The following is a 105,301-nucleotide window of genomic DNA, read 5'->3' on the forward strand; positions in this document are numbered from 1 at the left end:
GCGCCCGAGGTGATCGCGGCGTGGCTCGTCTTCTACGTGCAGGCGCGCGAGCGGCCGGCCTTCCGCCGCCTCCTGCGCGTCTATCACGCCCGCCTGCGCTCGAACCTGCTGGCCGGCCTGCGCCCGCTCGCGGGGGAGGGCGCCGAGGCGGCGGCCGACATGCTCGGCGCCATGATCGACGGGCAATACCTGCGCGCGGCCCTGTCCGACCGTCCCGCGACCGGGGCCGAGGCCGAGGCCGCCCTGCGCGCCCATCTCGACCTGATGCTGGGAGCCGCCCGATGACCGACCTGCCCGACGCCCGGCCGACCGCCAGCCATTTCGTGAACGGCGCTCCGCGCGAGGACCGCGCCGGCGCTGCCATGCCGGTCTTCTACCCCGCGACCGGTGAAGAGGTCGCGCAGCTCCACGAGGCGACGGCGGCGGTGCTGGAGGAGGCGCTGTCGGGCGCTGCCGCGGCGCAGGCCGAGTGGGCCGCCCGGCCCGGCATCGAGCGGGGCAGGGTGCTGATGCGGGCGGCCGAACTGGTGCGCGCCCGCAACCGCGAGCTGTCGGTGCTCGAGACGCTCGACACCGGCAAGCCGCTGTCGGAGACGCTGGTGGCCGACGCCGCCTCGGGCGCCGACGCGCTCGAATGGTTCGCGGGGCTCGCGGCCGGGCTGGGCGGCGACCATGTCTCGCTGGGGGGCGATTTCTTCTACACGCGCCGCGAGGCCCTGGGCGTCTGCGCCGGGATCGGGGCGTGGAACTATCCCATCCAGATCGCGGCGTGGAAATCGGCGCCGGCGCTCGCCTGCGGCAACGCGATGGTCTTCAAACCCTCCGAGGTGACGCCGCTCTCGGCGTTGAAGCTCGCCGAGATCTACGCCGAGGCGGGCCTGCCCGCGGGGCTCTTCCAGGTGGTGCAGGGTGGCGGCGCGGTGGGGGCGGCGCTGGTGGAGGACGCGCGCGTGGCCAAGGTCTCGCTCACCGGCTCGGTGCCCACGGGGCGGCGCGTCTACGAGGCGGCGGCGCGGGGCATGAAGCAGGCGACGATGGAGCTGGGCGGCAAGTCGCCCCTGATCGTCTTTGCCGATGCCGATCTCGAGAACGCGGTCTCGGCCGCGATCAACGGCAACTTCTACTCCACCGGGCAGGTCTGCTCGAACGGCACGCGCGTCTTCGTGGAGCGCAGCGTCTACGAGCCGTTCCTCGCGCGGCTGGCGGAGCGCACCGCGGGGGCGCGCGCGGGCGATCCGCTCGACGAGGCGACGACGCTGGGGCCGATGACCTCGGCGGCGCAGCTGGAGAAGGTGCTGGGCTACATCGCGGCAGGCCGCGCCGAGGGCGCGCGGCTGGTCTGCGGCGGCGAGCGGCTCGACCGCCCCGGATGGTGGGTGGCGCCCACCGTCTTCGCGGACGTGACCGACGAGATGACCATCGCGCGGGAGGAGATCTTCGGCCCGGTCATGTGCGTGATGCCCTTCGAGGCGGAGGACGAGGCGGTGGCGCGCGCCAACGCCACGCCGTTCGGCTTGGCGGCGGGCGTCTTCACCCGTGACCTCGCCCGAGCGCACCGGGTGGTCGCCCGGCTCGAGGCGGGCACCTGCTGGATCAACGAATACAACCTCACTCCCGTCGAGATGCCCTTCGGGGGCGTGAAGGCGAGCGGTTTCGGCCGCGAGAACGGCCACGCCGCCATCGAGCACTACACGCGTCTCAAGTCCGTCTACGTGGGGACCGGCGATGTCGCCGCGCCGTTCTGAACCCTGCGCCGGGTCGACCCGGCCGGGGGCGCTCCCGCCTCCGCTCGGCGCGCGCGCGCCTCGCGCCGTTGGGCCCGGCGCCGCGCGCCGGCGCGCGGCGCGGGTGCACGGGTTGGGCCGTGGACCGAGCAAGCCGCATCGGTGAGGGGGCTCGGGCTCACCAGGGAACAGGGGCGGGCCTGCCCCCCGGAGCCGCCATCGCTTCCGGGCGCCTGACCGATCCGCCCCGGCCGGTCAAGGGCGCGCGGCCTGCGGCCGTCCTGCGGACCCTTGACCGGCCGGGGCGGATCGCTCCGCACGCCTCCAGCGACGGCGGCTCCGGGGAACAGGCCCTTGGCGCGCCGCTCCGGGCGGGGCGCGGTCGGCCGGCGCGGGGGGCGGCGTGATGGAGGCGGATGTCGTGGTCGTGGGCGCGGGCTCGGCCGGCTGCGCGCTGGCGTTCCGGCTCGGCGAGGCGGGGCTGCGGGTGATCGTGGTCGAGGCGGGCGGCAGCGACCGGGGGCCGCTCGTCAACATGCCGGGCGCGCTGTCCTACCCGATGAACATGGCGCGCTACGACTGGGGCTACCGGACGGAGCCCGAGCCGCATCTGGGGGGGCGGCGGCTGGCCGCGCCGCGGGGGCGGTTGATCGGCGGCTCGTCGTCGATCAACGGCATGATCTACGTGCGCGGCCACCCGCTGGACTACGAGCACTGGGCCGAGCAGGGCGCCACCGGCTGGGGCTGGGCCGACGTCGCCCCCTATTTCCGGCGCCTGGAGTGCTGGCACGACGGCGGCCACGGCGGCGACCCGGCGCGGCGGGGGCGCGAGGGGCCGCTGCACGTCACGCGGGGGGCGCGCGACAACCCGCTCGTGCGCGCCTTCGTCGAGGCGGGCGTGCAGGCGGGCTACGGCGCGACGGGCGACTACAACGGCTGGCGGCAGGAGGGCTTCGGCCCCTTCGACGCGACGATCTGGCAGGGGCGGCGCTGGTCGGCGGCCTCGGCCTACCTGCGGCCGGCGCTCGCGGGCGGCAACGTGGCGCTCATGCGCGGCGAGGTGGCGCGCGTGGCGATCCGGGAGGGGCGGGCGCGCGGCGTCGTGCTGGCCGATGGGCGCGAGATCCCGGCGGCGCGCGAGGTGGTGCTGGCGGCCTCGGCCTTCAACACGCCGAAGCTGCTCATGCTGTCGGGGATCGGGCCGGGCGCGCAGCTGGCCGGGCACGGGATCGGCGTCGTCGCCGACCGCCCCGGCGTGGGCGCAAACCTGCAGGACCACCTAGAGCTCTACGTCCAGTATGCCGCGACGCGGCCGGTCTCTCTCTACCGATACTGGTCGCTGGCGGGGAAGGCCTGGGTGGGCCTGCGCTGGCTGCTGGGCCGCGCTGGCCCGGGCGCGTCGAACCAGTTCGAGAGCGCGGGTTTCATCCGCTCCCGGGCCGGCGTGCGCTATCCCGACATCCAGTTCCACTTCCTGCCGCTCGCGGTGCGCTACGACGGGCGGGCGGCGCCGGAGGGGCACGGCTTCCAGGTGCATGTGGGGCCGATGCGCTCGCCCGCACGCGGCCGCGTCCGGCTGACCTCGCCCGACCCGGCGGCACCGCCCTCGATCCTGTTCAACTACATGTCGACCGAGGCGGACTGGCGCGACTTTCGCGCGGCGATCCGGCTGGCGCGAGAGGTGGTGGCGCAGCCGGCCTTCGACGCCTTCCGGGGGGCGGAGCTTCTGCCGGGGCCGGCGGCGCAATCTGATGCGGCGCTCGACGCGGCGATCCGCGCGCATGCCGAGAGCGCCTATCACCCCTGCGGCACCGCAAGGATGGGCGCGGCCGACGACCCGCTAGCGGTGGTCGATCCGCAGGCGCGGGTGATCGGGGTGGCGGGCTTGCGCGTTGCCGACAGCTCGATCTTTCCCCGCATCACCAACGGCAATCTCAATGCGCCCTCGATCATGGTGGGAGAGAAGGTGGCCGACCTGATCCTCGGCCGCCCGCCCCTGCCGCGCGAGCAGGACGGCTGGTGGGAGGCGCCCGACTGGGAGACCGCCCAGCGCGAGGCGCAGGCGGGCCGCGAAGGCGCCGAGCGCGCGGTCGAGCCGCAGGAGCGGCGGGAGCTGGCGCAGGCCGGAAGGCGGTGACAGGTGACCTGCGCGCCCCCGGCGCCTGACCCGGCAGCAGCCCGTCGCCGGAGACCCACGCCACGTTAACCTTTTCATTGACGCGGGATTGAAGCGCGGGCGCGGATTTCCGACATTTCGCGCATGGTGCGAGGAAATCCGGTGGTCGCCGCCCTGGCGGCCGCTTTCATCTTTGTGGCGTCCGCCCAGTCGGGCGGGGCGCAGGTGTTGTCGGGTGCCGTGCGCGTGATCGACGGCGACACGCTGGAGATCGCGGGCGAGACGGTGCGCCTGCACGCCGTCGATGCGCCCGAGGCCGGGCAGCGCTGCGCCGACGATGCGGGGCAGCGATGGGCATGCGGGCAGGCGGCGACTCGGGCGCTGCGGGGCCTCGCCGAGGGGGGCCTGCGCTGCGAGGGGCGCGAGCGCGACCGCTATGGCCGGCTTGTCGCCAAGTGCTTCGCCGGGGGCCGCGACGTGGCCGAGACGCTGGTGCGCTCGGGCGCGGCCTTCGCCTATCCGCGCTACGGGCGCGACTACGTTGCCGCCGAGCGCGCGGCGGCGTTTGCCGGCCGGGGTGTCTGGCAGGGCGGCGCGACGCGGCCCGAGGTGCTGCGGGCCGCTCCCGACCCGCAGGCGCCAGAGGGGTGCGCGATCAAGGGCAACATCTCGGACAACGGGCGCATCTACCACATGCCGGGCCAGCAGCATTACGACCGCACGCGCATCTCGCAGGGGCGCGGCGAGCGCTGGTTCTGCTCGGAGGCCGAGGCGCGGGCGGCCGGCTGGCGGAGGGCGCGGCGCCGAGCCGCGGCGCTTGACCTGCGTCAAGGCGCAACCGACTGGCGCCGGCGCAGGCTGTGCGGCAGGCAGCCCGGCCGGATGGCCGGATGCAGGAACAGGAGAAAGGCCCGAGACATGTCCCACGTGCCCCACGAATTGAGCGACGACTTTCCCGAGGCGGCCGAGACCATCGCCCGCCTCAAGAGGGAGAACGCGCATTTCGCGCGTCTCGCCGAGGAATATCACGAAGTGAACCGGCAGGTGCACCGTGCCGAGACCGACGTCGAGCCGACCGACGACTTCACCCAGCAGGAGCTGCGCAAGCGCCGGATGGCCCTGAAGGACCAGATCGCGGCCATGCTCAGCGAGAACGCCTGACCGCCTGAACGCCTGAACGCACGGGGCGCGCCCGCATGGCGCGCCGCGGCGCCGTTCAGCGCTCGCGCGCCTCGCCCTGCCCGAAGAGGCCCGTCAGAGCGCGGCGCACGATGCCGCTGACCGAGGGGCGCGGCGTGCGCACGAAGGGCAGCGGGCGGCAGACCTCGAGCGCGGCGACGCCCACCCGCGCGGTGAGCGCGCCGTTCACGACCCCCTCTCCGAAACGGCGCGAGACGCGGCTCAGCAGGCTGCCGCCCGCGACCGAGTGGATCAGGTCGTCGCCCACCGCCACGGCGCCGGTGGCGACGAGGTGGGTCAGCACCGCGCGGGTGAGGCGCCAGGCGCCCAGCGTTCCCGACCGGCCGCCGTAGATCTCGGCGATGCGGCGGATCATCCGCAGGTTGGACGTCAGCGCCGCCACGACATCGGCGAGCGCCAGCGGCACGAGTGCGGTCACCGTCGCCACCTGCCGCGCCGCCGCCTCGACCTCGCGCACCGCGGCACGGTCGAGCGGCGCCAGCAATTCCGCCTCGGCGATGCCGAGCAGCGTGTCGGCGTCGAGCACCTCGGCGCGGCGCTCGGCCAGCCGCTGGCGGCCCCAGTCGGTGTCGGGGCGGTGGGCGTAGAGGCCCTCGAGCCGCTCCACCGCCGCGCGCGCAGCGTTCCGGTCAGCGCCGGCATGGGCGGCAGCGGCAGCGCGGTGGATCGCGTCGAGCCGGCCCAGCCGCGCGATCGCCGCCGCCTCGCGCAGGGCGAGGGCGATCAGCGCCAGCAGGACCGCGGCCACGAGGGCCAGCGCGATCCAGCCGAGCAGCGCGTTGCGCACGATCAGGCCGGTGACGAAATCCCACGCCGCGACCGAGACGACGAAGCCGATCAGCGCCGCCAGCGCCCCCCAGAAGAAGCGGCCGAGCGCCGTGCCCCGGCGCGCGCCGAGGGCGGCGACCGCCTGCATCGCCGCGCCCTGCGGCGGCTCGGTGTCGGGCAGGGGCGGGGCGTCAGCCGGGTCGGGCGCGCTCTCGTCGCCGAGTTCGATCAGGACGGGGCCGCCCCTTCTGTCGTCACGCTCGCGCATCGCTCACCTCAGCCGGTCGCCGATCAGGAATTCCGCCGCCCGGTCGAGGCGGATATGCGGCGGCCCCTCGCCGGCGCGCGGCGGCGTGCCGGGCGGGCGGAAGCGCATCACCGAGTAGTCGCCGTCGAGCCAGCTCTCGGCGCCCGACGTCGCCGCGTTGAGCAGGCGGGCGGGGTCGTCGGGCAGCGCGCCGGGATAGAGCGCGGCCTGCCTGCCGTCGTCCAGCGTGCCGCGCACCATCGGCAGGCGGTGGCCGCGATGCTCGCGCTCCTCCTCCACCGTGGCGCGCAGGGCGGCGATGGCCATGGCCCGCGTCTCGGCGCCCGCGAAGGCGGCGCGGTCCTTCGCCTGCCGCAGCATCGCCTCGAGGATCGCGGTCAGCGCCCCGTGCTGGGAATGGTGCAGGTGGTCGGCCTTTGTCGCGGCGAAAAGGATGCGCCCCACCCGGCGCTGTCCGAGCAACTGGCCGAGCCACGACGTGCGCCCGGGCCGGAAGGCGCGCAGCGTCCGGTCGAGGCCGGTCGACAGGTCGGCCAGCGCGCGGGGGCCGGAATGGATCGCGTCGAGCAGGTCGACCAGCACCACCTGCCGGTCGATCCGGGCGAAGTGATCGCGGAAGAAGGGGCGCACGATGCCGCTCTTGTAGGCCTCGAACCGCCGCGCCATCTCTAGCGCGAGCGAGCCGCGCGGGGCCTCGCCGGGCGGGAGGGGCGCGAAGGTGAGGGCCGGCGAGCCCTCGAGCTCGCCCGGCATCAGGAAACGGCCCGGCGTGCAGTCGGAATAGCCGGCCTCTCGCGCCGCGCGCAGGTAGGCGGTGTAGGCGCCCGCCAGCCGCTCGGCATCGGGCTCGGCGAGCGGCGCGGCGGGGTCGGTCGCGGCCAGCGCCGCGCGGAAGGGGGCGGCCTCGGGGCGCCGCTCGGCGGCCGCCAGCACCTCCTCCGACCACTGGGCGAAGCTGCGGTCCATCAGGCCGAGATCGAGCAGCCACTCGCCGGGGTAGTCGACGATGTCGAGATGCAGCGTGCGCGGCCCCGACACCGCGCCGAGCAGCCCCGACGGCTGGATGCGGAACGACAGCCGCAACTGCGAGACGGCGCGGGTGCTCTCTGGCCAGGCCGGCGGCTGGCCGGTCATCGCGGCGAGGTGCCGCTCGTAGGCGAAGCGCGGCACCGTGTCGTCGGGCTGGGGCTGGAGCCATGCGGCCCGGATCGCGCCCGAGGCGGCGGCGTGCAGGCCCGGCATGCGGCCCCGGTCCATCAGGTTGGCGACGAGCGAGGTGATGAACACCGTCTTGCCCGCGCGGGCGAGGCCGGTCACGCCGAGGCGGATCACGGGTTCGGAGAAGAGCGACGTCACGCCGCCGGCGACGCTCTCGACGCCGCCCATCACCCCGTCCGCGATGCGCCCGATCACCATGCCAGCCTCTCGTCCACCGCGCCTAGGTAACGATGGCGGCCGCCGGTGCCTAGATGCGTGCCGCCGGGGAACGCGGGCGCAGCAGTTGCGTCACGGCAGAGGTCGGGCGAGATGCTGGCCGGGGCGGCGCCCCGCCCGGGCGGGGCGGGGGGCTGGGTTGCGCGCGGCGCGGGGCAGGTCCGGCGCGGCGGGCGCCCTGCGCCTGGCGGTGCGTCTCAGGCGGTGGCGGCGAGCTGGTTATGCTTGCGCGCGACGAAGCTCTTGGCCGTCTCGACCGCAACGGCGGCGTCGCGGCAATAGGCGTCGGCACCGATGGCGCGGCCGAACTCCTCGTTGAGGGGCGCGCCGCCGACGAGCACGATGTAGTCGTCGCGCAGGCCCTTCTCGACCATCGCGTCGATGACAACCTTCATGTAGGGCATGGTCGTCGTCAGCAGGGCCGACATGCCGAGGATGTCGGGCTGCTCGGCCTCGAGCGCGTCGAGGTAGGTCTCAAAGGGGTTGTTGATGCCGAGGTCGACCACCTCGAAGCCGGCGCCCTCCATCATCATCGACACGAGGTTCTTGCCGATGTCGTGGATGTCGCCCTTCACCGTGCCGATCACCATCTTGCCCTGCTTGGGCGCGCCGGTCTCGGCCAGCAGCGGCTTGAGGATCGCCATGCCGGCCTTCATCGCGTTGGCGGCGAGCAGCACCTCGGGCACGAAGAGGATGCCGTCGCGAAAGTCCTTGCCGACGATGGTCATGCCGCCCACCAGCGCCTCGGTCAGGATCGTGTAGGGCTGCCAGCCGCGTTCGAGCAGGATGTTCACCCCCTCGACGATCTCGTCCTTGAGACCGTCGTAAAGGTCGTCGTGCATCTGCTGGACGAGCTCGTCGTCGTCGAGTTCCGCGAGGATGATGTCGTCGTCTTCGTCGGCCATGGTCGTCTCCTGCCCGGGGCGCGTGCGCCTGGACCTGGCGCCCCTCTGGTGGTGGTCTGCCCAGCAAGCGCCCGAACGCGACCTGGCGCGCTCCTGATTGCGACATTCACGGGGGCGCCACCGACCTCTCCCTTCGAATTCGCGCCATCGCCGGGCGCCGGGCAGACATACCGCGTCGGGACTTGCGGATGTTCTCTTTGTGTTCTAGTCCATGTTCATGGCGTCCGCCCCTTCCTCCCCGCAGGCGCCGCGCACCGCGCGTGCGGTGGGGCGCGGCACCTGCAGCAACGCAGCGGGGCGATTCGAGCGTCACGCGCGCGAAGCGGTCCACGACGGATGGGACATCGCGGAGGAGTTGCCGCCGCTCCGCACCGAGCTGACCGAAGAGCGCGCCGGCCGGATCATCACGCGCAACGCCTCGCCCGACCTGTCGTTCGACCGCTCGGTCAATCCCTATCGCGGCTGCGAGCACGGATGCGTCTATTGCTTCGCGCGGCCCTCGCACGCCTATCTCGGGCTGTCGCCTGGCCTCGACTTCGAGACGAAGCTGACGGTCAAGCCCGGCGCGGCCGAGGTGTTGCGGCGCGAATTGTCGGTGAAGGGCTACGCGCCCGCGCCGATCGCCATCGGCACCAATACCGACCCCTATCAGCCGGTCGAGCGCGAGCGGCGCGTCATGCGGGCTTGCCTCGAGGTCCTGTCGGAGTTCCGCCACCCCGTGGCCATCGTCACCAAGGGCACGCTCGTTGCGCGCGATCTCGACATTCTGGGCGAAGTGGGCCGCGCGGGTCTGGCGCGCGTGGGCGTGTCGATCACGACGCTCGACGCGGGCCTCGCACGCTCGATGGAGCCGCGGGTGCCATCGCCGGCCCATCGGCTGCGCGCGGTCGAACGTCTGGCGCGGGCCGGCGTGCCGGTGCGGGTCTGCCTCGCGCCGGTGATCCCCGGCCTCACCGACCACGAGGTCGAGTCGATCCTCTCGGCGGCGGCGTCGGCCGGCGCCACCTCGGCCAGCCTCGCGCTGCTGCGCCTGCCGCGCGAGGTGTCGGCGCTGTTCCGGGAGTGGCTCGCGCAGGCGCGGCCCGACCGCGCGGCGCGCGTCATGGCGCGGGTGCGCGAGACGCATGGCGGCCAGGACACCGATTCGGCCTTCGGGCGGCGGCTGACGGGGCAGGGCGAGGTGGCCGGCCTGATCCGCCGCCGCTTCCGCCTCGCCTGCGGCCGGCTGGGCCTTGCAGATCGCGTGCCGCCGCTGCGTACCGACCTGTTCCGCGTGCCGCCCGGGGCGGGCGACCAGCTCTCGCTCTTCTGACCGGCCTCCGTCTCCGAGCGGCCCCGGATCCGGGGGTCAGGAAAGCGCGGCTCGTCGCCGTGCCGTTGCGCCCGGGGCGTCGCGTGACTGCCACAGGGCCGCGGCCGCGAGCACGGCGAGGGCGAGCGCCGCGAAGCCTGCCCCGGTGACGGGGGCGACCAGCCCCACTTCGGCGCCGCGGGCGTTCTGCAACAGCCCCGTGCCGCCGGCGACCCACGCCAGGGCGCCGGCGGGCAGCACCAGCGCGCGCCGCCCCGCCCGGTCGAGCTCGGGCAGCAGCAGCGCGAGCGCCGGGCCGTGGAGCGCGAGATCGTAGTCGTAGAGATACGGGCTGAAGAGCGGCGTGGCGAGGAGCGCCACCGCAAGCGCGCGGCGCGGGGCGAGCCGGCGGGCGGCGAGGGCCACGGCGGCCGCGGCGGCCAGCCCCACACCCGCCTGCAGCGTGATGGCCGTCCCGTGCGGCAGGCCGAGGCTCGTGAGCGCGACGTGGAGCGATGCCATGCGGTGGGCGGGATAGGCCCCGGCGGCGAGTTGCGCGCCGGCCTCGCCGGCGGCGGCGAGGAACACGCCCCAGAGCTCGGCGCCGAAGGCGGCGACGGATGCGGCGCAGGCGAGTGCCGCCACGGCAGCCGCGGCGGCGAGCATGCGCCACCGGCCGGCCGCCAGGCACCACAGCCCGAGCCCCAGACCCAGATGCGGCTTGAGCACGAGCAGGCCGAGCACGGCACCCGCCCGCCCCTCGCGGCCGCGCAGGGCCGCGTCGCAGGCCAGCGCGGCGATCCCCGCCATCAGCAGGCCGTTCTGCCCGCTGCCGATCGACATGACGGCGGCCGGCAGCGCCGCGAAGAGCGCGACGCCGGCATGTCTGCCGGCCAGCCGGGCGACGCCGACGAGGTAGAGGGCGAGACTCGTGCCGGCGAAGACGGCATAGGCGGCGTCGCGCCCCAGTGCGCCGAGCGGGGCGAGCGCGAGGTCGAAGGGCGGCGGGTAGGTCCAGGTCATCGGGCGTGGCACGCCGCCCATCGCGATCTGGGCGGCGAGCATCGCGTCGAGATCGTAGGCTTCCTCGATCCGGCCCGCGAGGGCGAGTCGGGCCACGACGTGGAACATGTCGAAATCGGAGGCGGACACGCCGGAGAGCGCGGCGAGGCCGGTGGCGCCCGCAAGGTTTAGCGCCGCGCCGCCCAGCAGCGCGACGACCGCGAGCCCGCCCAGCAGGCGCAGGGTGAGGGCGCTCGCTCCGAGAGGGGTGTCGGTCACGGGGGACTCTTCCGGTCGTTTCACCGCCGCCACCCTGGCCGGGCAGCGTGGCCGGAAGATGGCGTCGGGCGGGCCCGAGGGGGGCGGCGGAGCCCGCCCGCCCCTCGGTGCACCTCAGCCGCGACGGCGCCGGCGCGGCCGATCCGGGGCGGCGCCCGGGGCGGTGCCGTCGGTCGCCGACGAGAAGGGGCCGAGCGCGGCGGCGATCCCCTCGAGCGTCGGGGCCGGGCCGCGGGGGCGCTCCTCGAGCGCGGCGCGCATCGCGCGCAGGTGGTCGGGCGTGGTGCCGCAGCAGCCGCCGATGATCCGCGCGCCCGCGTCGCGGGCCATCACGGCGTAATCGGCCATCAGCGCGGGCGTGCCGTCGTAGTGGATGTGGCCATGCACGTATTTCGGGATGCCGGCATTTCCCTTGGCGATCACCGGCCGGTCGGCGCCGGCGGCGGCGAAGCCGAGAACGGTGCGCAGGAGGTCCGACGCGCCGACGCCGCAATTGGCGCCGAAGGCGAGAGGGCCGTGATCCATGCAGGCGACGGCGCGGGCGAGGTCGGCCGAGGTGAGGCCCATCATCGTGCGTCCCGCGGTGTCGAAGCTCATCGTGCCGCACCAGGGCATGCCTGCACGTCGGGCGGCCTCGGCGGCCGCCTCGTATTCCTCGAGCGCCGAGATCGTCTCGACCCACAGCAGATCGGCACCGCCCGCCTTCAGCCCCTCGGCCTGCTCGTGGAAGATCTCCACCGCTGCCGCGCGCGACAGCGTGCCGGTGGGCTCGAGGATCTCGCCGGTGGGCCCCATCGAGCCGGCGACGAGCACCCGCCGCCCCGCACTGTCGGCCACCTCGCGGCCGATCTCCGCCCCGAGGCGGTTGAGCTCGCCCACGCGAGTCTCGGCGTCGTGCAGCTTGAGCCGGGCGGCGTTGGCGCCGAAGGTGTTGGTGAGGAAGATGTCGGAGCCGGCATCGACCGCGCCCGCATGGAGCCGCGCGATCCGGTCGGGGTGGTCGGCATTCCACAGCTCCGGCGCGTCGCCCGCCTCGAGGCCCATGGCGAACAGCGTGGTGCCGGTCGCCCCGTCGGCCATGAGCCAGTCGCGCTCGGCGAGCAGGGGGCCCAGGGGGTCGGGGATCGGGGCGGCGCTCGGGTCGGTCATGGCGGGGTCTCGCAAGGGGTGGGCAGCGGCAGCGCCCTTACCCGAGCCGACGGGGCGGAGGCAAAGGGTTTCGCGCGCGCCCCTGCGGCGGGATGCGCGCGCGCCTGCGGCAGGACGGGCCGCCGGCCCCGGCCCGGAGCCGGGCTGCGGCGGACCTCGCCTTCGGCATCGGCCCGCCCACCCCGGCAGCCCTCGCCTGCGCGCGCCCCACCGTCGCGCGGACGGGCGGTGGTGCGCCAGGGGGCCCGAATGCAGGCGGGCAGGTGGCGATATCGGCCACCGGATTCCGGGCTGTGGCCGCCGCGCCGGTCGGAGCGGCCTCCCGCTGCGGCCTGTGCCGCGAGGCGGCAGGGGGCGGGGCGATGGACAGGGGGGTGTCTTCCCCTCGCCACGCCCCTCCCGGTGGCAAGGGGCTCGGCCGGACGGGAGGCCGCGCCGGAGAGACGTGGAGAGACGCGCCGGGGCGCGCCCCTGTCGCACGATGCCGGGCGCTCAGCTGCCCTCGCGGACCTTGCGGCGGGCCTCCTCGAGAAACTCGGCCATCTTGGCGCGGATCGTCGCCTCGTCGGCGAGGTTGCCGAGGTCGGCGACCAGCTTCTGCACCACCTCGTCGTGTCCGGGCGCGATGAAGTCGGCGCGGATCACCTCCTTGGCGTAGCCGGCGGCGTCTTCGGCCGAGCGGCCCATCAGCTCGCAGGCCCAGTAGGCGATCAGCTTGTTGCGCAGGCTCTCCGCCTTGAACTCCATCTCGGCGTCGTGGGCGAACTTGTTCTCGAAGGCGGATTCGCGGTCGTCGAAGGTGGTCATGGGCGCTGGCCTCCCCGTGGGAACTTGGATCGTGGCGCGCCCCGGCTGCCCGGGCGCCGCGCGTCGGCTCCTCTCTAGGCCAGCCGTCCGGGTTTGCAAAGACGGCGTCGGGTCGGAGACATGTGCCCCATGGTCACTCGCCGGCGTCGTATTTGTCGCAGCCGGTGTCAGAGGGCGCGGGAGGCCGTTCAGCGGGCGTGCCCGTGAAGGCCCCGATGCCGGGGAACGGGGCTCTCAGCCGCGGTCGACGCCGAACAGCGCGTCGAGGCGGGCCGCGTCGGCGGCGCGCTCTGCCTCGGGGCGATCGCCGCGGGCGATGAGCGCGCGGGCCTCGTCGAGCGCGTCGGCGACGTCGCCGGCCTCGAGCCGCGCGGTGAGGGCGGTCAGCCAGGGCACCTGCTCCTGCTCGGGCAGCGCATGGGCCACGGCGGCGACGAGGATGGCCGTCACCTCGGCCTCCCAGGACGTGCCCGGATCTCCCTCTGACCCGGCGCCGGATGCGCTCGGAGGGGCAGGGGGAGTGCCCGGAGAAGCGGCAGAGGCGGCGGGAGGCTCGCGGCCCGGCGAGCGGGAGCCGGGGTCGCCGGGGGCGGTGCCGGCTGCCCCGGCTGCGCGCGAGGCGCCCGGTCCGGAATCGGTCGTCGGCTCCGGCCGGCCCGCCGCCGGCGGCGGCGACGGGGCGGCCCTCTCCGCGGCGGGGGCGGGGGGCATGCCGGGTGCCATGCCGGGCGGCGCTCCCGGCGATCCGCCGTCGGGCGCGCCATCCGGGCGGGCGGCGCGGAACAGGCGTGCGGCAGAGGAGAGCGGACGCCCCCCCTCGGCCGGTGACAGCACGAGCGCCACGCGCCCGGGCAACGGGTCGAACAGGGTGTCGGGCTCCACGCCCATCGACGTGAGGATCGCGCCCTGCCGGGCGGGCGTCATCACCTCCCAGGCGCGGGCGCGGGCATGGGGCAGGCTGTCGGCCTCGACCGGGTGCGGGATGCCGGTGTCGACCACGCGCCACGGTGCCTCGGGCGCGGTGCCCTCGGTGCTGATCGAGGCGGTGCGGCGCACGGCGTGCCCGTCGAGATATACGTGGAAGGCCGTCTCCGCACCGGGATGGCGCGCGCCCGACAGGCGGAACCGGAAAACCTCGGTGCCGGGCAGCTCCGCCGACAGGGCGGCGCAGACCGGCGAGTGCTCGGCGTCGGCCTCGCGGAACTCCACGAGCGCCAGCTCGGCCTCGCCCACCGGCGCGGTAATGCGGAACGGGGTCGCCCCCGCGCCGAAGCCGAGGCCGTCGAGCATCAGGCGCGCGAGCGGCGGCGGCGGCAAGTGCCCCTCTGGCTGGAGAAGCAGCGGCGCGGGCGCTGCGCCGCCGCCGGCGGCCCCTCCGCCCCGGCGCAGAAGCCGCGAGAGCAGACCCGGCCGGCCCCCTGTCGCGCCGGGCTGCCCGCGCGCCGCGGCAGCCGCTGCACCGGCGCGGGCCTGCAGCGCGTGCACCTGGCCGAGCGCCTGAACGACGCGCTCCGGCGCCGCGGCGACGAGCGCGAAATCGACCAGCGCGAAATCCTCTCTCATCCGCCCTCCGTTCTGCGCGGCCCGGCGTCCGCCGGGCTCGCGCCGCTCCTCCCCGTCGCGGGGGAGAGTCGGCGCGGCAAGCGTCTCCTTGCTGTCACATACGCGCCCGGGCGGCGGGTGCAATGCGGGACGGACAGGAGCGGTGCAGGCGCGCGCGCCGGCGCATGACGCGCTCGCGTGTGGAGGGGACGGGGTCGGCCCGCGTGCGGCTTCGGCACGGCGGGCCGGCAGGCGGCGCCGCGAGGGAGAGCGCATTCGGAATGGGCGCGGCCGGGAGAGGGCGACCATGCGCGGCAGGGCAAAGAGGAAGGCCCGGCTCGGGGGCCACGGGGGGGCGATGCGCTCGCCGCCGGCCGCGGCCGCTTCTGTCTCGACCCGCCGGGGCGCGCACGGGGCCGAGGGCGAGGACGCGGCGGGGACGGCAAGGGCGACGCGGCCGGCACGGTCCGGCACAACTCGGCGGCTCGTGCCGGCGCCGCCCCGCCCGCGCCGCGCGCCCGCAGGCCGCCGCCGGGCGGGGGCCGTCCCGCTTGCTCCGTTCCCGCCATTGCCCTATATGCTGACGGTCGCAGGGGGTGCGGCTATCGGCGCGGCGCCCCCTGATCTCATGTTCGGAGTCTTCATGGCCAGACGGAAGAAAGTGTACGAGGGCAAGGGGAAGGTCCTCTACGAAGGCCCCGAGCCCGGCACCTTCGTGCAGTACTTCAAGGACGATGCCACCGCCTTCAACGCCGAGAAGCACGACGTGATCGAGGGCAAGGGCGTGCTCAACAACCGCCTGTCGGAATTCTTCATGTCGGGGCTGAACGCGATCGGCGTGCCGACACACTTCATCAAGCGGATCAACATGCGCGAGCAGCTGATCCGGCAGGTCGAGATCATCCCGCTCGAGGTCGTGGTGCGCAACGTCGCGGCCGGCTCGTTCTCGAAGCGGCTGGGCATCGACGAGGGCGAGCCGCTGCCCCGCCCGATCGTGGAATTCTACTACAAGGACGACGCGCTGGGCGACCCGCTGGTGACGGAGGAACATATTCTGGCCTTCGGCTGGGCCGGTCAGCAGGATCTCGACGACATGGTGGCGCTGGCCCTGAGGGTGAACGACTTCCTCTCGGGCGCGCTGCTGGGGGTCGGCATCCGCCTCATCGATTTCAAGATCGAGATCGGCCGGATCTGGGAGGGCGACTACATGCGCCTCGTCGTGGCCGACGAGATCAGCCCCGACTCGTGCCGCCTGTGGGACATCAAGACCGGCAAGCGCCTCGACAAGGACGTCTTTCGCCGCGACCTTGGCGATCTTGCCGATGCCTATACCGAGGTGGCGCGCCGGCTGGGCGTTCTGCCACAGACCTCGGCGCCTCTGGGCAAGCCCACGCTGATCAACTGAACCGGCCCGCGCCGCGGCCACGGGGCGATCCCGGCTGCATGCCGGCGGCGAGCGACGCCACGGCGCCGGGCGGCGCGCCGTGCGGGGGCGCTGCCCCCGTCGCCCGTTCCGGGCGACTCCCCCGGAGTATTTGGACCAAGATGATGGGCAGACGACCCGAGAGGCGGCACACGCTGCGACGCGTGGCGCAGCGCCCGTGCGGGCGGGGTGACAGGGAAGTTTGGCGCGTCTCCCGGGCCGTTCGGGGGAGGGGAAGGTCATTGCAGGAGAGCAGCGGGCAGAGCCTCGGGACAGCAGCATGGCGGGTTCGCACCTCGCGCGGGGTGTCGGGCCGGACGGGCCGTGAGCGGGGGAGCGCGGCGCGCGGGCCCGACGCGCTCATGCCCGGTGCGGGTATGGGTACGCGCATGGCCCCACTGTCTCGCGGCTTGGGTTTCGGCAGCGCCTCGCGTATCCTCGCGCCATGATGCGGCCGATTTCCGCCACGCCCGATCAGGCGCCTCGCACCTGGCCGGCGCGCGCGCGCCCTCGGGCGTCGGGCGCCCATGACGACCGGCCGCCCTGGCTGCTGCGGGCGATCCTTCTCGGAATCGTCGGGCTCGCAGGCGTGGTGCTCTACTATACCAACGCCTATCTCACCGAGCGGTTCACCGAGACCACGCGCAACCGTGCCGAGCTGCGGCTCGCGCTCTACTCGGGCAACGTCGTCTCGGAACTGCAGCGCAACTCGGTCGTGCCGCTGCTGCTCGCGCAGGACCCGGCCCTGATCGGCGCGCTCAACTCGGGCGATTTCAGCCAGTCCTCGCAGCGGCTGATATCGTTCCGCGAAGAGATCGGGGCGGCCCAGCTGATGCTGCTCGACGGGTCGGGGCGCACGGTGGCCTCGACCGACCGGAACCTGATCGGCTCGCAGCACCGCTCGGCGCCCTATTTCGTAGATGCGCAGCGCTCGTCGGACACGGTGTTCTCGGTGACCGAGCGCGAGACGGGCGCGCGCGAGTTCACCTATTCGCGCAAGGTGACCTCCGACCGGGAGCTCGTCGGCGTGATCGTCGTGTCGGTCGACCTGCAGAAGTTCGAGCAGAGCTGGGCGGGCATCGCCGACGCGGTGCTGGTGACCGACAGCGAGGGTCAGATCATCCTCGCCACCGAGCCCCTGTGGCGCGGCAAGACGGTGGAGGAGGCCCTCGCCGCGCAGGACCCGCCCTCGGCCATCGAGCGCGCGCTCAAGGCCACCGCCGACTGGTCTTTCCTGCCGCCCGACGCCTACATTCTCGGCGAGGCGGTGATGCGGTCCGAGGCGCGCATCCCCTTCCGCGGCTGGCGGATCGTGTCGTTCACGACCTACTCGTCGGTCCGCGAGCGGGTGAACGGGGTGCTCGCCCTGGAGATCATGGGCTTCGCCCTCGTTCTGGCGGGCACCTTCTTCGTGCTGTCGCGGCGCGCGCAGTCGCGCTCGCGCCTCTTCCAGCGGGAATCGGCGGAGCTCCGCCTGCTGAACGAGCGGCTGCAGCAGGAAATCGCCGAGCGCGAGAAGGCCGAGAAGACGCTCGAAGTGGCCGAGCAGACGCTGGCGCAATCCTCCAAGCTGGCGGCGCTCGGCGAGATGTCTGCGGCTGTCAGCCACGAGCTCAACCAGCCGCTCGCCGCGATGAAGACCTACCTCGCCGGCGCGCGCCTGCTGCTGCGCCGCAACCGCGTCGACGAGGCGCTGTCGTCCTTCGCGCGGATCGACGACCTGATCGCCCGGATGGGGGCGATCACGCGGCAGCTCAAGAGCTATGCGCGCAAGGGCGAGACGGCCTTCGAAACCCTTGACATGCGGGACGTGGTGAGCTCGGCCCTGTCGATGATGGAGCCGCAGCTCAAGCGCCGGCACGTCGCGATCACCCGTTCGCTGCCGCAGCGCCCGGTGCTGGTGCGCGCCGACCGGCTCCGGATGGAGCAGGTGCTGATCAACCTCTTCCGCAACGCGCTCGATGCGACCAAGGAGACGCCGGAGCCGCGCATCGACCTTATCCTGTCGCTCGGCCAGACCGCGACGCTGACGGTGCGCGACAACGGCCACGGCATCGCCGACCTCGACGCCCTGTTCGAGCCATTCTACACGACCAAGGGACCGGGCGACGGGGTGGGGCTGGGGCTTGCCATTTCCTCCGGCATCGTCAACGACCACGGCGGGCGGCTGACCGCTCGCAACGCCCGCGCGGGCGGCGCCGTCTTCGAGGTGATGCTGCCCCTCGACGCGGCATCCCATGGGGCTCAGGTCCGCGCGGCGGAGTGACGGGGTGCGCGCGGCGGAGTGACGGGGCGCGCGCCGAGGGTGCAGGGCGGCGGGCCATCGCGGCGGGCCATCGCGGCCCCGGCGCGGCCCGGCAGACGGAGCACGGCGCGAGGCCGGAGGGAGACAGCCATGGCGAAGGCCATGAAGATCGCGATCATCGACGACGAGATGGACATGCGGCAGTCGATCAGCCAGTGGCTGGCGCTGTCGGGCTACGACACCGAGACCTTCGCGAGCGCGGAGGACGCGCTCAAGGGCATCGGACCGGACTATCCCGGCGTCGTGGTTTCCGACATCCGGATGCCGGGCATGGACGGGATGGCCTTCCTCAAGCGCCTGATGAGCCAGGATTCGGCGCTGCCCGTCATCATGATCACAGGCCACGGCGACGTGCCGATGGCGGTCGAGGCGATGCGGGTGGGGGCCTTCGACTTCCTCGAGAAGCCCTTCGACCCCGAGCGGATGACCGACCTCGCCAAGCGCGCCACCCAGCGCCGGCGGCTGGTGCTCGACGCCCGCCTTTTGCGGCGCGAGCTGTCGGACGGCGGCCAGATCATGCAGAAGTTCATCGGCGCGAGCCAGCCGATGGAGCGCCTGCGCGAGGACATCCTCGATCTCGGCCAGGCCGACGGTCACGTGCTGATCGACGGCGAGACGGGCACCGGCAAGACGCTCGCCGCCCACGCGCTGCACGCGGTGGGCGCGCGCGCAGCCAAGCCCTTCGTCGTGGTGGCCTGCGCGGCCTTCGCCGAGGAGGAACTCGGCCGCAGGCTGTTCGACGGCGATGCGGAGGCGGGCCTTCTGCCCGCGGTGGAGCAGGCGCGCGGCGGTACCCTGTGCCTCGAGGACGTCGAGGCGCTGTCGCCGCAATTGCAGGCGCGGCTGCTGACCGTCATCAACGACCAGGGCACGCCGGCCGAGACGCGGATCGTGGCGGTGTCGAACCTGCAGGAGCAGGGCAAGACCAGTGAGGACGCGCTGCGCCCCGACCTGTTCTACCGCCTCGCGGCCATGCGCATCACGGTGCCGCCGCTGCGCGCCCGCGGCGAGGACATCCTGCAGCTGTTCACGCGCCTCAGCCAGCAATTCGCCGAGGAATACGGCTGCGAGGCGCCCGAGGTGACGGCGCAGGAGGCGGCGCAGCTCCTTCAGGCGCCGTGGCCCGGCAATGTGCGCCAGCTCATCAACGTGGCCGAGCGCGCCGTGCTGCAGAACCGGCGCGGCTCGGGCACGATCGCCTCGCTGCTGATGGCCGAGAGCGACGCGGCCGAGCCGGTGATGACGACGGAAGGCAAGCCGCTGAAGGAATATGTCGAGGCCTTCGAGCGGATGCTGATCGACAACACGATGCGCCGCCACAAGGGCGCGATATCGGCGGTGATGGATGAGCTCTGCCTGCCGCGCCGGACGCTGAACGAGAAGATGGCGAAATACGGCCTGCAGCGCGCCGACTACCTCTGAGCGAGCGGCAAATCCCTTGAAAAAGGGATTTGCGAAAAGTCTTGGGAAGACTTTTCGGCCGCTTGGTGGGAGCGGCAGCGCCGACATTCCGTGGCCGGGCTCGGCCAGGGCAGGGCACGCCTGGCGCGCTGACCATGCTTTCGGGATTGTGTTCCGCCCCTGTTCCCCGTTAGGGTCGCGGGCGTGTGCGTGACCAGCCCCGAGCGGCCCGTCGCGCCCGACACCAGATTTCTCCGGCGCGCCGGCGCGGGATCCGCGCGGTGCCCGGCGTCATCGACCCATTGACGGGTCAAACCGCCTGCCGGCACCCATGCCCCGGGCGACCACCGAACGGATGCGGCGGCCCGTCCGCGCGCATCGGAGACGAACCGCGATGAAGAGCGCGACAGGCTCACAGCAGGCAGAGGCAGAGGCCCCAGCGGCCCGCGCCGGCGCCGCGCCGTCCGCCGCCATCGCCCCAGCGACAAGTCCGCGCCGTGCCCCGCCTCCCCATGCGAGACGGGCGCCGCCGGGCCGTGAAAGCCCTACATGCCCAAGAAGATGCTTATCGACGCCACCCACGCGGAAGAGACCCGCGTCGTGGTGGTCGACGGAAACAAGGTCGAGGAATTCGACTTCGAGACGGTCAACAAGCGCCAGCTCGCCGGCAACATCTACCTCGCCAAGGTCACGCGGGTAGAGCCGTCGCTGCAGGCGGCCTTCGTCGATTACGGCGGCAACCGCCACGGCTTCCTCGCCTTCTCGGAAATCCATCCCGATTACTACCAGATCCCGGTCGCCGACCGGCAGGCGCTGCTGGAAGAGGAGCGCGCCTACGCCGAGGCGCAGGCCGCCGAGGAGGGCGAGGCCAAGCCCAGGCGCCGCCGTCGCCCCGCCGCCAAGTCGGCCAGGGCCGCGGAGGGCGACGCGGTAGAGACGCGCGAGGCTCCGGAGGCGGGCGGCGTCGCAGGGATGGACGTGGTCGAGCCCGGCACGACCGGCGCGGGTGACGCGCTGCCCGTGTCCGAGCCCGAGGCGGCCGAGCACGAGAGCGACGGCGCTTCCGCCGACGCGCCGGACACGGCGACGGCCTCCGAGGGCCCCGGTGACGGTGCTTCCCATGAAGGGGCGCCCGAGGCCGGCACGCCGCATGCCGAGGCGAGCGATGCCGACGAGAACGGCGACAAGCCCTATGCCGCTGTCGACCACGCCACCGAACTCGACAGCGAGATCGAGTCGGTCGCCGACGAGGACGTGACCGAGGAGATCCGGCATACGCGCAAGCCGCGTCCGCGCCGCTACAAGATCCAGGAGGTCGTCAAGGTCCGCCAGATCATGCTGGTGCAGGTCGTCAAGGAGGAGCGCGGCAACAAGGGGGCGGCGCTGACCACCTACCTGTCGCTCGCCGGCCGCTACTGCGTGCTGATGCCCAATACCGCCCGCGGCGGCGGCATCAGCCGCAAGATCACCAACGCGGCCGACCGCAAGAAACTCAAGGAGATCGCGGGCGAGATCGAGGTGCCCGAGGGTGCGGGCCTGATCATCCGCACCGCCGGCGCCAAGCGCACCAAGACCGAGATCAAGCGCGATTACGAGTATCTCAAGCGGCTGTGGGAGCAGATCCGCGACCTGACGCTCAAATCCGTGGCGCCCGCCCCGATCTACGAGGAGGGCAACCTGATCAAGCGCTCGATCCGCGATCTCTACTCGCGCGAGATCGACGAGGTGCTGGTCGAGGGCGAGGGCGGATACCGCGTCGCCAAGGACTTCATGAAGATGATCATGCCGTCGCACGCCAAGAACGTGCGGCACTACGCCGACCCGATGCCGCTCTTCGCGCGCTACCAGGTCGAGAGCTATCTCGCCTCGATGTTCAACCCCACGGTGCAGCTGAAATCGGGCGGATACATCGTGATCGGGGTGACCGAGGCGCTCGTGGCGATCGACGTCAACTCGGGCCGGGCGACCAAGAAGGGCTCGGTCGAGGAGACGGCGCTCGAGACCAATCTCGAGGCGGCGGAAGAGATCGCGCGCCAGCTGCGCCTGCGCGACCTCGCCGGCCTCATCGTGATCGACTTCATCGACATGGAAGAGCGCAAGAACAACGCCGCCGTCGAGAAGCGCTTCAAGGACAAGCTCAAGACCGATCGCGCGCGCATCCAGGTGGGCCGCATCTCGGGCTTCGGCCTGCTGGAGATGTCGCGCCAGCGCCTGCGCCCGGGCATGCTCGAGGCCACCACGCAGCCGTGCCCGGCCTGCCACGGCACCGGCCTTCTGCGCTCCAACGACAGCCTCGGCCTGCAGATCCTGCGCCAGATCGAGGAGGAGGGCGTACGCGGCAAGTCGCGCGAGGTGACGGTGCGCTGCCCCGTGGCCATCGCCAACTTCCTGATGAACCAGAAGCGCGAGCACATCGCCCAGATCGAGGCGCGCTACGGTCTGTCGGTGCGGATCGAGGGCGACGCGATGATGATCAGCCCCGATTTCACCATCGACCGGTCCAAGACGGCGACGCGGGCGGTTCCCGAGCCGTCGGCGCCGGTCATCTCCGTCGATACCTCCGACATGCCGGAGATGCCCGAGGAGGACGAGGCCGACGAGGCGCGGCAGGACGAGGCGACGGCGCCCCCGCAGGAGGGGGCCGGCGACGAGAGCGGGCCGAAGAAGAAGCGCCGCCGCCGCCGCCGCCGCGGGCGCGGCTCCGGCTCCGGCTCGGGCGAGCAGCCCTCTGCCGAGGGCCGGGGTGACGAGGCCGACGGTGGCGCGGCGCTGGAGGGCGACCACCAGGGCGCGGCAAGCGCCGGCGCGGAGGCCGGGCCGGCCGTTGCGGGAGACGACTCCGCTCCCGCGACCGCGGACGCCGCGCCGGCTCCGGAGACGGCCGCGGGGGCGGACGAGGCCGAGGTGGCTGGCACCGCCGAGCCGCAGGACGAGGCGCCCGCGGAGGAGAAGCCCAAGCGCACGCGCGTGCGGCGCACCTCGCGGGGCCGCAAGAGCAAGGCTGCCGAGGGGGAGGCGCCGGCCGAGAGCGGGGCCGCCCAGGCGCCTGCCGCGGCTGCGCCCGAGCCGCAGCCCGAGCCTGCACCCGATGCAGCGGCGCAAGAGCCTGAAGCCGCGTCCGCGTTCGCGCCCGAAAGCATGCCCGAGCCTGCGCCGCAGCCCGAGCCTGCACCCGCCGCCGAGCAGTCCGCGGCCGGCGAAGCCGCCGACGCGCCGCCGGAGCCTGCCCCCGCCGAGCCCGCCCCCGCCGAGTCCGCTACCGGCGACGAGCCGGCCGGGACGGAGCCCGCGGAAGATGCCTCGCGCGAGCGCGAACTCGCCACGGCGGGCGACGCCCCCGAGGCGCGCGGCGAAGACGAGCCGAAGCCCAAGAAGCGCGGCTGGTGGTCGTTCGGCCGCTGAGGCTCGATCAGCCCTTGACGATCGTGAACAGGAGGCGGCCCCCGGCCGCCTCCTGCGTGTCGGCCAGGTGGTGCCCGGCCTCGGCGCAGAAATGCGGCACGTCGATCATCGCCGCCCGGTCGGTCGCCTCGAGCACCACGGTCGCGCCCATCGGCAGCTCGGCCAGCCGCTTGCGCAGTCGCAGGACGGGCAGGGGGCAGATCAGCCCGACCGCGTCGATCGTCTCGTGCGTCTCCATGCGCGCGAGGTAGCCGCCCTGCGGCCCTGCGTCCACCTGCTACGGGCTTGTGATGAGTGCGCCCCGTGACCGGAGCATCAGGCTCGGCTAGGGTGCCCGCATGTTCGGGATCGACATCATCGACGCCTCGTTGCTGCCCGCGGCCACGGTGGCTCTGCTGGCCGGCGTGATCAGCTTCCTGTCGCCTTGCGTGCTGCCGATCGTGCCGCCCTATCTCGCCTACATGTCGGGCATCTCCATGAAGGAGCTGTCGGGCGAGATCGAGGTGGGCCCCGACGGGCAGGCGCTCGCCGTCGACACGGGCCGCCGCCAGGTGATGCTGGCGGCGCTGTTCTTCGTGCTCGGCCTGTCGACCGTCTTTCTCTTCCTGGGCTTCACCGCCTCGGCCTTCGGGGCGTTCTTCCTGCAGAACCAGCAGGTGTTCAACGCCGTGGCGGGCGTGCTGGTGATGGCCTTCGGCGCCCATTTCATCGGCATCTACCGGATCGGCTTTCTCGACCGCGAGGCGCGGCTCGACGCGGGCGACAGGGGCGGCTCGGCCTTCGGCGCCTACGTGCTGGGGCTCGCCTTCGCCTTCGGCTGGACGCCCTGCATCGGCCCGCAGCTCGGCGCGATCCTGTCGCTCGCCGCCTCGGAGGCCGACCTTGCGCGCGGCACCACGCTGCTCGGCGTCTATGCCGCGGGCCTGGGTATCCCGTTCCTGCTGGTTGCGGCCTTCTTCCCGCGCATGACCGGGCTGATGGCCTGGATGAAGCGCCACATGGAGCAGATCGAGCGCGTCATGGGCCTGCTTCTGTGGACGATCGGCCTGATGATGCTGACGGGCGGATTCTCGCAGTTCTCCTTCTGGCTGCTCGAGACGTTCCCGGCGCTCGCCAAGCTCGGCTGAGGGCGCGGGGGCGCCATTAACCCAACTTTCGCCCGAATCCCGCGATAGCCTCGGCGCGTGAGACAGAGCGTCGAGACAGCCTCGCGCGCGGACAGGGGCAGCGTGCGCCGCCGCCGGGTGATCTACATCCCCGGATACGACCCCGTGCCCGCCCGCAAATACCGCGAGATGTATCGCGCCGAGGGGGCCGAGCAGGCCCGGCTGTCGGGCTACGCGCTCAGGCTGCGGCCTGCCCGGGCACCGGCGCGCGGCGCGGCGAGGGGCACCTTCGCCTGGGAGGTCGAGGCCGAGATCGAGGGCGCGCAGACGCAGGCGCGACTGGAGGTGCTCGTCTGGTCCGACATCGTCAAGCGCTCGATGGAGGGGGGTGTGGTCACCACCTACAGCCACCTCGTGCGGACGGCATGGGTCTATCTCTCGACCGGCGCGCTCCCGCGATTGGCGCGGCTGCGCAAGGGGCCGGTCATCGCCGCGCTCTACCCGGTCGCGGTGCTTCTGGGGCAACTCGGGGTCGCGCTGGTCGCGGCCAGGCTCGCCGGCGGGGCGCTCGCGCTGCTCCACCCGCTCGCGGCCTGGGGCGGGCTCGCGCTGGTGCCGCCGCTCTTGTGGTGGTTCCGCCTGCTCGACGGGCGGCTCTACGCGCATTACCTGATGCACGACTACGCGTTCGTGGCCCGTTTCCGCGGCGCCGACCCGCCGGAACTGTCGGCCCGGATCGACGCCTTCGCCGACCATGTGGCCGAGGCGCTGGAGGACGAGGCCGACGAGGTGCTCCTGGTCGGCCATTCCTCGGGCGCGCATATCGCGGTGTCGGTGCTGGCGCGGCTGATCCGGTCGGGGCGCCTGCCGGCCGGCGGCCCGGCCCTGTCTCTTCTGACGCTCGGGCAGGTCATCCCGATGGTGTCGTTCCTGCCCGAGGCGGGGGCGCTGCGCGCCGACCTGTCGCTGGTGTCGCGCTCGGACAGGCTGTCCTGGGTCGACGTGACCGCGCCGGGCGATGGCTGCGCCTTCGCGCTCTGCGACCCCGTGGCGGTGTCGGGGGCGGCGGGCCCCGGCAAGCGGTGGCCCCTGGTGCTCTCGGCCGCCTTCACGCGCACGCTCACGCCCGCGCGGTGGAGGGCGCTCAGGTGGCGCTTCTTCCGCCTGCATTTCCAGTATCTCTGCGCCTTCGACGCGCTGACGGGGCGCCGCGACGAGTACGACTACTTCCGCATCACGGCAGGGCCTCTGACGCTGGCCGAGCGCCTCGGCGCCCGGGCTCCGTCGCCCAGCCGGATCGAGCGGCCGCTGGCCGGCTACGGGGCGGCCGATCCGGCGGCGCCGGCGCCGCAGCCGGCATGAGGCCGAAGCCGTGCTCGCGCCCATGAGCCCGCGACCCGAGGCGCCCGCGCTGCCCGACCGGCCGCTGCCGCCCAAGCCGCCGGCCCGCGCCGACCGGGTGGGGCTGTGGCGCTACATGCGCCTGTTCCGGCAGGATATCCTGTCGGCCCAGCCCGCGCGCCTCTACCGCGCGTGGATGGCCGAGTTCCGCACGCCGTTCTTCCGCTCCTATCTGGTCAATCAGCCCGATCTCGTGCGGCTGGTGCTGGCCGAGCGGCCGCACGACTTCCCCAAGTCCCGCCGGGTGCGCGAGGGGCTCGCGCCGCTCCTCGGAGAGAGCGTGTTCGTGACCAACGGCGCGCAGTGGGAGCGGCAGCGCCGCATCATCGACCCGGCCTTCGAGGGCGGTCGCCTGCGCGAGACGTTTCCCGCGATGGTCGATGCGGCCGAGGCGGCTCTGGCCCGCCTGATGGCGCGCGCCGACGGCCGCGCGGTCGAGATCGAGGAAGAAGCGAGCTTCGCCGCGGCCGACGTGATCTTCCGCACCCTCTTCTCGGTGCCGATCGAGGACGAGATCGCGGGCCGGGTCTTCCACGCATTCCGCGCCTACCAGCGCCGCCAGCCGCTGGTGAACCTCGCCGCCTTCCTGCCCCTTCCACGCTGGCTGCCGCGCCCCCATCGGCGGGGCGTGCGGGCTTCGGCGCGCTCGATCCGCGGGCTGATCGCGCGGATGGTCGAGCGGCGGCTCGCCGAAATCGAGGCCGGCACGGCGCCGGACGATCTCGCCACCAAGATCATGACCACCGCCGACCCGGTGACGGGAGAGCGGTTCGACGTGGCCGAGATGGTCGACCAGGTGGCGATCTTCTTTCTCGCCGGGCACGAGACATCGGCCTCGGCGCTGGCCTGGGGGCTGCACCTGCTCGCCCTCTACCCCGATGCGCAGGAGCGGGTCGCGGCAGAAGCCGCGACGCTGCCCGCCCGCCCGGGCTTTTCCGACCTCTCGAAACTCGCCTTCACGCGCGACGTCTTCCGCGAGACGTTGCGCCTCTACCCGCCGGTGCCGATGATGGTGCGCGAGGCGGCCCGGCCCGAGCGCTTCCGCGACCGCGATGTGGCCCGGGGAGCGCAGGTCGTTCTCTCGCCGTGGCATCTTCACCGGCACGCGCGGCTCTGGGAGGCGCCCGATGCCTTCGCGCCCGAGCGCTGGGCGACGGAGAACGGCCGCGCGTGCGCGCGCGACGCCTTCATTCCCTTCTCGTCGGGGCCGCGCGTCTGCACCGGGGCAGGGTTCGCGATGGCCGAGGGAGTGCTGCTGCTGGCGCTGATCACGCGCGCGGTCCGGCTTTCGCCCGAGCCGTCGCGACCGCCGGTACCCGTCGCCCACCTCACGGTGCGCGCCCGCGACGGCATCTGGCTGCGACTCGCGCGCCGCGCGCGGCAAATTCCTTGAACAAGGAATTTGCAAAAGCCTTTTTTCAAGGCTTTTGCACGGCGTTCAGCACAGCCGGCGGATCGGAGCCGAGTTGCAGAAGATCGCGTACTGACCGGCATTCTCGTCCACCGGGAAACCCCTCCGCCGCATCTCTGCGACGAAGGCGGCCCGGCCCACGATGCGGTCGACGTCGGCCGCCTTGCGGCGGACGAAGCCGCCCTGCGCCGCCGCCCGGCAGGCGAAGATCTGCTTGCGCCAGCGCGCGGCGTCGGGGCCGGGCAGGCGGAGCAGGCTGCGGGCCGGCATCCATGACGGGACATCGACACGACAGAGTTAACCCTGCGCTACTCGAGACCCAGCCGATCCCGGTAGTCCCGCAGCACGAACAGGCGGATCGCGGTGGCGAGGCCCACCTCGAGGCCCCGGTCGCGATCGATCTCGGTGGCGAGACCGGCCGGCGAGAGGCCGCGCTCGCACGCGATCTCGCGGAAGGCCTGCCAGAACTCGTCTTCCAGCGAGACAGAGGTACTGTGCCCGGCGAGCGTCAGCGACCGCTTGACGGGGCGGCTCATTCGTCCTGCGGCGACTCCCGCCGCCCGGCCGCGTGGCGCTCGGCGGCGCGCGCGGCCTCGGCGCGCGCGGCCTGCTTCTGCGCCTTCGTCAGGCCGTGGAACGCGGCGTTGGCGTCAGCCCTGCGCTTTGCCTCGGCCTTCGCCCGCTCCTTCCGCACCCTGTTGAGATTCACCGGCTCTGTCATGAGGAGAAGTCTAGCGCGAGGCGGGCGCCGCCGGAAGCCCGGCGGCGGAGTTGACGCGCATGTCGGCCCGGTGCGAGTTTACCTTGCGTACAAGCCCGTCGTCCGAGGTTCTCCGCCATGCGTCTCGCCCCCCTTGCTGTCGCACTCGCCCTGTGCTGCGCCGCGGCGCCCGCTGCCCGGGCGGAGGTCTGGAAGTATGGCGCGGCCGAGTGCAACCAGCTTTGGTTCATGCGCAACCTGATCATGGACCGGGCCGGCTACTGTTTCGGCTCGCCGCTCGGGCAGGCGCTCTACGACAACGATGATTGCAGCGGCAAGGACATCACGCTGAGCCCGGAGCAGACGGTGCAGGCGAACCGCATCCGCGCGCTCGAGCAGGACATCGGGTGCCGCGTGGATACAGCCGCCACCACGCTCGACGTGACCGGGATGGCGCAGCTGCGCCGGCTCGTCGACATGCCGCTGCCCGACAACGGCGGCTCGGCCTGCACCTGGGCGGGGCCCGAGGCGGTGCTGCACGCGGGCAAGGGGCCGGGCACGGCCGCTCTGGGGAGACTGACCGCGGGTGACCGCGTCGGCTTCGGCTGGATCGGCGAGGGCGACTGGACCGTGATCTCGGCCTCGTCGGGCGGCCCGTCGATCCTGGGCTGGATCGACGTGCGCGCCCTCCATTTCGAGCGGAACTGTACCGACTGGGCCGGCTAGCGCCACTGCCCGAGGCGCGTCCGGCTCAGCCGCCGCTCGGCCCCACCATCTTCTCGGGGCGCACCACGCGCTCGAACGTCTCCTCGTCGACGAATCCGAGGCGGATCGCCTCTTCCTTGAGCGTCGTCTTGTTCCTGTGTGCGGTCTTGGCGACGGTGGTGGCGTTGTCGTAGCCGATCTCGGGGGCGAGCGCCGTCACCAGCATCAGCGACTCGCGCATCAGCTTGTCGATCCGCGCCTCGTCGGCCTGCAGGCCCGCCACGAGGTTGTCGGTGAAGGCCGAGGCCGCGTCGCCGATGAGCTGCATCGACTGCAAGACGTTGTAGGCCATCATCGGCTTCATCACGTTCAGCTCGAAATGGCCCTGGCTGCCGGCGAAGCCCACCGCGGCGTCGTTGCCCATCACGTGGGCGCAGACCTGGGTGAGCGCCTCGCACTGGGTGGGGTTGACCTTGCCGGGCATGATCGAGCTGCCCGGCTCGTTCTCGGGAAGGATCAACTCGCCCAGCCCGCAGCGCGGCCCCGAGCCGAGGAACCGGATGTCGTTGGCGATCTTGTAGAGCGAGGCGGCCACCGTCTTGAGCGCGCCCGACATCTCGACCAGCGCGTCGTGCGCGGCGAGCGCCTCGAACTTGTTGGGCGCGGTAACGAAGGGCAGGCCGGTGATCGCGGCCATGTTCGCCGCCACCTCCTCGGCCCAGCCGGTGCGGGTGTTCAGGCCGGTGCCGACCGCCGTGCCGCCCTGGGCGAGCTCGTGGATGTGGCAGAGCGCGGATTCCACCCGCCGGATGCCCATGGCGACCTGGTGGACATAGCCCGAGAACTCCTGCCCGAGCGTAAGCGGCGTCGCGTCCTGCGTGTGCGTGCGGCCGATCTTGATGATGTGCTCGAAGGCCTGCCGCTTGTCCTCCAGCGCCGCGTGCAGCTTCTTCAGCCCAGGCAACGTCACATCGCGGGCGGTCATCGCCACGGCGATGTGCATGGCGGTGGGGAAGGTGTCGTTCGATGACTGCCCCATGTTGCAATGGTCGTTGGGGTGAACGGGGCTCTTCGAGCCCATCTCGCCGCCGAGCATCTCGATGGCGCGGTTGGCGATCACCTCGTTGGCGTTCATGTTCGACTGCGTGCCAGAGCCCGTCTGCCACACGACCAGCGGAAAATGATCGTCGAGCGTCCCGTCGATCACCTCCTGCGCGGCGGCCTGTATCGCGTCGCCGATCTCGCCGGGCAGCTTGCCGGCGTCGGTGTTGGCCTGCGCGCAGGCCTTCTTGACGACGCCGAGGGCGCGCACGACAGCGACCGGCTGGCGCTCCCACCCGATGGGGAAGTTCAGGATCGAGCGCTGCGTCTGCGCGCCCCAGTATCGGTCGGCGGGAACCTCGAGCGGGCCGAAGCTGTCTGTCTCGGTGCGGGTAGCGGTCATCCGATCCTCCGGTATGCGGTCGCATGCCGGATAGCGGCTCGCGCCGGATTGGGCAACGGTCGGCGCCCGCATGGCGCCGCCGCGCGGGACGCGGCATAGTCGCCACAGCCGGCGCACAATGCTGCGTCGATGCTGCCGCGTGATCGATAGACCGGGTATCGTGTTCTGGATATGGTTTTCGAGGACGACCGATCTGGCACTTGCACGTTCCCTGCTCGCCCGTGCCGTCACCGCCCTGTGGCTGGGACTCGTGGCATTCGCCGGCCCCGTTGCGGCGGTCACCGTCTCGGCTGATACACGCCTTTTCGCGAGCGTCGCGTTCTCCAGCATCGACCCGGCTGTCCGGTTCCGCGGTCAGTCCGGCGGCGCCGAACTCTACGTTGGCACGAATCTCGGTAGTGGATCGAACCGGGACTCGACGAACTTCACCTATGTCGCCAGTCAATCCTTCAGCGCCACGTTCGACCCTGCGTCGAATGTCGTTTCGGCGATCTACGGAGCGTCCACCGCCAGCGAACCGGTTGCGGCGCCGTCGAGGGCCGTCAACGCCCTTCTCGTGGCCATCACGGGGCCGCGTTACAATGGCGGGTCTGGCGGCACTGCCAACACATTTGCCCTGAGCGGTCTGAGAGTGAACGGCAATCCGGTCTCGCCTTCAGGTGCTCTGGAGGGGCCGTTGCCGCCCGCGCCCCGCGGCACGAACACCTACTACATCTGGGGCTTCCAGGTCGCGTCGAGCTACACCCTCGAGGGCACGCTCACCTATTCCGGCCCCCTCGGCGCGAACGGCAGACAGGAAGCGGCCAAGGTCGACATCCAGTTCGGCAGCCTCACGCCGGTGCCGCTTCCGCCCGCCGCAACGCTGCTGATCGTCGGGATCGGCGGGCTGGCGGCGCTGCGCCGCCGCCCGGGGCGCGCGACAGCCTGAGGCGGCTGGCCGCCGTCGCCCGGCTACTTCCGGAAGCTGTCGAGCCTGACGACTTCGGCGTCGCCGCGCGCGCGCTCGCCGTCCTCGTCGGGCTCGGCGTCCTCCATCATCGGGGCGTCCTCGTCGTCGTCCTCGGCCTCGTGGCTCTCGAAGCGCAGGCCGAACTCGACCGAGGGATCGACGAAGGTGCGGATCGAATCGTAGGGCACCACCAGCGGCTCGGGATTGTCGCCGAAGTTGAGCGTGATCGAGAAGTCGTCGTCGCGCACCTCGAGCGCGTCGAACCAGTGCTGGATGACGATCGTCATCTCCTCGGGGTAGCGATCGTGCAGCCAGTCGGCCATCGCGACGTCGGGGTGGCCGGTATCGAACGTGATGAAAAAGTGATGTTCTCCCGGCAGCCCGTGTTCGGCGACGTCGGCCAGGACATCCTGGATGAGGCCGCGCATCGCGCGATGCATCAGCTTGCCGTAGTCGATCTTGCGCGGCATGGCGGGGAGCCCCTCGGAATGGTCGGGTCACCATAAGCGATTCACGGCCGAATGATAGCCCCGCAGAGCGGCCGCCGCGCGGCCCGTCCCGCCCGGGCCCCGCGGCCGCGCAACGTCAGGCGAGGGCGCCCGCGGCGAGGCCGAAACCAGACATCAGGGCGAGCGTGAGCGGCAGCGGCGTCTTGCGCCACACGAGCAGCGCTCCGGCGAGCAGGGCGAGCGCGGCGGCTGCGGGATCGAAGCTCGCAAGGCGGGGCGCGATCGTCTCGAACGGGCCGAGGGCCGCCTCGCCGACCTCGCCGAAGAAGACATGGGCCGCGAACCAGACCGAGAGGTTTGCGATCACGCCCACCACCGCCGCCGTGATTCCGTCGAGCGCCCCCTTGAGGCGGGGGTGGCCGGTGATCCACTCGATGTAGGGGGCGCCGGCGAAGATCCACAGGAAGCAGGGCACGAACGTCACCCAGAGCGTCATCGCGGCGCCCGCGATCGCGCCGGCCACCCCGCCCGAGGCCGCGCCGGCAAGGGCGCCCACGAACTCGGTGACGAGGATGAGCGGCCCCGGCGTGGTCTCGGCAAGGCCGAGCGCATCGATCATCTGCGAGGGGCCGAGCCAGCCGCGCTCGGCCACCACCTCCTGCGCCATGTAGGCGAGCACGGCGTAGGCGCCGCCGAAGGTGACGACTGCGAGCTTGGAGAAGAACAGGCCGATCTCGAGCATGAGCGTCGCGCCCACGGCCCAGGCAAGCAGCAGCGGCGCCGCCCAGAGCGCCCCGAGTGCGGCGATCACCGCGGCCGTGCGCCCCGCGCTGCGCGCGGGCACCGGGGAAGGACCGGCGCGCGCGCCCCGCGCGGCGAGCGCGCCCGCAAGGGCGGCGGCGGCGATGACCGCCGGGAAGGGCACCGAGAAGGCGAAGAGCGCCACGAAGGCCGCCGCGGCGAGGCCCCAGGCCAGCGCACCCGTCAACGCCTTGCCGGCAACCCGCAGAAGCGCCTGCACCACGATGACCACGACCGCCGCCTTGATCCCGAGAAAGACATCCTGCACGAAGGGTTGCGCGCCGTATTGAAGGTAGAGGAGCGCCAGCGCCAGGATCACGGCTGCGCCGGGCGCCACGAACAGCCCCCCCGCGATCAGGCCGCCCGTGACGCCCCGCAGGCGCCAGCCGGCATAGGTGCACAGCTGCATCGCCTCCGGCCCCGGCAGCAGCATGCAGAACGACAGCGCGCCGAGGAACTGCCGTTCGCTCAGCCAGCCGCGCTCGTCGACAAGGGTGCGGTGCATGAGGGCGATCTGCGCCGCCGGGCCGCCAAAGGACAGGGCCCCGATCCGGGCGAAGACGCGGGTCAGCTCGGCGAGGGACGGAGCGGCGTCGGTCTCGGTCGGTCGGGTCGGGGAGGTGGGCGCGTCGGTCACCCGGGATCGGTGGCAACGGGATGTGACAGGGGCATGACGCCCAGTCCCATGATCCGGCTGACCTCGCGGCGGATCTTGACGCAGATCGCGCGCGGGAAATCGGTGAAGCCCCTGGCCGTCTCGACGAAGCCGTCGGGCGTGACGAGGCGGCGCTCGTAATAGGTCGTGGTCGCCGCGCCGAGGCCGTCGATGGCCAGCCCGTTGACCGTGACGCCCGCCCGCGTCGCCTGCCAGCGCGCGTCGTCGATCTGCGTGCCGGCATTGTCCGGACCGTCGCCAGAGACGTCGAGGATGAGGCGCGCGCAATCCGGCTGCGTGAGCAACTGCGTCACTCCCCGCCGAACGGCCTCGCCGATGGCGGTGTTGGCGCCGATATAGGCGCGGCGCATCCCCTCGACCTCGGCCGCCAGCGCCTCCATCTCGGCGGCGCTGCCGATGCGCCGCCAGGGGATGGTCATCTCCTGCATTCCGGTGCCCGACCACTGCATCACGGCGATGGCGTTGCGCCCCTGAACCATGGCATCGACCACCACGGCGTCGCGCAGCGCGGCGGCCATGCCTCGGGTCTGGATGCGGTATTCGCCCGCGTCGATGGAATTGGACACGTCGACGGCGAGCAGCAGGGCCGTCTCGCAGGCCTGCGCGGTCTCGCCCCAGAGGGCTCCCGCAACGACGATCGCCCTCACCCGTCTTGCCCAGACACCCGACATTCGGGCGATGGTGGCCGCGCTCCGTGCCCGGATCAAACGCTTTGTCGGAGCGCGCCGCACCATCACGCAGGTGTGAGCACCGTCGGAGGATGCGGCGCAAAAGTCTTGCTCAAGACTTTTGCAAATTCCTTCCTTCAAGGAATTTGCGCCGCGCTCGCCCCGACGGCTGGGGCGCGCCTCAGGCGGGTGCGTGCTGGCGCGGCACCCAGTCCGCCCCCGCCCGGCCGCGGTAGAAGCCGTTGACGAACGGCGCCTCGATTCCCAGCGCGCGCAGTTCCGTCCCGCCCTCCTCGGCGTCGATCTCGCCGCGCAGCACCGCGTCGTAGAGGCAGGTGACGGCCACCATGTCGCAGGAGTGCGGCATGACGCGGAAATGGGTGACGCCGAGGGCGGCCATGTCGGCCATGTCCTCCATCAGGTCGAGATAGCCGTGGCTAAGGGTCTGGATCCCGTTGATGGCGAGGAAGGGCCGTCCCTCCATCGTCGACAGCGTCATTCCGTCGGCGTCCTCGCCGCAGACGAACTGGCAGTTGTCCTTTGTCCGGCCGTGGGCGCGGGCGTGGTAGCAGCGGGCCGAGAGCGCGAGCGAGGCGCGGCCGAAGACCTGCACCTCGAGGCCGACGTCAAGCCGCGTGGCCGTCTCGGCCAGCACGGCGACCACGTGGCGGGGCAATTCGGGCAAGAGGGCGAAATGGGTGGCGCCGCGGCGCGCGAGCCAGTCCATCGTCGCCTCGTTGTAGACGTTCATCAGCGCGCCGATCCGGTGCGGCGTGCCCGACAGCGCCATCAGCGCGGCGGTGTTGTTGACCTCCAGCTCGCGCCCCTCCTGCCGCGACCACGCCTCGAGCAGCTTGCGCTCGCGCCTGATCACCACCTCCGACAGCGAGCTCCAGACCACACGCTTGCCCGCGCGGGCCAGCCGGTCGGCCACCTTGTCGATGATGGGGATATCGTCGAAGAACGGCGTGCGCTTGGAGCAGACGACCTCGCCCAGGTAGACGTTCGTCACCGGGCTCTCGTCGGCGATGCGGAAGTAGAAGTCGCGCTTGTCCTCGGCGGGCCAGTGAAAGAGGTTCGGCCCCAGCGTCAGTTCGGGTTGCATCTTCACCTCCATGTCTTCGACTTGAGCGCGCCCTCGGTGTGCTTCTGCCCCTCGGTCAGCGCCACGAGGTCGGCAAGCTTCGGCTCGTCGCCTGCCATCACGGTGTCGACCGCCTCGCGGAAGGCGGCGACGACCTTCTTCACGTAGGCGCGCGAGCGCTGGCGCCCCTCGATCTTGAAGGCGTGGACGCCCGCGCGGATCAGCTCGGGCAGCATGGTCGCGGCGTTCAGGCTCACCGGTTCCTCGAAGGCATAGTAGCCGCCGTCGCGCGCCTCGGCGAGGTAGCGGCCCTTGCAGATCGTGGGATAGCCCGCCGTTTCCTGCGCGGCGAAACGGTCGATCATCACGCCGCTCAGGCGGGTGGCGAGGCTGCCGTCGTCCTGCTGCTCGTAGGCGACGCAGGCCGCCGGCGAGCATGCGCCGTCCATGTTGGTCGACTGCCCCGTGACGTAGGCGGTCAGCGAGCAGCGCCCCTCCACCATGAGGCCGTGATTGCCGAAGATGAAGGTCTCGACCTCGCAGGGAATCTCGTCGACCAGTCCCCTGATCTCGCTCACGGTCATGATGCGGGGCAGCACGACGCGCTTCACGTCGAACTCGCGCACATACCAGGCGATCGCCTCGGGCGAGGAGGCGGCGGCCTGCACCGACAGGTGGATGCGCATCTGCGGGTGGTGACGGCGGATGTGGTCGGCCACGGCGATGTCGGCGACGATGCAGGCGTCGGCGCCGAGCCGGGCCGAGAGGTCGGCCATGTCGGTCCAGAGGTCGACCTTTCCGGCCGGCGGGAACGTGTTGAGCGTGATCAGCACCTTCGAGCCGCGCTCGTGAGCGTAGCGGATGCTCTGGGCCATCTCGTCGGGGGTGAAGTTGAGGCCGGCGAAGTTCCGCGCGTTGGTGGCGTTCTGGTAGCCGCAATAGACGTTCTCCGCGCCGGCATCGACGGCGGCGCGCAGCGCGGCCGGCGTGCCGGCCGGGCAGACGAGCTCGGGCTTGATCGGGGCGGGCGTGGTCATGGCTGGGCCTCCTCTCGGCGGCGGCGGGTGTCGGCGGCGGAGCGCATCAGGTCGAGCGCGAGGCGCCCCGGCGGGCCGAACATCGCGGCGACGGTGTGGGCGATCGGCTCCTCCACGTCGTCGAGGGCGTTGCGCAGGCAGACCACCGCCTCGGTGTCGCCGGTGACGACCAGGTCGCGCGAAAAGAACAGCGCGTCGCCGTCCTGCTCCGAGTCCATCAGGGTGAAGAGGTTCAGGAAGGTGCCCGAGATGCGCGCAACATGCGGGGGCGCGGCGCCGCGGCGGCCGACCGCGCGAAAGTCGAGCGCATCGGGGTCGGGCCGCAGGTGGAGCATGAAGGGCATGTCCACCGGGTCGATCAGGAAGTGCTCGCCGGCATGCGGCCCGAGGCGGGCGAACATGCCGGGGTTCCGCGCGGCCACCTTGCGCACGATCCGCGCGAGCAGGGGCCTGAGCAGGAACAGCGGCGGCGGCGGCAGGAGGGGCAGGGGGCCGCGGGCGCCGTCGGCGGCGGGGTGGTCGGTCTGGCTGGTCGTCATGGCGTCTCCCCTGCGGTTTTCGACCGCGATAGAGCGGGAGGCGCGCGGCGCGACTTGACCGAGGTCAAACGGCTCGCAAAAAGTTCATCCTTGCATATATCTTTGTGTGCCGCCGTATACCGGAGCTTGGGGGACAGGCCGTCGGGGGGGGTCACGCCAGCCGGCCGCGGATCACGTCGAGGGGAAGATGCAGGCTTCTGTTGCCAGGTGCCTGCGAACCCCGCCTTGCGTTGCTAGACGCAAGGGCTTGAGATTTCGGTTTGGTCACTGCTTACGCAGCGACGGCCACCGCAGCACGGTTGTCATTGGCAACTATCATGCTTGGACCGATAACGGTGGTACCTCACCGGGCGAAAGCTAACCCCTTTAGACGTCCGTCGATCCTGTTTCGGCCCCATGATCCCCGCCAATGAAGGGTTTATGGTGGAGCCGCCGGGTACCGCCCCCGGGTCCGATCCGCTTATTACGGGCGCGTTTATCGCCATAGTCCCTGACGGGACAGTGGGAAGATACGCAGGGCGAAGCGCCGTTTCAAGGGCGCAGGTGGGCAGGTGGGGTGCCTCCACGGCGGGCCTGATCGAGCCGGCACAAGTCCCGCCCGGTTGGTGCCGCCCTCGTCGCCCCTCGTCCGACCGCTCGCGTCTCGCGGCGCCGAGCGTGCGCGAGGCTCCCGCGTCCGGTCTACCCGTCTCGCTGGGAGATTCCCCGGATGCCGACGGCGGTCCGGGGAGACGGTGGTCCGGGGCATGGCATCGACCGAGGACGCGGCCGCTCATCATCGCGGTGGCCCTCGCCACGGGGCGGCCCGGGCCACACGGCGCCCGCGGGCCTTGCGCCGCCGACCGGGCAGGGTGCCCCGCGAGGAAGGGCGTCGCGCCGGGGCCGAGTGGCAAGGGGCGCGGCGGCAGGGGGCCCGGAGGCAGTGGGGGGGCGGCAAGAGGTCGAGCGCCAACGGGCGCGGTGGCAGAGAGCGCGGCAGCAGGCGCCAGCCCCGCCGGCCCAAGCGTTGACACCCGTCCCGCGGGCGCCGACAAGGGCGCCGGCGGCTCAGGAGCGGACAGCGGCATGATCTCGACCGATTACGCGGCCACGATGGCGCGCTACAATGCGTGGCAGAACCGCTCCCTCATGGCAGCGCTGACGGGCATGGACGAGGTGGAGCTGCGCGCCGACCGCGGTGCCTTCTTCGGGTCGATCCTCGCCACGCTCAACCACGTGCTCTGGGCCGACCGCATGTGGATGTCGCGCCTCGCCGGCTGGCGCCGCCCCGAGGGCGGGCTGGCCGAGAGCGTGGCGCTCGCGCCCACCCATGCCGCCTGGCAGGCCGAGCGCGAACGTGTCGACGGCCGACTGGTCGTCTGGGCCGATGACCTGCGCCCGGCGCAGCTGCGCGGCGAGCTGACATGGCATTCGGGCGCGACGGGGGCCGAGGTGACGAAGCCCATTGCGCTGTGCGTCGTGCACATGTTCAACCATCAGGCCCATCATCGCGGCCAGGTCCACGCGATGCTGACGGCGGCGGGGCGCGACCTCGGCGTGACCGATCTCGCCCTGGCGCCGGACGACGCGCTCGCCTGATCCTCGCGCTCTGTGTGAGGAACGATCTGCAAGGCCATGAAGGAACGGGAGGAAAGAGGATGCGCGCACTGATCGTCGAGAAGGCGGAAGACGGCTCCACCAGCGCGTCGGTGCAGGAGATCGGCGAGGAAAGGCTGCCCGAGGGCGACGTGACGGTGGCCGTCGAATACTCCACCCTCAACTACAAGGACGGTCTGTGCGTCGGCCCCGGCGGCGGGCTGGTCAAGACCTATCCCCACGTGCCGGGCATCGACTTCGCCGGCACGGTCGAGGCGTCGGACGATCCGCGCTACAGCCCCGGCGACCAGGTGGTGCTGACCGGCTGGCACGTCGGCGAGCGGCACTGGGGCGGCTACGCCGAGAAGGCGCGCGTGAAGGCCGACTGGCTGGTGCCGCTGCCCGACGGGATCACCACCCGGCAGGCGATGGCGGTGGGCACGGCGGGCTTCACCGCGATGCTCGCGGTCATGGCGCTCGAGGATCACGGGCTGGCGCCCGGGAACGGCGAGGTGCTGGTCACGGGGGCGGCCGGCGGCGTCGGCTCGGTCGCGACGGCGATCCTCGGCCATCTGGGATACACGGTCGCGGCCGTGACCGGGCGACCGGAGCAGGAGGGCTATCTCAAGGGCCTCGGCGCCGCGCGGATCGTGCCGCGCGACGAGCTGTCGGAGCCGGTCAAGCGACCGCTCGAAACCGAGACATGGGCGGGCTGTGTCGACGCGGTGGGCGGCACCATGCTCGCCCGCGTGCTGGGGCAGATGAAGTATCGCGCCTCTGTCGCCGCGGTGGGCCTGGCAGGCGGCGCGCAGCTCAACGCGACGGTGATCCCGTTCCTGCTGCGGGGCGTGAACCTGCTCGGCATCGACAGCGTGCTGCGCCCCTACGAGGACCGGGTGCGCGCCTGGGGCCGGATCGCCACCGACCTGCCGATGGACAAGTTGGAGGCGATGATCGAGCCCGCAGGCCTCGCCGACCTGCCCGGCCTTGGCGCGGCGATCCTGAACGGGCAGGTGCGGGGCCGCGTGGTCGTCGACGTCACCGCCTGATCCGGGCCGAGGCGAACGCAGCCTGCGATTCCGGGCGCGGCGATGTCTCTCGCGGGAACCGGCCGGTGTGACCGGCGCCCTGCGCGGAACTGGCCCGGTGACACGGGCGCGCGGCGGGCCAGATCACAGGCCGGCGCCGCAGGCGGGGTCGCGCTGTGCGCGTGCGATCCAAGCGTATGCGGTTGCATACTTTTCAAGCGCCGCCACGGCGGCTACCAAACACCTGTCCCGGATACACCTTTGCGTGGCGCCCGGGGCATCGCTGAGGCAGGGGCCCGCGTGATCAGATTGTCGCCGGAATTCGTGCGAGGCCAGTTCCCGGCCTTCAGCGAGCCCTCGCTGCGCGACTGGGCCCATTTCGAGAATGCCGGCGGCTCGTTTGCCTGCCGTTACGTGATCTGGCGGCTCCACCGCTTCTACCGCGAGCGCAACGTGCAGCCGTGCGGCGATTATCCCGCCTCCGAGCGCGCGGGCGAAGAGATGGACGAGGCACGCCGCCGCCTGGCGCTCGTGCTGGGGGTCGAGGCCGAGGAGGTGAGCTTCGGCCCGTCGACCACGCAGAACGCGTTCATTCTCGCCGCTGCCTTCCGCGACTGGCTCAGGCCGGGCGAGGCCGTGGTGGTGACCGAGCAGGATCACGAGGCCAACTCGGCGCCGTGGCGGCGGCTTGCGCAGGCGGGCGTGGAGGTGCGCGAGTGGCGGATCGACCCCGAGACCGGCCATCTCGACGACGACGACCTCGCCGACCTGATGGACGACGGCAAGGTGCGGCTGGTCTGCTTTCCGCACTGTTCCAACGTGGTGGGCGAGATCAACGACGCGCGGCGCATCTGCGCGATGGTGCGGCGGGCGGGGGCCTACAGCTGCGTCGACGGGGTGTCCTACGCGCCGCACGGCCTGCCGGATATCGGCCGGATCGGGGCCGACATCTACCTGTTCTCGACCTACAAGACCTATGGGCCGCACCAGGGCATCATGGTCATCCGCCGCTCGCTGGGGATGCGGCTGCCCAACCAGGCGTTCGATTTCAACGGCGACGAACTGTGGAAGCGCTTCACGCCCGCGGGGCCGGACCACGCCCAGATCGCGGCCTGCGCCGGCATCGTCGACTATATCGATGCGCTCTATCATCACCATACCAAGGCGGGGCGCGACGTGGCGGGGCGCGCCGTCGCCATCGCCGAGGCGATGCGGTCGCGCGAGCTCGCGCTGATGGGGCCGCTCGTCGACTATCTCGCCGGGCGGGCGCGCGAGGTGCGGCTGCTGGGGCCGATGCGCGCGCGAGACCGGGCGCCGACCTTCGCGCTCGATCTCGGCCGGCCGGCCGAGCCGGTGGCGCGGCGGCTCGCGCGGCATGGCATCATGGCGGGGGCGGGCGAGTTCTACGCGCCCCGCCCCCTCGCCGCGATGGGGGTGCCGCCGGGGCAGGGCGTGCTGCGGCTGAGCTTTCTGCACTACACTCTGGAGCAGGACGTCGACCGCCTGATCGCCGCCCTCGACGCCGAGATCTGAGGGGGTGACCGCCGTCCTGCGGGCTGGCGGCGTCAGATCGCGGCCCGCGCGCGGGCCATGCCGGGGCGGTGCCGCGCCCGTTCGTGCAGCGGGATGGCCGGTGCTCAAGCCGGTGCCCGAGCCGGTGCAGGCGCCGGAGAGCGGCGTGCCGGTGCGTGACGCGACGCGCTGAGCGTCCGGTGCTCGACGTGAGCCGTGCGCCCTCCCTGGGCGAGGGGCGCGGCGCCTGCGGCCGGGCGATGCCCGCGGGCGTCGAGGGCGGTGCGAGCGGCCGGGGCAGTTGCCTTCGGCGCCCGGCCCTTTAGCTGTCGCCCCGAACGGGACGGGAGGCGGCATGCGCGACAAGGCTCCGGCGATCTGGTGGATCAGGCGCGACCTGCGGCTGACCGACAACCCCGCGCTCACGGGCGCGCTCTCGGGCGGCGGGCCGGTGATCCCCGTATTCGTCCGCGACGGCGCGGTGGAGGGGCTGCGCACCGCGCCCGCGTGGCGGCTGGGCGAGGGGCTGGCCGCGCTCTCCCGCGCGCTCGAGGAAAAGGGCAGCCGCCTCGTGCTGCGCTCGGGCGATGCGCGCGAGGCCCTGCGCGCGGTCGCTGCCGAGACGGGCGCGCGCGCCATCCACTGGAACCGCCTCTACGACGCGCAGTCCGTCGAGCGCGACACGCGCGTGAAGGCCGCGCTGAAGGAGGACGGCCTCGCGCCCGAGAGCCACGGCGGGCACCTGCTGTTCGAGCCGTGGACGGTCGAGACCAAGTCGGGCGGCATGTATCGGGTCTACACGCCCATGTGGCGCGCGGTGAAGGATCGCGAGGTGCCCGCCCCCGACGCCGCGCCCGCCCGCCTGCCGTCGCCCGAGACCTGGCCCGCAAGCGAGACCCTCGCCGACTGGCGGCTCGGCGCGGGCATGCGGCGCGGGGCCGAGGTGGTGCGCCGCCACATCCTCGTGGGCGAGCGGGCCGCGCAGGGCCGGTTGGGGCACTTCATGGCCGAGATCGTGGACGGCTACGCCGAGAGCCGCGACCGCGTGGCCGAAGACGGCACCTCGCGCCTCTCGGCGCATCTCTCGCTGGGCGAGATCGGGCCGCGCACCTGCTGGCACGCCGGCACGGCCGCGCGCGACGAGGGCAAGCGCGGCGCCGAGACCTTCCTGCAGGAACTCGTCTGGCGCGAATTCGCCTACCACCTGCTCTATCACACGCCGCGGCTCGCCACCGGCAACTGGCGCGAGGAATGGGACGCTTTCCCCTGGAACGAAGACCGCACCGACGCGGTGATCGCCTGGCAGCGCGGGCGCACGGGGCTGGCGTTCGTCGACGCGGCGATGCGCGAGATGTATGTCACCGGCACCATGCACAACCGCGCCCGCATGATCGTGGCGAGCGTGCTCACCAAGCACCTGCTTACGCACTGGAAGATCGGCCTCGACTGGTTCGAGGAGCATCTGGTCGACTGGGACCCGGCCTCGAATGCCCTCGGCTGGCAGTGGTCGGCGGGCTCGGGGCCCGATGCCACGCCCTATTTCCGGGTGTTCAACCCGGTCACCCAGCTCGACAAGTTCGACCGGGACAGGGCCTATACGGGCCGCTGGATCGCCGAGGGCCAGGCACGGCCCGCGCCGGAGGCGCTCGACTATTTCGAGGCGATCCCGCCCGCCTGGGGCCTGTCGCCCGACGATCCCTACCCGGCCCCCGTGGTCGACGCGAGGGAGGGGCGCGCGCGGGCGCTCGCAGCCTACGAAAACCGCTCCTTCTGAGCGCTCGGGGCATCGCGGCGCGGCCCGGTCGGCGCCCCGTCCGCGGTGCAGGGGTTGACCACCCATCCGGAGGCGTCAATTAAATCCCGTTAACTCGAGGGGCAGGGCGCGGGGGCGCGCCTGCGGGGGACGGAGACGCACGACGCATGACCAACACGACGGTAAAGACGACGACCACGGGCGAGCGCGGCCTGCCCCGATACTTCGCGCCCGCCTTCGAACAGGCCCGGGCGATCCGCCACGGCCGGCTCGACGTGCGTCTGCCCGATGGCCGCGTGTTTCGCGTCGAGGGCGACAGGCCCGGCCCCGTCGCCGAGTTCGACGTGCACGAGCCCGACCTGTTCGCGCGTCTGATCCGCGAGGGCGACCTGGGCTTCTCCGACGCCTATCTCGAGGGCTGGTGGTCGACGCCCGACCTCATGGCGTTCATGGATTTCGTCCATAACGACAACGCGGCGGTGTACGACGGCTTTCCGGGGATGGGGCTGATTCGCGCCTACGAGCGGCTGCGCTTCTGGCTCCAGCGCAACCACAAGGCCCAGGCGAAGAAGAACATCGCCCACCACTACGACCTCGGCAACGACTTCTACGCGCTGTGGCTCGACGACACGATGACCTATTCCTCGGCGCTGTTCGAGACCGGGCAGGAAAGCCTCGAGAAGGCGCAGACCGCGAAATACGCCGCGATGGTCGACCGGATGGGCGTGGCGCCCGGCGACCACGTGCTCGAGATCGGCTGCGGCTGGGGCGGTTTCGCCGAATACGCCGCCGGCGAGCGGGGCCTCAGGGTGACGGGCCTGACGATCAGCCAGGCCCAGCACGATTACGCGGTGGAGCGTATCCGCAGGGCGGGGCTGGAGGATCGTGTCGACATCCGCCTTCAGGATTACCGCGACGTGTCGGGCGAGTTCGACGGGATCGCCTCCATCGAGATGTTCGAGGCGGTGGGCGAGAAGTACTGGCCCGTCTACTTCCGCACCCTGCGCGAGCGGCTGAAGCCCGGGCGGCAGGCCGTCCTGCAAATCATCACCGTGCAGGACGCGCGGTGGGAGAGCTACCGCAAGGGCGTCGACTTCATCCAGAAATACATCTTTCCCGGCGGGATGCTGCCTGCGCCCGGCGTGCTGCGCGCCGAGATCGGGCGCGCGGGCCTCGACTTCCGGTCCTCGGCCGAGTTCGGCCAGTCCTACGCGCAGACGCTGCGGCGCTGGCACGAGACGTTCCAGGAGCGATGGGACGAGATCGCGCGGCTCGGCTTCGACGCGCGCTTCCGCCGGATGTGGGAGTTCTATCTCTGCTCCTGTGCGGCCGCATTTTCGTCAAACATCTGTGATGTGACACAGGTCACGGTCGCCCGGCGCGCGTGAGCCCTCTCGCCGCGGGGCGGCCGGACCGATGCATGGATCCGCGCCCCGGAGGCAGAGAGATGCCCACCGCAACCCGCCTGTTCGCCTTCCTCGGCTTCGCTGCGATGGCGTTCTTCGCGACAGAGCTCTACAAGCCCCTGCTGCCCGAGGGCACGCGAATGGGCATGTTCACGCCGCTCAACATGCTGGTGGCCGGGATTGCCGGCTGGATGGTGATGGGCCGCCTCGCGGGCCACGGATGGCCGATGGCGCTGACCTCGGGCCTGCGGACGACGGCGATCGCGCTGTTCTACGTGCTGTTCATCTGGTCGGGGGTCGAGATGTTCGACCGGGCGACCGACATGCGCTACGACGGACCGGTCGAGGCGCTGCAGCAGATGGTGGCGCTGGCCATCGCCTATGTCCAGCTCGGGCTGACCGACCCGCAGGTGCCGGTGGCCGTCGTGGGCGGCGGCATCCTGGCCGGCTTCCTGGCGGAATGGGCCTCGCGGCAGGCGCAGCAGGCCGCCTGAGCGGCGGGCCCCGTCCGCTTGCGCCCGTAAGCTTGCGCCCCTGAGCTTGAGCCCCTGAACTGGCGCCTTTTAGCTTGCGCCCCTGAGCTTGCGCCCGTGAGGGCGGGCGGGCATGGGGGGCACGACCCCTCTCGATCAGGCCCGGCCATGACCACCACACCCGTCTTCCTGTTCGGCACGCTGCGCGATGCGACGCTGCGACGGGTCGTGCTGGGCGACGACGCGCCGGTCGTGCCGGCCGCGCTGCCCGGCTGGGCCGTCGCCCGCGTCGCGCGGGGCGACTGGCCGGTGCTCGCGCCCGCGCCCGAGGGGCGGGCCGCGGGCCTGCTCGCCGCGCTGGGGGCCGAGGCGCTGGCGCGGGCCGACTGGTACGAGGGCCTGTTCGGCTATGCCCGCGAGGCAGCGACGGTCGAGACGGCCGAGGGCCCGCGTGCCGCGCAGGTCTGGCGCCCCGTCGGTTGCGGCGCCGAGGCGCTGCCGCCTGCGGGCGGCGCGAGGCGCGCGTGGGATCTCGCCGACTGGCAGGCGCGACACGCGCCCCTCGCGCGCCTCGCCGCCGAGGAGGCGATGGCGCTGCGCGGCATGCGCCCCGCAGACGAGACGGCGCGGCGCTGGCCGGTGATCCGCGCCCGTGCGCAGGCCCGGCTCAACGCGTCCGACACGCCGCCCACCACCCTGCGCCGCCGCGCCGGGCCGGGCGACGTCGCGGTGGCGGAGCGGCGCACGCCCTATGCCGGCTTCTTCGCGGTCGAGGAATACGAACTGCGCCACGCCCGCTTCGCCGGCGGAATGTCGGAGCCCATGACGCGCGCCGCCTTCGTCTCGGCCGACGCGGTGACGGTGCTGCCCTACGACCCGGGGCGCGACCGGGTGATGGTGATCGAGCAGTTCCGCGCCGGCCCCTTCGCCCGCGGCGACGCGCAGCCCTGGTCGCTCGAGGCGATCGCCGGCCGGATCGACCCCGGCGAGACCCCGGAGGAGACCGCCCGCCGCGAGGCGCGCGAGGAGGCGGGTCTGGAGATCGGGCCGCTGATCCCGATCGGGCGCTACTATCCCTCGCCGGGCGCGAAATCGGAGTTCATCCATTCCTACATCGGCCTGGCCGAGCTGCCCGATTCGGCCGCCGGCCTGGGCGGGGTCGCGCACGAGCACGAGGACATCCGCGCCCATGTCGTCCCCTTCGACCGGCTGATGGCGCTGGTCGAGACCGGCGAGGCGGGCAACGCGCCGCTGATCCTGAGCGCGCTCGCCCTCGAGCGCAGGCGCGCGGCCCTGCGTGCGGGCTGAGGAACCCGGCCCCCGGTTCGCGGCTTGAGACCGGGGCGCGGCCCTGCCGCAACGGGGCTGAAGGGAGGCTTTCTTGGAGACGATGTCGCCGGTGCTTCTGGGCTTTCTCGGCAGCCTCGCCGCCGGGGCCATGACGGCCGTTGGCGCGGTGCCCGTCCTGTTCGGGCGCACGCCCTCGCGGGCCACGCGCGACCTGATGCTCGGCTTCGCGGCCGGGGTGATGCTGGCGGCGTCGTTCTTCTCGCTCATCCTGCCCGCGCTCGAGGCGGCCGCAGACCGCCACGGCGAAGGCGCGATGCCGGCGGCGATCGTCGTGGCGGCGCTGCTTGTGGGCATGGGCGCGGTGGCGGCGCTGAACGAGCTGCTGCCGCACGAGCATTTCGGCACCGGGCGCGAGGGGCCGGCGGCGGCCGAACTCAGGCGCATCTGGCTCTTCGTCTTCGCCATCACGATCCACAACCTGCCCGAGGGGCTGGCGGTGGGCGTGGGCTTTGCCGAGGGCCACGACAGCGGCCTGCCGCTCGCCGTCGGGATCGGGCTGCAGAACGCGCCCGAGGGCCTGGCCGTCGCGGTGGCGCTGCTGGGCGAGCGGTACGGGCGGGTGCGCGCCTTTGCCGTGGCGGGCGCGACGGGCCTCGTCGAGCCGCTCGGCGGCCTCGTCGGCGCCGGCGCCGTCTGGCTGTCGGAGGCGCTCCTGCCCTGGGGGCTGGCCTTCGCCGCGGGCGCGATGCTCTACGTCATCAGCCACGAGATCATCCCCGAGACGCACCGGCGCGGCCACCAGCGGCGGGCGACGGCGGGCCTGGCCGCGGGGCTCTCGATCATGCTCTTCCTCGACGTCGCGCTGGGCTGAGCCGGCCGCGACGCAACGCGGCGCATGCCCTTGTGCCCTTCGGGCGGGGTGGGGGCGCTGCCCCCGTCGCCTGCGGCGCCTCCCCCGGGATACTTGCAGCAAGAAGAAGGGGCGGGGGGCCGCGCTCGAGCGCGACCGCGGCACGGGCGGGAGGGGTGGAGCCTTGACCGGACGGTCGGTTTCGCCCACATGCGCGCTTCATGATCCCCGAGGACAGACTGGACGAGATCCTGAGCCGCTTCGAATATCTCGAGGCGCGCATGGCCGAGGCGGGCGACGGCGCCGAGATCGCCCGCCTGTCGCGGGACTATGCCGGGCTCAAGCCGGTGGTCGCCGCCATCGCCGAGTGGCGCGGGGCGAGGACGGCGCTGGCGGAGGCCGAGGCGCTGCTCGCCGACCCCGAAATGGCCGGTCTCGCCGCCGAGGAGAAGGCGGCGCTCGAGGCGCGGCTGCCGGAGCTGGAGAATGCGCTGAAGCTGGCGCTCGTTCCGAGGGACGAGGCCGATTCCCGCTCGGCGATGCTGGAGATCCGCCCCGGCACGGGCGGGGAGGAGGCCGCGCTCTTCGCGGGCGACCTTTTGCGGATGTACCAGCGCCACGCGGAAGCCAGGGGCTGGGGCTTCGAGGTGATCGAGGCGCAGGAGAGCGAGCTGGGCGGCATCCGCGAGGCGGTGGTCCGGGTGACGGGCGAGGGCGTCTTTGCGCGGCTCAAGTACGAATCGGGCGTCCACCGCGTGCAGCGCGTCCCCGAGACGGAGAGCGGGGGGCGCATCCACACCTCGGCCGCCACGGTCGCCGTGCTGCCCGAGGCCGGCGAGGTGGAGATCGACATCCCCGAAGGCGATCTGCGGATCGACACGATGCGGGCGTCGGGAGCGGGCGGGCAGCACGTCAACACCACGGACTCGGCGGTCCGGATCACGCACCTGCCCACGGGGATCGTCGTGAGCTCGTCGGAGAAGTCGCAGCACCAGAACCGCCGGCTCGCGCTTGCCGTGCTGCGCGCGCGGCTGTTCGACATGGAGCGGCGGCGCGCGGCCGAGGATCGGGCGGCCACGCGCAAGGCGCAGGTCGGCTCGGGCGACCGGTCGGAGCGCATCCGCACCTACAACTTCCCGCAGGGCCGGCTGACCGATCACCGGATCGGTCTGACGCTCTACCGTCTGGACCAGGTGATGGAGGGCGATCTAGACGAGGTGACAGATGCGCTCGCCGCCCACGATCAGGCCGAGAAACTGGCCGAGATCGAGGGGGCGGGCGCATGACGCTGGCCGAGGCGCTGCGCGCTGCGACCCGCCGGCTGGCCGGGGCGGGAATCGCGGGCGCGGGGCGCGACGCGCGGCGCCTGCTGGCCCATGCCGCGGGCCTCGCGCCCGAGCGGCTGACGCTGCACATGTCCGAGCCGCTGCCGCCCGGGGCCGGCGACAGGTTCGAGGCCGCGCTCGCGGCGCGCCTCGAGCGTCGGCCGGTGGCGCAGATCGTGGGCGCGCGGGCCTTCTGGGGGCGGGAGTTCGCGGTCACGCCCGACACGCTCGACCCGCGCCCCGAGACCGAGACCCTCGTCGCCGCCGCGCTCGAGGCGCCCTTCGCGCGGCTTCTCGACCTCGGCACCGGCACCGGCTGTCTTGCCGTCACTCTGCTCGCCGAGCGGGAGGCGGCGACGGGCACGGCGACCGACATCTCGCCCCGCGCGCTCTCCGTCGCGCGGGTCAACGCCGAGCGGCACGACGTGGCCGGGCGGCTCGACCTCGTCGAGGCCGACTGGGGCGCCGGGCTTGCCGGACGGTTCGACCTTGTCGTGTCGAACCCGCCTTACATCGCGGCGGCGGACATGGCGGGCCTTGCGCCCGAGGTGCGCTGCCACGAGCCATGGGGGGCGCTGACCGATGGCGCCGACGGGCTGACGGCCTACCGCCGGATCGCCGCAGCCGCGCCCGCGCTGATGGCGCCCGGTGGCCGGCTGATCGTCGAAACCGGGCCGGGTCAGGCGGCGGCCGTCGCGGAACTCTTTGCCGCCGCGGGCCTTGCCCTCACGGGGACTCGCGCCGATATGGATGGGAGGGAACGCGCGGTCACGGCACGCACCGCATGACATCTCTGTCGCGCGGTCGCCGCAGCGAGCAGCCGCGGGCTCGCCCCACGAGCATTTGGGCTTGCCAGCGGACCGATGACATGACAATCAGGGTCCGCGCATTTCGGAGCGGTTGGCCGCACGTCCTGCGCGTACGCCCGGAGAAGACGGATCCAGCGGCGAGAGGCGCGCCCTCTCAGTCGGGGGCTGGCAGGCCGCTCCCTGATCCACGATACCGCAACAAGGCGGACCAGTAACCACATGAGATCATCCAAGTCACGTTCGCGGTCGAAGTCGAACCGCTCGCGCTCGATGGGCAACATCCAGAACCGTGTGTTCGACTCCTCGGGGCCCGAGGGGAAGGTGCGCGGCACGCCCCAGCAGATCATCGACAAGTACACCCAGCTCGCCCGCGATGCGCAGCTTGCCAACGACCGTGTGGCAGCCGAGAACTTCCAGCAGCACGCCGAGCACTACACGCGGATGCTGGGCGAGGCGATGCGCGAGCTGGAGGCCCGGCGCGAGAGCCAGGATGGCGGCGGCGGCGGCCAGGCCAACGGTCAGCACCACGGGGGGCAGGCCGGTGGACAGGGTGGAGGCCATGCCGGGCCGGGTGGCGACCAGCAGGGCCACGCGCGCCAGGGTGGAGCCCAGCAGGACTCCGGCCAGCAGGGTGGGGGCCAGCAGAATGGGGGCCAACCGAGCGGTGGCCAACAGAACGGCGCCCGGCACGAGACGTCCGCCCGTGTCGAGGCCCAGACGCGGCACGAGGCTCAGACGCGGGACGAGGCGCAGCCGAATGACGATGATCGGCAGGGCCGGCGCGAGGAGAGCCTCTCCGACGCGGAGAAGGGCGATGCGACGCGCGAGGCCGGCGACGACGTCCGCGAAGCGGGGCGCTCCCGCCGGCGGCGCGGGGGAAGCCGCGTGGAGAAGGGCGAGGCCGGCTCCGACGTGATCGACCCCTCCGAAGAGGGGCAGAGCACGCTGGTCGAGACGCCCGAGAACACGCCCAAGCCCAAGCGCAGCCGCGCTCGCGCCAAGCCGCGCGGCAAGGCGGCCGGTGAGGGCGCCGGGGCGTCGGAGGGGGCCACCGACGCCGCCGGGGACAAGACCTCGGACAAGGGCACCGACGCGGGCGGCGATCCGGCCGGAGAGGGCGGATCGGACACGACGCAGGCGGCCGAATAGAGACCATGGCCCCGCAGGTCGGGGCTTCGCCGGGCCGGCCGGGTACGTGCCCGCTCTCGGGCCCGGATCCGTCGGTTGTCGCGGTCAGCCCCGCGCTGTTAGCGCGCGTGCGAGTGCCGCGAATTGCGCCACGCTCAGCCGCTCGGCCCGCTCGGTGGGTGCCACGCCCGCGTCGGCCAGCAGCGCCTCGGCATCGCCGAGGCCGCGCAGGGCGGCCCGCAGCATCTTGCGCCGCTGGTTGAAGGCCGCTGCCACGACCCGCTCCATCACGGCCGCGTCGGCCTCGGCCACCGGTCGCGCCCGCGGGCGGAGATGCACGACCGCCGAATGCACCTTGGGCGGCGGCGTGAAGGCCTCGGGCGGCAGCGTCAGGGCGATGCGCGCCTCGGTTCGCCACTGGGCCAGGACGGCGAGGCGGCCGTAGGCGCGGGTGCCGGGCGTCGCCACGATGCGGTCGGCCACCTCGCGCTGGAACATGAGCGTGAGCGACGCCCAGAAGGGCGGCCATGACGGCGGCGTGAGCCAGCGCACCAGAAGCTCGGTCCCCACGTAGTAGGGCAGGTTCGCCACGACGTGGATCGGCGGAGAGAGATGCGCGGTCGGGTCGACCTCGAGCGCGTCGCCCTCGATCACGCTCAGCCGCCCCGGCCACGCCGCGGCGATCTCGGCCAGCGCGGGCAGGCAGCGCGCATCCTTCTCCACGGCCAGCACGTGGCCTGCCCCCTCGGCCAGCAGGGCCCGCGTGAGCCCGCCCGGGCCGGGCCCGACCTCGAGCACCGAGGCCGCCGACAGATCGCCCGGAACGCGCGCGATGCGGGCCGTCAGGTTGAGATCGAGCAGGAAGTTCTGGCCCAGCGCCTTTCGCGCCCGCAGACCGTGCCGCGCGATGACCTCCCGGAGGGGCGGCAACCCGTCGATGGCGCTCATCCGACGGCCTTTCGTCGCCCCGCTCCGCCCACGCCCGCTCCGCCCGGGCCCACGCCCACGTCCGCTCCGCCTCCGCCCGCCGCGCCCCGGGCCGGCGCGGACCTCGCCTTGTGGCATCGGCCCGCCCGCCCCGGCGACCCCTCGCCTGCGCGCGCGCCGCCGGGCTCTGCCGGGCAAAGACCCGCTGCTTCTTCTTGCTTCAAGTATCCCGGGGGAGTCGGCCGCAGGGCCGACGGGGGCAGCGCCCCCCGCGACGCCTCCCGCCTCACGCCGCCCTCCTTGCATGGGCCATCCGCTCGGCCATGTGGAGCGCGGCGATCAGGCTCGTCGGATCGGCCCGGCCCTGGCCCGCGATGTCGAACGCCGTGCCGTGGTCGGGCGAGGTGCGCACGAAGGGCAGGCCGAGGGTCACGTTCACGCCGCCGGCGAAGTCGATCGTCTTGATCGGGATCAGCGCCTGGTCGTGGTACATGCACACGGCCGCATCGTAATGCGCCCGCGCCGCGGCGTGGAACATCGTGTCGGCCGAGAGCGGCCCCGACAGCACCAGCCCCTCGGCGCGCAACGCCTCGAGCACCGGCGTGATCGTCTCGATCTCCTCCCGCCCCATCGCGCCGCCCTCGCCGGCATGGGGGTTGAGGCCCGCCACCGCGATCCGCGGCACGGAGATGCCGAAGTCGCGCCGCAGACCCGCATGGGTCAGCCGGATGGTCTGCATCAGCACGTCGCGCGTGAGAAGATGCGGCACCTCGGCGAGCGGAACATGGATCGTCGCCGGCACCACGCGCAGGTGCTCGCAGGCGAGCATCATCACCACCCTGTCCACTCCGGCGAGGGCGGCGAGATACTCGGTGTGGCCGGGATAGGAGAAGCCCGCCCCCTCCTGCAGCGCCTTCTTGTGGATCGGCCCCGTCACCAGCCCCGCCACGGCCCCCTCCTGCGCCAGCCGCACCGCGCGGGCGATCACGGCGATCACCTCGGCGGCGTTCCCGGCCTCGGGGCGGCCGGGGGCGGCCGGCGCGGGGAAGGCATGGCGCAGGACGGGCAGGGCGGAGGCGGCGACGCGCGGCGCCTCTGACGGGTGCGTCACCTCGCGCACGGGCGTTCCGCGCGGCAGGTGGGCGGGGTCGCCGATCCAGACGAAGGGCAGGCGGGCGCCGAGCGTCTCCCATGCGCGGGCGGCGATCTCGGGGCCGATCCCGGCCGGCTCGCCGCAGGTCAGCGCGAGCGGCTTCGCCGCCGGGGCGCTGCCGGCCTGCGCCGGGGGGCGCGGCGCCCCGCTCACGGCTCGCGGACGATCGCGTCGGCGCGCAGCTCGGCAAGGAAGCCGTCGGCATAGGCCGAAAGGCGGCGATCGATCAGCTGGCGGCGCACGGCGGCGCGGTCGACCTCTTCCTCGCGGATCTCGGTACGCCCGCACAGCATCAGGAACACCAGCGTCCCGCCCTCGGCATAGGTGGCCGTCTCGCCCTCGTCGAGCTTGGCCAGTTCCAGCGCCTCGCGCGACGGGACGTCGCCCTGCGCGCGGGTCTCGATCGTCAGTCGCTCGGCCGGCTGGCCCTGGTTGACGCCGTAGAGATCGTCGCAGGTGTCGACACGCGCCGCGACGCTGGCGGCCTCCTGCAGCGCGGCCTCGCTCGCGCCGCCCGGGATCAGGTAGCGTGCGTATTCGAGGCTGACATTCTCGGCCTCGGCCACGCCGGTCTCGCGGAGGTCGCGCAGGAGGAACACCGCCACAGCCCCGCCAAGCGACACCGGGTCGGAGACCTCGCCGGGCGCGAGTGTCAGGATCTGCGCGCGCAGCTCGGGCGGCAGGTTGCCCACGTCGACCGCGTTCGACACGCGCCCCCCTGCCGTGCGGGTCGGCGCGGCCGAGAACTGGCGCGCGGCGGCGGCAAAGGCCCCCTCGCCGCGGACATTGGCGGAGATGTCGGCGGCGATGCGCTCGGCCCGCGCCTGCTCGTCGGGATTGCGGGCGGGAATGATGATCTCCGAGATGAGCGCCTCGGCCCCGCCCCGGCGCGAGGTGAGGGCGAGGGCGCGGTCGATCTCGGCCTCGGTCACCTGCGCACGGGCGCCGAAGCGCGCCCGCACCACCTGCCGCCAGGCGACGCCCGCGCGCACGAAGTCGCGAAAGCTCTCTTCGGCCACGCCGGCCTGGCCGATCCGGGCGATGAACTCCTCGGTGGTCAGGTCGACCCGCCCGGCGAATTCCGCCATCCCCGCCTCGACCTCCTCGGGGGCGGGGGCGATGCCGAGCCGCTCGGCGGCGGCGAGCTGGAGGCGCTCGTCGACGAGCGCCTCCCGGGCGGCCTCCTGCGGGTTGCCCGGCGAGCGGAACAGCGTCAGCAGCAGGGCGCGCTGGTCGATTTCCCATTGCGTCACGACGCGGTCGTTGACCTCGACCACCGGGCGGAAGGGGTTCGACTGCGCCGCCGCCGGCCCGGCGACAGGGACGGGGGCGAGTGCCGCCGCGACGAGCGCGGCCGAAAGGGCTGCGGCGCGGGAGCGGATCACGGAGAAGAGCCGGAGGCCCATGAGTCACCTCGTCGGTCGGGGGCGCCGTCCGGCGCGCATCCTGCGCCCTGTGTAGGCGAGGCGGTCGGCGGTGCCAAGCCGTCGCCGCCCGTCCGGCGCGCAGGTTTGACGACGAGACCACGGCGGGGCTGCGGCCCGGACGCCCCTCACCGCAGGCACGAGCGGTTGCGGGGGCGAGGGCCGTCGGAGGTGCCGCCGAAGCCCGCGAGCTCGATGCCGAAGTCGATCGAGGTCGAGGGGTCGTCCTGGTCGGGCTCGGTGTAGCGCTGACGCAGGCCGACATCGACGGTGACGCAGTTGGCGCGGTATTCCACGCCGAAGGTCGCGTCGGCGGCGCGGTCGCGGGCGAGGTCGTAGGCGATGTCGGCCGAGGCGCTCCAGCGGTCGTTCCAGCGCAGCGCCCCGTCGACGCGCCACTGGTTGACCGCCTCGGGCCGGGCCTCGGCGGGCGCGGCCTCGAGCCAGGTATAGCTGCCGGCGAAGTCGAGCCGCTCGCCCGCCCAGCCGAACTGCGCCTCGATCAGCTCGGCCTCGAGGTCGTCGTCGACAAGGGCGCGGCCGTCGACGCGAAAGCCCTGCGCCAGATCGAGCCGGGCGGCCAGCAGCCAGTCGGAGCGCGCGCCGTCGAGCGCGTCGAACCGGGCGAACTGCCCCTCGTCGTCGGCGCGCAGCACCCGGCCTGCGGCGAGGCCGAGCGACCAGCCGCCGGGGTCGTGCCGGGTGTAGGAGAGGCCGAGATTGGCGCGCAGCCCCGCCTCGAGCCGGTCGCCCGCGGGGAAGCGCGAGAAGGAGAAGAGGTTGCCCTCGTCGAGCGCGACCTGCCCGCTCTCTTCGGCGGGGCGGTCGGTCAGCGCCTCCTCGCCCGTCCAGACGATCTGCGCTACGGGCTCGATCACGTGGGACGCGCCGCTGCCCTGCTTGACCCACGGCCAGCGCAACTCCACCGCGGCGGCCGGGATCACCCGTGTCTGCGTGTCCCGGTTGTCGCTGTCGTCGCCGTAGGCGTCGGCCTGGGCGAGCAGGCGCGTCTCGGCGGCGAACAGCAGCCCCCCCGGCAGCACCGCGTCGCCGCGCCAGCCCAGCTCGGCCTCGATCCGGCCGACGTCGCGGCCCAGCACGTCTTCGGACGAGGGGCGCTCGTGGCCGTGCGCGGCGAGCCGCAGGCTGCCGGTGCCGCCGGCGAGATCGAACCGGCGGGTGACCGAGAGATCGCCGATCAGCGACGGGCGCCGCTCGTTGCCGACATCGGCGCCGGGGACGTAGAAATGAAGGCCCTCCGCCTCGAACAGGTAGTCGTGCTCGGCCTTCACCAGCCGCAGCGAGCTGTCGAGCCTGCGCTTGCCGTAAAAGCCGTAATCGTCGAGGTAGTCGGCGTCCGAGGCGTATTCGACATCGAAGGTCAGCCGATAGCCGCGGGGCAGCGAGAAGGCCCCGCGACCGAACAGGTAGCCGCGCACTTCGTCGGGCACGATGTCGTCGCGCGAGATGGCGCCGTCGAATTGCAGCGTCCCGGTGCGGAACGCCTGCCGGTAGCGCCCCTCCACCGTCAGCGACCGGGCCGAGACGTAGGGCGCGAGGGTCAGGTCGCGGCTGGGCGAAAGGGCAATGAAATAGGGCGCCTTGATGCCGAAGCCCAGCTCGTCGGTGCGCACGAAACGCGGTGCCAGAAAGCCTGTCGCGCGCTCGAGGGTCGGATCGGGCAGGCGCAGCTGCGGCAAGTAGAGCACCGGCACGCCGTAGAGCTCGAAGCGCGCATTCTCGAAGTAGAGCTGCTTCTCCTGCGTGTCGTGCACGATCCGGCTGGCGCGGATCTGCCAGAGCGGCACCGGGTTGGCCGCGCAGACCTCGCAGGACGAGGCGACCACCTTGGAGAGCTGGGTATAGCGCCCCTCCACCCGGTTGATCTCGGCCGCGGCGAGCTGGAGCTGGCGGTCGAGCACGAGGCGGGCCGAGCGCAGCAGGCCGTCGCGCAGATCGGGCGAGAGCTCGGCCGCGTCGGCCAGCAGAAGCGCCTCGCCCGCGCCCTGCGCGATCGTGATCGGCCCCTCGACCGACAGCGCGCCGGTCGCCCCGTCATACACGATGCGGCTCGCGGTCAGGCGCGTCTCGCCCTGCAGGGCCTCGACGTCGCCGCTGGCGATCAGGCGTCCCGCGGCGTCGATCTCCACCCGGTCGGCGAGCAGGGTGGCGGGTTCCGCCCCCTCCCCGTCGGGCGCGTCCTGCGCGGCGGCCGGCGCCGCGGCGAGGGCCGCCGCCAGAGCGGCGGCGCGCAGGAGTGCGCCCGCGCTCATCCGTCCTCCAGATGCAGCAGCAGCCCGAGCGACAGCAGGATCGCCGCCACGGGCGGAGACCAGGCCGCCAACGCCACCGGGATCTGGCCGTTCTCGCCGAGGATCTGGGCGAAGTTGCGGATGAAATAGATGCCGAAGCCCATGGCGAGCGCCAGCATCACCATCTGCCCCGTTCGCCCGAAGCGGGTGTGGCGCATGGTAAAGCCCGCGCCGATCATCACCATGCCGGCGAGGAACAGCGGCAGCGCCAGCTCCATCTGGAACCACACGCGGTGAAGGCGCGCGGAAAAGCCCGCCTGGGTCAGGCTGTCGATATGGGCCGGCAGCTCCCAGATCGGCACCGAGGCGGGCGTGCCGAAGCTGTCGCGGATCTGGTCCGGCGTGAGCGTGGTAGGCACGGTGAGTTGCGCGACGGTCGTGGCGTTCGACTCGGGGTTGAGCTGGTCGAGCGGCCAGACCTTGGCGTCCGTCAGATGCCACTGTCCGGGCGAGAGCGAGGCCGAGTGCGCCTCGATCCGCCGGACGGCGCCGAGTGCGCTGCCGTCGCCCGGCGGCGCGAATTCGAGAAAGGTGACGCCGAAAAGGGTCGTGCCGTCGGCATTAGCGCGGCTGGCGCGGATCACGGTCTGCCCGCTCTCGCCGCCCTGCCGCAACCACAGCCCCTCCGCGCTGATCGACAGCACCGAGCCGCCCTCCGACGAGACCTCGGCCGCCCGCGCCTCGTAACGGGCCAGCGTCGCGGCGACGATGGGGTTGAGGATCGCCACCCCCGCCGCGCCGATCAGGAGCGCCACCGCCACCGGCGCGGCGAGCGCCCGCAGGGCCGAGCGCCCGGCGGCGCGGGTGACGACCAGCTCGGAGGTGCGCGCGAAGTTGAGGAACAGCGCGATGGTGGCGAGGATCGCGAGCAGCGGGAAAATGCGGTAGAGCGCCTGCGGCATCGACAGCAGCGCCAGCTCCATGGCGCCTGCGAGCGCGATCTCGGAGGCGTCGAAGCGGCGGAGCTGCTCGACCATGTCGAGCAGCGTGATGACGACGCCGAGGACGAAGGCGATGCCCGCGAACGCCTTCAGGTATTTCCACGCGAAATAGAGATGCAGCCTCATGCCCTCGCCCCCGCTGCCGGTTCGCTCCCGGGCTCGGGCGGCGGCGGACGCAGCCGCACCGGCGGGTGCGCGGCGAGCAACAGCATGGTCAGCGCCGCCGCGAGCCCCCCTAGGAACGGCGCGTAGATCAGCGGCCACAGGTCGGTGTCGCGGCGCGCGGCGTCGGCGACCGCGTTCTCGCCCACCTGCACGAGGATGATGACGCCCACCGCCAGCCCGATCTGCTTCCAGACGCCGAAGCGCGAATAGCCCCCGAGCCGCAGGGCGGCGAAGCCCACGAGCGCGGCGATGAGCGGGGTGAAGGGCTGCACGACGCGCAGATGGGCCTCGTAGAGAAAGTCGCCCACCTCGTCGCCCGTCTCCGCCAGCGCCTGCGCGGACGGCGCGAACAGCACGTGGGTGGGGTATTCGCGCACGTCGCGCCTGCCGCGCCCGGCATCCCCCGCGAGGTCGGCCACGTCGTAGGAAAAGCTGTCGAAGACCGTGGTCGAGAGACGCTGCGCGCTCACCTCGTAGGTCTGTGCCGAGCCGTCGAGCATCAGCAGCGTCGGCTGCCCGCTCTCGCCCTCGCGGACGATGTAGCCCTCGGCGGCCATGTAGGTCGTCCGCGTGCCCGGATCGCGGGCATCGGACAGGAACACGCCCTGCAGCACGCCCTGCGGCGTGATCTCCCGGATGTAGAAGGTCACGCCGCCCGTCGGGTGCAGGAAGCGCCCCTCGCTGAGGATGCGGGCGGTCACGTTGGCCTCGATCTCGGCCTCGCGCTCGGCCAGCGCGATGCGGCTCTGCGGCACGAGCACATGCACCAGCACGCCCATGAGCGCCGAGGCGATCAGCCCGAAGGCAACGACGGGCCGGGCGAGGCGCCAGGGCGACAGGCCGCTCGCCTGCGCGACGACGAGCTCGCTCTCCACCGTGAGGCGGTTGACGGCATAGACCGTGGCGACGAAGGCCGCGATGGGCAGCACCATGCGGATGACATTGGGCAGCGTCAGCAGCGACAGCGCCAGGAACGTGCCGGCCGACTGCCCGTCGGCGATGAGCTGGTCGAACAGGATCACCGCCCGGTTGATCCAGTAGATCGACACGAGGATCAGGGCGAAGAACCCGAACAGCAGCAGAAGCTGCGAAAGAACGTAACGGTCGAACCGCTTCACCGGCCCCTGTCCCCCGTGTCGGCGCCCCGGACGGGCGCGGCGTGCCGGGGGCGGCAGCCCGCGGCCCGTGCGCCGAGCCTAGCCGAAACCCGCCGGGGGCGGAAAGGGTCGGGGTGCGAAAGGGTGGCGAAATGCGGTGCTGGCGGCGGCCCGCGGCCCGGGCTAGTCATGGGACAAACCACGCCGGAGGAGGCCCCGTGACCGATCTGCCCGACTGCCCCGTGACCGCTCTCGACCTCGATGCCATCGCCGAGGCCGAGGGCCGTGTCGTCGTGTTCGCCGAAGGGCCCGACCGGCTCGACCGGGCGGCGCGGCGGGTCAACCGGCTGACGAAGGGGGCGCTGGCGCGGCTGCTCGAAAGCGACGGCTGGGGCAAGGCCAAGCCGGGCGAGGCGCAGAGCATGGCCTTCCCCGTCGGGCTCGCGGCCGAATCGCTCGTCGTCGTCAAGCTGCCGCGCAAGGCCGATGCGCTGACCGCCCGCCGCGCGGGGGCCGCCATCGCCCGGGCGGTCGGGGCGCGGCCCGCCCTGGTGCTCGCGGGCGCCATCGCCGCGGCCGAGCAGGTGGCGCTGGGAGCGATGCTGCGCGCCTACGCCTTCCGCGACTGCAAGAGCGCCGGCGAGGACGATGACGACGACGCACCCGGCCCCTTCACCTTCGCCGTGCCGAAGCCGGAGGCGCTCGCCGAGCGGGTGCTCGCGATGCGCCCGCTCGCCGAGGGGGTGGCCTTTACCCGCGATCTGGTGAATCTGCCCGCCAACATCCTCACCACCACCACCTTCGCCGACCGCCTGATGGCGCTGACCGCGCTCGGCGTCGAGGTCGAGGTGCTGGAGGAGGCCGACCTGCGCCGCGAGGGGATGGAGATGATGCTCGCCGTGGGCGAGGGCTCCGACAGCCCCTCCAAGATGGTGGTGATGCGCTGGAACGGCGGCGAGGCGGGCGCGGCGCCCCTGGCGCTGGTCGGAAAGGGCGTGGTGTTCGACACGGGCGGCATCTCGATCAAGCCCGCCGGCGGCATGGAAGACATGACCATGGACATGGGCGGCGCCGGGGTCGTCGCCGGCACCATGCAGGCGCTCGCCGCGCGGGGCGCGAAGGCCAACGTGGTGGGCCTCGTCGGCCTGGTCGAGAACATGCCCTCGGGACGGGCGCAGCGGCCGGGCGACGTGGTGACCTCGATGAAGGGCGATACCGTCGAGGTGATCAACACCGATGCCGAGGGCCGGCTCGTGCTGGGCGACGTTATGTGGTACGCGCATGAGCGGTTCGCCCCCGCCGCGATGGTCGACCTCGCCACGCTCACGGGCGCGATGCTGGTGGCGCTCGGGCATGACCGGGCGGGCGTCTTTTCCAACGACGACACCTTTGCCGGCGCCTTCCTCGCGGCGGCCGAGGCCGAGGGCGAGGGCGCCTGGCGGATGCCGCTCGGCCCCTCCTACGCCAAGCTGCTCAAGAGCCAGATCGCCGACGTCAAGAACGTGGGCGGGCGCTGGGCGGGCTCGATCACGGCGGCCGAGTTCCTGCATCGCTTCGTGAAGGAGGGATGCCCCTGGATCCACATCGACATCGCCGGCGTGACCAAGCCCGCCTCGGAGCCCGATCTCGCGCCCAAGGGCGCCTCGGGCTGGGGGGTGCTGGCGCTCGACCGGCTGGTGCGCGACCGGTTCGAGGGATAGTGGCGGCAACGGCGCAGGGGGCCGCATGGGCGACGTGCTGTTCTACCACCTCACCCGCAGCGGGCTGCCCGCCGCCCTGGGGATGCTGCTGGAAAAGTCGCTCGCCCGGGGCTGGCGCGTCGCCGTGCGGGGGACCGATCGTGCGCGGCTGGGCCAGCTTGACCAGGCGCTGTGGCTCGGCCCCGAGGAGCGGTTCCTGCCGCACGGCCTTGCCGGGGGCGCGCACGACGCGCGCCAGCCGGTGCTGCTGACCGACGCCGCCGATGCGCCCAACGCGCCCGACTGCCTGATGGCGGTCGACGGCGCCGAGGTCGGCCCGGAGGAGGTGGCGCGCTTCGCCCGCGTCTGCATCCTGTTCGACGGGGCCGATGGCGGGCAGCTCGCCCACGCCCGGGGCCAGTGGAAGACGCTGACCGCCGCGGGTGCCGACGCGCAATACTGGTCGGAGGAATCGGGGCGGTGGGAGATGAAGGCGCGCTCGGGTGGCTGATCGCCGCCGGCCCGCCGAGCGCCGCCGCCCCGCGACGCTGCCCCGCCCCGCGACGCCCCTGCCCGGCACCGCTCCCTTTCGCTGGCGACGCCGCGCCGCGCAGCGCTATTCTGCCGGCCGAGAGGAGAAGAGATGCCGAGCCCCGTCCCCTCCGCAGCCGCGCCCCGGCGCCCACCCCGCCGGGGCGCGGCCATCGCGCTGGCGCTGCTGGCGCTGATGGCCGCGCCCTTCGCCCGCCACGCGGCGGAACTGGGCTGGGCGGGGCTCACGCGAGACCTGTGGCCCGAGAGCCGGTTCGACCCGCCGGGCGTGGCGGTCTCGGCCGCGATCTTCCTGCACATGGCCACGGGCGCGGCGATCACCGTGCTCGCGCCGCTGCAACTCGTGCCCCAGATCCGGGCGCGGGCGCCGGCCCTGCATCGCCTTGCCGGGCGCATCGTCGTCTGCCTGTCGCTCGTGACCGCTGCCGCGGGCCTCGCCTGGATCGGGGCGCGCGGCACGATCGGCGGGCCGGAGATGAGCGTGGCCTTCGCCCTCTACGGCGCGCTTCTGGCCCTTGCCGCCGCGCAGACCTGGCGCTTCGCTCGTGCGGGGGCCTATGCGCGGCACCGGACCTGGGCGCTGCGTCTGGTCGTTCTGGCGATCGCCTCCTGGCTTTACCGGGTGCAGTACGGCATCTGGTATGCGGCGACCGGGGGCATCGCCTCGACGCCCGATTTCACCGACGTCTTCGATCGGGTGCAGGTCTGGGCCTTCTTCCTGCCGTGGCTCGCGCTGCTGGAGCTGTGGCTGTGGCACGAGAGGCGGCGCGGCGGGCGTGCCGCCCGCGCCTAGCCGGCAGTCGCGGCGCGATCCTGCGCCTGCGCCTGCGCCTGCGCCGCGGCGAATCGGGCGATACGGTCGAGCGCCTCCCCGAGCACGTCGTCGGGAGCGGTGAGCGCGATCCGCACGTGCCCAGCCGCCGCCCGGCCGAAGCTCTCGCCCGGCATCACCGCGATCCGCTTTGCCGCGAGCAGCGCCTCGGCAAAGGCAGTGCCGGACAGGCCCGTGCGGCGGATGTCGACGAGGGCGTACATCGCGCCCTGGATCGGGAGCAGGCGCAGGGCCGGGCAGGGGCCGAGCGCCGCCTGCACCAGCGCCCGCCGCCGCCGGAACGGCGCGGCGATGCGCGCCTCGAGCGCGTCGCCGCCCTCGGTCAGCGCCCAGAGCGCGGCCTGCTGGATGTAGCCGGGCACGCCGTAGGTGGTATGCGTGGCGAGATCGGCCATCGCGGCGACGGCCGCCTCCGGCCCCACGACCCAGCCGATGCGGCTGCCGGTCATGGCGTGAGACTTCGACATCGAACCGACGACGAGCGTGCGCCCGGCCATGCCGGGCAGGGCGCGCGGCGAGAGGTGCTCTCCCTCCCAGACCTGCGTCTCGTAGACCTCGTCCGAGATCAGCCACAGCCCCGCCTCGGCGCAGGCCGCCGCGATCCCCTCGATCGTGGCGCGGGGCCAGACCTGGCCGGTCGGGTTGCCCGGCGAGTTGACGAGCAGGCTGCCGGCACCCTCCACCCGGGCCGCTTCCACGATGCGGGCGGGGTCGGGGGCGAAGCCGGCCTCGGCCCGCCCGGCGAGCGTCACGGCGCGGCCGCCCGCGGCGCGCACCGTGCCGGGATAGGTCGCATAGAAGGGGTCGACGATCAGCCCCGCCTGCCCGGGGCCGAGGGCCGCGAGATGGGCCGCGAACAGGCCGGCCTGGCCGCCGGGCACGATCAGCACGTTGTCGCGCCCCGTGGCCGTGCCGCTGCGCCGCGCCACCCGCGCGGCCACTGCCTCGCGCAGCCCGGGCAGGCCCGCGACGGGGGCGTAGCCCGTGGCACCCGCGCGCGCGGCCCGGTCCATCGCGTCGAGAATGGCGGGGTCGGTGCGCGCGTCGGGCTCGCCCACCGTGAGCGGCACGACCGCCTCGCCCGCCGCGGCCAGCGCCTGCGCGCGGTAGTGAACGTGCCAGCCGTCGTCGCCTCCTGGCAGGAGGTGGGCCAGTCTGCGCGAGATCTGCATGCGCCGCAGAGGGCACGGGCGGTGCGCGCTGTCAATCGTGCGGGGCGCCCCGCCCCGGCGGCGCGCGGGCGGAGACCGGCCGCCTTTGCGTATTTGGAACAGAAAGAAGCCGCCAGGCGCGCGCCGCGCGGCCGGGAGGCGCGAGACCGCGGAGCGCCGGATCGCGCGGGGCCAGCCGGCGGCGCGGGCGGGCGTGCTTCCGGGCTTGGCGCGGCACCCGATTCGGGATATGCCGCGCCGCATGACGGCGCCCAGCTGCATCATCTTTTGCATTACCGGCTGACAGCGTCAGGCGGGCCGGCCCTCGTATCCCTTCGTCGAGACCCTGACCCGCCGCGGCGCCCGCGAGGACGCGACACGCGAGGATGCGACACGCGAGGAGGACAGGCATGGCCGAGATCCGGCTGAGAGACAGCAGGACCCGCCGCGAGGTGCCGCTGGAGCCGACCGTGGTGCCGGGGAAGGTGAGCCTCTACGTCTGCGGACCGACCGTCTACGACCGGGCGCATCTGGGCAACGCGCGGCCCGCCATCGTCTTCGACGTTCTGTTCCGCCTGCTGCGGCATGTCTACGGCGAGCATGCCGTCACCTATGTCCGCAACATCACCGACGTCGACGACAAGATCAACGCGCGCGCCGCCGAGACGGGCCGCCCCATCGCCGACATCACCGCGGAGACGACGCGCTGGTTCCACGAGGACATGGCCGCGCTCGGCGTCCTGCCGCCCACCCACGAGCCGCGCGCAACGGCCTACATCGCGCAGATGGTGGCCATGATCGAGCGGCTGGTCGCGCGCGGCCACGCCTACGCGGCCGACGGGCACGTGCTGTTCTCGGTGGAGAGCTTTTCCGATTACGGCGCCTTGTCGGGCCGCTCGGTCGACGACATGATCGCGGGCGCGCGGGTCGAGGTGGCGCCCTACAAGCGCGACCCGATGGATTTCGTGCTGTGGAAGCCCTCCGCCGAGGGCGAGCCGGGCTGGGAGAGCCCCTGGGGCCGCGGCCGGCCCGGCTGGCACATCGAGTGCTCGGCGATGTCGCACGCGCTGCTGGGCGAGACCTTCGACATCCATGGCGGCGGCAACGACCTGATGTTCCCGCACCACGAGAACGAACTGGCGCAATCGGCCTGCGCGCATCCCGGGGGCGGCTTCGCCCGGATCTGGATGCACAACGAGATGCTGCAGGTCGAGGGCAAGAAGATGTCGAAGTCGCTCGGCAACTTCTTCACGGTGCGCGACCTGCTCGACCGGGGCATTCCCGGCGAGGTGATCCGGTTCGTGTTCCTGTCGACGCATTACCGCAAGCCGATGGACTGGACCGACGACAAGGCGAAGCATGCTGAGGCGACGCTGCGGAAATGGCGGGCCCTGACCGGGGGCGTGCCTCCGGGCGACGTGCACCCGGAGGTGGAGCGGGCGCTGGCCGACGACCTGAACACGCCCCGGGCGCTGGCGGAGCTGCACCGGCTGGCGAACGAGGGCGACAGCACGGCGCTGCGCGCCTCCGCGGAGGTCATGGGCCTGCTCACCGACGACCTGGGCGGCTGGACCGCGGCGGGCCCGGCCAGCGGGGCCGACATGACCTGCCTCGTCGAGCTGAAGGATCAGCTCGGCGCGGCGCGCGAGGCGGCGAAGGCGAGCGGGGATTTCACCGAGGTCGACCGGCTGAAGGCCGCGCTGAAGGCGGCGGGCGTCGAGGTGCGCATGTCGAAGGAGGGGATCGACCTGGTGCCCGGCGTCGATTTCGACGGCGAGCGGCTGCGGGCGCTCGCCGCCGAGCCGGAGGCCGGGCGGTGACCCTCGCGGCGCGCCGGCGGAGAGGGCAGGAGTGGGGGCCAGCCCCCACGCCCCCGGAGTATTTCGGCCAGGATGATGGGGCGAGGGCAGGGCATGGTCGGTGATCCAGGTGCAGGCGTGGACGGCGCGCGGGAGCGGCTGTGGCTCTACGACACGACGCTGCGGGACGGGCAGCAGACGCAGGGGGTGCAGTTCTCGCTCGACGAGAAGCGGCGCATCGCCGAGCTGCTCGACGGGCTGGGGGTGGATTATGTCGAGGGCGGCTGGCCGGGGGCCAACCCGACCGACAGCGCCTTCTTCGAGGCGGCGCCGCGCCTGGGCCGGGCGCGGCTCGCGGCCTTCGGGATGACGAAGCGCGCGGGGCGCTCGGCCGAGAACGACGGGGTGCTGGCAGGTGTGGTCAATGCCGGGACGGGGACGGTCTGCCTCGTGGGCAAGGCGCATCCCTTCCATGTCGAGAGGGCGCTGGGGATCACCGGGGAGGAGAACCTCGCGAACATCCGCGCCTCGGTGGCGCACCTCGTCGCGCTGGGGCGTGAGGCGATCTTCGACGCCGAGCACTTCTTCGACGGCTACGCGGCCGATCCCGCTTACGCGATGGACTGTCTGCGGGCGGCGCTGGAGGCGGGCGCGCGCTGGGTGGTGCTGTGCGACACCAACGGGGGGCGGCTGCCCGACGAGGTGGGGCGCGTGGTGGCCGAGGTGATCGCCGCCGGCGTGCCGGGGGAGCGGCTCGGCATCCACACCCACGACGACACCGGCACGGCGGTGGCGGGCACCCTCGCGGCGGTGGCGGCGGGCGCGCGGCAGGTGCAGGGCACCCTGAACGGTCTCGGCGAGCGCTGCGGCAATGCCAACCTCACCACGCTGCTCCCCACGCTGCTCCTGAAGGAGCCCTGGGCGAGCCGGTTCGAGACGGGGGTGAGCCGGGAGGCGCTGGCGAAGCTCACGCGGGTGTCGCGGCTCCTCGACGACATCCTCAACCGGGTGCCGGTGAAGAGCGCGCCCTATGTCGGCGCTTCGGCCTTCGCGCACAAGGCGGGGCTGCACGCCTCGGCGGTCGTCAAGGACCCGGCGACCTACGAGCATGTCGACCCCGCGCTCGTGGGCAACGTGCGCGTCGTGCCGATGTCGAACCAGGCCGGGCAGTCGAACCTGCGGGCCCGGCTGGCCGAGGCGGGCATAGAGGTGGAGCGCGACGACCCGGCGCTGCCGCGGCTGCTGGAGACGGTGAAGGAGCGCGAGGCCGAGGGCTATGCCTACGACACCGCGCAGGCGAGCTTCGAGGTGCTGGCGCGGCGCGAATTGGCGCTGATGCCCGACTTCTTCGAGGTCAAGCGCTACCGGGTGACGGTGGAACGGCGCAAGAACAAGCGGGATCGCATGGTGTCGCTGTCGGAGGCCGTGGTCGTGGTGAAGGTGGGCGGCGAGAAGAAGCTATCGGTCAGCGAGTCGATGGACGACACGGGGCGGGACAGGGGACCGGTCAACGCGCTCGCGCGCGCGCTCGCAAAGGATCTCGGCCCCTACCAGCCCTTCATCGAGGACATCCGGCTCGTCGACTTCAAGGTGCGGATCACCGATGGCGGCACGGACGCTGTGACCCGCGTGCTTGTCGACAGCGAGGACGCGCAGGGGCGTCGCTGGCAGACGGTGGGGGTGTCGGCCAACATCGTCGACGCGTCCTTCGAGGCGCTGACCGACGCGATCCGCTGGAAGCTGGTGCGCGACGGAGCGGCCGAGCGCGTCGCCGTGGCGGCGCGGTGAGCGCCGGCCGGGGCGCTGGGGGGGCAGGCTCCGGCGGGGTGGATTTCGACCCCGAGGGCGTCGCCGCCTGCGCGCAGATCGTGGCGCGGGGCGATCCCGACCGGTTTCGCGCGACGATGGCGGCGCCGGTGCCGGCACGGGCGCTGCTGTTTCCGCTCTACGCCTTCAACCTCGAGGTGGCGCGCGCGCCCTTCGTCAGCGCCGAGCCGATGATCGGCGAGATGCGGCTGCAATGGTGGCGTGACGTGGTGGCGGAGATCGGCGCGGGCGCCCCGCCACGGGCGCACGAGGTGGCCGGGCCGCTGGCGTCGGTGGCGGCGCAGGGGCGGCTGCAGCTGGAGACGCTCGACCGGCTGGTCGCGGCGCACCGGGTGCATCTCGATGCGAGCGGGTTCGAGGACGCGGGCCATGTCGAGGAGTTCCTCGATGCGACCGGGGCCGGGCTGACATGGGCGGCGGCCCGCCTGCTCGGAGCGCAGCCCGGGCTCGAGCCACGGGTGCGCGCAGCGGGCTGGGCAGCGGGGCTGGCCGCCTACCTGCGCGCGATCCCGGACCTCGAGGCGCGCGGAAAGCACCCCCTGCCCGATGGCCGGCCGGAGGCGGTGCGCGGATGGGCGCACGAGGGGCTTGCGCGCCTGCGTGCGGCGCGGGGGACGGTGCCGCAGGCGGTGCGGCCGGCACTGCTCGCCGGGTGGCGGACGGAGGCGACGCTCAGGCGCGCGGTGGCCGATCCGGGCCGAGTCGCGCGGGGCGAACTCGCCGAGAGCGAGTTTGCCCGCCGCGCGGGGCTGCTGCGGCGGGTCCTGCTGGGCGGCTGGTGAGCCGGCAAATTCCTTCGAGAAGGAATTTGCAAAAGCCTTGGCAAGGCTTTTGCGGCGCGCCGGGCGGGGGCCGTCTCCGGATGGGTCAGGCGTCGCGGGGGCGGAGCGACAGCCAGATGAGCGCACCGCCCGCCATCGCGAGGAAGGGTGCCATGGCGAGGTTGACCGCCGACCAGCCGGCGACCGCGTCGCCGCCCGAGCAGTTCATCAGCCCGCCCGAGGCGAGCGACGCGACCGTCACGCAGCCGAAGACGAGCGCGTCGTTCATGCCCTGAACCGCGCCGCGCTCTTCCGGGGCGTGGGCGGCGGAGAGCATCGTCGTTGCGCCGATGAAGCCGAAATTCCAGCCCACACCGAGCAGCACGAGCGCCACGAAGAAGTTGGCGAGGTCCACGCCCTGAAGCGCCACCGCGCCGGCAGCGGCGAGGATGACGAGGCCGGCCCAGACGATCGTGCGGGCGCCGAAGCGGGCGATCAGGTGTCCCGTGACGAACGAGGGCGCATACATCGCCAGCACGTGGGCGGTGACGACATGGCCAGCAGTCGTCGTCTCGAAGCCACAGCCGACCACGGCGAGCGGCGTCGAGGTCATCACCAGGTTCATCAGTGCGTAGGAGACCATGGCGCAGACGATGGCCACGGCGATGGCGGGCTCCTTGAGCAACTCGAGGCGCGTGCGGCCGATCCCGGCGCCGGGCTTCGGCTTGGGCGGCTTCGGAATGTCGAGGGCGAAGAACAGGAACAGGCCCAGAGCGTTGAGCGCGATCACCGCGAGGTAGGTGCCGAGAAAGGGCACCATGAAACTGTCGACGAGGCTGGTGCCGAGCGCGGGGCCGATGATCGCCGAGAGAAGACCGCCCGCCATGACGTAGCTGATCGCCTTGGGGCGAAACGCGTCCGACGCCGTGTCGGCTGCGGCGAAGCGGAAGAAGCCCTGCGCCGACAGGTAGATGCCCGTCATGTAACTGCCGAGCAGGAAGAGCGGGAACGAGTTCCACAAGAGCGCCGCCGCGCAGATTGCCGCCCCCGCCGCGCCGCCGGCCGCGCCGATGAGGAAGCCCGGCACGCGGCCCGTGCGCTGCATCACCGACGACAGCCACGGGGCCGTCGTCATCGACCCGAACACGATCAGCGAGATCGGCAACGTGGCGAGGCAGGCATTGGGCGCGAGCATGGTGCCCGCCAGCCCGCCCACGGTGAAGATCATCGGCATCTGCGCGCCGAGGATGGCCTGCGCGGCGACGAGCACGGCGACGTTGCGCTTGGCGCGGGCGTCGGAAACGGCGGTATCGGGAAGGTCGGTGGCGGTCATGGCGGCATCTATCCCCGGCCGGACGGTCACCACAAGGGCAGCACACGCGCGTCCGCGCGGCGGGGGGCGACGGGGGTCGACGGGGGGCAAGCCACGGCACGCGGCCGGCCCGGCCGGCGAGACGGCAAGCCGCCTTGCCATCCGGGCCCGGCTGGGCAGGTATGGGCGCGGGCCGCGCCGCGCGGGACAGGCCGGCGACGGGTTTCGCCCGGCCGCGGCAGCCGCTAGGTGTGGTGGCGCTAACATCGGCGACCGGTGCCGGGCGGGCTCTCGCAAGGCAGCCGGCCGCCCGGGACGGCGCGAACAACAAGGAGAGCGTATGGTCGCGCGCATCATTCCCGTCGATCCGTTCGACCTGGTGATCTTCGGCGGCACGGGCGACCTTGCCCGGCGCAAGATCCTGCCCTCGCTCTACCGCCGGCTCGCCGACGGCCAGATGCCCGACGACGCGCGGGTGATCGGCGCCGCGCGGTCGGAACTCGACGACTCGGGCTACCGGGCGATGGTGCGCGAGGCGCTGGAGGAGTTCGTGCCGGAGGCAAGGCGCGACCCCGAGGCGATGGCGCGCTTTCTGGAATGCGTGGGCTACGAGCAGATCGACGCGACGGGCGAGGCGGGCTGGGCGCGTCTCGCCGCGCGGATGGGGGCGGGGCGGGTGCGCGCCTTCTATCTTTCGGTCGGTCCCGGCCTGTTCCTGCCGCTCGCCGAGCGCCTGCACGATCACGGCATCGCCACGCCCGAGAGCCGCATCGTCGTGGAAAAGCCCTTCGGCCACGATCTGGAGAGCGCGCGGGAACTCAACGCCAATCTCGCCCGTCATTTCGACGAGACGCAGATCTACCGGATCGACCACTACCTCGGGAAGGAGACGGTGCAGAACCTGATGGCCGTGCGTTTCGGCAACGTGTTGTTCGAGCCGCTCTGGAACAGCCAGTATGTCGACCACATCCAGATCACCGTGGCCGAGACCGTGGGCGTGGGCGGGCGCGGCGAGTACTACGACCGCGCGGGCGCGATGCGCGACATGATGCAGAACCATCTCATGCAGCTTCTATGCCTGATCGCGATGGAGCCGCCATCGCGCTTCGGGGCCGATTCGGTGCGCGACGAGAAGCTCAAGGTGATCCGCGCGCTCGACGAGGTGGAGCCGGCCGACATCGTGCGCGGGCAGTACGAGGCGGGCCCGGATGGCCCCTCCTACCGCGACGACGTCGACGACATGCGCTCGCGCACCGAGAGCTTCATCGCCATGAAGCTGTCGATCTCCAACTGGCGCTGGGCCGGCACGCCGTTCTACCTGCGCACGGGCAAGAGGCTGCGCGCCCGCGCCTCGGAGATCGCCGTGGTGTTCAAGGATGCGCCGCACTCGATCTTCGGGGCCGACCGCGGGCGGCACCGCAACCTGCTGTCGATCCGGCTCCAGCCGAACGAGGGGATCGAGCTGGGCGTCACCATCAAGGAGCCGGGTCCGGGTGGCATGCGGCTGGTCGACGTGCCGCTCGACATGTCCTTCGCCGAGGCGCTGGGCCCCGAGGCCGACGAGATCCCCGACGCCTACGAGCGGCTGATCATGGACGTGATCCGCGGCAACCAGACCCTCTTCATGCGGGGCGACGAGGTGGAGGCGGCCTGGGCCTGGACCGACCCGGTGATCGCCGCATGGGAGGCGCGCGGCGACGTGCCGGCACCCTACGAACAGGGCAGCGCCGGGCCCGAAGAGGCCCAGATACTGATGCACCGCGACAACCGACGCTGGCGGGAGATACGAGCGTGAGCCTGATCGAATACCCCGACTCCGACCTGATGATGATGGATCTCGCCGACCGGCTCTCGAGCGAGCTGAAATCGGCTCTGATGACCCACGATCACGTCACCTTCGCCGTGCCGGGCGGCACCACGCCGGGGCCGCTCTTCGACACGCTGTCGAGCCTGCGTCTCGACTGGGATCGGGTGACGGTGATGCCGACCGACGAGCGCTGGGTCGGCCCCGCGCACGAGCGCTCCAACGCGCGGCTCATCCGCGAGCGGCTGCTTACGGGGCCGGCGGCGGCGGCGCGCTTCCGGCCGCTCTACGTCGACGGCGTGACGCCCGAGCAGGCGCTGGCGGGGCTGAACGCCGCCGTCGCGCCCATGATGCCGATCAACGTGCTGCTGCTGGGCATGGGGGCCGACATGCACACCGCCTCGCTCTTTCCCGGCGCGCCGGGCCTCGACGCGGCGCTCGACGCGACCGCCCCGCCGCTCGCCGTGACCCGGCCCGCCGGCCAGCCCGAGGCGCGGGTGACGCTGACCGCGCCGGCGCTCTGGGGGGCGCTCTCGACCCATGTCGTCGTCACCGGCGACGACAAGCGCGCCGCGCTCGAACGGGCGTCGAAGCTGCCGGTGCAGGAGGCGCCCGTTCACGCGGTCTTGACGAACGCGACCGTACACTGGGCGCCGTGACCGGCACGCGCCCCCGGCCAGGAGACGAGCCAGCATGAGCGAGACCAGCGGCCCCTGGGGCCGGATCGAGGCGCACGCGGCGCAGGTGCGCAAGCGCCGCATCGCGGGCCTGTTTGCCACGCCGAACCGCGCGCGCGAGTTCTCGGCGAGCTTCGGCGACCTGCTGTTCGACTATTCCAAGACCAACATCGACACCGAGGGGCGCTGGCTCCTGCTCGAGCTGGCCGAGCGCGCGGGCGTCGCGAAGTGGCGCGACGCGATGTTCTCGGGGCGCAAGATCAACGAGAGCGAGGGGCGCGCGGTGCTGCATACGGCCCTGCGCAACCTCGACGGCGGGCCGGTCACGGTCGACGGGGCCGACGTGATGCCCGAGGTGCTCGACACGCTCCGCCGCATGGAGGGCTTCGCGGACGACGTGCGCGACGGCGTGTTCGAGGGGCAGGGCGGGCCGATCACCGACGTGGTCAACATCGGCATCGGCGGCTCCGATCTCGGCCCGGCCATGGCGGTGCAGGCGCTGGCCCCCTACCACGACGGGCCGCGCGTGCACTTCGTCTCCAACGTCGACGGCGCGCATGTCACCGACGTGCTGCGCCGCCTCGACCCGCAGACGACGCTGGTGATCGTGGCCTCCAAGACCTTCACGACCGTCGAGACGATGACCAACGCCGCCACCGCCCGCGCCTGGATGGGCGAGGCGGTCGACGAGCCGGGCGAGCAGTTCGCCGCCCTGTCCTCGGCGCAGGACGAGACCGCGCGCTTCGGCATCGACCCCTCCCGCGTCTTCGGCTTCGCCGACTGGGTGGGCGGGCGCTATTCGATGTGGGGGCCGATCGGCCTGTCGCTCATGATCGCCATCGGGCCCGGCGCCTTCCGGGCCTTCCTGCGCGGCGGTCAGGCGATGGATCGCCATTTCAGGGCCGCCGAGTTCAAGGACAACCTGCCGGTCCTGCTGGCGCTCGTCGGCATCTGGCACCGGCAGGTGCTGGGCTGCCCCACCCGCGCGGTGATCCCCTACGAGCAGCGGCTGGCGCGGCTGCCCGCCTATCTCCAGCAGCTCGAGATGGAGAGCAACGGCAAGCGCGTGCGACGCGACGGGCACCCGGTCGACCGGCCGACCGGCCCGATCGTCTGGGGCGAGCCGGGCACGAACGGGCAGCACGCCTTCTTCCAGCTTCTCCACCAGGGCACCGACGTGATCCCGGTGGAGTTCCTCGTCGGCGCGAGGGGCCACGAGGACGACCTCGCCCACCAGCACCGGCTGCTCGTGGCCAACTGCCTCGCCCAGTCCGAGGCGCTGATGACCGGCCGCAGCCACAAGGAGGCGCAATCCATCGCCGAGGCGCAGGGCCTCACCGGCGAGGCGGCCGCGCGCGCCGCCGCCGCCCGCACCTTCCCCGGCAACCGCCCCTCGACGACGCTGGTCTACCCGCTTCTGACGCCCGAGATGCTGGGCCAGATCATCGCGCTCTACGAGCACCGGGTCTTCGTCGAGGGGGTGATCCTCGGCATCAATTCGTTCGACCAGTGGGGGGTCGAGCTCGGCAAGGACCTGGCGAAGGATCTTCTGCCCATCGTCGAAGGCCGGCAGGACGCACAGCCCGCCGACGGCTCCACCGCCCTTCTCGCCGCCCACATCCGCCGGGTGCGCTGAGGTCGGCGCCACGAGGCCGACTTGACACCCCACTGGCGCATTTGTAACCGCCGATTGACCGAAGGGGAGCGTGCGGCGACATGGCGCTGAAGCGACTGATACCCGCATCGCTCCGGCGTCGGGTCCGTGGTAATAAGGCGTATCGGGCATGGTGGCTGGAACGACAGGTCGCGCACCCCCGGCCGCGCAGGCCCAAGGGGGTGGTGGTTTTCGCCGGCTTGTCCCGCTTCCATCTGTCTAACCCGGGCAAGGTCACCGCGGAAACCTACCTCCCGGCCTTGTGCACCGTTCTTCGAGAGGCCGGCTTCGACACGCGGTTCGTCACCTCGGTTGCCGCGCTGGAGGGCGCTCTCGATCGCGCGTTGCCGGCGTTCGTGGTGATGATCTACCGAGAAGAGCACGACATCCCGTCGGGCGCCCGGCTCGACGCCGCGCTCGCCCGCGCGGAGCTGGTCTTCAACCACCCCGAGACGGGGCGCATCGTCGCCGACAAGAGGCGGACGAACGAGGTGCTCACGGCGGCCGGGGTGCCCATGCCCCGGATGGTCAGCGCCGCCGACGCGCCCGTCTTCAGCAATGCGGTCGCGGAGTCGGCCCAGCCGGTTCAAGTCGTCGAAAGCGGCGCCTCGCTCGACCCGTTTCGGTACAATACCGAGTTCATCGACACGCGCATAGAATACGGTGGCAAAGATTACTATTCGACCGTGCGCGTGATGTGCATCGGGGCCAAAATCACACACGCCTTCGTGCGCGCGCGTGACGCGGCGCAGAATGACGCAAGCGTTCATACCAAGGACACGCCTGTCGACGCCCGGATGATCAATGACCTACACGAACGACTGGTGGAGGCGACATGGGATCATCTGAGTGACATCGCGCGCCGCGTGTCCGATGCGCTCGGTCCGGGCTTCTACGCGCATGATGTCCTGGTCGAGCGTGAGTCGGGCCGTGTGCTCGTCTGTGAAACGGGGTTCAAGTTCGATAACAAGCAATATTCCGGCGCGCTCGAGCCGATACGCCATCTACTGCCGGCGTGGCAGCCGTTCCACAGCCCGGCTGATAATGCGCGCAACTCCGCGCCGCACTTGATTGCAGCGCTCGAAGAGCGCCTCGCCGCGTCGAGCGCCTGAGTTGTCGGCTCACCCGCTCGCGTCCCGGGCGCCGTCGAGCTCGACCAGCCGGGCCTTCTGCGGGTCGGTGAGCGGGTGCTTGCCCGACCCGTCGCGCGCCATCAGCACGATCACGGCCGTGCCTTCCGCCCGCAGGTCGGGCGCGAAGACGGCGTAGTGCATCTCGAGCGAGGCGCGGCGGAAGGCGACGGTGCGCGCCGTCACCACGTAATCCTCGCCGAGGACCATCTCGCGCCGGTAGTCCATGCTCACCGATTTCAGCACGATCAGCGCGCCGCTCCCGTCATAGGGGCTGATGCCGCGTTCGCGCATGTAGAGCACGCGCAAGCTCTCGAACCAGCGCAGGTAGGCGGTGTGGTTGACATGGTCGAGCGCGTCGATCTCGGAAAAGCGCACCCGGTCCATCAGGCCGAAGGGCCAGCCCGCGGGCACGCCGTAGGCCTCCATCTGCGGACGCGACAGCGGGGTGAGATAGGGGAGCGTCATGGGCCTGCGTCGGCGGGGCTGCGCGTGGCCCGACGGGGCCGGATGGAGCGGGTGAAGGGAATCGAACCCTCGTCGTCAGCTTGGGAAGCTGCTGCTCTACCATTGAGCTACACCCGCGACCCTTTTCCGATACGCCCGGCGCCGCGCCCCGTCAAGCGCGGGGCGCGCGGCCCTCGGGGCGCCGCTCACGGCCCGGTGATCGCAGCCCGGCGCGGGGTGGCTTTGCCCCCCGCTTCCCCTGCGCTACCCTGCCTCACGACAGGAGGCTTCCCATGCTCGCACGCGCCCTCGCCCTGATCGCCCTCCCCGCGCTGGCCCTGCTGGCCGCCGCGCCCGCCCCGGCGCAGGAGGGCGAGCGGCGCCCCTCGCACTGCATCGCGCTGGTCGAGGACACGCCCGGCCTGCGCTACCTGCATCGGGCCTCCTTCACCGCGCCGGTGCCCGAGGAGAGCGTGCGCATCAGCTACATCGACCACGCGATGTTCCTGATCCAGACGGCCGGCGGGCTGTCGGCGGTGACCGACTACAGCGGCTTCATCGGCCCGACCGCGTTCGTGCCGGCCGTGGTGACGATGAACCAGGCCCATTCCACCCACTGGACGCGCGAGCCGCACCCGGACATCCCCCACGTCCTGACAGGGTGGGATCCGTCGACGGGCGGCGAGATCGAGCATCACGTCGACCTGGGCGAGATGCTCGTGCGCAACGTGTCGACCAACATCCGCGGCAGCAGTTTCGGCGGCGCGTCGATCGAGGGCGGCAACTCGATCTTCGTGTTCGAGGTGGCGGGCCTGTGCATCGGCCATCTCGGCCACCTCCACCACGTGCCCTCGGCCGAGCAGTTCGCCGCGCTGGGGCGGCTCGACGTGGTGATGGCGCCGGTCGACGGCGGGCTGACGCTGAGCCTTCCGGAGATGATCGAGACTTTGCAGCGGCTCAAATCGTCGGTGGTGATCCCGATGCACTGGTTCTCGGGCCGCTCGCTCGAGGCCTTCGTTGCGGGAATGGAGGACGAGTTCCGCATCGACCGGCGCGAGGGGCGCGAGATCGAGGTGTCGCTGCGCACGCTGCCGTCGGAGCCGACGGTGGTGGTGCTGCGCCCGCGTTTCCTCGGCTTCAACGACGGCGCGGGAGAGGGCGCGGACGGCACGCGCCCGGCGCCCAGGGCGATCGACTGAGCATGCTCCACCCCGTCACCGACAGCATCGAGGCAGAGCTGCGGGCCCGCCTTACCCACGCCGCCTTCCGTCCGCTCGAGCCGCGCTACCTCGAGGAGCCGCGCGGACGCTGGCGCACCGAGGACGCGCTGCTGGTGGCCCCGGCCACGGCCGACGAGGTGGCCGATGTCGTGCGCGTCGCAGGTGCGGCGCGTGTGCCGGTCGTGCCCTATGGCGGCGGCACCGGCCTCGTCGGCGGCCAGATCGCGAGCGCCGGCCCCCGGCCCATCCTGCTGTCGCTCGAACGGATGACGGCGATCCGCTCCGTCCACCCCGACGAGGCGGTGCTGGTGGCAGAGGCGGGCGCGATCCTCGCCGACGTCCAGTCGGCAGCCGCGGCTGCGGGGCTGACCTTTCCGCTCTCGCTCGCCTCGGGCGGCTCTGCGCGGATCGGCGGGCTGCTCGCCACCAATGCGGGCGGCGTGGGCGTGCTGCGCTACGGCAACGCCCGCGACCTCTGCCTCGGGATCGAGGCGGTCTTGCCGGACGGGTCGGTGCATCACGGACTGAAGCGGCTGCGCAAGGACAATACCGGCTACGACCTGAAGAACCTGCTGATCGGCGCCGAGGGGACGCTGGGGGTGATTACCGCCGCCGTGCTGCGCCTGCACCCGCGCCCCGCCGCAGAAGGCGCGGCGCTGGTCGTCGTGCCCTCGCCCGAGGCGGCGCTGAAGCTGCTGGCGCTCGCCCGCGGGCGGATGGCCGAGGGCGTCAGCGCCTTCGAGCTCATGGGCGGGCAGGGGCTGCGCTTCCTGGAGGAGACGATGCCCGAGGTGCGCCGCCCGGTCGATCCCGCGCCCGACTGGTGCGTGCTGATCGATGTCGGACTTGCACAGGGGCTCGATCCGGCCGCGGCACTGGAGGACCTCTTTGCCGAAGCCTTCGAGGCGGGCCTGGCCACAGACGGGGTGATCGCGCAGAGCGAGGCGCAGCGCGCCGCCTTCTGGCATGTGCGCGAGACGATCCCCGAGGCCAACCGGCGTATCGGCTCGGTCTCGTCGCACGACATCTCGGTGCCGCTTTCGGCGATCCCCGCGTTCATCGCGCGGGCCGATGCCGCGCTCGCCGAACTCGGCGACATGCGGATCAACTGCTTCGGCCACGTGGGCGACGGCAACCTGCACTACAATGTCTTTCCCGCACCCGGCCGCGGCCACGACGATTACGAGCCGCTGCGCCCCGCCATCAAGGCCGCGGTGCATGACCTCGTCCACGAGATGGGCGGTTCGGTTTCCGCCGAGCACGGGGTTGGCCGGCTCAAGGTTGCCGAGCTCGAGCGCTACGGCGATCCGGCCAAGCTCGCCGCGATGCGCGCGATCAAGGCCGCGCTCGACCCTGGGGGCATCATGAACCCCGGCGCGGTGCTGCGCGTGGCGGCCGGCGGCGCGCCCGACCCTGCGTGAGGCGCGGGCCGAGGGCGGCCCTCCGGGGGGGATCCACGCAAGAAGAAGCAGGCGCGGCGCACGCGCGAGGCACGGCTGCGGCGCCGGGGCGTTTCTCGCGCAACAGCGCGCCCCGGCTTCTTTCTGTCGCAAATACGCAATCTCGCGGCGCCGCCCGCGCGCGACGCGGGGCACGGATGCGCGGCCTGGACGCGGGGCCTCGGGGCGCGTCCCGGGCCGGCTAGTCGCCCTCGAAGGCGCAGAGCGCGTGGACATCCTGCCCCATCGCCTCAAGTCTCGCCCGGCCGCCGAGATCGGGCAGGTCGATGACGAAGGCGCAGCCCACCACCGTACCGCCCAGCCGCTCGATCAGCCTGATGCCGGCCTCGGCCGTGCCGCCCGTGGCCAGCAGGTCGTCGACCAGCAGCACGCGCGCGCCCGGCGCGAGCGAGTCGTCGTGCATCTCCATCACCGCCTCGCCGTATTCCAGCACGTAGGCCTCCGAGATCACCGCGCCGGGCAGCTTGCCCTTCTTGCGGATCGGCACGAAGCCCTTGCCAAGCTGGTGCGCGATGGCGCCGCCGAGGATGAAGCCGCGCGCCTCGAGCCCCGCCACGGCGTCGATCGGCTGGCCGGACCACGGGTGGAGCAGCTGATCGACCGCCATGCGCAGGCCGCGCGGGTCGGCGAACAGCGTGGTCACGTCGCGGAACATGATCCCCTCGTGGGGGAAGTCGGCGATGGTGCGGATGTAGTCGCGGACGGTCTTGCCGTTGTTCATCACAGAACCCTCCCCGCCACCGCGTCGAGCCGGGCCAGCATTGCATTGTCGCGCGCCTCGGGCGCGGTGAGGATGGCGGTGTCGAGCGCCCGGTCGCAGCCGTGGGGGCAGGGTGCGCGCGCACCGCCCAGAAGGGCGGGCAGCCGGGCGACCATGCCCTTGGCTTTCTCGGCGTTGCCGGTGAGGGTGGCGATGATGTCGGCCACGTCGACCTCGCCGTGCTGGGGGTGCCAGCTGTCATAGTCGGTCACCATGGCGACGGTGGCGTAGCAGAGCTCGGCCTCGCGGGCGAGCTTGGCCTCGGGCATGTTGGTCATGCCGATCACGTCGGCGCCCCAGTGGGTGCGATACATCCGCGACTCGGCGAGGGTCGAGAATTGCGGCCCCTCCATCGCCAGGTAGCAGCCGCCGCGATGGACGCGCACGCCCCCCGCCTCGGCGGCCTCGGCGCAGGCGGTGCCGAGCCGCGGGCAGGTCGGGTGCGCGACCGAGACATGCGCCACGCAGCCGGGGCCGAAGAAGCTCTTCTCGCGGGCGAAGGTGCGGTCGATGAACTGGTCGACCACCACGAAGTCGCCCGGGGCCATCTCTTCGCGGAACGATCCGCAGGCCGAGACCGAGATCACGTCGGTCACGCCGAGCCGCTTCAGCGCGTCGATGTTGGCGCGATAGGGGATCGAGGAGGGCGCGTGGACGTGACCGCGCCCGTGCCGGGGCAGGAAGGCCATCGGCACCCCCGCCAGGCTGCCGGTCAGCACCGCGTCGGACGGTGCGCCCCAGGGGGTCTCGACCGTGCGCCACCGGGCGCCTTCGAGCCCCTCGATCTGGTAGAGGCCGCTGCCCCCGATCACCCCGATCATCGTCCCGGCCATGCTGCGCTGCTCCGCTTTGCCCCGATTCCCTGCCCGACCCTGCCGCGGGGGGCGGGGAATGGGAAGGGTGCCGCCGTGCCGCTCGCCCGCGTGCGACCCGGACGTGCCCGGTCATGAGCGCGCCCGGCTCTGCGCGTCGATGCAGCGGAGCTGTGCATGACCGAAGGCGGCGGCGGCCGGAACACATGGGCCGAAAGCCTGTTGGAGAGTCGAGATCGCGGGAGACGGGCCGGCCCGCCGGCCGCGTCCCCCGTGACCGGACAAAAGGAAAGGAGACCGACATGAAACGCATTCTGACGACCACCGCGCTCGCCATCGCTCTCGCCGCGCCGGCGGCCGCCGATACCGACATGCTCCGCAACGTGCTCGAGAACCGGTTCGAGGATGTCGACGTGAGCACGCTGACCGACGAGCAGGTGCGCGCGCTCTACGCCGCCACCGCCGGCGAGGACAGCGCCGCCGACATTCAGGGCCGGGTCGATTCCATCGTGGCAGACAGCCAGTACGAGATGGACGAAGAGGCGATCATGGCCGATCCCGACGAAATGGCGCGCATGGGCGGCTCGAACGATCTGCGCAACGTGGTCGCGGACATGCTGGCCACGCGCGAGATCGACGCCGATGTCGCCACGCTGACGGACGAACAGGTGTCGGCGCTGTATCTCGAGCTGACCGATTCGGAGCCGAGCAACACCGAGCTCGAGGCGATCATCCAGTAATCGGCTCGATCGCTCGACCGGAAGAGGGGGCCCTTGCGGCCCCCTTTTTCGTGCCTGGCCCTCAGCCTTCGCCGAGCGCGGCCAGCAGCCGCCGGGCCTGCTTGAGATGGGGGATGTCGACCATCTTGCCGTCGATGCCGATCGCGCCACGGTGCGGCTCGGCCTCGAACGCCGCGACGATGCGGCGGGCCAGCGCGACCTCTTCCTCGGTCGGCGCGAAGGCGCGCTCGATCCCCTCGATCTGCGCGGGGTGGATGGCGAGCCGTCCGGCGAAGCCGTCGCGCCGTGCCGCCCGGCACGACGCGGCGAGGCCGTCGGCATCGCGGAAATCGGCGTGCAGCGTCTCGACGGCGGGCACGCCGGCATGCGCGGCGGCGAACAGGCAGAGCGACCGGGCGAGGCGGTAGGGCTCGGTCCAGCCGCCCGTCTCGTCGCGATTCGACGTGGCGCCGACGACCGAGGCCAGATCCTCCGCGCCCCATGTCAGCCCCGCGAGCCGTGGATGGGCCGGCGCGTAGGTGGACAGCGCGAACAGGCCCGCGGGCGTCTCGGTCACCAGAGGCAGGATGCGCACGTGCCCCGGCGCCATGCCAGCCGCCGCCTCGAGCGGCGCGATCAGCTCGGCCAGCCGCGCGACGTCTGCCCCGCCCTCGGCCTTGGGCAGCACGATCCCGTCGAGGCCGGGGCGGATCGCGGCGGCGAGGTCGGCCTCGGCATGGCCGGTGTCGAGCGCGTTGATCCGCACCCAGAGCGCCCAGTCGCGCTCTGCCGGAAGCGCGGCGATCAGGCCCGGCAGGCCGTCGCGCGCCGCCGCCTTGGCGCCCTCGGCGACGCTGTCCTCGAGATCGAGGATCACGCCCGCCGCACCGGTGCCCTGCGCCTTTTCCACCTTGCGCGGGCTGTCGGCCGGAACGAACAGGAGCGACGTGAGCCTCATGCCGCGCCCTCCGGCCCCTCGGCAGGCGCCTTGAGCATCAGCGCCCCGCGCCGCGCCTCGCAGACCAGCGCGCCGTCCTGGTTGTAGGCGCGGTGGACGAAGGTCACGATGCCCTGGCCCGGCCGCGAGCGGCTCTCGCGCGCCGCCGCCACCTCGGTCTCGACGTGGAGGGTGTCGCCGGTAAAGACGGGCGCGGGAAAGCGCACCTCCTCGAAGCCGAGATTGCCGACCGTGGTGCCGAGCGTCGTCTCGTGCACCGAGATGCCCACCACGAGGCCCAGGGTGAACAAAGAGTTGACCAGCGGCCGCCCGAACTCGGTTTCGGCCGAATAGGCATGGTCGAGATGGATCGCGGCGGGGTTCATCGTCATCGTCGTGAAGATGACGTTGTCGGCCTCGGTCACCGTGCGGCGGATGTCGTGCCGGATCACCTCGCCGATGGTGAAGCCCTCGAACCAGCGGCCTGCCATGCGCCCCTCCCTCGCGCCCCTCTGTCGGGGCGCGTGGTGCCATGCCGGGGCGCCGGGCGCCAGAGCCGACGCGCGGCGAACGCCCGGCCGCGGGCGATCCGCTAGAGCGCCTTGACGGCCTCCAGCACCTTCTCGGCATGGCCCGGCACCTTCACCTTGCGCCAGACCTCGCGCACCGTGCCCTCGCCGTCGATCAGGAAGGTCGAGCGCTCGATGCCCATGTATGTCTTGCCGTACATGCTCTTCTCGGCCCAGACGCCGTAACGCTCGCAGACGTCCGACTCGTCGTCCGACAGCAGCGTGACCTTCAGCTCGTGCTTGTCGCGGAACTTGTCGTGCTTCTTCACCGAGTCCTTCGACACGCCCAGCACGGTGGCGCCGGCGGCCTCGAATTCGGGCATGAGCTCGGTGAAGGCGATCGCCTCCTTCGTGCAGCCCGACGTGTCGTCCTTGGGGTAGAAGTAGAGGACGACGGTCTTGCCGCCGAGATCGGACAGCGCGACCTCGCCGCCGCCGTCGCGGGGCAGCGAGAAGTCGGGGGCCTTGGTGCCGGGCTCGATCATGGACTGTTCCTCCGGGGTCCTGACGTTCGGCTTCCTTTCTAGGCCGTGGCGGGCGAAGTTAAAGGGGCATGTCGAGCGACGGATCACAGCGAGTGGCGGCCGCGCCAGAGCGGAAGGCGGACCGGGGCCGCGACGGGCGCCCGGGCGCGGGCCCCGACGCGGGGGCGGGCGCAGGCCCGGGGGCAGGGACGGGCGCAGGCCCGGGCGCAGGGGCGGGCCGCGCCCGTGAGAAGCCCGCCGAGGCGGCGGCGAGGGCGCGGCGTGGTGGGGGCAGGGCCGCGTCAGGGCGCCGTGCGGGGCGGCCGGGCGGGCTGGCGCGCTGGCTGCTCTGCTCGCCGTTGGCCCATGCGCTCCAGGCCGTGGTGCTCGTCGCGCTCGCGCTGCTGATGTTTCTGGTGCTCGCGCAGGGCCGGGAGATGCCCCTGCCGCAGGCCCTCTCCGACCGGATCGAGGCGCGCGCCGAGGCGGCGCTCGCCTCGGGCGGTCAGGGAGCCGCGCTCGATCTGGGCCGAATCGCCGTTGCGGTCGAAAAGGGCGGGCAACTTCGCCTGCGCGCCGAGGACGTGCGGCTCGGCGCGGCCGAGGGGGCGGGCGGGGGTGCGGCCGGGGGCGCGGGCGGGGCAGCGGGCGGGGGCGGGGTGACCGTGCCCGCGCTCGAGGCCGTGCTCGGCCCGGGCAGCCTGCTGACGCCCGGCCGCGCCCCGCGCACGCTGGTTCTGCGGGGCGCGGCGCTCGACGTGACGCGCCGTGCCGACGGGCAGCTCGATTTCGGCTTCGGCACGCTGCGGCTTCTGCGGCGCACGCCCGCCGAGGCGATCGCTCGCATCCGCGGCCTGCTGGCGCGCGAGGCGATGGCGCCCTTGCAGAGCCTGCGGCTCGAGGGGCTGAGCCTGACCTTCCGCGACGCGCGCGCGGGCCGCGTCTGGCAGTTCGACGACGCGACGCTGTCGGTTGCGCGCACGGGCGGCGAGATCGCCGTGGCGCTCGACGCCGATCTGCCCGGCCGCGTGTCGCTGCGCCTGACGGTGCCCGAGACCGGGCCGCCCACCGCGCGCCTCTCGGCGCTGGTCGACGGCGTGCCGGCAGCCGATCTCGCCGCGCAGGCGCCCGCCCTCGGCTGGCTCGCGCCGCTCGAGGCAGCCGTTTCGGGGGCGCTGATCGGGCGGCTGGGCACGGCGGGCGCGCTCGGCCCCGTCGACGGCACCCTTGAGATCGGGCGGGGACGGCTCGCGCCAGAGGGCGGGCGGCCGTTGCCCTTCGACCGGGCGCAGGCCTATTTCACCTACCGGCCGGAGGGCGGGCGGCTCACCTTCACCTCGCTCGCGGTCGAGGCGCCGGGCCTGTCGCTCTCGGCCTCGGGCCATGCCGATCTCGCCGGGCCTCCGGGCGAATGGCCCGACGCGCTGACCGCCCAACTCGCGATCGAGGCAGGCGAGATCCGCGCCGAGGCCGCGCTGCCGGGGCGGCTGCGCCTCGCCGACGGCGCGCTCGACGCCAGGATCACCCTCGCCCCCTTCGCGGCCGAGATCGGGCAGGCGGGCGTGACCGTCGTGACGGAGAGCGGCACCGCCGCGGGGCAGGCGACGCCCGTCTCGCTGCCTGCCGATCCCGGTGCGCCCGGCCTGCGGCTCACCGCGCGGGGGCGGGTGGCGGCCGCGGCCGGCGGCTGGGCAGCCTCGCTCGATCTCGGCGCGGAGGAGGCAGGGCCGGCGCAGGTGCTGGCCCTCTGGCCGTTGGCCGCCGCGCCCGGCACGCGCGACTGGGTGGCCCGAAACGTGCTCTCGGGCCGGATCGAGCGGCCGCGGGCGGGCCTGCGCCTGTCGCCGGGCGAGCGGCCGCGCCTCGCGGCGACCTTCGGCTTCCGCGAGGGGCGGGTGCGGCCGCTGCGGGGCTTTCCGCCGGTCGAGGGCGGCCGGGGGCGCGCGGCGCTGGGCGAGAACCGCTTCACCGTCTCGCTCGAGGCCGGGCGGATCGCGCCCGAGGGGGAGGGGCCGATCGACCTCGCAGGGACCGCGTTCGTCATCGCCGACACGCGCCTCCAGCCCGCCGACGGCGACCTGCGGCTCGCGGCATCCGGCCCGGTGCACGCGGCCCTCGCCCTGCTCGATCTGCCCCCGCTGTCGCTGCTGTCGCGCGCCGGCCTCTCGGCCGATCTCGCCGAGGGCCGGGCCGACGTGGCGGGGCGCCTGCGCTTCGCCGTGGGGCGGGGGGCGCGGCCGGGCGCGGTGGGCTACGACGTGACCGGCATGCTTGCGGCCCTGCGATCGGAGACGCTGGTGCCGGGGCGGGCGCTGACCGCTGACCGGCTCGCGCTCGCCGTCGACCCCACCGGGCTGACCCTGGAGGGGCGCGCCGCGCTCGACGGCGTGCCGCTCGCGGGCGCGTTCCGCCTGCCCATCGGCCCCGATGCCGGGCTGGCCGAGGTGACGGCCCGCGCCCCCCTCTCCGCCGAAAGCGCCGGCACCTTCGGGGTGGCGCTCCCGCCCGGCGCCCTTTCAGGCGAGACGGAGGCGGAGGTGCGGCTGACCTTCGGGCGCGGCGCGGCGCCCGCGCTCTCCGTCGCCTCGACGCTGGAGGGGCTGGCGCTGCGCCTGCCCGGCCTCGGCTGGTCGAAGCCGGCGGCCGCGTCGGGGCGGCTGGAGGTGGCCGGGCGGCTCGGCTTCCGGGGTGCGCCGCCCGCCTTCGACACCGTCGCTCTCGAGGCACCGGGGCTGACGGCGCGCGGACGGCTCGCGCTCGCCCCCGGCGGCGGGCTCGACCGGCTGACGCTCGAGACGGCGCGGCTGGGCGGCTGGTTCGACGGGGCGCTGGCGCTGGTCGGCCGCGGCGCGGGGCGGCCGCCGGCGGTGGAGCTTGCCGGCGGCACGCTCGACCTTGCCGCAGCCGTGCTCGGCGGCGGCGCAGGAGACGACGGCCCAGGAGACGGCGGCGCGGCAGGCGGCGGGCCGCCCCCGCTTTCGGGCCGGCTCGACCGGCTGGCGCTGGCCGGGGGCGTGGCGCTGACCGGCGTGACGGCGGATCTCGCGCCCTCTGGCGGGGCCCTCTCCGGCCCGTTCCGCGGGCGCCTCGACGGTGGGCCGCCGGTGACGGGAGAGCTCGGCCCCGGCCTGGGCGGCCGCCCCAGCCTGCGCGTGCAGACGGGCGATGCCGGCCGCGCGCTCGCCGCCGCCGGCGCCTTCGAGGAGGCGCAGGGCGGCACGCTCACGCTCACCCTCGCACCCGAGGCGCAGCGGGGCGCGTGGCGCGGCACGCTCGAGGTCGGCGAGATTCGCGTCACCGCCGCGCCGGGCCTCGCCGCGCTGTTCAACACGCTGTCGGTCGTGGGCCTGCTCGAGCGGCTGAACGGGCCGGGCCTGCTCTTCTCGGCCATCGAGGCGTCGTTCCGCTTGACGCCGGGGGCCGTGCAGCTCACCTCCGCCTCCGCTGTCGGGCCGGCGCTCGGCATCTCGGCGGACGGGATCTACGACATGGCCAATGATCGGATCGACATCCAGGGCGTGCTCTCGCCCATCTATTTCGTCAACTCGATCGGGCAGATGGTGTCGCGCGAGGGGGAGGGGCTGTTCGGCTTCAACTACCGGGTGCGGGGGCCGGCCGGTGCGCCCGCCGTCACGGTCAACCCGCTGTCGATCCTGACACCGGGGGCCTTCCGCCAGATCTTCCGCGCCGCGCCCCCCGAGCTGCCGGAGAGCCGGTGATGGGGTGCATCGTGGAGGCGCCCGGCCGCGCGACGCATCGCGCGCAGCATCCGGCAGCGCCGCGCCCGATCCGGCCGGGGCCGGGGATTGGGACGGGGATGGGGACGGTCGGCGGCCGCCCCTTCGACCGCAGGGCCATGCGGGTGTCGGCATGAAACTCTCCGATTTCGATTTCGACCTGCCGGAAGAGCTGATCGCGACGCGCCCGGCACGGCCGCGCAGCTCGGCGCGGCTATTGCTGGCCGAGGGCGAGGCGACGCGCGACCTGCATGTGTTCGACCTGCCGGACATCCTGCGCCCCGGCGACCTGATGGTGCTCAACGACACCCGGGTGATCCCCGCGCGGCTGACCGGCACCCGCCGCCGCGCCACGTCGCAGGGCGACACGCAGGCGCAGATCGAGGTGACGCTGCTCGAGGCCCGCGCCGACGGGACGTGGGCCGCACTCGCCAAGCCGATGAAGAAGGTGCGCGACGGCGAGACCATCGTGTTCTCGCCCGAGCTCTCGGCCGACGTGGCGGGGCGCGGCGACGGCCAGCTTCACCTCGCCTTCTCGCTCTCGGGCGAGGATTTCGACCGCGCGCTCAACGAAGCGGGCGCCATGCCGCTGCCTCCCTACATCGCTGCCCGCCGCGCTGCCGACGCGCAGGACCGCGAGGATTACCAGACCGTCTTCGCCCGCCGCGCCGGGGCGGTGGCCGCGCCCACCGCCTCGCTCCATTTCGACGCGGCTCTGCTGGACAAGATCGCGCGGAGGGGCGTGCGCTTCGCCCATGTCACCCTGCATGTCGGCGCCGGAACCTTCCTGCCGGTGAAGGTCGACGACGTGACGACCCACAGGATGCACGCCGAATGGGGCGAGGTGACGCAAGAGGCCGCCGACGCGATCAATGCCGCGAAGGCCGAGGGCGGGCGCATCGTCGCCGTCGGCACCACCGCGCTGCGCCTGATCGAGAGCGCCGCGACCGAAGGCGGCATCGCGCCCTGGCGCGGCGAGACCGACATCTTCATCTACCCGGGCTTCCGCTTCCGCGTGGCCGACGGGCTGATGACCAACTTCCACCTGCCGAAGTCGACGCTGATGATGCTGGTCTCGGCGCTGATGGGGCGCGAGCGGATCATGGCGCTCTATGCCCACGCCATCGCGGAGCGCTACCGCTTCTTCTCCTACGGCGACGCATCCCTGCTCTTCCCGCAGCGCATGGACAAACCGCTTTAACGCGACGCGGCTATGCCGCATTCACGCGGGCCGCCCCCGAGTCGAACGGGCTAGGCGGGGCGGGAACGGCGGCAAGGGACAGGGCCGATGGTGCAGGTGATCGCGAGTTCCTGGGCGCTTCTGCTCGGGATGGGCCTGCTGATGGTGGGCAACGGGCTGCAGGGCACGCTGATGGGCGTGCGCGGCGCCATCGAGGGCTTCTCGACCTTCGAGCTGTCTCTCGTCACCTCGGCCTATTTCCTGGGCTTTCTCGGGGGCAGCCGGGTGACGCCGCAGATCATCCGCCGGGTCGGGCATGTTCGCGTCTTCGCCTTCCTCGGCTCGCTGATCTCGGCGGTGCTCATCCTCTACCCCGTGGCGACGATCCCCTGGGCGTGGATCGTGCTGCGGGTAGTGATCGGCTTCTGCCTGTCGGGCGTCTATATCACCGCCGAGTCGTGGCTGAACAACACGACCACGAACGAGACCCGGGGACAGACCCTCTCGGCCTAGATGATCGTGCAGATGATGGGCGTCGTCGCCGCGCAGGGCATCCTGACGCTGGGCGACCCTGCGGGCTACATCCTGTTCATCATCCCCTCCGTCCTCGTTTCGCTCTCCTTCGCGCCGATCCTGCTGTCGATCCAGCCCACGCCGGCCTTCGAGGCGACGCGCTCGCTGGGTCTGCGCGAGCTGTTCCGCGTCTCGCCGCTGGGGATGGTGGGGATGCTGCTCATGGGGGGCGTGTTTGCCGGGCAGTTCGGCATGGCCGCGGTCTATGCCACCGAGGCGGGGCTGAGCGTGCCGCAGATCTCGGTCTTCATCGCTGCCATCTTCTTCGGCGCGATGGTGCTGCAATACCCGATCGGCTGGCTGTCGGACCGGATCGACCGCCGGCTGCTGATCCTGGGCGTGGCGGGCCTCGGCGCGGCGTTCTCGGCGGTGGGGATCGTCCTGGGCGAGGTGTTCTGGGTGCTGGTCGGCGTGGCCTTTCTCAATGGCGGGCTCGGGCAGCCGCTCTATGCGCTGCTCATCGCCTACACCAACGACTACCTCCCCCCCGAAGACATGGCCGGGGCCTCGGCAGGGCTGATCTTCGTCAACGGGCTCGGGGCGATCGCGGGGCCGCTCGTGATCGGCTGGATGCTCTCGGCCTTCGGGCCGGCGGGATTCTGGATGTTCATGACCGTGATCATGGCGGCGGTGGCGCTCTACGCCGCGTGGCGGATGACCCGCCGGCCCTCGGTCTACGCCGCCGAGGAGGATTACGAGGCCGTGTCCTACGCGCCGATCACGCCCACGGCCTCGCCCGTCGCGGTGGAGGCGGCGCAGGAACTCTACGTCGAGGCGGCCGAGGAACTCGCCGCCGAGGCGCACGAGGCGCACGACCCGGAGGGCGGCGGCGGGCGCGGCGCTGCCTGAGCGCGGCCGGGGCGGGCCCCGTGTCTCACCCGTGAGCCGCGCCCGGCGCCTTTCCGCTTGCGAGAGCCGGCCGCGACGGCGACGCGGCCTTGCAGCGGGGCGCGCCTCTTGGCACGCTTCCGCAGGAGCGTTCACGGGGAGGGCAGGTGCATGGGTGTCGCGACGCCGGCGGAGGTGGTCTCGTTCTGGGTCGAGGAGGTCGGGCCGGCCGGCTGGTACCGGGTCGACGAGACGGTCGACATGGCGATCCGCGACCGCTTCGCCGAGACCTGGACGGCGGCGCGCGCGGGCGGCCTGTCGGCCTGGCTCTGCGGGCCTCAGGCATCGCTCGCCTACCTGATCGTGACCGACCAGTTCCCGCGCAACATGTTCCGCGGCGACGACGGCCGCGCCTATGCCACCGACCGGCTCGCGCGACGCGCGGCCCTGCGCGCCCTGGGCCAGCGATGGGACATGCGGGTGGCCGAGCCGCAGCGTCAGTTCTTCTACCTGCCGCTGATGCATTCCGAGGTGCTCGCCGACCAGGAACACGCGCTGCGCCTGATCCTGACGCGGATGCCGCGGACGGGGGCCGACAACCTGCTCCACGCCCGGGCGCACCGCGAGGTGATCCGCCGCCACGGCCGGTTCCCCCACCGCAACGCCGCCCTGGGCCGCCGGACCACCGCGGCCGAGCAGGTCTTCCTCGAGGGGGGCGGTTACGCCGCCGTCGTGCGCGATCTGCAGGCCGAAGCCGCCTGACCGGAGACGGGCGGGGGGCCAGCCCCCCGTCGGCCATCCGGCCGACTCCCCCCGGGATATTTGGAGCAAGAAGAAGCAGAGGGTCTGAATCGCGGACAGCGCCCGCCTGCGGGACGGGGACGAGAGCGACGCGGGCAGGCGCGCGACAGCCGGGCGCGCGGCCCGCAGACCGAGGGGGCGCGGCGGCGGGGCGCGGGCGGGCCGGGTTGGGCCGGGCCGCGCGATGCGGTAAGCCGGGGACGAGACGCGCGAACAGGAGCCCGGAGGGCACAACATGGCTGAGCAGAACTTCGACATGATCGTGATCGGCGCGGGGCCGGGGGGCTACGTCGCCGCGATCCGCGGCGCGCAGCTGGGCCTCAAGGTGGCCTGCGTCGAGCGTGAGCACATGGGCGGCATCTGCCTCAACTGGGGCTGCATCCCGACCAAGGCGATGCTGCGCTCGGCCGAGGTGTTCCACCTGATGGAGCGCGCGAAGGATTACGGGCTCAAGGCCGAGGGGATCGGCTACGATCTCGATGCCGTGGTCAAGCGCTCGCGCGGGATCGCCAGGCAGCTCAATTCGGGCGTCGGACACCTGTTGAAGAAGAACAAGATCACGGCCGTCATGGGCGAGGCGAGCGTGCCGGCGAAAGGCAAGGTTTCGGTCAAGACCGACAAGGGCACCGAGGAGCTGACCGCCAAGCACGTCGTGCTCGCCACCGGCGCGCGGGCGCGCGAGTTGCCGGGGCTCGAGGCCGACGGTGATCTGGTCTGGACCTACAGGCACGCCCTCGTGCCGCCGCGGATGCCGAAGAAGCTCCTCGTCATCGGCTCGGGCGCCATCGGCATCGAGTTCGCCAGCTTCTACAACGCGCTCGGCGCCGACGTGACCGTCGTCGAGGTGATGGACCGCATCCTGCCGGTCGAGGACGAAGAGATCAGCGCCTTCGCGCAGAAGAGCTTCGAGAAGCAGGGCATGACCATCCGCAGGAAGGCGATCGTGAAGGGCCTCGACCGCGGGAAGGGCACCGTGACCGCCCATATAGAGGCCGAGGGCAAGGTGGAGACGGCCGAGTTCGACACCGTGATCTCGGCCGTGGGCATCGTCGGCAACACCGAGGGGCTGGGGCTCGAGAAGCTGGGCGTGAAGGTCGAGAAGACCCATGTCGTGACCGACCCCTGGTGCCGCACCGGCGTCGAGGGCGTCTGGGCGATCGGCGACCTCGCGGGGGCGCCGTGGCTCGCGCACAAGGCGAGCCACGAGGGCGTCATGGTGGCCGAGCTGATCGCGGGGAAGAACGACGTGCACCCCGTCCACCCCGACCGCATCCCCGGATGCACCTATTGCCAGCCGCAGATCGCGAGCGTCGGGCTGACCGAGCGCCAGGCCAGGGAGAAGGGGCACGAGGTGCGCGTGGGCCGCTTCCCCTTCATCGGCAACGGCAAGGCGCTGGCGTTGGGCGAGCCGGAGGGGATGGTCAAGACGGTGTTCGACGCGCAAACCGGCGAGCTGCTCGGCGCGCACATGGTCGGCGCCGAGGTGACCGAGCTGATCCAGGGCTACGCCGTGGGCCAGACGCTGGAGACGACCGAGGAGGAGCTGATGCACACGGTCTTCCCGCATCCCACCCTCTCGGAGATGATGCACGAGAGCGTGCTCGACGCCTACGACCGTGTCATCCACATCTGACCCGGCCGCCCCGCCGCACGAGGCGGGGCGCACGCGGGTCTGGCCGGTGCTGGCGCTCTGGGGGGGCGGCCTCGGTGCTGCCGGGCAATACGGCAAGGTCGCGCTGGTCTACGACATGCTGCCCGCGCTCTATCCGGGGGCTGGCGCGGTGCTCGGATGGGCGGTCTCGCTCGTGGGCGTGGTCGGCATCGTTCTGGGCGTCGCGGCGGGGGTCGTCGTCTCGTCGGTCGGGCTGCGGCGGGCGATGCTGGCGGGGCTGGCGGGGGGCGCCGCGCTGTCGGCCCTGCAGGCTCTGGCGCCGCCGCTCTGGGCGTTTCTCGCCTTGCGTGTTGTCGAGGGGGCGTTTCACCTCGCGCTGGTCGTGGCGGCGCCCACGCTGATCTCGCAGCTCTCGGCGCCGCGGCACCGCCCTGTCACGCTGACGCTGTGGGGCACGTTCTTCGGGGTGGCCTTCGCCGGCATCGCGGCCTTCGGGGTGCCGCTGGCCGAGCGGCACGGCGTGCCTGCGCTGTTCCTGGCCCATGCAGTCTGGATGGCGGCCTTCGCGGCGGTGCTCGCGGCGCTGTTGCCGGCGGACGAGACGACCGAGGGGGGCCGCCTGCCGCGGCCGGGCGATCTGATGGCGCGGAGCGCGCGCATCTACCGCTCGGCCCGGATAGGTGCGCCGGCGGCGGGCTGGCTGTTCTATACCTTCGCCTTCGTGGCGCTGCTGACGCTGATCGGCCCCGCCATCCCAGAGGCGGCGCGCACGGCGACGCTGACGGCGATGCCGCTCGTCTCGATCGCGGCGTCGCTGACGCTCGGCGTGGCGCTCCTGCGGTGGATGTCGGCGGTCGCGGTCATGCAGATCGGGTTCGCCTCGGCGGCGGCGCTGACGCTCGCCTTCCTCGCCGCGCCGGGCCACCCGGCGCTCTGTCTCGCGGTGGCGGCGGCGCTGGGGCTGGTGCAGGGGGCGGGCTTCGCCGCGGTGCCCGAGCTCAACGCTGCGCCGGCCGACCGGGCGCTGGCCAATGGCGGGCTGGCGCAGACGGGCAACCTGGGCAACACGCTGGGCGTGCCCGTGCTCGCCGCCTGCATCGCCGCCTTCGGCTTTCCCGGCCTTGTCTGGCCGCTGGCGCTGGCGCTGGCGCTCGGGGCGTTGGGGCAGGCGGTGCTGCGGAGGGGGCGCCGCGACGGCTGCGGCACCTGACCGCGGATCGCACGGGGGGCCATCCGTTGACCTCCCGCCGCCATGGCAGGCACCCCTGTTACACCATCACCCGGAGTTCGAAGGAGGTGAAAGGGTCATGCCCGTCCGTCACGTCTCTGCCGCGCTGCTTGTCGGCGCCCTCGCCGCGGCACCCGCCGGTGCCTCGAGCGTCACCATCTAGAGTCCGAGTTTCGAAGACGGAACCGGGTACACTCTGTCGAGCCTTCCAGGTTGGACAGTGGACAGCGGCACGGTGGACCTTGTGCCGTCCGCTGTTTGGGAGGCCTCGGACGGTAGCCAGAGCCTCGATCTCAACGGAGACCAGAAGGGCGCGATCTCGCAGGCGCTGAGCGGCTTCTCGGTCGGGCAGCGCTATGCGCTTCTGTTCGATCTCGCGGGCAATCCCGATGGCGGCTCGGGCGAGATCAAGAGCTTGCAGGTCTCCGTTGGCGGGCGGAGCGATACGTTCGATTTCGACACGACCGGCACGAGCTCCTCGTCCATGGGGTGGGTGACTGAGAGCTTCTTCTTCACCGCCGGGGCCGAGAGCATGACGCTCGCGTTCGAGAGCCTGACGGACTCGCCCGAAGACACCCGCGGCCCGGCGCTGGACAACCTGCGGATCTCCGAGGCGCCCGCCGTGATCCCGCTGCCTGCGCCCGGGCTGCTGCTGATCGGGGCGCTCGGCGGCCTCGCGGCGCTGCGCCGGCGCCGGGCCTGACAACCTTGCGGGCAGGCTTCTTGGCGTAGCTTGGGGTCGGGCGCCGTTCACTGCGCGGAAATCTTCTCCGCGCCCCGCATGTTTACCTTTCGTTCTCATTTTCTCGTTGGCCGGCACCCCCATATCCCCTACCTTGTGCGGGCGAGCAGAGGGGTGGGACTCATGCCGGAGCAGAAGCACATCGAGGTGCGCGGCGCGCGCGAGCACAACCTCAAGGGGATCGACGTCGACATCCCGCGCGACACGCTGACGGTCATCACCGGGCTGTCGGGCTCGGGCAAGTCGTCGCTCGCCTTCGACACGATCTATGCCGAGGGGCAGCGCCGCTATGTCGAGAGCCTGTCGGCCTATGCCCGGCAGTTCCTCGACATGATGGAAAAGCCGGATGTCGATCAAATCACCGGCCTCTCCCCCGCCATCTCGATCGAGCAGAAGACGACCAGCAAGAACCCGCGCTCGACCGTCGGCACGGTGACCGAGATCTACGACTACCTGCGCCTTCTGTTTGCGCGCGTCGGCACGCCCTATTCGCCCGCCACCGGCCTGCCGATCGAGGCGCAGCAGGTGCAGGACATGGTCGATGCGGTGATGCGGATGGCGGAGGGCACGCGCGGCTACCTGCTCGCGCCCATCGTGCGCGACCGCAAGGGCGAATACCGCAAGGAGTTCCTGGAGCTGCGCAAGCAGGGGTTCCAGCGCGTGAAGGTCGACGGCGCGTTCCACGAGCTCGACGATCCGCCCAAGCTCGACAAGAAATACCGCCACGACATCGACGTGGTCGTCGACCGGATCGTGGTGCGCGAGGGGATGGAAACGCGGCTGGCGGATTCGTTCCGCACCGCGCTGGACCTCGCGCAGGGCATCGCCATCCTCGAGACCGCCCCCCGCCAGGGCGAGGGCGAGGGCGAGCCGGAGCGCATCACGTTTTCCGAGAATTTCGCGTGCCCCGTCAGCGGCTTCACCATCCCCGAGATCGAGCCGCGGCTGTTCTCGTTCAACGCGCCCTTCGGCGCCTGCCCCGAGTGCGATGGGCTGGGGCAGGAGCTGTTCTTCGACGAGCAGTTGGTCGTGCCCGACGCGACGCTGAAGATCAGTGACGGGGCACTCGCGCCGTGGCGCAAGGGCAAGTCGCCCTACTTCCTGCAGACGATCGAGGCCATCGCCAGGCACTACGAGTTCGACACGAAGGCGCGGTGGAAGGATCTGCCGGCCCACGTCAAGCAGGTCTTCCTCTACGGCTCGGGCGAGGAGGAGATCACGTTCCGCTACGACGAGGGCGGGCGGGTCTACCAGGTGTCGCGGCCCTTCGAGGGGGTGATCCCCAACATGGAGCGGCGCTACCGCGAGACGGATTCGGCATGGATCCGCGAGGAATTCGAGCGCTACCAGAACAACCGCCCCTGTGGCACCTGCAACGGCTACCGCCTGCGGGAAGAGGCGCTGGCGGTGAAGATCGCGGGTGTTCATGTCGGGCAGGTCGTGCAGAAGTCGATCCGCGAGGCGTTCGACTGGTGCGAGACGGTGCCCGATCACCTCACGAAGCAGAAGAACGAGATCGCCCGCGCCATCCTGAAGGAGATCCGCGAGCGCCTCGGATTCCTGAACAACGTGGGATTGGAGTATCTTACGCTCTCTCGCGCAGCCGGAACATTAAGTGGTGGCGAGAGCCAGCGCATCCGCCTCGCCTCCCAGATCGGCTCGGGCCTGACGGGCGTGCTCTACGTGCTCGACGAGCCCTCCATCGGCCTGCACCAGCGCGACAACGACCGCCTGCTCGGCACGCTCAAGAACCTGCGCGACCAGGGCAACACCGTGATCGTGGTCGAACACGACGAGGAGGCGATCCGCGAGGCCGACTGGGTGCTCGACATCGGCCCCGGGGCGGGCGTGCATGGCGGCCGGATCATCGCCGAAGGGCCGCCGCAGAAGATCGCGGAGACGCCCGAGTCGGTGACGGGCGACTACCTCGCCGGCCGGCGCGAGATCGCCGTGCCCGCCGAGCGGCGGGAGGGCAACGGAAAGCAGCTTACCGTCGTCAAGGCGACCGGCAACAACCTGCGCGAGGTGACGGTGGACGTGCCGCTGGGCAAGTTCGTCTGCGTCACCGGCGTCTCGGGCGGCGGCAAGTCGACGCTGACCATCGAGACGCTGTTCAAGACCGCCTCGATGCGCCTGAACGGCGCCCGCCACACCCCCGCGCCCTGCGAGACGATCAAGGGGCTGGAGCACCTCGACAAGGTGATCGACATCGACCAGCGCCCGATCGGCCGTACGCCGCGCTCCAACCCGGCCACCTATACCGGCGCCTTCACGCCGATCCGCGACTGGTTCGCCGGCCTGCCCGAGGCCAAGGCGCGCGGCTACAAGCCGGGGCGCTTCAGCTTCAACGTCAAGGGCGGGCGCTGCGAGGCCTGCCAGGGCGACGGCGTGATCAAGATCGAGATGCACTTCCTGCCGGACGTCTACGTGACCTGCGAGACCTGCCACGGCGCCCGCTACAACCGCGAGACGCTTGAAATCACGTGGAAGGGCAAGAGCATCGCTGACGTTCTCGAGATGACGGTCGAGGATGCGCAGGAGTTCTTCAAGGCGGTGCCGTCGATCCGCGAGAAGATGGACGCGCTGATGGAGGTGGGGCTGGGCTATATCAAGGTGGGCCAGCAGGCCACCACCCTCTCGGGCGGCGAGGCGCAGCGGGTGAAGCTGTCGAAGGAGCTCGCCAAGCGCTCCACCGGTCGCACGCTTTACATCCTCGACGAGCCGACGACCGGCCTGCATTTCGAAGATGTCCGCAAGCTGCTGGAAGTGCTGCATTCCCTCGTCGATGCCGGCAACACGGTGGTCGTGATCGAGCACAACCTCGACGTCATCAAGACTGCCGACCATCTGATCGACATCGGCCCCGAGGGCGGCGATGGCGGCGGGCAGGTCGTGGCGACCGGCACCCCCGAAGAGGTGGCCGGCATCGAGGCAAGCCATACCGGGCGATACCTCAAGCCCATGCTGTCGGAGCGGAAGCTGGCCGCGGAGTAGAGCGGAGGCCAAGAGCCTTCGAAGGCTCTTGGATCACGGCGTTTGCAAACGCCGTGGCACGCGCGGGTGCCCGCGCGTGGTCAAGGCCGTTCGAACGGCCTTGCATCCCGCCTCCTCTGGACCTTGCGCGCCGCCTCGCCTAGCCCTTGGCGCGACGGTGCGGGGAGGTGCCATGATGGACAGGTGGCGCGAGGGGTTCGGGGTCGCCCTGGGCGGTGGCGGCGCGCGAGGCTGGTGTCATGTCGGCGTGCTTCGGGCGCTGCAGGAGAAGGGGCACGCGCCCGGCGGTGCCGCCGGCTGCTCGATGGGCGCGCTCGTCGGTGCGGCCTGGGCGGCCGGCAAGCTGGCGGAGCTGGAGGAATGGGCGCGCGGTCTGACGCGGGCGCAGGTGCTGTCCTATGTCGACCTTGGTCTCGGGCAGGGCGGGCTGGTCGCCGGCCGCGCCGTCTGGCGCATCCTCGACGATCTCGACGTGCCCGAGCGGATCGAGGAGCTCGACCGACCGCTCATCCTCCTCGCCACCGACATGGAGACGGGCCGCGAGATATGGATCTCGGACGGTGACCTGCGCGCCGCCGTCCGCGCCTCGATCTCGATCCCCGGGGTTTTCCGCCCTCACCGGATCGACGGGCGTTGGCTGCTCGACGGCGGTCTCGTCAATCCCGTGCCCATCTCGGCGGTGCGCGCGCTCGGCTTTCGCCGCATCCTCGGCGTCAACCCGAATGCCCGCGGCGCCCAGCCCTGCTGGACACGGCCGAAGGGCGGCGGACTCTGGCCCGACCTCGCCGCGCCGTCTCTGGTCTCGCACCTGCCCGAGGCGCTTCAGGGAATCTTCCGCCCGGTGAAAGAGGACGAGCGGGAAGAAGACGTCGCGCCCGACTACCTGCAGGTCGTCTCCGTCGCCATCGACATTCTGACCGGCTACCTGTGCGACACAAGGCTGGCGGCAGACCCGCCGGACGCCCTGCTGGAGGCGGTGCTCGGCCATATCGGCGTGCTGGAGCTCGACCGGGCCGCGGAGGCGATCGACGCGGGTCGGGCGCTGGTCGAGGCCGATGGCGACATGCTGGCGCGCCTGACGGCGTGATGTCGAGTGCCTCCCCCGCGCGCGAGAGCGTTGGCAAAAATATGGATTTCAGGAGGTTAGGGCAGACTCCTCATGCGCCGAGCGAGGGTCGGCGCTCGGTCGTGCAGTCCCGCGGCGGCATCGGGAATCGTCGGGATCGCCCGACCGCCCGGGTCGGCGCGCCTTCCGAGGCCGTTGACACCAAGGCTGCCGCCCACGCGCGTCTTCCCGTAGCGTTCGGCGACATGCAGGCCCGCTCTCGCCCTTGAACCGGCGCCGGTCCGGGAAGGGGGCCGTGCGAGACGGCACCCGGCGCCGGTCCGCCTTGCCTTTCTCAGTTGTCGCCGCGCCCGCGCCCCTCGAAGCGGGGCAGCATGGCCGAGAAATCCGTTCCCGTTCCGCCCTCTTCCTCGACGAATGTCGCGTAGAGCCGCATGGCGGCGAGGCCGAGCGGCGTGTCGGCGTCGTGGCTTTCGGCGGCCTGCTGCGACAGGCGCAGGTCCTTCAGCATCAGGTCGGCAGCGAAGCCGGGGCGATAGCCGTTGTCGGCGGGCGAGGCCGGGCCGATGCCAGGCGCGGGGCAATAGGTGGTCATCGACCAGGACTGGCCCGACGAGGTCGAGACCACGTCGAACATCGCCTGCCGCGACAGGCCCAGCTTGTCGGCCAGCGCGAAGGCCTCGCAGGTGACGATCATCGTCGCCCCGAGGATCATGTTGTTGCAGATCTTCGCCGCCTGCCCGTTGCCCGCGGGGCCGCAATGCACCGCCTTCGCGCCCATGACCTCGAAGAGGGGCAGGGCGCGGGCATGGGCCTCTTCGGGGCCGCCCACCATGAAGGTGAGGGTGCCCGCCTGCGCACCGCCCACGCCGCCCGAGACGGGCGCGTCGAGCGCCATGAGCCCGGCCTGCGCGGCCTGATCGGCCACGGCGCGGGCGCTGTCCACGTCGACCGTCGAGCAGTCGAGCAGGATCGCGCCCGTCTCCATTGCGGGGATCAGCTCGGCCGCCACCTTCCGCAGGATCGCGCCGTCGGGCAGCATGGTGATCACCACCTCGGCGCCGCGGGCCGCTTCCACCCCGCTCGCGGCCCGTGTCACGCCCTCGGGGCAGGGCGCGGCCAGGTCGTGGCCCGTCACGTCGTGCCCGGCCGTGGCCAGATTGGCGGCCATCGGCGCGCCCATGTTGCCGAGGCCGATGAAACCCACCCTCATGTCCGTCCTCCCAGATCCAGCGCCGCTTCCCCCAGCGGCATGAGCATGGCCGCGACCTCGGCCACCGGAACGGCGTCGAGGGCGTGCGTCCAGTTCGGCGCGCGGTCCCTGTCGACGAGGGCCGCACGGATGCCTTCGAGGAAGTCGCCCTGCGCGATGGCGCGGTAGGTGTAGCGGTGCTCCAGATCGAGCGCCCGCTCGATCGTCGCGGCCGGCCCGCGCAGCCGGTGCACCATCTCCACCGCCGCCGCCATCGCCAGCGGCGCGTTCCCCTCGATCCGGCCGAGCGCGTCCTCGGCGAAGGCGCCTCCTTCCGCGCGGAGCGAGCACAGGATGTCGCCGAGCCGCTCGCCGGAGAAATGCCGGTCGATCTCCGGGGCGAGGCCGGCGAGCGTGCTTTCGGGGGCGGCTTTGGCGGCCCGGTCGATCGCCGCCCAGTCGCCCGTCTCGACGAGCTCGGCCTTCAGCGCCTCCCAGCGCTCCTCCGGCACGTAGTAGTCGGCGAAGCCGGCGTGGAGCGCGTCGCCCGGCCCCATCCGCCGGGCGGTCGTGGCGAGATATTCGCCCAGGCGCCCCGGCGCCTGCGCCAGCAGCAGCGAGCCGCCCACGTCGGGCACGAGGCCGATCGACGTCTCGGGCATGGCGATCTGGCTGGTGTCGCTCACCACACGGTGCGAGCCGTGGCAACCAAGGCCCACGCCGCCGCCCATGGTGAAGCCCTGCAGGAACGACGCGACGGGCTTGGGAAAGCGGAAGAGCGCGGCGTTCATCCGGTATTCGTCGCGCCAGAAGGCACGGGCCGGTTCGTAGTCGCCCGCCACCCCGGCGCGGTAGATCTCCATCAGGTCGCCGCCGGCACAGAACGCCTTGTCGCCCGCGGAGTCGATCACCAGCATCGCGATGTCGTCGTCCGCCGCCCAGGCGGGAAGCACCTCCGACACCGCGCGCACGATGTCGTGGGTGATCGCGTTCAGCGCCTTGGGCCGGTTGACCGTGATCCGGCCGACGCGGCCTTCCCTGCGGATGTCCACCTCTACCGTGCTCATGGCGCCAGCATCGAGCGGGCCACGATCAGCCGCATGATCTCGTTCGTCCCCTCAAGGATCTGGTGCACCCGCAGATCGCGCACGATCTTCTCGATCCCGTAATCGGCGAGGTAGCCGTAGCCGCCGTGCAGCTGCAGGCACTGGTCGGCCACGCGGCTGCCCGCCTCGGTCACCATCTTCTTGGCCATGGCGCAGGCGCGGGTGGCGTCGGGGGCGCCGTTGTCGAGCTTCCATGCCGCCTGGCGCAGGAAGGTGCGCGCGGCTTCCAGCTCGATCTCCATGTCGGCGAGGCGGAACTGCAGCGCCTGGAATTCCGTCAGCGCCTGCCCGAAGGCGCGGCGCTCGCGCATGTAGGCCACGGTCGCCTCGAGCGCCTGCTGCGCCGCGCCCAGCGAGCAGGCCGCGATGTTGAGCCGCCCGCCGTCGAGCCCCGCCATGGCGTAGGCAAAGCCGCGCCCCTCCTCGCCCAGCAGGTTGGTCGCGGGGACGGGGCAGGCATCCATCTGCACCTGCCTTGTAGGCTGCGAGCGCCAGCCCATCTTCTCCTCCAGCGCGCCGAAAGACAGGCCCTCGGCGCCCTCCTCGACCACGAAGGCCGAGATGCCCTTCGGCCCCTCGCCCCCGGAGCGCGCCATGACGATGTAGGCGTCGGAATAGCCGCCGCCCGAGATGAACGCCTTGGTCCCGGTCAGGCGCCAGCCCTCGTTCGTCCGCTCGGCGCGTGTCGTCAGCGCGGCGGCGTCCGAGCCCGATCCGGGCTCGGTCAGGCAGTAGGAGAAGACCGTGTCCATGCCGATGGCCGGGCCGAGGAACCGCGCCTTGAGGTCGTCCGACCCGTAGCGGTCGAGCATCGCCGCGCACATGTTGTGGATCGACAGGAACGCCGCGACCGAGGCGCAGGAGCGCGACAGCGCCTCGAAGACGAGCGTCGCCTCGAGCCGCGACAGCCCCGTCCCGCCCGCCTCGTCGGAGACGTAGAGACCTCCGAAGCCCAGTTCTGCCAGCTTCGGCCACAACGCGCGGGGGATGGTGCCGTCGGCCTCCCATGTCCGCGCGTGCGGGGCGATCTCGGCCTCTCCGAAGGCGCGCGCCATGTCCTCGATTGCGCGCGCTTCCTCGCTCAGCGCGAAGTCCATGCTCGTCCTCCCTTGGGCGCCTTCGGCGCCGACTGCGAATTGACCGCCCGTTCAATTTCGTCGAGTCGGCGCCGTGCCGCAACCCGCTGTCTGCCCGGTCCTCGTCAGCGGCGCGGCGGCGGACAACTCGGCGATACGGGCGCGCAGGCGGGCGAGGTCGGCGTCGAGCTCGGGCGCACTGATCGAGAGGCGTTCGGCCAGTGCGGCGAGGCGCCAGCGCCAGTCGAGCCGCTTCAGCGCCTCCAGATGGTTGCGCGCGGCCTGCTCGGGTGTCCACGCCGCCACTGCCCCGACCAGCCGTCCGATGCCGCCCGCGCGGTCGATGCCGTCGGTTTTCAGCAGCGCGCCGGGCCAGTCCACGAGGTGCGACTCGCCCGCCGGCGGAACGCCGATCACGGAGGCGCCGCAGGCCAGTGCGTCGGTCCAGCGGCCGGTCAGGTAGGCTCGCGTGGGATGCGTCACACCGCTGGGAGCGGCGATGTTGCAGAAGGCCGCGACGAACCGGGCGCGGCCATACCAGTGCATCAACGCGTGATGAGCGGTATCGACGCGGCCAGCCCCGCGGGGCGGAGTATCGGGCGGTCGACCGTGAAAGCTGAGGCCGGCCTCTGCACAGGCCCGGGCAAGGATCTCGTCGTCGTCCCATTCCGGGGGCTGACGGCCGACGCGCAGCAGGTCGAACTCTCGCGCTGGGGCGGCCGATCCGTGGTCGAGCGCGTCCGTGCCCCAGGGCAGATGCATCGCACGGTCGCCCGCAAGGCGCCGATAGTCTGGCCCGTCGGCCTCGCGGGTGTAGGCAACAACGTCGAAGGCCTTCAGGACGCCGGGACGCCGCAATTCCTCGAGGTAGAAACTATCGATGATCCAGAGCGCGCGGGCATGGCGGCGCTCGCGGAAGGCCGGGGTGGCGAGAAGACCCGTCACCTCTCCGGGTTTGCGGGCGATGCACAGGTCCACCCGGTCGCCGCCGCGCGGATGCGGCCAGACGCCGGCCAACGCCTTGCGCAGCTTGGGAACCCGTTGCTTGCGCCCCGCCGAGGGAACGGCCGCGCCGCCAAAGAGCCGTGCCGACAGGGTGACCAGATCATTGATCGGTCCCCAGCCCCGCCAGAAAGACCCGGTGAAATAGACGTCCATTCCCGACCCGTGCCGCCGCTCCGGAGTCCGGCCTAGCGACGGGGCCTGCGACGCGCAAGTGCGTCGCAGGCCTCAGATCAACCGGACCTGCGTGCCGATCTCGACCAGCGCGAACAGCTCTTCCACCTGCTCGTTGTAGAGACCGATGCAGCCCGAGGACGAGCGGCGCCCGATCTTGCGCGTGTCGTGCGTGCCGTGGATGAGGTAGGCCGGCCACGAGAGATACATGGCATGGGTGCCGAGCGGGTTGCCGGGCCCCGCAGGCATGAACTCGGGCAGGGTCGGGTCGCGCTCGCGCATCGAGGCGGTGGGCGTCCACGAAGGCCCGACCTTCTTGCGCACGACCTCGGTGTAGCCGCGGCGGGTGAGCTCCTCGGTCAGGGGCACCGATGTCGGGTAGAGCTTGTAGATCGTCTCGTCGCCCGACCAGTAGTGCAGCGCACGGCTCTGCGTGTCGCAGACGATGGCCCCCTTGCCGAGCTGGTCGAAATGCTCGCGCCAGTCCTGCCGGACGAAGCTCGAGACGTTGCGGCGCGGCGCGGGCCCCGACTGCACAAGCGGGTCGGCGGCCTGTTGCGCGCGCAGGATGGCCGGCGCGGCCATGAGGGGCAGGGTGGCGCCGGCGGCCGCCATGAGGCGGCGGCGCGTGAGGCGTGTCGTGTCGGTCATTCTGCTCGCTCGCTTCCGGTTCGCTTCTGTCGGCAATCCCTCCCACCAGTTGTCACGGGAGCGCGTCTCGGTCCAGCCGGTTGGCGCGCTGCTCTCGACGATGTGAGGCTCCCGCCACGCCGGGGCCCGTCCTGCGGGGCCATCCTCCGGGGCCCGTCAGAGGCCCTCGCGGAACTCGTCGATGAGCCGGCCGACCACGGCGCGCATCGCCTCGGCCTCGGTCGCGCCCGCCGCGAGCGCCTCGTCGCGCACCGCGCGCTGCCGGTCGGCCCCGGTGCCGCCCGCCACGATCTCCTGCACGCGGGTCACCTCCGACAGGCAGCCGAGCGCTTCGGCATCCTCGGCGAGCAGGCCGATCAGCTCTTCGGCCAGCGCGTCGAACGGCTTGATGCGCCCTGCGCCGAAGTCGATCATGCCGGCTGAGGTGCCGTAGCGCTGCGCGCGCCACCGGTTCTCGCCCACCAGAAAGCCGTCATAGGCCCGCCAGCGCTGGTTGAGGCGCGACAGCCGCCACAGCATCCGGCAGATGCACTGGATGAGGGCGGCCAGCGTCAGCGTGTCCTCCATGCGCGGCGGCACGTCGCAGATGCGTGTCTCGATCGTGGGAAAGCGCGAGGAGGGGCGCAGATCCCACCAGATCTTCGACTGGTCCTCGATGATGCCGAGATCGACGAGCACGCCGGTGGTGCGTTCGTAGGCGGCCCACGAGTTGAGCTGCGGCGGCAGGCCGGTGCGGGGCAGGTTGTCGAAGACCGTCAGCCGGTAGGAGGACAGCCCCGTGTCCTCGCCCTGCCAGAAGGGCGACGAGGTGGAGAGCGCCAGAAGGTGCGGCAGGAAATAGGCGAGCTGGTTCATCAGGTCGATGCGCAGCTCCTCGCCCTCGACGCCCACATGGACATGCATCCCGCAGATCAGCATCCGCCGCGCGACGCCCGCCAGGTCGGAGCGGAGCTGGTTGTAGCGCGCCTTGTCGGTGTGGTGCTGCGTCTTCCAGTCGGCGAAGGGGTGGCACGAGGCGGCGATGGGGGCGAGGCCGTGGGCGTCGCAGCATTCGGCGACCGTTGTGCGCAGCTTGCGCAGATCCTCCCGCGCGCTGGCGATGTCGGGGCTGACCTTGGTGCCGATCTCGATCTGGCATTGCAGGAACTCGGGGGAGACCTGCCCCTCGATCGCGGCCGCGCATTCGTCCATCAGCGCCTGGGGGGCTGCGACGAGCTCGCCCGTCTCGCGGTCGACGAGCAGGTACTCTTCCTCGATCCCCAGCGTGAACGCCGGCGCCGCCTCCGCCATCCGCCCGTCCCCTGTGCCCTAGTGTGAGGGGAAGAGTGGCAAGCGGCGGGGCGGCGCGCAAGCGGCGATGGTGGAGGTGTCCCGCCGGGCTGACCGAGGCGGCCTGCGCACGGGGAGCGAGAAGGGCAGCGCCCGACCCTGGGCAGGGCGCATGGGCGCGCGTCGTTTGCCCGGGGCGAGGCGCCACCATCGCTCATGCCAGATGACCGGTGCGCACCGTCACCCATGCGCCCTCCCGGGGGGAGGGTCGGGCGCTGCCCGGCCTGCGGCCGGGCGTCACCTGATCGAGCGGAGAACGAGACCGATGCGGGCGGGCCGAGCGTCACCGGATGCGTGGGGCGCCTCCCCTCACTCCATCGCCTTGAAGTGGAACTCGCCGCCTTCCTTCAAGCCGCTCGGCCAGCGTGCGGTGACCGTCTTGGTGCGGGTGTAGAAGCGGAAGGAATCGGGGCCGTGCTGGTTGAGGTCGCCGAAGCCCGATTTCTTCCAGCCGCCGAAGGTGTGGTAGGCGAGCGGCACCGGGATCGGCACGTTGATGCCGACCATCCCGATGTTGATGCGGTGGGCGAAGTCGCGGGCGGTGTCGCCGTCGCGGGTGAAGATCGCGGTGCCGTTGCCGTAGTCGTGGTCCATCGCCAGCCCCAGCGCCTCTTCGTAGCTGCCCGCCCGCACCTGGGACAGGACGGGGCCGAAGATCTCCTGCCGGTAGATTTCCATCTCGGGCGTCACCCGATCGAACAGGTGCGGCCCCACGAAGAAGCCGCTCTCGTAACCCTGAAGCTGGAAGTCGCGGCCGTCGACCACCAGTTCCGCCCCCTGCTCGACGCCCGCGTTCACCAGCCCCAGCACCCGCTCCTTGGCGGCCCCCGTCACGAGCGGCCCGTAATCCACGTCGTCGCCGGCGGTGTAGGGGGCGATCTTGAGCTTATCGATCCGTGGCACGAGCTTTTCCACCAGCCGGTCGGCCGTCTCCTCGCCCACCGGCACGGCGACCGACACCGCCATGCAGCGTTCGCCCGCCGCGCCGTAGCCCGCGCCCACCAGCGCGTCGGCGGCCTGGTCCATGTCGGCGTCGGGCATGACGATCATGTGGTTCTTGGCGCCGCCGAAGCACTGCACGCGCTTGCCGGCCGCGCAGCCGCGCGAATAGATGTATTCCGCGATGGGCGTGGAGCCGACGAAGCCGATGGCCTGCACCGTCTCGTTGTCGAGCAGCGCGTCGACCGCCTCCTTGTCGCCGTTGACGACCTGCAGGATGCCGTCGGGCAGCCCGGCCTCCTGCATCAGCTCGGCCAGCATCATCGGCACGGACGGGTCACGCTCGGACGGCTTGAGGATGAAGGCGTTGCCGCAGGCGATGGCGGGGGCGAACTTCCACATCGGGATCATGGCGGGGAAGTTGAACGGCGTGATCCCGGCCACCACGCCCAGCGGCTGGCGCATGGAATACATGTCGATGCCCGGCCCGGCGCCGTCGGTGAACTCGCCCTTCAGAAGATGCGGCGCGCCGATGCAGAACTCGACCACCTCGAGCCCGCGCTGCACGTCGCCCCTGGCATCCGGCAGGGTCTTGCCGTGCTCGCGCGAGAGCGCCTCGGCCAGCTTGTCCATGTCGCGGTTCAGGAGGCGGACGAATTCCATCAGTACGCGGGCGCGGCGCTGCGGGTTGGTCGCGCCCCAGGCGGGCTGCGCCTCGGCGGCCCTGGCCACCGCCGCGTCGACCTCGGACGCCGAGGCCAGCGCCACCTGCGCCTGCACCTCGCCCGTCGCGGGGTTGTAGACATCGGCGGTGCGACCCGATCCGGTCACGCGCGCCCCGTTCACCCAGTGCCCGATCTGCTCCATCGCTCCCTCCCTTGGCCGGTTCGCGCGCACCCTAGCCGAGCCGTCCGGCGGCTGGAAGCGAGGTTTCGCCGCCCGCACCCCGCTACGGCATGCGACGGTATTTTCGTTGACAGACCGGGCTGCCGGCCCCGACCCTGCGTCACAGGGAGACGCAGGGAGGAGCAAGAATGACCGTCGCCAACATCCTGAAATCCAAGGGCAGCAGCCATGTCGAGACGATCGGCCCCGGGGCCACCGCGCTCGAGGCGGCCCGGCGCCTGGCCGAAAAGCGCTTCGGCTCGCTGGTCGTGGCCGACGGCGACGGCACGCCCATCGGCATCCTGTCGGAGCGCGACATCGTCCGCGAGGTGGGTCGCCGCGGCGCCGCCGTCCTCGCCGAGCCGGTGGAAAAGCTGATGACGAAAAAGATCGTCAGCTGCACGCGTGCCGAAAAGGCCGTGTCGGTGCTCGCCACGATGACCGAGCAGCGCTTCCGCCACATGCCCGTGGTCGAGAACGGCCGGCTCGTGGGGCTCATCACCATCGGCGACGTGGTGAAGTACCGGCTCGAGGAACTGGCGATGGAAAAGGACGCCCTCGAAGGCATGATCATGGGGTTCTAGGGCAACGCACCGACAGGCGCCCCGCGCCCCCGGGTTGCGCTTCGGGCCCTGCTGGGGCACCTGCGCGCCCGAACGCGGCTCAGGGAGCGTGACCCATGCGCATCGGCCTCTATCCCGGCACCTTCGACCCCGTCACCCACGGGCATCTCGACATCATCGGCCGGGCCACCGCGCTGGTAGACCGGCTGGTGATCGGCGTGGCGATCAATCGTGACAAGGGCCCGCTCTTCACGCTGGAAGAGCGGGTAGAGATGATCGAGAGCGAGGTCGCCGCCATAGCCGACCGCACGGGCTGCGAGATCGTGGCCCACCCGTTCGAGAACCTGCTGATCGACTGCGCCAACGACGTGGGCGCCAAGCTGATCGTGCGCGGCCTGCGGGCGGTGGCCGATTTCGAGTACGAGTTCCAGATGGTCGGCATGAATCGCCAGCTCGACAACACGATCGAGACGGTCTTCCTCATGGCCGAGGCCGAGCACCAGGCGATCGCCTCCAAGCTGGTCAAGGAGATCGCACGGCTTGGGGGCGACGTGTCGAAGTTCGTCACCCCCGCTGTCCGCGAGGCGCTCCTCGCGCGCGTCGGACGCGCCTGAACGGCACGGACCCGGCCTGCCCGCGCACGAGCGGTCTCGGGCGATCAATGTGGATTCGGCGTCCTCACCGCGGCGGGCGGGGCGCAAATCCCTTCGCCGTTATCCCCCAAAAGAAGCAGGAGCCTGCAACCTTCTGACATCAAGGAGGAACCAGCTTTGCCAGAATCGTGCCATATTTCCTCCGCTTCGCCACGCGAGGAGACCCCTTCGGTTGATCAGAGGGTCGGACATGACGGTGGTGATCAGGTCGGTTCGCGACATCTACACGCTGCTTCCCACGGAGGAGGACGCTCGATGCTTTCTCGAAGCTCTACTCTGGCCGGAGGGACGGCTCTGCCCGCATTGCGGCTCGACGGAGTCTACGGCTCTCCGCGGCTCCTCCGTGAGGCCGGGACTCTACCAGTGTCGTCAGCGCGCGTGCCGTCGGCAGTTCACGGTCACGACGCGAACGCCAATGCACGCGACCAAGCTTGAACTACGGACCTGGATCCTTGCGTTCTTTCTCGTGCTGAACGCATCGAAGGGGATTTCGTCGGTTGTCCTTGCGCGGCACTTGGGCATTACCCAGAAAGCGGCTTGGCGCATCGGCCACGCCATACGGGAGTTGATGGCCTCGGAAGGCGCATCGAGCGAGAGACTCAGCGGCATCGTCGAGGTGGATGAAGGAGCTATGCGCGATTTTGGGTGATGCGGCCTGATCAGGCGGCGCGGGTTTCGGTGTCGCGGTCTGCGACCCCGTCGGTGAATGTGACGCCTTCGATGACCTGTGGCAACTGGTTCGCGCCCTTCAGTCGGCGCCACGTTTTCGCTGCGGCTTGAACGAGCTTGAAGACCATGAGCTTGGCCGTCTTCTGGGACAGCGCGCCCTTGGTTCGGACTGTCCGGTGCCGAACGGTGGCGAAGACGCTCTCGATGGGGTTGCCGGTGCGCAGGTGGTCCCAGTGCTCGGCAGGGAAGGCGTAGAAGGACAGCAACGCCTCGCGATCCTTCGTCAGGCAGGTCACCGCCTTGGCGTACTTCGTCCCGTATTTCTCGGCGAAGGTGTCCATGGCGGCCTCGGCGACGGCGCGGGTCTCGGCCTGCCAGATGTCGCGCAGATCGGCCTTCACCGCCGGATGCATGGATTTCGGGAACTTGTTCAGGACGTTGAAAGTCTTGTGAACCCAGCAGCGCTGGTGACGCGTGCCCGGAAAGACTTCGTCGAGGGCCTTCCAGAACCCCATCGCCCCATCGCCCACGGCGATCTCGGGTGGCACCTTGAGGCCGCGTTTCTTGATGTCGACCAGCAA

88 protein-coding genes, 1 tRNA gene, 1 other RNA gene and 2 pseudogenes (1 of these 92 cut by a window edge) are annotated in these 105,301 nt (G+C 72.2%); 50 read left to right on the top strand and 42 right to left on the bottom strand.

What is annotated here, in order from left to right:
- The 4 genes from betI to DLJ49_RS22840 form a co-directional block, all read left to right on the top strand.
- On the top strand, positions 1 to 285 hold the 3' end of the coding sequence (betI, locus tag DLJ49_RS07465) for a choline-binding transcriptional repressor BetI (protein ID WP_115392914.1). Its footprint begins 297 nt before the window's first position; the window shows 285 of its 582 coding nt (coding positions 298-582); its start codon lies beyond the left edge, outside the window; the stop codon is at positions 283 to 285.
- Complete coding sequence (betB, locus tag DLJ49_RS07470; protein ID WP_115392915.1) at positions 282 to 1,745, top strand: betaine-aldehyde dehydrogenase; 1,464 nt, start codon at positions 282 to 284, stop codon at positions 1,743 to 1,745. The genes betI and betB overlap by 4 nt, the downstream gene beginning before the upstream one ends.
- 385 nt (positions 1,746 to 2,130) lie before the next feature.
- Positions 2,131 to 3,861, top strand: coding sequence for a choline dehydrogenase (betA, locus tag DLJ49_RS07475; protein ID WP_115392916.1), 1,731 nt, complete (start codon positions 2,131 to 2,133; stop codon positions 3,859 to 3,861).
- Positions 3,862 to 3,984: 123 nt separating this feature from the next.
- Positions 3,985 to 5,001 carry a DUF465 domain-containing protein gene (locus DLJ49_RS22840; RefSeq protein ID WP_158547420.1) on the top strand — a complete coding sequence of 339 codons (1,017 nt, stop codon included), beginning with the start codon at positions 3,985 to 3,987 and terminating at the stop codon, positions 4,999 to 5,001.
- Positions 5,002 to 5,056: 55 nt separating this feature from the next.
- Here DLJ49_RS22840 and DLJ49_RS07485 read toward each other — a convergent pair whose 3' ends face one another.
- From DLJ49_RS07485 to DLJ49_RS07495, 3 genes are all read right to left on the bottom strand, one after another.
- Positions 5,057 to 6,076, bottom strand: a complete 1,020-nt coding sequence (locus DLJ49_RS07485; protein ID WP_115392917.1) for a YcjF family protein — start codon at positions 6,074 to 6,076, stop codon at positions 5,057 to 5,059.
- A gap of 3 nt (positions 6,077 to 6,079) precedes the next feature.
- Positions 6,080 to 7,492 (bottom strand): YcjX family GTP-binding protein, encoded by a 1,413-nt coding sequence (locus DLJ49_RS07490; protein ID WP_115392918.1) that lies wholly within the window; start codon positions 7,490 to 7,492, stop codon positions 6,080 to 6,082.
- Between the two features lie 215 nt (positions 7,493 to 7,707).
- A complete protein-coding gene (locus tag DLJ49_RS07495; protein WP_115392919.1) occupies positions 7,708 to 8,415 on the bottom strand; it encodes a corrinoid protein in 708 nt (235 codons plus the stop codon).
- A gap of 217 nt (positions 8,416 to 8,632) precedes the next feature.
- Between DLJ49_RS07495 and DLJ49_RS07500 the strand changes: the two genes are divergently transcribed.
- Complete coding sequence (locus DLJ49_RS07500) at positions 8,633 to 9,727, top strand: PA0069 family radical SAM protein (RefSeq protein WP_369932503.1); 1,095 nt, start codon at positions 8,633 to 8,635, stop codon at positions 9,725 to 9,727.
- A 36-nt stretch (positions 9,728 to 9,763) separates the two neighbouring features.
- Here the strand turns inward: DLJ49_RS07500 and DLJ49_RS07505 are convergent, their stop codons facing one another.
- From DLJ49_RS07505 to DLJ49_RS07520, 4 genes are all read right to left on the bottom strand, one after another.
- Positions 9,764 to 10,987 carry a glycosyltransferase family 87 protein gene (locus DLJ49_RS07505; protein WP_115392921.1) on the bottom strand — a complete coding sequence of 408 codons (1,224 nt, stop codon included), beginning with the start codon at positions 10,985 to 10,987 and terminating at the stop codon, positions 9,764 to 9,766.
- A gap of 114 nt (positions 10,988 to 11,101) precedes the next feature.
- A complete protein-coding gene (gene bmt, locus DLJ49_RS07510) occupies positions 11,102 to 12,136 on the bottom strand; it encodes a betaine--homocysteine S-methyltransferase (protein ID WP_115392922.1) in 1,035 nt (344 codons plus the stop codon).
- 492 nt (positions 12,137 to 12,628) lie between these two features.
- Complete coding sequence (locus tag DLJ49_RS07515; RefSeq protein ID WP_115392923.1) at positions 12,629 to 12,943, bottom strand: DUF1476 domain-containing protein; 315 nt, start codon at positions 12,941 to 12,943, stop codon at positions 12,629 to 12,631.
- Positions 12,944 to 13,177: 234 nt separating this feature from the next.
- Complete coding sequence (locus DLJ49_RS07520; protein WP_115392924.1) at positions 13,178 to 14,506, bottom strand: hypothetical protein; 1,329 nt, start codon at positions 14,504 to 14,506, stop codon at positions 13,178 to 13,180.
- A gap of 622 nt (positions 14,507 to 15,128) precedes the next feature.
- Between DLJ49_RS07520 and purC the strand changes: the two genes are divergently transcribed.
- The 4 genes from purC (at position 15,129) to DLJ49_RS07540 (ending at position 23,016) form a co-directional block, all read left to right on the top strand.
- Complete coding sequence (gene purC / locus DLJ49_RS07525; RefSeq protein WP_115392999.1) at positions 15,129 to 15,890, top strand: phosphoribosylaminoimidazolesuccinocarboxamide synthase; 762 nt, start codon at positions 15,129 to 15,131, stop codon at positions 15,888 to 15,890.
- Between the two features lie 463 nt (positions 15,891 to 16,353).
- A complete protein-coding gene (locus tag DLJ49_RS07530; RefSeq protein WP_233488827.1) occupies positions 16,354 to 18,174 on the top strand; it encodes a sensor histidine kinase in 1,821 nt (606 codons plus the stop codon).
- Between the two features lie 129 nt (positions 18,175 to 18,303).
- A complete protein-coding gene (locus tag DLJ49_RS07535) occupies positions 18,304 to 19,635 on the top strand; it encodes a sigma-54-dependent transcriptional regulator (RefSeq protein ID WP_115392925.1) in 1,332 nt (443 codons plus the stop codon).
- A 528-nt stretch (positions 19,636 to 20,163) separates the two neighbouring features.
- Positions 20,164 to 23,016, top strand: a complete 2,853-nt coding sequence (locus DLJ49_RS07540; RefSeq protein WP_115392926.1) for an Rne/Rng family ribonuclease — start codon at positions 20,164 to 20,166, stop codon at positions 23,014 to 23,016.
- A gap of 7 nt (positions 23,017 to 23,023) precedes the next feature.
- Here DLJ49_RS07540 and DLJ49_RS07545 read toward each other — a convergent pair whose 3' ends face one another.
- Entirely contained in the window at positions 23,024 to 23,254 is a 231-nt protein-coding gene (locus DLJ49_RS07545) for a sulfurtransferase TusA family protein (protein WP_115393001.1), read from the bottom strand.
- A gap of 100 nt (positions 23,255 to 23,354) precedes the next feature.
- Here DLJ49_RS07545 and DLJ49_RS07550 point away from each other — a divergent pair, with 100 nt between their 5' ends.
- From DLJ49_RS07550 to DLJ49_RS07560, 3 genes are read left to right on the top strand one after another with little or no spacing between them, the layout of a single operon-like run.
- Entirely contained in the window at positions 23,355 to 24,143 is a 789-nt protein-coding gene (locus DLJ49_RS07550; RefSeq protein WP_115392927.1) for a cytochrome c biogenesis CcdA family protein, read from the top strand.
- Positions 24,144 to 24,200: 57 nt separating this feature from the next.
- The gene (locus DLJ49_RS07555; protein WP_233488834.1) at positions 24,201 to 25,484 is read left to right on the top strand and encodes an alpha/beta hydrolase family protein; all 1,284 of its coding nucleotides are present in this window, start codon (positions 24,201 to 24,203) and stop codon (positions 25,482 to 25,484) included.
- 22 nt (positions 25,485 to 25,506) lie between these two features.
- Positions 25,507 to 26,916: a cytochrome P450 gene (locus tag DLJ49_RS07560; protein WP_115393002.1), complete on the top strand. Its 1,410-nt coding sequence runs from the start codon at positions 25,507 to 25,509 to the stop codon at positions 26,914 to 26,916.
- 45 nt (positions 26,917 to 26,961) lie between these two features.
- Here DLJ49_RS07560 and DLJ49_RS07565 read toward each other — a convergent pair whose 3' ends face one another.
- Genes DLJ49_RS07565 through DLJ49_RS07575 form a run of 3 tightly spaced genes read right to left on the bottom strand, consistent with a single transcriptional unit; the run spans position 26,962 to position 27,655 of the window.
- Positions 26,962 to 27,204: an N-(5'-phosphoribosyl)anthranilate isomerase gene (locus tag DLJ49_RS07565; protein WP_115392929.1), complete on the bottom strand. Its 243-nt coding sequence runs from the start codon at positions 27,202 to 27,204 to the stop codon at positions 26,962 to 26,964.
- Positions 27,205 to 27,242: 38 nt separating this feature from the next.
- Positions 27,243 to 27,470: a ribbon-helix-helix domain-containing protein gene (locus tag DLJ49_RS07570; RefSeq protein WP_115392930.1), complete on the bottom strand. Its 228-nt coding sequence runs from the start codon at positions 27,468 to 27,470 to the stop codon at positions 27,243 to 27,245.
- Entirely contained in the window at positions 27,467 to 27,655 is a 189-nt protein-coding gene (locus DLJ49_RS07575) for a DUF4169 family protein (RefSeq protein WP_115392931.1), read from the bottom strand. The genes DLJ49_RS07570 and DLJ49_RS07575 overlap by 4 nt, the downstream gene beginning before the upstream one ends.
- Positions 27,656 to 27,772: 117 nt before the next feature.
- Between DLJ49_RS07575 and DLJ49_RS07580 the strand changes: the two genes are divergently transcribed.
- Complete coding sequence (locus DLJ49_RS07580; RefSeq protein ID WP_115392932.1) at positions 27,773 to 28,360, top strand: DUF4453 domain-containing protein; 588 nt, start codon at positions 27,773 to 27,775, stop codon at positions 28,358 to 28,360.
- A 25-nt stretch (positions 28,361 to 28,385) separates the two neighbouring features.
- Here the strand turns inward: DLJ49_RS07580 and fumC are convergent, their stop codons facing one another.
- Positions 28,386 to 29,783, bottom strand: coding sequence for a class II fumarate hydratase (gene fumC / locus DLJ49_RS07585; RefSeq protein ID WP_115392933.1), 1,398 nt, complete (start codon positions 29,781 to 29,783; stop codon positions 28,386 to 28,388).
- Positions 29,784 to 29,943: 160 nt separating this feature from the next.
- On the opposite strand from fumC, the gene DLJ49_RS21430 reads away from it, so the two are divergent.
- Complete coding sequence (locus tag DLJ49_RS21430; RefSeq protein ID WP_147277280.1) at positions 29,944 to 30,711, top strand: VPLPA-CTERM sorting domain-containing protein; 768 nt, start codon at positions 29,944 to 29,946, stop codon at positions 30,709 to 30,711.
- 23 nt (positions 30,712 to 30,734) lie between these two features.
- On the opposite strand, the gene DLJ49_RS07595 is transcribed toward DLJ49_RS21430, so the two are convergent.
- The 7 genes from DLJ49_RS07595 to ssrA form a co-directional block, all read right to left on the bottom strand.
- Positions 30,735 to 31,202, bottom strand: a complete 468-nt coding sequence (locus DLJ49_RS07595; RefSeq protein WP_115392935.1) for an SspB family protein — start codon at positions 31,200 to 31,202, stop codon at positions 30,735 to 30,737.
- Between the two features lie 115 nt (positions 31,203 to 31,317).
- Positions 31,318 to 32,619, bottom strand: coding sequence for a chromate efflux transporter (chrA, locus tag DLJ49_RS07600; protein ID WP_115392936.1), 1,302 nt, complete (start codon positions 32,617 to 32,619; stop codon positions 31,318 to 31,320).
- On the bottom strand, positions 32,616 to 33,329 hold the full coding sequence (locus DLJ49_RS07605) for a DUF1194 domain-containing protein (protein WP_115392937.1): 714 nt from the start codon (positions 33,327 to 33,329) through the stop codon (positions 32,616 to 32,618). Before DLJ49_RS07605 ends, chrA begins: the two co-directional genes overlap by 4 nt.
- 178 nt (positions 33,330 to 33,507) lie before the next feature.
- Complete coding sequence (locus DLJ49_RS07610) at positions 33,508 to 34,431, bottom strand: ubiquinone anaerobic biosynthesis protein UbiV (protein ID WP_115393003.1); 924 nt, start codon at positions 34,429 to 34,431, stop codon at positions 33,508 to 33,510.
- 2 nt (positions 34,432 to 34,433) lie between these two features.
- Positions 34,434 to 35,447: a ubiquinone anaerobic biosynthesis protein UbiU gene (locus tag DLJ49_RS07615; protein WP_115392938.1), complete on the bottom strand. Its 1,014-nt coding sequence runs from the start codon at positions 35,445 to 35,447 to the stop codon at positions 34,434 to 34,436.
- A complete protein-coding gene (locus DLJ49_RS07620; RefSeq protein ID WP_199533325.1) occupies positions 35,444 to 35,986 on the bottom strand; it encodes a ubiquinone anaerobic biosynthesis accessory factor UbiT in 543 nt (180 codons plus the stop codon). Before DLJ49_RS07620 ends, DLJ49_RS07615 begins: the two co-directional genes overlap by 4 nt.
- Before the next feature lie 186 nt (positions 35,987 to 36,172).
- Positions 36,173 to 36,525, bottom strand: a transfer-messenger RNA (tmRNA) gene (gene ssrA, locus DLJ49_RS07625).
- A 526-nt stretch (positions 36,526 to 37,051) separates the two neighbouring features.
- On the opposite strand from ssrA, the gene DLJ49_RS07630 reads away from it, so the two are divergent.
- The 11 genes from DLJ49_RS07630 to DLJ49_RS07680 all read left to right on the top strand — a co-directional run bounded on the left by DLJ49_RS07630 (position 37,052) and on the right by DLJ49_RS07680 (position 49,156).
- Positions 37,052 to 37,564: a DinB family protein gene (locus DLJ49_RS07630; protein WP_115392939.1), complete on the top strand. Its 513-nt coding sequence runs from the start codon at positions 37,052 to 37,054 to the stop codon at positions 37,562 to 37,564.
- Between the two features lie 59 nt (positions 37,565 to 37,623).
- The gene (locus tag DLJ49_RS07635; RefSeq protein ID WP_115392940.1) at positions 37,624 to 38,610 is read left to right on the top strand and encodes an MDR family oxidoreductase; all 987 of its coding nucleotides are present in this window, start codon (positions 37,624 to 37,626) and stop codon (positions 38,608 to 38,610) included.
- A 282-nt stretch (positions 38,611 to 38,892) separates the two neighbouring features.
- Entirely contained in the window at positions 38,893 to 40,122 is a 1,230-nt protein-coding gene (locus DLJ49_RS07640; protein WP_115393004.1) for an aminotransferase class V-fold PLP-dependent enzyme, read from the top strand.
- A gap of 334 nt (positions 40,123 to 40,456) precedes the next feature.
- Positions 40,457 to 41,875, top strand: coding sequence for a cryptochrome/photolyase family protein (locus DLJ49_RS07645; protein ID WP_115392941.1), 1,419 nt, complete (start codon positions 40,457 to 40,459; stop codon positions 41,873 to 41,875).
- Positions 41,876 to 42,021: 146 nt separating this feature from the next.
- Positions 42,022 to 43,242, top strand: coding sequence for an SAM-dependent methyltransferase (locus tag DLJ49_RS07650; RefSeq protein WP_115392942.1), 1,221 nt, complete (start codon positions 42,022 to 42,024; stop codon positions 43,240 to 43,242).
- Between the two features lie 59 nt (positions 43,243 to 43,301).
- Positions 43,302 to 43,754 (top strand): TrgA family protein, encoded by a 453-nt coding sequence (locus DLJ49_RS07655; protein ID WP_115392943.1) that lies wholly within the window; start codon positions 43,302 to 43,304, stop codon positions 43,752 to 43,754.
- A gap of 147 nt (positions 43,755 to 43,901) precedes the next feature.
- Positions 43,902 to 45,041, top strand: coding sequence for an NUDIX domain-containing protein (locus DLJ49_RS07660; protein WP_115392944.1), 1,140 nt, complete (start codon positions 43,902 to 43,904; stop codon positions 45,039 to 45,041).
- 73 nt (positions 45,042 to 45,114) lie between these two features.
- Positions 45,115 to 45,894, top strand: a complete 780-nt coding sequence (locus DLJ49_RS07665; RefSeq protein ID WP_115392945.1) for a ZIP family metal transporter — start codon at positions 45,115 to 45,117, stop codon at positions 45,892 to 45,894.
- 200 nt (positions 45,895 to 46,094) lie between these two features.
- The gene (gene prfA / locus DLJ49_RS07670) at positions 46,095 to 47,159 is read left to right on the top strand and encodes a peptide chain release factor 1 (protein ID WP_115392946.1); all 1,065 of its coding nucleotides are present in this window, start codon (positions 46,095 to 46,097) and stop codon (positions 47,157 to 47,159) included.
- Positions 47,156 to 47,986, top strand: a complete 831-nt coding sequence (gene prmC, locus DLJ49_RS07675) for a peptide chain release factor N(5)-glutamine methyltransferase (protein WP_115392947.1) — start codon at positions 47,156 to 47,158, stop codon at positions 47,984 to 47,986. Before prfA ends, prmC begins: the two co-directional genes overlap by 4 nt.
- Before the next feature lie 240 nt (positions 47,987 to 48,226).
- Positions 48,227 to 49,156, top strand: a complete 930-nt coding sequence (locus DLJ49_RS07680) for a DUF4167 domain-containing protein (protein WP_115392948.1) — start codon at positions 48,227 to 48,229, stop codon at positions 49,154 to 49,156.
- A gap of 84 nt (positions 49,157 to 49,240) precedes the next feature.
- Here DLJ49_RS07680 and rsmA read toward each other — a convergent pair whose 3' ends face one another.
- From rsmA to lptF, 6 genes are all read right to left on the bottom strand, one after another.
- On the bottom strand, positions 49,241 to 50,083 hold the full coding sequence (gene rsmA / locus DLJ49_RS07685) for a 16S rRNA (adenine(1518)-N(6)/adenine(1519)-N(6))-dimethyltransferase RsmA (protein ID WP_115392949.1): 843 nt from the start codon (positions 50,081 to 50,083) through the stop codon (positions 49,241 to 49,243).
- Positions 50,084 to 50,348: 265 nt separating this feature from the next.
- Positions 50,349 to 51,368, bottom strand: a complete 1,020-nt coding sequence (gene pdxA / locus DLJ49_RS07690) for a 4-hydroxythreonine-4-phosphate dehydrogenase PdxA (protein ID WP_115392950.1) — start codon at positions 51,366 to 51,368, stop codon at positions 50,349 to 50,351.
- Positions 51,365 to 52,621: a peptidylprolyl isomerase gene (locus DLJ49_RS07695; RefSeq protein ID WP_115392951.1), complete on the bottom strand. Its 1,257-nt coding sequence runs from the start codon at positions 52,619 to 52,621 to the stop codon at positions 51,365 to 51,367. The genes pdxA and DLJ49_RS07695 overlap by 4 nt, the downstream gene beginning before the upstream one ends.
- Positions 52,622 to 52,767: 146 nt before the next feature.
- Positions 52,768 to 54,912 (bottom strand): LPS-assembly protein LptD, encoded by a 2,145-nt coding sequence (locus tag DLJ49_RS07700; RefSeq protein ID WP_115392952.1) that lies wholly within the window; start codon positions 54,910 to 54,912, stop codon positions 52,768 to 52,770.
- Positions 54,909 to 56,018, bottom strand: a complete 1,110-nt coding sequence (gene lptG / locus DLJ49_RS07705; RefSeq protein ID WP_115392953.1) for an LPS export ABC transporter permease LptG — start codon at positions 56,016 to 56,018, stop codon at positions 54,909 to 54,911. Before lptG ends, DLJ49_RS07700 begins: the two co-directional genes overlap by 4 nt.
- A complete protein-coding gene (gene lptF, locus DLJ49_RS07710; protein WP_115392954.1) occupies positions 56,015 to 57,175 on the bottom strand; it encodes an LPS export ABC transporter permease LptF in 1,161 nt (386 codons plus the stop codon). Before lptF ends, lptG begins: the two co-directional genes overlap by 4 nt.
- 197 nt (positions 57,176 to 57,372) lie before the next feature.
- Here lptF and DLJ49_RS07715 point away from each other — a divergent pair, with 197 nt between their 5' ends.
- The 3 genes from DLJ49_RS07715 (at position 57,373) to DLJ49_RS07725 (ending at position 60,178) form a co-directional block, all read left to right on the top strand.
- Positions 57,373 to 58,854: a leucyl aminopeptidase gene (locus DLJ49_RS07715; protein WP_233488836.1), complete on the top strand. Its 1,482-nt coding sequence runs from the start codon at positions 57,373 to 57,375 to the stop codon at positions 58,852 to 58,854.
- Positions 58,855 to 58,879: 25 nt separating this feature from the next.
- Positions 58,880 to 59,344, top strand: coding sequence for a DNA polymerase III subunit chi (locus DLJ49_RS07720; protein WP_115392956.1), 465 nt, complete (start codon positions 58,880 to 58,882; stop codon positions 59,342 to 59,344).
- Between the two features lie 132 nt (positions 59,345 to 59,476).
- The gene (locus tag DLJ49_RS07725) at positions 59,477 to 60,178 is read left to right on the top strand and encodes a DUF2306 domain-containing protein (protein WP_115392957.1); all 702 of its coding nucleotides are present in this window, start codon (positions 59,477 to 59,479) and stop codon (positions 60,176 to 60,178) included.
- Here the strand turns inward: DLJ49_RS07725 and DLJ49_RS07730 are convergent.
- A complete protein-coding gene (locus DLJ49_RS07730) occupies positions 60,175 to 61,389 on the bottom strand; it encodes a pyridoxal phosphate-dependent aminotransferase (RefSeq protein WP_115393005.1) in 1,215 nt (404 codons plus the stop codon). The two genes, DLJ49_RS07725 and DLJ49_RS07730, sit on opposite strands and share 4 nt — an antisense overlap.
- A gap of 389 nt (positions 61,390 to 61,778) precedes the next feature.
- Here DLJ49_RS07730 and cysS point away from each other — a divergent pair, with 389 nt between their 5' ends.
- From cysS to DLJ49_RS07745, 3 genes are all read left to right on the top strand, one after another.
- Positions 61,779 to 63,188 carry a cysteine--tRNA ligase gene (gene cysS, locus DLJ49_RS07735; protein ID WP_115392958.1) on the top strand — a complete coding sequence of 470 codons (1,410 nt, stop codon included), beginning with the start codon at positions 61,779 to 61,781 and terminating at the stop codon, positions 63,186 to 63,188.
- A gap of 93 nt (positions 63,189 to 63,281) precedes the next feature.
- Positions 63,282 to 64,955: a citramalate synthase gene (cimA, locus tag DLJ49_RS07740; protein ID WP_199533327.1), complete on the top strand. Its 1,674-nt coding sequence runs from the start codon at positions 63,282 to 63,284 to the stop codon at positions 64,953 to 64,955.
- A 116-nt stretch (positions 64,956 to 65,071) separates the two neighbouring features.
- A complete protein-coding gene (locus DLJ49_RS07745) occupies positions 65,072 to 65,776 on the top strand; it encodes a squalene/phytoene synthase family protein (protein ID WP_369932505.1) in 705 nt (234 codons plus the stop codon).
- 85 nt (positions 65,777 to 65,861) lie between these two features.
- On the opposite strand, the gene DLJ49_RS07750 is transcribed toward DLJ49_RS07745, so the two are convergent.
- On the bottom strand, positions 65,862 to 67,088 hold the full coding sequence (locus tag DLJ49_RS07750; protein ID WP_115392961.1) for an MFS transporter: 1,227 nt from the start codon (positions 67,086 to 67,088) through the stop codon (positions 65,862 to 65,864).
- A gap of 319 nt (positions 67,089 to 67,407) precedes the next feature.
- On the opposite strand from DLJ49_RS07750, the gene zwf reads away from it, so the two are divergent.
- The 4 genes from zwf to DLJ49_RS07770 all read left to right on the top strand — a co-directional run bounded on the left by zwf (position 67,408) and on the right by DLJ49_RS07770 (position 72,314).
- Complete coding sequence (gene zwf, locus DLJ49_RS07755; RefSeq protein ID WP_115392962.1) at positions 67,408 to 68,862, top strand: glucose-6-phosphate dehydrogenase; 1,455 nt, start codon at positions 67,408 to 67,410, stop codon at positions 68,860 to 68,862.
- Positions 68,859 to 69,530, top strand: coding sequence for a 6-phosphogluconolactonase (gene pgl / locus DLJ49_RS07760; RefSeq protein WP_115392963.1), 672 nt, complete (start codon positions 68,859 to 68,861; stop codon positions 69,528 to 69,530). The genes zwf and pgl overlap by 4 nt, the downstream gene beginning before the upstream one ends.
- Before the next feature lie 34 nt (positions 69,531 to 69,564).
- Entirely contained in the window at positions 69,565 to 71,184 is a 1,620-nt protein-coding gene (pgi, locus tag DLJ49_RS07765) for a glucose-6-phosphate isomerase (RefSeq protein ID WP_115392964.1), read from the top strand.
- Between the two features lie 80 nt (positions 71,185 to 71,264).
- Positions 71,265 to 72,314, top strand: coding sequence for an ATP-grasp domain-containing protein (locus tag DLJ49_RS07770; protein ID WP_147277282.1), 1,050 nt, complete (start codon positions 71,265 to 71,267; stop codon positions 72,312 to 72,314).
- A 9-nt stretch (positions 72,315 to 72,323) separates the two neighbouring features.
- Here DLJ49_RS07770 and DLJ49_RS07775 read toward each other — a convergent pair whose 3' ends face one another.
- Entirely contained in the window at positions 72,324 to 72,800 is a 477-nt protein-coding gene (locus tag DLJ49_RS07775; protein ID WP_115392966.1) for an acyl-CoA thioesterase, read from the bottom strand.
- Positions 72,801 to 72,843: 43 nt separating this feature from the next.
- Positions 72,844 to 72,917 (bottom strand) — tRNA-Gly (locus tag DLJ49_RS07780).
- Positions 72,918 to 73,072: 155 nt separating this feature from the next.
- Between DLJ49_RS07780 and DLJ49_RS07785 the strand changes: the two genes are divergently transcribed.
- Together DLJ49_RS07785 and DLJ49_RS07790 are read left to right on the top strand one after the other, a co-directional pair.
- On the top strand, positions 73,073 to 73,978 hold the full coding sequence (locus DLJ49_RS07785; protein ID WP_115392967.1) for an MBL fold metallo-hydrolase: 906 nt from the start codon (positions 73,073 to 73,075) through the stop codon (positions 73,976 to 73,978).
- A gap of 2 nt (positions 73,979 to 73,980) precedes the next feature.
- Positions 73,981 to 75,420, top strand: a complete 1,440-nt coding sequence (locus tag DLJ49_RS07790) for an FAD-binding oxidoreductase (protein WP_115392968.1) — start codon at positions 73,981 to 73,983, stop codon at positions 75,418 to 75,420.
- A gap of 220 nt (positions 75,421 to 75,640) precedes the next feature.
- Here the strand turns inward: DLJ49_RS07790 and DLJ49_RS07795 are convergent, their stop codons facing one another.
- Positions 75,641 to 76,180 carry an adenine phosphoribosyltransferase gene (locus tag DLJ49_RS07795; protein ID WP_115392969.1) on the bottom strand — a complete coding sequence of 180 codons (540 nt, stop codon included), beginning with the start codon at positions 76,178 to 76,180 and terminating at the stop codon, positions 75,641 to 75,643.
- Positions 76,180 to 77,052 (bottom strand): S-methyl-5'-thioadenosine phosphorylase, encoded by an 873-nt coding sequence (locus DLJ49_RS07800; protein ID WP_115392970.1) that lies wholly within the window; start codon positions 77,050 to 77,052, stop codon positions 76,180 to 76,182. The genes DLJ49_RS07795 and DLJ49_RS07800 overlap by 1 nt, the downstream gene beginning before the upstream one ends.
- A gap of 281 nt (positions 77,053 to 77,333) precedes the next feature.
- On the opposite strand from DLJ49_RS07800, the gene DLJ49_RS07805 reads away from it, so the two are divergent.
- Positions 77,334 to 77,771 (top strand): hypothetical protein, encoded by a 438-nt coding sequence (locus DLJ49_RS07805; RefSeq protein ID WP_115392971.1) that lies wholly within the window; start codon positions 77,334 to 77,336, stop codon positions 77,769 to 77,771.
- A 61-nt stretch (positions 77,772 to 77,832) separates the two neighbouring features.
- Here DLJ49_RS07805 and DLJ49_RS07810 read toward each other — a convergent pair whose 3' ends face one another.
- The 3 genes from DLJ49_RS07810 to bcp all read right to left on the bottom strand — a co-directional run bounded on the left by DLJ49_RS07810 (position 77,833) and on the right by bcp (position 79,741).
- Positions 77,833 to 78,708 (bottom strand): HpcH/HpaI aldolase/citrate lyase family protein, encoded by an 876-nt coding sequence (locus DLJ49_RS07810; protein WP_115392972.1) that lies wholly within the window; start codon positions 78,706 to 78,708, stop codon positions 77,833 to 77,835.
- Positions 78,705 to 79,178: a MaoC family dehydratase gene (locus tag DLJ49_RS07815; protein ID WP_115392973.1), complete on the bottom strand. Its 474-nt coding sequence runs from the start codon at positions 79,176 to 79,178 to the stop codon at positions 78,705 to 78,707. The genes DLJ49_RS07810 and DLJ49_RS07815 overlap by 4 nt, the downstream gene beginning before the upstream one ends.
- A gap of 101 nt (positions 79,179 to 79,279) precedes the next feature.
- Positions 79,280 to 79,741, bottom strand: a complete 462-nt coding sequence (bcp, locus tag DLJ49_RS07820; RefSeq protein ID WP_115392974.1) for a thioredoxin-dependent thiol peroxidase — start codon at positions 79,739 to 79,741, stop codon at positions 79,280 to 79,282.
- Between the two features lie 338 nt (positions 79,742 to 80,079).
- Between bcp and DLJ49_RS07825 the strand changes: the two genes are divergently transcribed.
- The 9 genes and pseudogenes from DLJ49_RS07825 to DLJ49_RS07865 all read left to right on the top strand — a co-directional run bounded on the left by DLJ49_RS07825 (position 80,080) and on the right by DLJ49_RS07865 (position 94,502).
- Positions 80,080 to 83,439 carry an AsmA-like C-terminal region-containing protein gene (locus tag DLJ49_RS07825; protein WP_115392975.1) on the top strand — a complete coding sequence of 1,120 codons (3,360 nt, stop codon included), beginning with the start codon at positions 80,080 to 80,082 and terminating at the stop codon, positions 83,437 to 83,439.
- A gap of 151 nt (positions 83,440 to 83,590) precedes the next feature.
- Positions 83,591 to 84,658, top strand: a complete 1,068-nt coding sequence (gene queA, locus DLJ49_RS07830) for a tRNA preQ1(34) S-adenosylmethionine ribosyltransferase-isomerase QueA (RefSeq protein WP_115392976.1) — start codon at positions 83,591 to 83,593, stop codon at positions 84,656 to 84,658.
- Positions 84,659 to 84,745: 87 nt separating this feature from the next.
- A pseudogene (locus tag DLJ49_RS07835) lies at positions 84,746 to 86,059 on the top strand (MFS transporter).
- 150 nt (positions 86,060 to 86,209) lie between these two features.
- Positions 86,210 to 86,800, top strand: a complete 591-nt coding sequence (locus tag DLJ49_RS07840) for a DUF924 family protein (protein WP_115392977.1) — start codon at positions 86,210 to 86,212, stop codon at positions 86,798 to 86,800.
- A gap of 274 nt (positions 86,801 to 87,074) precedes the next feature.
- Positions 87,075 to 88,472, top strand: a complete 1,398-nt coding sequence (lpdA, locus tag DLJ49_RS07845) for a dihydrolipoyl dehydrogenase (protein WP_115392978.1) — start codon at positions 87,075 to 87,077, stop codon at positions 88,470 to 88,472.
- Positions 88,456 to 89,661: an MFS transporter gene (locus DLJ49_RS07850; RefSeq protein ID WP_233488839.1), complete on the top strand. Its 1,206-nt coding sequence runs from the start codon at positions 88,456 to 88,458 to the stop codon at positions 89,659 to 89,661. Before lpdA ends, DLJ49_RS07850 begins: the two co-directional genes overlap by 17 nt.
- Positions 89,662 to 89,875: 214 nt before the next feature.
- Positions 89,876 to 90,382: a choice-of-anchor C family protein gene (locus DLJ49_RS07855; protein ID WP_115392979.1), complete on the top strand. Its 507-nt coding sequence runs from the start codon at positions 89,876 to 89,878 to the stop codon at positions 90,380 to 90,382.
- Positions 90,383 to 90,544: 162 nt separating this feature from the next.
- The gene (uvrA, locus tag DLJ49_RS07860; RefSeq protein WP_115392980.1) at positions 90,545 to 93,415 is read left to right on the top strand and encodes an excinuclease ABC subunit UvrA; all 2,871 of its coding nucleotides are present in this window, start codon (positions 90,545 to 90,547) and stop codon (positions 93,413 to 93,415) included.
- 172 nt (positions 93,416 to 93,587) lie between these two features.
- Complete coding sequence (locus DLJ49_RS07865) at positions 93,588 to 94,502, top strand: patatin-like phospholipase family protein (RefSeq protein ID WP_115392981.1); 915 nt, start codon at positions 93,588 to 93,590, stop codon at positions 94,500 to 94,502.
- 313 nt (positions 94,503 to 94,815) lie between these two features.
- On the opposite strand, the gene mmsB is transcribed toward DLJ49_RS07865, so the two are convergent.
- From mmsB to DLJ49_RS07900, 7 genes are all read right to left on the bottom strand, one after another.
- Positions 94,816 to 95,694, bottom strand: a complete 879-nt coding sequence (gene mmsB / locus DLJ49_RS07870) for a 3-hydroxyisobutyrate dehydrogenase (RefSeq protein WP_115392982.1) — start codon at positions 95,692 to 95,694, stop codon at positions 94,816 to 94,818.
- A complete protein-coding gene (locus DLJ49_RS07875; protein WP_115392983.1) occupies positions 95,691 to 96,740 on the bottom strand; it encodes an enoyl-CoA hydratase/isomerase family protein in 1,050 nt (349 codons plus the stop codon). The genes mmsB and DLJ49_RS07875 overlap by 4 nt, the downstream gene beginning before the upstream one ends.
- Entirely contained in the window at positions 96,737 to 97,876 is a 1,140-nt protein-coding gene (locus DLJ49_RS07880; RefSeq protein ID WP_115392984.1) for an acyl-CoA dehydrogenase family protein, read from the bottom strand. The genes DLJ49_RS07875 and DLJ49_RS07880 overlap by 4 nt, the downstream gene beginning before the upstream one ends.
- 51 nt (positions 97,877 to 97,927) lie before the next feature.
- Positions 97,928 to 99,013, bottom strand: coding sequence for a CgeB family protein (locus DLJ49_RS07885; protein ID WP_115392985.1), 1,086 nt, complete (start codon positions 99,011 to 99,013; stop codon positions 97,928 to 97,930).
- Positions 99,014 to 99,085: 72 nt separating this feature from the next.
- Positions 99,086 to 99,682, bottom strand: coding sequence for a L,D-transpeptidase (locus DLJ49_RS07890; protein WP_115392986.1), 597 nt, complete (start codon positions 99,680 to 99,682; stop codon positions 99,086 to 99,088).
- 156 nt (positions 99,683 to 99,838) lie between these two features.
- Positions 99,839 to 100,972, bottom strand: a complete 1,134-nt coding sequence (locus DLJ49_RS07895; RefSeq protein WP_115392987.1) for a carboxylate-amine ligase — start codon at positions 100,970 to 100,972, stop codon at positions 99,839 to 99,841.
- Positions 100,973 to 101,320: 348 nt separating this feature from the next.
- Positions 101,321 to 102,817: a CoA-acylating methylmalonate-semialdehyde dehydrogenase gene (locus DLJ49_RS07900; protein WP_115392988.1), complete on the bottom strand. Its 1,497-nt coding sequence runs from the start codon at positions 102,815 to 102,817 to the stop codon at positions 101,321 to 101,323.
- A gap of 167 nt (positions 102,818 to 102,984) precedes the next feature.
- Between DLJ49_RS07900 and DLJ49_RS07905 the strand changes: the two genes are divergently transcribed.
- The 3 genes and pseudogenes from DLJ49_RS07905 to DLJ49_RS07915 form a co-directional block, all read left to right on the top strand.
- On the top strand, positions 102,985 to 103,419 hold the full coding sequence (locus DLJ49_RS07905) for a CBS domain-containing protein (protein ID WP_115392989.1): 435 nt from the start codon (positions 102,985 to 102,987) through the stop codon (positions 103,417 to 103,419).
- 95 nt (positions 103,420 to 103,514) lie between these two features.
- Positions 103,515 to 104,012, top strand: a complete 498-nt coding sequence (gene coaD / locus DLJ49_RS07910) for a pantetheine-phosphate adenylyltransferase (RefSeq protein ID WP_115392990.1) — start codon at positions 103,515 to 103,517, stop codon at positions 104,010 to 104,012.
- Between the two features lie 229 nt (positions 104,013 to 104,241).
- A pseudogene (locus tag DLJ49_RS07915) lies at positions 104,242 to 104,676 on the top strand (transposase); the annotation flags it as partial.
- 34 nt (positions 104,677 to 104,710) lie between these two features.
- Here the strand turns inward: DLJ49_RS07915 and DLJ49_RS07920 are convergent.
- Positions 104,711 to 105,301 (bottom strand): IS256 family transposase (locus tag DLJ49_RS07920; protein WP_199533328.1); only part of this gene is annotated, 591 nt, incomplete at its 5' end.

The sequence above is a fragment of the Rhodovulum sp. 12E13 genome (assembly GCF_003340565.1).
In the GTDB taxonomy this organism is placed as follows: Bacteria; Pseudomonadota; Alphaproteobacteria; order Rhodobacterales; family Rhodobacteraceae; genus HLUCCA09.

Coding starts and splice junctions, on each gene's coding strand:
- DLJ49_RS07595 (WP_115392935.1), bottom strand. CDS start 31,202: ATGCCGCGCAAGATCGACTACGGCAAGCTGATGCATCGCGCGATGCGC.
- prmC (WP_115392947.1), top strand. CDS start 47,156: ATGACGCTGGCCGAGGCGCTGCGCGCTGCGACCCGCCGGCTGGCCGGG.
- DLJ49_RS07795 (WP_115392969.1), bottom strand. CDS start 76,180: ATGAACAACGGCAAGACCGTCCGCGACTACATCCGCACCATCGCCGAC.
- cimA (WP_199533327.1), top strand. CDS start 63,282: ATGGTCGGTGATCCAGGTGCAGGCGTGGACGGCGCGCGGGAGCGGCTG.
- cysS (WP_115392958.1), top strand. CDS start 61,779: ATGGCCGAGATCCGGCTGAGAGACAGCAGGACCCGCCGCGAGGTGCCG.
- DLJ49_RS07720 (WP_115392956.1), top strand. CDS start 58,880: ATGGGCGACGTGCTGTTCTACCACCTCACCCGCAGCGGGCTGCCCGCC.
- DLJ49_RS07515 (WP_115392923.1), bottom strand. CDS start 12,943: ATGACCACCTTCGACGACCGCGAATCCGCCTTCGAGAACAAGTTCGCC.
- DLJ49_RS07530 (WP_233488827.1), top strand. CDS start 16,354: ATGATGCGGCCGATTTCCGCCACGCCCGATCAGGCGCCTCGCACCTGG.
- lptG (WP_115392953.1), bottom strand. CDS start 56,018: ATGAGGCTGCATCTCTATTTCGCGTGGAAATACCTGAAGGCGTTCGCG.
- DLJ49_RS07540 (WP_115392926.1), top strand. CDS start 20,164: ATGCCCAAGAAGATGCTTATCGACGCCACCCACGCGGAAGAGACCCGC.
- DLJ49_RS07880 (WP_115392984.1), bottom strand. CDS start 97,876: ATGGACTTCGCGCTGAGCGAGGAAGCGCGCGCAATCGAGGACATGGCG.
- prfA (WP_115392946.1), top strand. CDS start 46,095: ATGATCCCCGAGGACAGACTGGACGAGATCCTGAGCCGCTTCGAATAT.
- DLJ49_RS07580 (WP_115392932.1), top strand. CDS start 27,773: ATGCGTCTCGCCCCCCTTGCTGTCGCACTCGCCCTGTGCTGCGCCGCG.
- DLJ49_RS07785 (WP_115392967.1), top strand. CDS start 73,073: ATGCTCGCACGCGCCCTCGCCCTGATCGCCCTCCCCGCGCTGGCCCTG.
- DLJ49_RS07700 (WP_115392952.1), bottom strand. CDS start 54,912: ATGAGCGCGGGCGCACTCCTGCGCGCCGCCGCTCTGGCGGCGGCCCTC.
- DLJ49_RS07500 (WP_369932503.1), top strand. CDS start 8,633: ATGGCGTCCGCCCCTTCCTCCCCGCAGGCGCCGCGCACCGCGCGTGCG.
- DLJ49_RS07750 (WP_115392961.1), bottom strand. CDS start 67,088: ATGACCGCCACCGACCTTCCCGATACCGCCGTTTCCGACGCCCGCGCC.
- DLJ49_RS07805 (WP_115392971.1), top strand. CDS start 77,334: ATGAAACGCATTCTGACGACCACCGCGCTCGCCATCGCTCTCGCCGCG.
- DLJ49_RS07610 (WP_115393003.1), bottom strand. CDS start 34,431: ATGCAACCCGAACTGACGCTGGGGCCGAACCTCTTTCACTGGCCCGCC.
- rsmA (WP_115392949.1), bottom strand. CDS start 50,083: ATGAGCGCCATCGACGGGTTGCCGCCCCTCCGGGAGGTCATCGCGCGG.
- DLJ49_RS07550 (WP_115392927.1), top strand. CDS start 23,355: ATGTTCGGGATCGACATCATCGACGCCTCGTTGCTGCCCGCGGCCACG.
- DLJ49_RS07630 (WP_115392939.1), top strand. CDS start 37,052: ATGATCTCGACCGATTACGCGGCCACGATGGCGCGCTACAATGCGTGG.
- DLJ49_RS07875 (WP_115392983.1), bottom strand. CDS start 96,740: ATGAGCACGGTAGAGGTGGACATCCGCAGGGAAGGCCGCGTCGGCCGG.
- DLJ49_RS07490 (WP_115392918.1), bottom strand. CDS start 7,492: ATGGTGATCGGGCGCATCGCGGACGGGGTGATGGGCGGCGTCGAGAGC.
- DLJ49_RS07745 (WP_369932505.1), top strand. CDS start 65,072: ATGGCGGCGCCGGTGCCGGCACGGGCGCTGCTGTTTCCGCTCTACGCC.
- DLJ49_RS07840 (WP_115392977.1), top strand. CDS start 86,210: ATGGGTGTCGCGACGCCGGCGGAGGTGGTCTCGTTCTGGGTCGAGGAG.
- queA (WP_115392976.1), top strand. CDS start 83,591: ATGAAACTCTCCGATTTCGATTTCGACCTGCCGGAAGAGCTGATCGCG.
- DLJ49_RS07660 (WP_115392944.1), top strand. CDS start 43,902: ATGACCACCACACCCGTCTTCCTGTTCGGCACGCTGCGCGATGCGACG.
- DLJ49_RS07885 (WP_115392985.1), bottom strand. CDS start 99,013: ATGGACGTCTATTTCACCGGGTCTTTCTGGCGGGGCTGGGGACCGATC.
- purC (WP_115392999.1), top strand. CDS start 15,129: ATGGCCAGACGGAAGAAAGTGTACGAGGGCAAGGGGAAGGTCCTCTAC.
- uvrA (WP_115392980.1), top strand. CDS start 90,545: ATGCCGGAGCAGAAGCACATCGAGGTGCGCGGCGCGCGCGAGCACAAC.
- mmsB (WP_115392982.1), bottom strand. CDS start 95,694: ATGAGGGTGGGTTTCATCGGCCTCGGCAACATGGGCGCGCCGATGGCC.
- DLJ49_RS07815 (WP_115392973.1), bottom strand. CDS start 79,178: ATGGCAGGCCGCTGGTTCGAGGGCTTCACCATCGGCGAGGTGATCCGG.
- coaD (WP_115392990.1), top strand. CDS start 103,515: ATGCGCATCGGCCTCTATCCCGGCACCTTCGACCCCGTCACCCACGGG.
- bcp (WP_115392974.1), bottom strand. CDS start 79,741: ATGATCGAGCCCGGCACCAAGGCCCCCGACTTCTCGCTGCCCCGCGAC.
- fumC (WP_115392933.1), bottom strand. CDS start 29,783: ATGACCGCTACCCGCACCGAGACAGACAGCTTCGGCCCGCTCGAGGTT.
- DLJ49_RS07605 (WP_115392937.1), bottom strand. CDS start 33,329: ATGTCGGGTGTCTGGGCAAGACGGGTGAGGGCGATCGTCGTTGCGGGA.
- betA (WP_115392916.1), top strand. CDS start 2,131: ATGGAGGCGGATGTCGTGGTCGTGGGCGCGGGCTCGGCCGGCTGCGCG.
- DLJ49_RS07790 (WP_115392968.1), top strand. CDS start 73,981: ATGCTCCACCCCGTCACCGACAGCATCGAGGCAGAGCTGCGGGCCCGC.
- DLJ49_RS07900 (WP_115392988.1), bottom strand. CDS start 102,817: ATGGAGCAGATCGGGCACTGGGTGAACGGGGCGCGCGTGACCGGATCG.
- betB (WP_115392915.1), top strand. CDS start 282: ATGACCGACCTGCCCGACGCCCGGCCGACCGCCAGCCATTTCGTGAAC.
- DLJ49_RS07615 (WP_115392938.1), bottom strand. CDS start 35,447: ATGACCACGCCCGCCCCGATCAAGCCCGAGCTCGTCTGCCCGGCCGGC.
- lpdA (WP_115392978.1), top strand. CDS start 87,075: ATGGCTGAGCAGAACTTCGACATGATCGTGATCGGCGCGGGGCCGGGG.
- DLJ49_RS07565 (WP_115392929.1), bottom strand. CDS start 27,204: ATGCCGGCCCGCAGCCTGCTCCGCCTGCCCGGCCCCGACGCCGCGCGC.
- DLJ49_RS07645 (WP_115392941.1), top strand. CDS start 40,457: ATGCGCGACAAGGCTCCGGCGATCTGGTGGATCAGGCGCGACCTGCGG.
- DLJ49_RS07570 (WP_115392930.1), bottom strand. CDS start 27,470: ATGAGCCGCCCCGTCAAGCGGTCGCTGACGCTCGCCGGGCACAGTACC.
- DLJ49_RS07635 (WP_115392940.1), top strand. CDS start 37,624: ATGCGCGCACTGATCGTCGAGAAGGCGGAAGACGGCTCCACCAGCGCG.
- zwf (WP_115392962.1), top strand. CDS start 67,408: ATGGTCGCGCGCATCATTCCCGTCGATCCGTTCGACCTGGTGATCTTC.
- DLJ49_RS07810 (WP_115392972.1), bottom strand. CDS start 78,708: ATGAGGCTCACGTCGCTCCTGTTCGTTCCGGCCGACAGCCCGCGCAAG.
- DLJ49_RS07620 (WP_199533325.1), bottom strand. CDS start 35,986: ATGACGACCAGCCAGACCGACCACCCCGCCGCCGACGGCGCCCGCGGC.
- DLJ49_RS07520 (WP_115392924.1), bottom strand. CDS start 14,506: ATGAGAGAGGATTTCGCGCTGGTCGATTTCGCGCTCGTCGCCGCGGCG.
- pgi (WP_115392964.1), top strand. CDS start 69,565: ATGAGCGAGACCAGCGGCCCCTGGGGCCGGATCGAGGCGCACGCGGCG.
- DLJ49_RS07890 (WP_115392986.1), bottom strand. CDS start 99,682: ATGACCGACACGACACGCCTCACGCGCCGCCGCCTCATGGCGGCCGCC.
- DLJ49_RS07655 (WP_115392943.1), top strand. CDS start 43,302: ATGCCCACCGCAACCCGCCTGTTCGCCTTCCTCGGCTTCGCTGCGATG.
- DLJ49_RS07725 (WP_115392957.1), top strand. CDS start 59,477: ATGCCGAGCCCCGTCCCCTCCGCAGCCGCGCCCCGGCGCCCACCCCGC.
- DLJ49_RS07865 (WP_115392981.1), top strand. CDS start 93,588: ATGATGGACAGGTGGCGCGAGGGGTTCGGGGTCGCCCTGGGCGGTGGC.
- DLJ49_RS07560 (WP_115393002.1), top strand. CDS start 25,507: ATGAGCCCGCGACCCGAGGCGCCCGCGCTGCCCGACCGGCCGCTGCCG.
- DLJ49_RS07495 (WP_115392919.1), bottom strand. CDS start 8,415: ATGGCCGACGAAGACGACGACATCATCCTCGCGGAACTCGACGACGAC.
- DLJ49_RS07535 (WP_115392925.1), top strand. CDS start 18,304: ATGGCGAAGGCCATGAAGATCGCGATCATCGACGACGAGATGGACATG.
- DLJ49_RS07800 (WP_115392970.1), bottom strand. CDS start 77,052: ATGGCCGGGACGATGATCGGGGTGATCGGGGGCAGCGGCCTCTACCAG.
- DLJ49_RS22840 (WP_158547420.1), top strand. CDS start 3,985: ATGGTGCGAGGAAATCCGGTGGTCGCCGCCCTGGCGGCCGCTTTCATC.
- DLJ49_RS07895 (WP_115392987.1), bottom strand. CDS start 100,972: ATGGCGGAGGCGGCGCCGGCGTTCACGCTGGGGATCGAGGAAGAGTAC.
- DLJ49_RS07730 (WP_115393005.1), bottom strand. CDS start 61,389: ATGCAGATCTCGCGCAGACTGGCCCACCTCCTGCCAGGAGGCGACGAC.
- DLJ49_RS07545 (WP_115393001.1), bottom strand. CDS start 23,254: ATGGAGACGCACGAGACGATCGACGCGGTCGGGCTGATCTGCCCCCTG.
- DLJ49_RS07905 (WP_115392989.1), top strand. CDS start 102,985: ATGACCGTCGCCAACATCCTGAAATCCAAGGGCAGCAGCCATGTCGAG.
- bmt (WP_115392922.1), bottom strand. CDS start 12,136: ATGACCGACCCGAGCGCCGCCCCGATCCCCGACCCCCTGGGCCCCCTG.
- DLJ49_RS07575 (WP_115392931.1), bottom strand. CDS start 27,655: ATGACAGAGCCGGTGAATCTCAACAGGGTGCGGAAGGAGCGGGCGAAG.
- DLJ49_RS07680 (WP_115392948.1), top strand. CDS start 48,227: ATGAGATCATCCAAGTCACGTTCGCGGTCGAAGTCGAACCGCTCGCGC.
- DLJ49_RS07485 (WP_115392917.1), bottom strand. CDS start 6,076: ATGCGCGAGCGTGACGACAGAAGGGGCGGCCCCGTCCTGATCGAACTC.
- DLJ49_RS07770 (WP_147277282.1), top strand. CDS start 71,265: ATGGCGCTGAAGCGACTGATACCCGCATCGCTCCGGCGTCGGGTCCGT.
- DLJ49_RS07775 (WP_115392966.1), bottom strand. CDS start 72,800: ATGACGCTCCCCTATCTCACCCCGCTGTCGCGTCCGCAGATGGAGGCC.
- DLJ49_RS07695 (WP_115392951.1), bottom strand. CDS start 52,621: ATGGGCCTCCGGCTCTTCTCCGTGATCCGCTCCCGCGCCGCAGCCCTT.
- DLJ49_RS07650 (WP_115392942.1), top strand. CDS start 42,022: ATGACCAACACGACGGTAAAGACGACGACCACGGGCGAGCGCGGCCTG.